Raw genomic sequence first — 110091 nt, 5'->3', positions numbered from 1 at the left:
ACGATCATGATGTACTCGCCGGCGAATTCCTTGAACGAGTGGGATTTGGGTACTTCGACGTGCATGGCGGTTCCGATGGATGAGCTGAACAGCCAAACATAGCACGGCTTTCCACCGCCGTATCCACCCGGGCCTGCTTTGATGCGCGGCGCATAAGGCCGGGTTTTCAGACGCCGGCAACGCCTTCCCCCTGCCTTGGCTAGAATGGTTGCTTTCATCCGGCATGTACAAGGAGATCCGATGACCGAACCCTACGTCCCACCGACAGTCTGGACCCCGCCCGCGTCGAACGGCGGCACCTTCGCCAACATCAACCGTCCCGTCGCCGGCCCGACGCATGAAGCCGAGCTCCCGGTCGGCAAGCACCCATTGCAGCTGTACTCGCTGGCGACGCCGAACGGCGTCAAGGTGACGATCATGCTGGAAGAGCTGCTGGCCCTCGGCCACAGCGGCGCCGAGTACGACGCCTGGCTCATCAAGATCAATGAGGGCGCGCAGTTCTCGAGCGGCTTTGTCGCCGCCAACCCGAACTCGAAGATCCCGGCCATGGTCGACCGCAGTGGCCCCGAGCCGGTGCGTGTGTTCGAATCCGGCTCGATCCTGGTCTACCTGGCCGAGAAGTTCGGCGCCTTCCTGCCGCCAACGGGCCCGGCGCGCGTCGAGACCATGAACTGGCTGTTCTGGCAGATGGGCTCCGCGCCATTCGTGGGCGGCGGCTTCGGCCACTTCTACGCCTACGCGCCGGAAAAGCTGCAGTACCCGATCGACCGCTATGCGATGGAAACCAAGCGCCAGCTCGACGTGCTGGAGCGCCAGCTGGCCGACCACCGCTACGTGGCGGGCGACGAATACACCATCGCCGACATGGCGATCTGGCCCTGGTACGGCGGCATGGTGCGCGGCGAACTGTACGAGGCCGGCGAATTCCTGTCGGTCCACGAATATAAAAACGTGCGCCGCTGGGCGGACGAGATCGCGGCGCGTCCCGCCGTGGTCCGCGGCCGCAAGGTCAACCGCGTGCGCGGCAATCCGGAAGAGCAGGTGCCGGAGCGCCACGACGCATCCGACCTCGATTGAGGCATCGACTGGCGGCAGGCTGCGTCAAGCGGGCGCGTCCTTCGCTGCCAGGGACAGGGCCCGCTCGACCGCCGCCACCAGATCGGCCGGCGGCACCGGCTTGTTCAGCACCGGCACGTTCCGCAGGTCCGGGCTGCATTCGGCGGCGTAGGCGGTCACGATGACGGCCGGCAGGCCCGGCCGGACGCTGCGCAGGCGCTGGACCAGCATGTCGCCCGTCATGCCGGGCATGCGCTGGTCGGTGACGAGCGCATCGACGTGGCCGGAGCCGAAGAGCGCGATCGCGTCATGCGCGTTGGCCGCCGTCGACACGGCAAAACCCGCGCGCTCGAGGTATTTCCGGAAGACGTAGAGGATCGCTTCTTCGTCGTCCACCAGGAGGACATGCCGCATGCTCATCCTTCGTGCTGGAAGCCGGCGGCCGGGTGCTGGCGCCGGTCGACCTTGAGCGCCTGGCGCACCCGCTCGGCCAGTTCATTCAGCCGGTAGGGCTTGACCAGCAGCGGCAGCGTGGTCGCTGCGCCGATCTGCGACGGCAGCTCGTCGATATAGCCGGTCGCCAGCAGGACCGGCAGCTCCGGCTGGCGCTCGCGCACCAGCTCGGCCAGGCGCAGACCGTTCATCCCGCCCGGCATGATGATGTCGGTGAACAGCAGGTCGACGCTGCCGTAGCGGTCCATCAGCTCGAGCGCCGCTTCGCCGCTGGACGCGCCCAGCACCCGGTAGCCCATTCCACGCAGCGAGTGCTCGGCCAGCTCGCGCACCTCGTCGCTGTCGTCGACCACCAGGATGGTGCGCCGGCCGAGGATCGCTTCCGGCGTCCACTTCGGGCTTTCCTCGTTGCTGCGCTCCGCCATCATCTCCATGCCCGTCTTCGCGGCCTGCGGGAAGATCATGCGGATGGTCGTGCCCTGCAGCAGGCTGCTTTCGATCTCGAGCCGGCCATGCGACTGCTGCACGAAGCCGTGCACCATCGCCAGGCCCAGGCCCGTGCCCGGCCCCTTGGTCGTGAAGAAGGGTTCGGTGGCGCGCGCCACCACTTCCGGCGACATGCCCTCGCCTTCGTCGATCACGCAGATCACCACATAGCGTCCCGGCGCCAGGCGGTGGCGCTCGAGCTTCTCGGCGTCGTCCATGATCGAGGTCGCGACCGTCACCTTGCCGCCGTCCGGCATGGCGTCGCGCGCGTTGATCAGGACGTTCAGCAGCGCCATTTCCATATGGGTCGGATCGAGCGTGCAGGAAGGCAGGCCGGGTTTCAGGTCCAGGTGCAGGTCGACCTTGTCGCCCAGGGTCCGCACCAGCATCTCGCTGAACTCGACCACCAGGGAATTCAGGTTGATGCGCTTCGGCTCCAGGCGCTGCTTGCGCGCGAAGGTCAGGAGCTGCTGGGTGAGCTTGCCGGCCTTTTCGCTGGCCAGGCGGGCGCGCTCGATGGCCTGTTCGAGCAGCAGCCGGTCGTCCATGTTCGCGCCGGCGATTTCCAGGTTGCCCGCCACCACCTGCAGCAGGTTGTTGAAGTCGTGCGCCAGCCCGGCGGTGAGCTGGCCGATCGCTTCCATCTTCTGGGCCTGCAGATAGGACTGCTCCGAGACACGCCGCCGCGTGATGTCCATCTGCGAGGCGAACCAGTAGAGCAGCTTGCCCTCCTTGTCGAACACGGGGCCGACGAACAGGCCGTTCCAGAAGGCGCTGCCATCGGCCTTGTAGTTCAGGATGTCGACCGCCACTGCCCGCTCCTCGCCCAGGGCGCGGCGGATCTCGTCGACCGTGTGCGGATCGGTCTGTTCGCCCTGCAGGAAGCGGCAGTTGCGGCCCAGGACTTCCTCTTCCTTGTACAGGGTGAGGTCGAGGAAGGCGCGGTTGACGAAAGCGATCGGGTTGTCCGGCTGGTTCGGATCGGTGACGACCATCGGCATGCGGGTCATCTCGATGGCGGCGAAGAAAATGTTGCCGCGCTCCTCGAAGCCGGGCCTGGAAATGTGCGATGCCTGCCAGTGACGAATGCCCGGGTCGCCGAGCGGACTGTAGGCGCTGCCTTCCAGGGTGCCGGCCGCCGGCGTGCCGGCGCTCTGGCCGTGGCCAACCCCGTCCTGGGGAAGCTGTTCGCGCTCTTCGGGGGTACTGCCTGTCGTCATCTGGTCTCGTCCTGTTGAGCGAAGGCGAACCGCGGCGCGCCAGAAGGTAGGAATGGGATTATTTGATTATAACAATTCAAATCTTGCAATCCAGATGCGATATGCTGGCGTGCGCGAGCCGGTTTGCATCCGAATATCCCCTTACCCAATGGAGATTGACATGGTCAGCAAAAACACGATTTGCCTCTGGTTCAATGGCACCGCCCAGGAAGCGGCCGAGTTCTATGCCGCCACGATCCCCGACAGCAGGGTCGGCGCCGTCCGGCGCGCACCTGGTGACTACCCGGCCGGCAAGGAAGGCGACGTCCTGACGGTGGAATTCACGGTGGCCGGCATCCCTTGCATCGGCCTGAACGGCGGTCCGGTTTTCCCGCACAGCGAAGCCTTCTCCTTCCAGATCGCTACAAGCGACCAGGAAGAGACCGACCGCCTCTGGAATGCGATCATCGGCAACGGCGGCCAGGCGAGCGCCTGCGGCTGGTGCAAGGACAAGTGGGGGCTGTCGTGGCAGATCACGCCGCGCGCGCTGACCGATGGGATGGCCGATCCGGACCAGGCCGTGGCCAAGCGCGTGTTCGAGGCGATGATGACCATGACGAAGATCGATATCGCGGCGATCGAGGCGGCGCGGCGGGGATAAGGCCAGGAAACAAGGCGGCAGATGTGCGAAGGGGCTACGGAGTGAGAGGCGTAGCTCCAACCTCTGCGACAGGCCGGAAGCGGCGTCGTGAAGTCGGGTACAGTGGAGGTTGTCGCTCCGCCTGGAGCACCTGACACGACAAGGGAACCGCCATGCAGCAATCCATCGTTCACATTGCACTCGTCGTCCGCGACTACGACGAGGCCATCGATTTCTATGTCGGCAAGCTCGGCTTCGATCTTCTCGACGACAGCTATCAGGCAGAACAGAATAAACGCTGGGTCGTCGTGGCCCCACCCGGCGGGCTCGGCACCACTTTGCTGCTGGCGAAGGCATCGAAACCCGAACAGGAGCCCTTCGTCGGCAACCAGGCCGGCGGCCGCGTCTTCCTTTTCCTGAATACGGACGACTTCCGGCGCGATTACGCGCGACTGCGTGCCAACGGCGTCGTCTTCGTCCGGGAACCGAAAGAAGAGGAATACGGTACGGTCGCCGTGTTCGAAGACCTGTACGGTAATCGCTGGGACTTGCTGCAGTTGCGTGCAAGCCACCCGATTGCGAAACGCATGGCGGCGCGCTGAGCCTGGCGCCGCCACAGGATCATGGCCGCGGCGCGCCTTGCGCATCGGCCGGCGGCGAGAACCGCACGCCATGGCGCGCCCCGATCTCGAGCATCTTGCCGAGATCGTCCGGCATGGCCTTCACGTGCTGGTCGACTTCACGGAAGAACCCGCCAGCATGCGCCGGCGCATCGAAGATGATGACGCGCGCCGGCTCCTCCGACAGGCCCTCGAAGGCGTGCTCGGTATTCGCCGGCGCGAACAGGAAGTCGCCGGCCGCCAGGCGCTGCGGCTTGCCGTCTACCAGGAAGCCGACTTCGCCGGCCACCACGTAATACGCCTCGCCCCAGGGATGGGCGTGGGGCGGCGCGCCGCTGTGCTTCGGCAGCGTGACTTCCATCAGCGACCAGGCATTGTCCGTCTGCTCGGCGGAGCAGAGGAAGCGGGTGCGCGTTCCAAGGATATCGAGAAGGGCGCCCTCGCCGCTTCTCGTGATGACCGGGGTGTGGGACATGGCTTGCTCTCTGTATTGATCATGTGATGTCACACACTATGACATACAGTCACATTATGCGTCACTCTTACCAAAGCAAGAGCTCCCTACCCCGCGTCCGCTTACTGTCCCTGCAGCGCAGCGATGCGCGACTCGATCGGCGGGTGGCTCGAGAACAGCGCCAGCGCGCCCTTGCCCGAGATGCCGAATGCGGCCATGTTCTTCGGCAGCTCGCCCTCGGCCAGGCCGCCCAGGCGGCGCAGCGCGGCGATCATCGGCTGCGGACGGCCGATGATCCGGGCCGCGCCGCGGTCGGCGCGGTATTCGCGCTGGCGCGAGAACCAGGCCACGATGATCGAGGCCAGGATGCCGAACAGGATCTCGCAGACGATCACCGTCACCATATAGCCGATGCCGGGGCCGGACGATTCTTCGTCGTTCTTGCGCAGCATGCTGTCGACAAAGTAGCCGACGATGCGCGCCAGGAAGATGACGAAGGTGTTGACCACGCCCTGGATCAGGGTCAGCGTCACCATGTCGCCGTTGGCGATGTGGGCCACTTCGTGCGCCAGCACGGCCTCGACTTCTTCCTGGGTCATCGATTGCAGCAGGCCGGTGGACACCGCCACCAGCGAGCTGTTCCTGGTGGCGCCGGTGGCGAAGGCGTTCGGCTCGCCTTCATACACGGCCACCTCCGGCATCCCGATGCCGGCCCGCTGGGCTTGCGCCGCGACGGTATCGACCAGCCAGCGCTCGGTGGCGTTGGCCGGCTGGGTGATCACGCGTGCGCCTGTCGACCACTTGGCGATGGTCTTCGACATCAGGAGCGAGATGAAGGCGCCGCCGAAGCCCATCAGGGCCGCGAACACCAGCAGCATGCCCAGGTTCAGGCCGTTCGAGGTGAGGAAGCGGTTCACGCCGAGCAGGCTGGCGGTGAGGCTCAGCACCAGCATCACGGCGACGTTGGTGACAAGGAAAAGGACAATGCGTTTCATGATGGTTCCTTCAGTAGCGATATAAATGGTTTATTCGGTTTGGGCGTCAAGCTGCGTCTCCACGCGGCGGATCGCCACGCGCGCGATGCGGCGGTCCTCGACAGCCAGCACCTCGAAGCGCAGGCCATCGGCCTCGATGGCGTCGCCCGCTGCCGGCAGGGTCTCGAAGCGCTGCAGCAGGAAGCCGGCGAGCGAGCTGTAGTCGGCGTCTTCCTCCACCAGGGCGTCGGTTTCCAGCAGCTGCTCGAGCAGGTGCAGGTCGGCGCTGCCGTCGGCTTCCCAGTGTCCCGGGGCCTGCTGGCGGATCGCCGGCTGCTCGTCCTCGTCCGGGAACTCCCCGGCGATCGCTTCCAGCAGGTCGATCGGCGTGAGCAGGCCCTGCACCACGCCATACTCGTCGGCCACCAGCACCAGCTGGCCGTGGGCGCGTTTGAGAAGGTCCATGGCCTTCAGCACGCCCGCCGTGTCGGGCAGGACGATGGGTTGGCGCAGCAGGTTCGCGTCGTTCTCGTCGATCTGGCGGTGCATGAGCAGCGCGCCGATCAGGTCCTTGGTGCGCGCCACGCCGACCACATGGTCGACGTCGCCGCGGCATACCGGCAGCTGGTTGTGCGGCGTCTCCTGCAGCTGCTGCAGGATGATGCCGGGCGCCGAGTCGAGGTTCACCCAGGACATCTCGGCGCGCGGCGTCATGATCGAGCGGATCGAGCGGTCGGCCAGCCGCAGCACGCCGCTGACCATATTGCGCTCTTCCACCCCGAAGGCTTCATCTTGCGCTGCCGGCATGGCCTGGTTTTCTTCCTGCGCGGCCTGACGGCGATTACCGAGCAGGCGCAGCACCGTGTCGGCGGTGCGCTCGCGGAAGGGAACGCGCGCCTCGTTCTTGAGGAAGTTACGGCGCGCGAACTGGTTCAGGGTCTCGATCAGCACCGAGAAGCCGATCGCCGCGTACAGGTAGCCCTTCGGGATGTGGAAGCCCAAGCCCTCGGCCACCAGGCTCAGGCCGATCATCAAGAGGAAGGACAGGCACAGCACGACCACGGTCGGGTGGGCGTTGACGAAACGCGTGAGCGGTTTCGAGGCGAGGATCATGACGCCGATCGAGATCACGACGGCCGCCATCATGACGCCCAGTTCCTCGACCATGCCCACCGCCGTGATCACGGCGTCGAGAGAAAACACGGCGTCCAGCACCACGATCTGCGCCACCACGGCGGCGAAGCTGGCGTACACCTTGTTGCCGCTGTGCGTGTGCACCACGCCTTCCAGGCGCTCGTGCAGTTCGACGGTCGCCTTGAAGAGCAGGAAGAAGCCGCCCAGCAGCAAAATCAGGTCGCGTCCCGAGAACGAGAAGGCGCCGAGCGAAAACAGCGGCGTGGTCAGGGTGACCAGCCAGGAGACGATCGTCAACAGGCCGAGGCGCATGCCCATGGCCAGCGACAGGCCGATGAGGCGCGCCTTGTCGCGCTGGTGCGGCGGCAGCTTGTCCGCCAGGATCGCGATGAAGATCAGGTTGTCGATGCCGAGGACGATTTCCAGGAACACCAGGGTGAACAGACCCACCCATATGCCGGGGTCAAATAGCCATTCCATTGTGCTTGCCTTATCAAATGAAGAGAACATCGGGGCCGCCGGCACGCGCGCGGCGCGTACCAGGTCGGCTCAGGACGAAAGCAGGCAGGCGTGTCCGCCCGCCTCAGGCGGCGCAGGGCGGCTTGAGGGGCGGAGGCAGTGAATGGGAGTGCGGCGCAGCGTCGTGCGGCGGCAGCGCGCCGGCGGGCCAGGTGGCCAGGCGCAATGAGGGTTCGTGGTTGACGATGTCGTGCAGGTCGGCCACCGAAGGCGGTTCGTCGGGGTCGAGGTCGCCATGGCTCTCGCCCGTCAAGGTGCCGGCCTCCAGGGCCAGCACCACGGCGTCACCCTGCTGCGCGCCGGACACGGACATCGACAGCGCAAAGACGTTCAGGGGGAAGAGCAGGATCAGGAAGATGACGAAAAGTCGTCTCATACAATGCAGGGGGACATGACGGCGCCAGTATAACATGGCGCCGCCCCGGTGCCGGCTAGGCCAGCGCGGCGCGCGCCCCCGCTTCCACGGCCGCCATCGCCGCCAGGTAGGGCGCAGGCCCATGGCTGATGCGCGCCACCCCGGCCGCCGCCACGCGCTCGACCGACGGCGCTCCCGGCATCATCATCACGTTCAGTGGCAAGGCGGTGGCGGCCGCCAGTTCGCCGATGACCTCGATGTCGAGCAGGCCGGGGACGAACAGGCCGCTCGCGCCCGCCCGCGCGTAGGCCTCGGCGCGCGCCATGGCCTCGCCCAGCACGGCCCGCGGCGCCGCGCTTGGCGTGAAGAACACGTCCGTGCGGGCATTGATGAACAGCGGCACCCCGCGCGACTCGGCCATGGCCCGGATCGCGGCGATCCGGGCGCACTGGCTGTCGATGTCGTGGAGGCCCGCGCCGGCAACGACTCGGTCTTCGACATTGATGCCCGCCACGCCCTGCGCGAGCAGGAGAGCGACGTTCGCCGCCGCGGTGTCCGGATCGCTGCTGTAGGCGCCCTCGATGTCCACGGTGACCGGCAGGGCAACCGATCGCACGATGCGCCCGGCGATCTGCGCCACCAGCGCCAGCGGGATTTCTTCGCCGTCGTCAAAGCCGTGGGCGGCCGCGAGCGCCCAGCTGCTGGTGCCGACCGCCCGCGCGCCGGCGGCCGCGACCGCCTTCGCGCTGCCGGCATCCCAGGCGTTGTACAGCGCCAGCGGGCGTCCCTTCACGTGCAGCGCCGCCAGTTGCAGCGCCGCTTGCCTTTGTTCCTGCATGATGTCTCCTTCGCCTTGGTGGATGGTGGACGGATCATCGCGCTCTTCCAGGTCCGCCGCAATGACCGGCCCTTGCGCGGGAATATGACCTCCGAGGTTATGGAGGCCGCGCAGTGGAGCCGATAGAATGGCGTGATGAAGAACGACGATCCCGCCAAAGGAGAGCAGGCCACGGTCGGCGCCATGCTGCGCGAATGGCGCGTGGCCAGGCGACTGAGCCAGCTCGATCTCGCGCTGCATGCCGACGTCTCGGCGCGCCACCTCAGCTATGTGGAAAATGGCCGGGCCAGGCCGAGCCGCGAGATGATCGCGCGCCTGGCGGACGCTTTGGCGGTGCCGCTACGCGAACGCAATGCCCTGCTGACAGCCGGAGGTTTCGCGCCGGAATATGCGCGGACCAGCCTGGATGCGCCCAGGCTGGCGCAGATGCGCTATGCGGTCGATGCGATCCTCGCGCAGCAGGAGCCCTACCCCGCCTTCCTGCTCGACCGCCACTGGAACATCCTGATGGAGAACGAAGCGGCCACGCGGGTGAACCGCTTCATGCTGGGCGGCCGCGACAGCCGGCACGGCAATATGCTGCGCCAGTTCTTCGACCCCGACGACCTGCGCGGCGCCGTGGAAAACTGGGAGGAGATCGCCAGTTCCATGCTGCGCCATCTCCACAACGAGGTGGCGGCGGCGCGCCCCGACCCGCAGGCGGCGGCCCTGCTGCAGGAAATGCTGGCCTACCCCGGCGTGCCGACCCACTGGCGCCAGCGCGACATCGGCACGGCGCCGGCGCCGGTGCTCACCGCCTGCTTCCGGCGTGGAGAGGTCCGGATCAGCTTCTTTTCCACCATCACCACCTTCGGCACGCCGCGCGACCTCACGCTGGAGGAGCTGCACATCGAATCATGCTTCCCCATGGATGCCCGGACCGAGGCCTTCTGCCGGTCCCTGCGTACGAGCTGACATACAGACATCGGTGAAGAAACCGCACAGACGGTGACATTTCCCGCATCTTTGCGGACAAACTTGCGACAGATTGCAGCCGGCGCCTGCATACGATGGAGGGCCTTCCATCGTCAATACGATTCCCATGCGCCCGATTTCTTCTTCAGCGCGCCTGGCTGCTGCCGGGCTCCTTCCCTTCCTGACCTTACTGTCCGCCTGCGGCGGTGGCGGCGGCGACGGCGGCGATCCCCTGCCGCCGCCCGTCCAGGCCCCGGTCGAACAGCGCGTCGCCGGCGAAGCCGTGTTCAAGGTACGCGGCGCCGGCAGCGGCTGGGTGGCCATGGTCGAGAAGCTGCAGCCTTCCTTTACCTCCCAGCGGCGCCCGATGCGGCGCCTGCTGGTGGCCGAGGGCGCCACGGCCGGAAACAGCTATGCGCCGCCGGAAGGCTGGTCGCTGCTCGACTTCGCCGTCCACCCCAGCCGCGAGATCAGCGCCGTCATCGCGACCGACAGCCAGGTGCGCCTGCTGCGCCTGGACCGGCGCGGCGCGGTGATCGCCCAGTTCGATTTCCAGGATGCGGCGATTCCCGACGATCCCTATATCGGCGACCCGAACTTCATTCCCGACCACAAGGCCCTGCTGCCGCGCGCCACCCGCGATGCCGTGCGCCTCGCGCCGCTGGGCGAGCACCTGGCGCTGGCCCTGCACACCGGGCGCAACTCGATCCTGGCCTACCGCTACAGCTATGGCGCCGGTGCATTCAGGCGCGACTGGCGCACCCTGGTCGAACCGGGCGTCGCCGTGGGCGGCAGGTCGACCACCAGCGGCACCTTCGATCCCTTCGGCGGCCTGCACGACCAGTGGCAGGTGCTGCTGGACACCGATGCGAAGGGACGCCTGGCGGTGGCCGTGAACCTCAACCCGACCGACTACGCCGAAGGCCACGCAACGCATTTCAGGGAGACGCTGCCGGCCGACTTCTTCACCGGCGCGCTGCTTACCGAGCTGGCCTCGGACGGGCGCCGGATCGGCACCAGCTACCTGGAGACGCGGGTGCAGACCGAAGTGAAGGCCATCAAATGGCATGGAGATGCGATCGTGGCGGTCGGCCGCTTCCTGCCGAATCGCCTCCCTGACGGCAGCGGCTGGGATGGCCTGGTGAGCGTGATTCCGGCGGGCCGGCATGGCAAGGCAAGCTACCGCGCGCTCGACATCGACCGCGGCGACGCCCTGCTCGACGTGACCCCGCTGCCGAACGGCCGCCTGCTGGCGGCGGGCAGCAGCGGCTACATCCAGAACCCGGCCGGCGCCAGCATCTCGGAAGAAGCCAAGCCGCTGCTGCTGGTGCTGGAAGGCGACGGCGCCCTGCGCGAGAAGTTGACGGTCAGCGGCGGCCCGCGCCATAACCAGGTGCGCTCGGTGGCACCGCACGACGGCGCTTACTTAAGCGGGAGCATGGAGAACGGGCCGGGCACGCATTCGGCCGACGCCGACCCGGCCTTGCTGCGCGCCGACGGCGTCGTGCGCGGCCTGCGCCTGCCCTGAGCCGGGGGATCAAGCGGACAGGTGCTCGATCAGGATCGTGGTCCCGACCAGCACCAGCACCACGCCGCCGATGCGCTCGGCATTGCGGCCCACCACGGCGCCCAGGCGCCGGCCAAGCAGCACGCCGATGGTCACCATGGTGGTGGTGGCCACGCCGATCGCCAGCGCCGCGTGCACGATCGACACGTCGACAAACGCCAGGCCCACGCCCACCGCCGCCGCATCGATGCTGGTCGCCACGGCCGTGAGCACCAGCACCAGCAGGTTCTGCTTGCCGCCCTCCTCTTCCTCCTCCTCGTCGCTGCCGAAGGACAGCCAGATCATGCGGCCGCCCAGGCCGAGCAGCAGCACGAAGGCGATCCAGTGATCCCACTGGCGGATGGCGTCGGCGGCCAGCGAGCCCAGGGCCCAGCCGAGTACGGGGGTGATGGTTTCGATGCAGCCGAACAGCAGGCCGATGCGCAAGGCCTGCGGGAAGGTCGGGCTGCGCAGGGCCGCGCCCTTGGCGATCGCCGCGGCAAAGGCGTCGGTAGACATCGCGAGGGCGAGAAATACGAGGGCGGTGAAAGTCATGCTGGGGTCTCTTGGTGCGGGCGCGGACGACGGCGCAGCCGCGCGCCCGACAATGCGCGGATGGGCCGTTGGTCTCGCCAACCCAGCGCAAGCTGAGGGCGCCCGCGCCACGGTCCGTACCGGTACCGAGTATGTTGACGCGGGCACTCGCGCATCGCGCGCGAGCAGGCTACTCCCCAAAGGGTGACCGCATTCTAGAAGGAAACACCTTCAGCCGCAAGCGGTCCCTGCGCCAGCAGGTAGCGGCGCTGCATCATCTCCAGCATCTCGCCGGCCGGCACCGGACGCGCGATGTAATAGCCCTGCACCTCGTTGCAATCGAGCTTGCGCAGGATGGCCAGCTGCTCCTCGGTCTCGACGCCCTCGGCCACCACCGACATGCCCAGCGCATGCGCCATCGACACGATGGCCTGGAAGAAGACCTTGCCCTCCTTCGAGTTGCCGAGCTCCATGGTGAAGGCGCGGTCCACCTTCAGCACGTCCATCTTGAGGCGCTGCAGCTGCGACAGCGAGGAGTAGCCGGTGCCGAAATCGTCCACGTGCAGCTTCACGCCCAGGGCGCGCAGGGCCGCCAGTTCGGCCAGGATGTCGTCGTGGTCGCCCATCATGGCCGATTCGGTGATCTCGACCTCGATCAGGTTGGCCGGCACGCGCCAGCGGCTCAGGGCGCGGCTCAGCTGGCGCTGCACCCCGCCGCGCTGGAACTGCTTGGGCGACACGTTGATCGACACCGGCACCAGCGCCACCCCCGCTTCGCGCCAGGCGGCCAGCTGGGCGCAGGCCTTGTCGATCACGACCTCGCCGATGCGCACGATCAGGCCGGTGGTTTCGGCCAGCGGGATGAAGTCGCCCGGCGAGACGATGCCCAGCTCCGGATGGCGCCAGCGGATCAGGGCTTCCATGGAGAGCAGCTCGCCGCTGCGCGCGTCCACGCGCGGCTGGTAATACAGGGTGAACTGGTCGCGCTCGATCGCTTCCAGCATGTGCTGCTTCAGGCGGGCGCGCGTGTTCAGGGTGTTGGACAGGGCCGGGTCGAAGAAGCGGTACTGGCCCTTGCCCTCGTTCTTCCCGGCGTACATGGCGATGTCGCTGTGGCGCACCAGGGTCTCGGCGTCCTGGCCGTCGCGCGGGAACATGCTGATGCCGATCGAGGAGCCCACCGCATGCAGGTCGTCGCCGATCAGGAAGGGCACGCCGAAGGCTTCGACGATGCGCGCCGCCACCGAGGCGGCCTGGCGCTCGCCTTCGACCGGCTGCAGCAGCACCAGGAATTCGTCGCCGCCGAAACGCGCCACGCTGTCCTGGGGACGCAGCAGCGACAGCAGGCGCTGCGCGGCGCTTTTCAGCAGCTGGTCGCCGACCGCGTGGCCGTGGGTGTCGTTGACCACCTTGAATTCGTCCAGGTCGATGAACAGCAGGGCCAGGCCCTCCTCGTTCGCGCGCGCCTGGGCCAGCCGCTCCGGCATGGCATTGAGAAAAGCGTGGCGGGTCGCCAGGCCCGTGAGCAGGTCTTCGTTGGCCATGCGCTCGAGCTGGTCCTCGTGCGCTTTTCTTTCACTGATATCCTGCAGGGTCACGGCCAGGCCGTTGCCGACCCGGACCAGGCGCCGGTGGCCCCAGCTGATGTTCAGGCGGTTATCCAGGGGCATGCGGCGGTCGTCCTCGTAGAAGCCGGCCTCCATCGCCTTGCGGTAGGTCGGCATCAGCTCCTCGCCGAACAGGCCCGCGTCGATCGTCGCAAGGCTGGAACCCACCAGCTGCTCGCGCGCCATCCCGTAGAAGAAGGCGCCGCGCTCGTTGCAGTCGACGATCCTGAAGTCAGTGATGCTGCCATCCCGCGCGCGCACGGCGGCCGCCATGTAGAAGCCGTCGTTGCCGCTTTCGGTGGCGGTGCGGTAGGCGCGCTGCACTTCCTGCTTTTCGCGTTCGCGTTGCAAGGAACGGCGCGCCAGCACCGCGCCCGCGGCGCCCAGCAGCAGCAGGCCGATGGTGGCGACGATGGCCCGGTCGCGGCTCTCCCGCCAGTAGATCTCCGCAGTCGCCAGCGCGGTGGCCTGCGACAGGCCGACCAGGGCCACCAGCGGATAGACGCTCGAATGGCGCCAGCCCAGCACGCGCGCCTGGCCGTCGGCGAAGCCGTATTCGCCCTCGACCTTGCGCACTCCCCGCTCGCTGGCCCACAGGCCGCCGCGCAGCGGCAGCACTGCGGCGCCGCTTTCCAGGTAGGCGCTGCCGTCGCTGCGCTGCTCGACGCGCAGGCGTCCCTCGAGGCCGGCAAGCGCCACCACGCCGCCCGCGCCCAGGGTGGCGGGGCTGATGAAGGAGGTGAAGTAGCGCGCATCGACGGCCATCAGCACGATGCCGTCGAATTCGTCGTCGCTTGTATCGAGCCGGCGCGTGAACAGCACCAGCTCGCCGCCCTCGCCGAAGCGCGGCGGCGCGGCGCCGACCCGCAGCGCGGTCGAGATGTGGTTGCGGTGCTGGATGAAATACGGCGCGGAAGCCAGGTCCTCGCCGATGAGGAGCGGACGGGTCGAGGCGCGCACGATGCCGCTTTTGTCGACCACGGCCACCATGCGGAAGGCGCTGTCGGTGAACATGCCGTCGCGGCGCAGTTCGTCGATCAGGCCGGCGTCGCGCCCGTGCTCCCAGCTGAATTTCAGCTGCATGGTGATCTGGTCCATCTGGCCCACCGAGCGCGTGATGTACTGCTCGTAGGCTTCGGCGTAGGCGCTGGCGTCCTTGCGCGCCTGCCCTTGCGCGCGTTCATGCTCGGCGTCCGCGCGCACCACCGTGGCGATCCACAGCGCGGCCGACAGAAGCAGCGCCAGTGCCGGCCACACGACGACGAGGTAGCGGTTGGTGCGGGAAAAAGCGAGGCCGGGATACTTGTTCATGCGGCGTATTTCAATTTGGCAAGATGCCGGGCAGTCTACGCAGCAAAGATGTCAACCATGTGACATTGCATGAGCCCGAAGCGATAGCACGCTAAGTGAGAAAGCACGCATATTTCCGAAACGGGAGATGGCATCATGCTCCCGTCTGACCGAGACTACCTATTCGAAAGGAATGTATGAAGATCGTCATCCAGGCCGTGCTGGGTTTGTCGCTGGCCGCGACTAACCCCGCGTTCGCCGCTCCCGCAACTGCCCCGGCGCAGGCCGCGGCGCACAACCCCGCCCACGTGAAAGCCGTGCAGGACCTGCTCGGCGCCATGCAGGCCGAGAAAATCCTGCGCGGCGTGGCGGGCCGCAGCCGTTATCCGAGCGAAGCCCAGCGCAAGGCCGTCTTCGCGCGGCTCGACAGGATGCCGCCGGCGGAGGTCTACCAGCGCCTGGCGGCGCCGCTCGCCGGCGTGATTTCCCTCGACACCGCCACCGAGATGACCCGCTTCTACAGCACGCCCTACGGCAAGCAGGTCATCCACCGGAAGTACAATAGCGGCCCGCAGATCATGATGCCGGGGATGAAGGAAGCCGTTGCGCCGGAAGAAAAGAAGGAGCGCAAGCGCGCGGCCTATGTCCAGGCCAGCAAGGAACTGGCGGATGCGCAGCCTGCGATCGAGCGCGAGGCGTTCAAGCTGCTGCAGCTGATTAATACGCAAAAGATCTGACGACGTCCCTCGCATGGAAAAAGTCGCTTTTGCCCTCGATATGGATGATGACTGGCCACCTGTCGCAACTGAGCACGTGTGGTGCGACAGGGCGGGCACGCTCTACGAACTGGGGAATGTGCCTTTCTTCATCAAGGGGCTCGCGCTCGGAGACAGATTCTCCGCCATGCCGGATCCGGCCAACGGCTGTATCTTCGAATTTTCGCTGGTCGAAGCATCGGGGCATTCGCTGGCCTGGATCATCGAGCCGGATGGACTCGCGCTGGAACCTTACAAGGAAGAGATGTTCAGCCTGGGCCTGCGCATCGAAGGCTTCTCCCGCTTCCAGCTCCATGCGGTCGACGTCCCCGCGACGGCCGATGCCGGGGCCGTCAACGCGCTGATGGACAGGCTCGAAGACGCGGGGTTTGCGATGGCGTTTCCCGTCTGGCGGCATTGATCGCGTTCGACAATCAAGCTGATAACAGAAAATATTCAGGATTCTATTCGTGCCGATTTCGCTTCCCGAACGTTTACAGACACGCAGGTTGATCTTGCGTGAGCCCCGCGAAGCGGACGCTTCGTCACTTTTCGAGGCTTATACCCAGGATCATGAGGTAGCACGTTACCTGGTCTGGCGACCCCACCAGACCGTGCATGAAACGGAGAAGTTCGTCTCGTATTGCATGGAAGCCTGGCGCAGCGGCCGCACGCGGCCCTTTGTGATAACGCCTCGCGACGATGAACACGTCCCGATCGGGATGCTGGAGGCGCGAATTGCTTCACACACCGTCGACATCGGGTATGTCTTGCAGCGTGCCTATTGGGGGGCAGCCTACATGCCCGAGGCGCTCATCGCGGTCAGCGATGCGGCCTTGGCGCATCCGGACTGCTTCCGGGTGCAGGCAACCTGCGACACCGAAAACAAGGCGTCGGCAAGTGTCCTGAAAAAATCCGGATTCGTCATGGAAGGCCGTCTCGAGCGGCACACTGTCCTGCCCAACCTGGCGCCTGAACCAAGACCATCCCTGATGTTTGCGCGTTGCCGATAGCGAATGCCGGGCCCAATCAATAAAGGCTGAGCTCGTGTCCGAATGTCAGACCTGACACCGGCGTGTGACACCGGCGTGAGGTGGTGGTTCAGGCCGGCGACAGCATGTAACCCGCCCCACGCACCGTCTTGATCAGCGACTTGGCCCGCCCCAGCGCCTTGCGCAGCCGGAGCACGTGCACGTCCACCGTGCGCTGGTCGAGCGATTCGTGCGCTTGCCACAGGTGTTCCAGCAGCTGCGCGCGCGAGAAGACCTGGCCCGGGTGGCACAGCAGGAAGCGCAGCAGCCGGTATTCGGCGTGGCGCACCTCGACCTTGTGATTGCCGACCCGAACGCTGCAGCTGAGCGGGTCCAGCACCAGACGGCCCGAACGCAGCAGGCGCTCGTCGGGCGCTTCCTCGGGTGGGGGCTGCGGGATGAATTCGGGGGCCGGCGCCGGTGCCGGGGCGCCGCGCTCGGCTTCGAGGCAGTCGGCCGCCAGCAGGATCACCGGTTTTTCGCGCAGGCCGCCGGCGCCGCGCAGGCGCGCCAGCAGGCGCATGCCGCCTTCCTGGCGCAACATCGATTCCTGCAGCAGCAGTTCGGGGCGCTCGCGCCCGATGAAATCCCAGGCCTGCGCCAGGCTCGGGACGCTATGCCAGATCCACTCTTCCTCGTGCAGCGAGTACTTGAGCAGTTCGGCGATGGCCGGCTTGTCGTCGACCACGAGAACGATCGTGTTAGCCGTCGTCATGGGAGTCCAATGAAAATCCGGCGGCCCAGGCCGCCGGAGTCGTTACGAGATCGGAAGATCAGTAGATGGCCTTGCCCGAGCCGTCCTTCAGCTGCTGCTTCCAGTTGGCCTGCACCAGCTTGACGACCGATGCCGGCATCGGCACGTAGTCCAGCTCGGCGGCTGCCGGAGCGCCGTTCTTGAAGGCCCAGTCGAAGAACTTCAGGACTTCCGTTCCTTTCGATGCGTCGGCCTGGGTCTTGTGCATCAGGATGTACGAGACGCCGGTGATCGGCCAGCTCTGCTTGCCTGCCTGGTCGGTCAGCACCACGCCGAAGCCCGGGGCCTTGGTCCATTCCGCGCCGGCGGCGGCGGCCTTGAAGGCGTCGTCGTCAGGCTGCACGAAACTGCCGTCCTTGTTCTTCAGCTGGGTGTGCGACAGCTTGTTCTTCTTGGCGTAGGCCCACTCGACGTAGCCGATCGCGCCCTTGATGCGCTGCACGTTGGCGGCGACGCCTTCGTTGCCCTTGCCGCCCACGCCCACGGCCCACTTCACGGTGGTGCCGGCGCCGACGCTGCTCTTCCATGCCGGGCTGGTCTTCGACAGGTAGTCGGTCCACAGGAAGGAGGTGCCCGAGCTATCGGCGCGGTGCACGACGGTGATGTCGGCGTCCGGCAGTTTCACGCCCGGGTTCAGGGCGGCGATCGGCTGGGCGTTCCACTTGGTGATCTTGCCCAGGTAGATGTCGGCCAGGACCGGACCGGTCAGCTTCAGCTGGCCCGGCTGGACGCCGTCGACGTTGACCACGGCGACCACGCCGCCCATGATGGCCGGGAACTGCATCAGGCCTGCCTCTTCCAGTTCTTCGGCCTTCAGCGGCATGTCCGAGGCGCCGAAGTCGACGGTCTTGGCCTTGATCTGCTTGATGCCGGCGCCCGAGCCGACCGACTGGTAGTTCAGGCCGTTGCCGGTGGCTGCCTTGTACGACTCTGCCCACTTGGCGTAGATCGGGTAGGGGAAGGTCGCGCCGGCGCCGGTCATGTCTGCGGCGATGGAGGTCGACATCACGAGCGCGGCGGCTGCGCCGGCGAGGATCTTCTTGAACATTGGCTTGTTATTCCTATTCCTGGTTGAGGGGGGGCGGCCGTTATGAATTCGTGACCACGCGGCAAAGTCTAGTCCGCGAATATGACGGGTTTATGACCTCATCAACACAGAATTCATGACGTCCTTGATGACACGGTGCGCGCCTGCGTTGCCCGGCTTTGCTATGATGGGCATATCCAAAACACAAAGGATGACGTGATGCGCCCCCTGCTCCGTGTCTTCGCCCTTTCCTCCGCCTCCATGCTGCTGCTGGGCGGCTGCTCCAGCCTCCAGGAGCGCCTGCCCGAGGCGCGCTACACCCTCGCCGAGCGCCAGACCCTGCCGCTGGACGATCGCCTGACCATCACCTATGAAGGCGCGGAAGACAGCCGCTGCCCGGACGATGCGCGCTGCATCTGGCCGGGGCGCCTGGTCTACCGCTTCACCATGCGCGTGGGCAGCGTGGCCCAGGCCTTCCACCTGGTGCGGGGCCAGCCCGGCTACATGTCGCCGGCGCTGCGCGGCTCGCGCATCGAGCTCGATCACCTGACGCCGCCGCCACCGCGCGGCATGGCGGGCGCCGCGCCCGGCGCTTACCCGGTGACCTTCAACATGTACGCGCAGTAAGCACATCCTTTGCCGAGGCTGGAATCCATGAAAGCAAGCGCGCTCGCCTGCGGGCTGACCCTGTCCATCGTCCTGGCGGCTGTGCCCGCCACCGCGAAGACGCCGGTGGCCACCGGCACGGGCGGCGCCGTCGCCACCATCAGCGAGCAGGCCTCGCAGTCGGCCATGACGATCCTGAACCAGGGCGGCAACGCCATCGACGCGGCGGTCGCGGCGGCGGCCACGCTGGGCGTGACCGATCCCTTCAGCTGCGGCATCGGGGGCGGCGGCTTCATGGTCATCTATCTCGCCAAGGACAAGCGCGTCATCACCATCGACCACAGGGAAACGGCCCCTAGCAGCTTCACGCCCCACGCTTTTCTCGAGAATGGCAAGCCGGTCGATTTCGAGACGGCGGTCGCGAGCGGCGCCGCGGTCGGCGTGCCGGGCACGGTGCGCGGCTGGCATGAGGCCTTGACGCGCTACGGCAGCATGGATTTCAAGCGGGTGCTGGCCCCGGCCATCAGCGTGGCCGACAAGGGTTACAAGGTAACTGAAATTTTCTCTCATTTGACGGCCGAAAATGAAAGAAAATTTCAGCTCTACGCGCCGACCAGTGCGCTCTATCTCCGCAACGGCAAGGCCGTGCAGCCGGGCGCCCTGATCCGCAACCCTGACATGGCCAAGGCCTACCGCGAGATCGCGGCAGGCGGCGTAAAAGCCTTCTACGAAGGACCGATCGCGCGCGCCATCGTCGACGCCGTCAACAAGCCGCCGCTCGCGCCCGGCAAGACCGCGCGCCCGGGGCGCATGAGCATGGCCGACCTGGCCAACTACGAGGCGCGCATCCGCCAGCCCCTGCGCAGCACCTACCGCGGCTACGAGATCTATGGCATGCCCCTGCCGAGCAGCGGCGGGGCGACGGTGGCCGAGGCCCTCAACATCCTCGAAGGCTTCGACTTCAAAGGCATGCCACGCGCCCAGGCCGAACACACGTATCTCGAAGCGAGCCGCCTCGCTTTCGCCGACCGCAACGCCTACCTGGCCGACCCGGAATACGTCGACGCGCCGATCGCCGGCATCCTGTCGAAGGAGTACGCGGCCCAGCGCCGCACCCTCATCGGCAAGCAGGCTGCACATACCGTCAGCGCCGGCGACCCTTACGCCTACCAGAACGACCAGAGCGTGCCGCTGCGCCCCCGGCGCGCCACCCACGTCCCGGGCAGGCCGCAGCCGGAAAGCGCCCACACCACGCACCTGACGGTCTCGGACAAGGATGGCAACGTGGTGTCCTATACCTTCACCATCGAATCCTGGGGCGGCAGCGGCATCGTGGTGCCCGGCTATGGCTTCCTCCTGAATAACGAGATGACCGACTTCGACTTCAGCGGCCCCCACCCCAACGTGCCGGAAGCCGGCAAGCGCCCGCGCTCGAGCATGGCGCCGACCATCGCGCTCAAGGACGGCAAGCCGGCCTTCACCATCGGCAGCCCGGGCGGCTCGACCATCATCACGACGGTGCTGCAGACCATCTTCAACCACCTCGACCTCGGCATGCCCATGGACCAGGCCTTGAACGCACCGCGCCTGTCCGAGCGCAATGGCGAGGCGACCTCGATCGAGCCGGGCTTCCCCGGCAGTAAGCAGGCGCGCGCCCTTGAAGCCTACGGCCACCGCTGGGAAGCCGCACCGGAGGAAATCGGCGCGGCCAACGCCCTGGTGTTCAATCCGGACGGCACCGTCACGGCCGTCAGCGAAGCGAAGCGCCATGGGATCGGCGCGGCGCTGGTGCAGCGCAAGGGACACTGATGCGGCGCCCGGCATCCACCGCATCGAATCCCGCGCGCCTGAAACTGATCGGCTTTCGCATTCTCCTGCTGGGCCTGGTCGTGCTGGTGTTCGCCTTCTCGCGCGCCTGGGGCAAGCTGGAGACACGCCGCTGGCCCACGGCCGACGCCACCGTGGTGTTCAGCGAGGTGGTCGAGCGCAGCGGCAAGACCCGCGAGTGGTGCGTGCAGGTCGGCTACCGCTATTCAGTCGCCGGCGGCCGCCAGGGCGGCGCGAAACGCTGGGAATGCTCGGCCAGCAGGGCGGGCGCCGAAGCGAAGCTGGCGCAGATGCAGCCCGGCCAGCACCTGGAAGTGCACTACGATCCCGCGCGCCCGGAACGTTCAGTGCTGCAGGCCGCTTCGCTGGATGCGATCGACGCCTTCATCGGGGCGCTGGCGCTGGTCCTGGCCGCAGTCGGCTTCGACCGCATCCGCCAGGCCCGCAAGCTGGCCGCCACGGCCTGATGCACGCTGCGTGTTGGGCAATGTGTACACCTCTCGAACTTCCCTTGTTTAAACATTAAGTTCTTGCAGGAATGTACTGACGTTCGGATAACATAAGGTCATCAGCTCCTTATACCAACCTTATGTCCCCGTCCTACGCCGTCACTGCCCTGCCCCTCCGTCGGAGCGGCGCGACATTGGCCCTGGCGCTCGCGATGATCGTGGCGATGAGCGTGTTCTTCGTGCGCGAAGTCGTCGACCTGCGCCATGCGATGGGCGAGCTGCGCCGCAACGACACGGCACGCATCCAGGTCCGCAATGTGCTGCTGAACCTGCTGAACGCGGAAACCGGACAGCGCGGCTACCTGCTCACGGGGGATACGACCTACCTCCGGCCCTATGTGACGGGCAGCAGCGCGGTGCGCGAGAGCCTGCGCCTGGCCGAGCAGTCGGGCTACGGTAATCCAGGCTTCCTCGCCAACCTGAAGGTCCTGCGCCAGGTGGTCGAGAGCAAGTTGGCCGAACTCGATCACACGGTGCAGCTCAAGCAGGCCGGCAAGGACGCCCCGGCGCTGGCTGTCGTGCGCACCGGCTACGGGCTGGTACAGATGCGCGAGGCGAGGAACATCATCCAGGCCGAGGTCGAGCGCCTGCGCCTCGCCCGCGACGAGACCATGGACGCCTTCAATGACCGCCTGCTGCGCGCCGCCGTGATCCTGATCCTGATCCTGACGACGGTGGTCTGCATGGCGGTGCACGCCTGGCGCTCGCTGTCGGCGGCCGCGCGCCGCAACAGCGAGCTGGCCAAGCGCCTGGCGATGGAAGCCTCCCACGACGTGTTGACCGGCCTGCCGAACCGGCGCTTCTTCGACAAGTGGGCGCGCCGCCTGGTCGCGAAAGCCCAGCGCAGCGGCAAGCCTTTCACCCTGCTCGCGGTGGACCTGGACCGCTTCAAGGAAGTCAACGACAGCCACGGCCACGGCGTCGGCGACGAGGTGCTGAAGGCGGTCGCGGTGCGCTTCCAGGAACTGCTGCGCGGCGGCGAATTCCTGGCGCGCATGGGCGGCGACGAATTCGTGATCCTGATGGAGGGCGAGTTCTCGCGCCAGGAGCTGGCCCGCATCGGCCAGCGCCTGATCGAATCGGTGGCGCCCTCCCTGCATCCGCAGCTCGCCGACGGCGCGGTCGGCGCCAGCATCGGCGCCGCTTCCTTTCCCCTGAACGGGATCGACCTCGAGGGCCTGATGCAAGCCGCCGACGATGCGCTCTACGCCTCCAAGCACGGCGGTCGCGGCATCCTGTCCTTCGCGCGTCCCGGCGTGGGCGCGGCCCATCACGGTCATGCTGCCCCCACCGCGGGGGCTGTCGGCGAGGACGAGGCGGCGCTACAGTAGCTCCTTGACGCGCTACGCGCATTGCGCCTCTTCCCAAAGAGAGAGGGCGCCGCCGCGCCGGCGCGCCTATCATCCGCATTTTCCGCCGGCCGCTTCGGCGCGGCCCTGTCGTTCCCTCGCGGAACCCACCCCTACGAGAAAGGAGGAAATCATGACCCATCTGTGGTGCGTCCTGCCGGGCGCACGCCTTTTCGGCACACGTTCCCTCTCCTGCCCCTTCATCGCGCCGCGATAACAGGCCAGGAGCACATTTACCCCATCATTGAGCCGGCTTCTGGCTCGCCGTTGTCGTTGGCGCTTTCGCTGACGGGACCTGTTACGTCCCAACACATGAAAGCCGACCATGACTACCCTGATTTCCGCACAATCCCTTCGTCTCGATACCAACCACGGCCTGCTGTTCCAGGACCTGTCCCTCACCCTGCGCGCGGGCGAGCGCATCGGCCTGCTCGGCCATAACGGCTGCGGCAAGAGCACCCTGCTGTCCCTGCTGGCGGGCAGCCTGGAACCCGGCGGCGGCGCCCTGCACCGCGCCCACGCCTGCCGCCTGCAGCACGTCGAACAGCACCTCCCTGCCGGCCTGGCATCGCTCGCCGTGCGCGAGGTGCTCGCCGAGGCGGCACCAAGCAGCCCCTGGCGCGTCGACAGCCTGCTGGAGCGTCTTGGCCTGTCCGCGCAGGCGAGCCAGCCCGTGTCCACGCTGTCCGGCGGCCAGCACACCCGCCTGCTGCTGGGCCGCGCCCTGCTGCAGGAACCGAACGTGCTGCTGCTGGACGAACCGAGCAACCACCTGGATCTCCCTGCCCTCTTGTGGCTGGAAGACTTCCTGCGCGGCTGGCAGGGCGCCTTCGTGCTGGTCTCGCACGACCGTCGCCTGCTCGACAATGCCACCAGCAAAAGCTGGATCCTGCGCGACCAGCGCCTCTACGACTTCGACCTGCCCTGCAGCGCCGCGCGCGCCGCCCTGTTCGAGCAGGACCGTGCGGCCAGCGCCCGCCACGCCGCCGAGCAGAAGGAGATCGATCGCCTGGCCGCCAGCAGCCACCGCCTCGCCGTCTGGGGCAAGACCTATGACAACGAGGACCTCGCGCGCAAGGCCAAGACCATGCAGAAGCGCGTCGAGCGCCTGAAGGAAGAACAGTCCTTCGTGACCCAGGGCCCGCCCTGGCGCCTCGCCCTGCGCGGCCGGACCATGGCCGCCGACGCTCTGCTGGCGCTCGAGGACGTGACGGTGCGCGCCGCTCCCGGCCTGCCGCCCCTGTTCGACGCTCCGCATGCGGTGCTGCGGGCCGGCGAACGCGTCGCCCTGCTGGGCGCGAACGGCGCGGGCAAGTCCTCCCTGCTGCGCCAGTGCTGGGCCGTCCACCGCGAGGAGACTGAAGTGCCGGGCCTGAAGCTGCACGGCGCGGCCGGCATCGGCTACTACGACCAGGGCCTGCGCCAGCTGGACGGCCAGGCGACACTGGCCGATGCCCTGGCGCCCTTCGCCCGCAGTGAAGCGAGAAGCGATGCGGCGCTGCGCCAGGCCCTGATCTCGGCCGGCTTCCCGTATGCCCGCCACGGCCAGCGGGTCGACACCCTGAGCGGCGGCGAACGCGCGCGCCTGCTGTTCCTCGCGCTGTCCCTGGCCAGCCACCACCTGCTGCTGCTCGATGAACCGACCAACCACCTCGACCTCGACGGCAAGGAGGAACTGGCCGAGGCCCTGCTGGGGTTCGAGGGCGGCTGTCTGCTGGTCTCGCACGACCGCGAGCTGGTGGAACGGGCCTGCAACCGTTTCTGGGTGGTGCATGAGGGACGGCTGGAGCAGTGGCAGGATGCGGCGGACGCTTTTGCGCGCCTGGGCGTACGGGAGGCGGCGGGCCGGCCGCAGGCACGTCCGCCCGTCGCGCCCGCGGCGGCGGCCAGCGACCAGGAAGCGCTGCTCGCCACGCTGTGCGAACTGGAGCAGCGTCTCGAGGAAGACCTGGCGCGCAAGCCCCGCCACCAGAAGCCGGCCATGCAGCAGCAATGGCGCGCGCAGATCGCCGCGCTGTCGCAGGAGCTTGGCCTGGCGTGATGCGCTGGCCCCCTCGCGGGGGCTGTTTCGCGGCGGCCGGCGGCGCTACAGTGGCCGCCGGACTGCCACCACCGGGGACAGGTATGAAACGCTCGTTGACTTTTATCGCCACGTTCTGCACCGCCCTGCTCGCGGCGCAGCCGGCATCGGCCCAGGATTTCTTCAAGGACCTCGCCAGGGACGCCGTCGGCAGTGCCGTGCAGGCGGTGACCAGGCAGGCTGCGGCGACGAAGCCAGCGCCGTCCGCGCCCTACGTGCGCGCCGGCGCCCAGCCGCCGCGCATGCGCCTGGAAGACGGCACCATCCTGTACGCGGACTATATCGTCGACTACTGGAGCCGGCCGGACGTCGTCACCCGCGGCAGCACGCCGGATCTGGACGCGCCCGGGTACATCCGTGCCCGGCCTCCCCAGTTCGGTCGCAGCAAAAAGCATGCGGACTACGTCGTCCTGCAACGCAAGCTCGAAACGGTCATGGCGCGCGTGCTGCAGCATCCGGCGCTGGCGAACATCCGCGGTTCCAGCCTGGTCTGGACTGCCGATTTCGGGCACGACGCCGGCGGGCGCAGCGCCCTGCCGGCCAGCGTGTCGCTGATCGCCTACCCGATCAGCCTCGACGACCCGCAGACGAAACGCCATCCCGACGGCAGCTTCCATACGCCGGGCGAAGGCCCGGTCCTGAGAATCACCGTCAACAACCCGGAGGAGATCGGCACGCGCCAGCCATCCGGGCTTTGGCAGGGTATGACGGTCCTGCGCCATGGCTATATGTTCGTGGTCCCGAATACCGACAGGCCGCTGCTCATCGAGGCCGACGGCATGAAGGCCGTGAATCCCGGCCTGCTCGACGACACGCGGCCGCGCTCGGATATCCAGTTCATGACGGTTTACGTCGGCGCCTCCGGGCCCACCATGAGCAACTTGACGCACAAGCGGGTCGATCCGGTCGGCCCGGCCGGGCGTCTGATCGGCGTGCTGTGGAATCTCGACTGGCGCGTCATTCTGCAGGAAGCCGAAGCGGCGAGCTGAGCAGTTTCACCGCGGTGCGCGCGATGCGTTTTGCGTCACGTTTTCGCTCCCCTTGCGGCGCCCTCCCTGCGGCGCCGCTTTTTTTTGTCCATACAGCTCATCCTGGCACTACACTGTCGTGACCAAATACCTATAACGACGGAGACATACGCATGAGCAATTTCATCACCTTGTTGCCCACCCTCCTGATCGGCGCGCTGGCGCTGATCATGTTCGGCCTGGGCCTGTCCCTCACGGTCGGCGACTTCCGGCGCCTGCTCGGCCACCCGAAGGCCGTCGTCCTCGCCCTCGTGCTGCAGGCCATGGTGCTGCCGGCGATCTGCTACGGCCTGATTGTCATGCTGGGGGTGGCGCCGGTCTATGCGGTCGGCCTGATGCTGCTGGCGGCTTCGCCGGGCGGCGTCTCGGCCAACCTCTTCAGTCACCTGTTCGGCGGCAACGTGGCGATGAACATCTCGCTCACCGCGATCAACACGGTGCTGTCCATCATCAGCCTGCCCCTGATCGCCAACTTCGCCATCGACACCTTCGCGAAAAGCGGCCAGGTGGTGCCGATGCAGACCGCCAAGGTGGTCGAGGTGATCCTCATCGTGCTCATCCCCGTCGCGATCGGCATGTTCGTCAAGAACCGCGCGCCCGGCTTTGCCGCGCGCATGGACAAGCCGATGAAGCGCTTCTCGATGGCGGTGCTGGCGGCGCTGGCCATCGTCGCCATCGCCAAGGAGTGGACCGCGATCACGACCTCCTTCGCCTCGATCGGCCTGGCCGTCATCCTGTTCAACGTCGCCAGCCTGGGCCTCGGCTACTACGTGCCGCGCATGCTGGGCCTGGACCGCTCGAACGCCATCGCCATCGGCTACGAGATCGGCATCCACAATTCCACGCTGGCGATCTTTGTCGCGGTGTCGGTGCTGGGCGACTTCCAGCTGATGCTGCCGGCGGCGATCTACTCGGTCAGCATGTACGTGTTCGCGACCGCCTTCGGATTCCTGGTGCTGGGGCGGAATAAGGCGGCGGCGGGTACACCGGCGCCGGCCGCCTGAGCTGGTTCAATCCATCCGGCCTGCCGGGAAGGCGACAGGTGCGCGTTCCATCACGCGTAGGCCGTGGCGGATGGCGATGCTTGCGAAGACGAGGCTTACCAGCGCGGCGACCGGTAGCACCGGCGAGCCGAACACCGGACTGGCGGAGAAGCCCAGGATCACGCTCACGCCCATCGATGCGAGCAGCAGGACGATCGGCAGCATTGCCGAGGCCGAGCCGCGCTTCGCGTAGTCGCGCAGCGGCGCCGCCACCATCGGCAGCATCAGACAGCAGACGCAGGCAAGGCTCACCAGACTGTCGCGCGTTGTGCCGGCAAGTACGCCGACGAGCAAGGCGGCGGCTGTGGCAAGTGCCCAGCCCGTGAATCCATGGCGTAGCAGAGCCAGCGCGAAATGCCGGTTGAAGTCGGGCGCCGTGGACGGCATGGCCGGCGCCAGCCGCACCAGAGCCTGCTCGCCGGCGCGTAGCGCTACCAGTTGGGACATGCGCAGGCTGATGGCAAAGGGCACCGCCAGCAGGCTGCACGCGAACAGCCAGCCGATCCCGAGGACGACCTCGGCGCCGACGCGCCAGCCGATGAAGGTCCCGAGCGCGAACACCACTGCGGACAGCACCCCTAGGCCCATCGCCAGATCGTCCACGTGATGGGTGTTGCCCAGGGCGTGCAGCAGCAGGCTGCGCGAATCGCGGCGGGCATTGTCCCGGCGCAGCATGGCCGCATACCAGCGCCGGCTTCTCGGGCCAAGGGCTTTGTCGACCCGCATGCCCGGGTTGACGGCCAGGTCCGCCATCCTTGCGCGCCGGGCGACCATGCGCCAGTGGCGCTCGCCCGCCTCCGGGAACACCAGTCGGGCGACGAGCACGGCCAGGCCGAGGGACAGCAGCAGGACCAGGGCCTGGACACCAGGCTCGGACAGCGCGGCGCTCACGTCGGGCGGCAGCGAATCGCCATAGATCGCTATACCGAACGCGGCCAGCAGGACCGGCGTGCCGGCCTGGTGTCCCGCTGCGGACAACGCGCTTCCCAAGGTCAGGCCGACGCACCAGAACAGCATCAGCTCGTATCCGCCGTCGGCATACGACGGCAGGACGACGCCCACGACTCCGGCGAACCAGATAAGGCAGAACATCTCGACCAGGCGCCCGCGCGCACGCGGCACCAGCTTCGCATGATCCGGCGCGGCGAGTTGCACCGCTCCCGGCACGAAGCGGTAGGCCCACGTCGCCAGCAGGGCGAGCCACACCACGATCCATGCCCAGATCAGGGCCTTTGCCGCGCCGTGGGTCGCCCACTGCGCCACCAGGGCAACCAGCACCAGGACGGGGAGGCCGAAGCGGACGATCACCGAGCCGAAGGGATTGCCATGGGATATGGCGGCGCGCCACAACAGGCGGTAGTCCCGCAGGCGGCTGTTCATTGCGTCACCTCGATGAACAGGTCTTCCAGGCTGACCGGCTCCGCGCGGCGGCCGTTCACGGTGTTGCGCGCCCCTTCCAGCAGCTCGTCCAATGGTCCCTGCAGGGCAAGCCGCCCCTCCTTCAGGAAGGCCACGTCGAGCGCCACCCGTTCGAGGTCGGTCAGGATGTGGGTCGAGAACACCACCGTGGTGCCGCGCTCGATCACGCCGTCCACCAGCTCGGCGAGAAAAGCGCGGCGGCCGGCCGGATCCAGGGCGGACACAGGCTCGTCCAGCACCAGCAGTTCCGGATTGTGGGCCAGCGCGCGGATGATCGACAGGCGCTGCTGCTCGCCGCCGGACAGGCGCCCGATTGGCTTGTTCAGCAGCAGCGCATCGAAGCCCCAGCGCTCGAGCAGCGCGTCGACCTTGACCTGGTTCCAGCGCGGGTACATGGCCTTGAAGTAGTCGAGCAGCTGCAGCGGCGTCATCCATTCGAACAGGTTCGACTTCTGCGGCACGTAGCCGATGCGGGCGCGGGTGGTGTCCGACAGCGCGGCCACGTCCTCGCCGAACAGGCGCACGCTGCCGGCGTCCACTTCGCGCAGGCCGAGCAGGCATTCCATGAGCGTCGACTTGCCGGCGCCATTGCGGCCCAGCAGGCCGATGACCTGGCCCTGGCGGACCTCCCAGTCGAGGCTGGACAGGACGATGGCGCTGCCAAAGTATTTGGCGACGTCGCGCATCTGGATGATGGGTGCAGTCACGGTGCTTCCTTCAGGATGTGAGTGAAAAGTGCGAGGACGGTTGCATGGTCCAGTTCGAGCTCGCGCGCCTCGCGGGCCGCGCGCGCCAATGTGGGGCGCAGCAGTTCGGCGCGCTCGGCGAGGCTTTGCGTGGTGCGCGGCCGCTCGGCCACCACCATGCCCAGGCCGCGGCGGCGGGCGAGCACGCCTTCCGTCTCCAGCAGGCTGTAGGCCTTGGAGACAGTCATCGGATTGACGGCAAGCATCGAAGCGACCTCGCGTACCGAGGGCAGCTCGTCGCCGGCCGCGAGCTGGCCGCCGGCGACGAAGCGCTTCACCTGGTCGACCAGCTGGCGATAGATCGGGTCGGGTGAGCCGGTCACGATGGAAAACAGCTGGGCGGTGTGGGTTGGCATTGCCTGGTCTGGTGTATATGCGTGTATTAATTGAGTAATACAGTATACGGAGCGGACGCTGTCGTCAATGCTTTCGCGCAATTCCATGCGACATGCTTGAGCAGCACTTATGGCAGAGCAGCAAGTTTAGTTTTGTGACATCATGCGGCTGCACGCAGGCTCCGCCTGCGCCCTCCCCCACATCCATGACACAGCAACACAGTCCGCCCAGCCCCGACGCCCCGCCCATCGATATCGCGACTGCACCGCATGCAAGCTCCGAGCTGCGCTTCCGCGAACTGTTCGAACAGGCGCCGGTCAGCATCCAGATCCTGAGCCCGGACGGCTACACGCTGCGTGTCAACCGGGCCTGGCAGGCGCTGTGGCACATCCACGAGGGCGGCGAGCTGTACCGGCTGGTATTGAGCCGCGACTACAACGTGCTGAACGACCCCCAACTGGTCGAGCATGGCATCAATGACTACCTGCGGCGCGCCATGGCCGGCGAGTCGGTGCAGATCCCCGCCATCCGCTACGATGTGGCCGCCCTCGGCGTTTCCCAACGGGCGCGCTGGGTCACCGCGCGGGCCCATCCGATCAAGGATGCCGGGGGCCGCATCGTCGAAGTCATGCTGATGCACGAGGACATCAGCGAGCGGGTCGAGGCGGAAGCCGCCCTGCGCGCGCGCGAAGAACGCTTCCGCTCCCTCGTGATGGCGACGACGCAGGTGATCTGGACCAGCGCGCCCGACGGCCGCGTGTGCGAGCCCTCGCCCTCCTGGCAGGCCTTCACCGGCCAGGATGCCGGCGCCTTCTGCGATTACGGCTGGCTCGACGCCGTGCATCCGGAGGATCGCGAACGCACCCGCGCCATCTACCTGCAGGCCGTTGCCGACCGCAGGGTGTACGAAACCGAGTACCGCCTGCGCCGTGCCGACGGCGAGTACCGCTGGACGGCGGTCAAGGGGATTCCCATCCTCGACGCCGCAGGCGAAGTGCGCGAGTGGATCGGCGCCAACCGCGACATCCACGACATCGTCATGGCCCAGGCCGAACTGGCGGAACGCCTCGATCGCGAACAGCGCCAGGCGGCCCTGCTGACCAAGGTGGCGAGCGCCGCGCGCACGCTGCATACCCTGCTCTCGGCCGCCGAGATCCGGGATGCGCTCGAGCGCGAGGTGCGCGCGATCATCGGCGTGGAGCACGTCCGGGTATCGCTCGGCGCGGAAGCGCCGCCGCCCGCGGGCGTTTCTCCGGATGCGGAATGGCTGTCGGTCCCCCTGGTCAGCCGCAAGGGGCGCCAGATCGGCGTGCTGGAAGCCTGGGACAAGCCGGGCGGCTTCCTCGAGGAGGACGAAGCCATCCTGGTGCAGTTGGGAGCGATCGCCACCAACGGTTTCGAAAACGCCCGGCTCTACGACTCGCTGCGCGAGCAGGACCGGCGCAAGGACGAGTTCCTCGCCATGCTGGCGCATGAGCTGCGCAATCCGCTGGCGCCGATTTCCGCCGCCGCCGACGTGCTCAGGATCTCGACGAACACCGAGCATGTCCGCCGGTCGAGCGAGGTGATCGGCCGCCAGGTGAAGCACATGACCTCCCTCGTCAACGACCTGCTGGACGTCTCGCGGGTGACGCGCGGCCTGATCAAGCTCGAGCGCGGCATCGTCGCGGTGCAGGCGCTGGTGGACAGCGCCGTCGAACAGGCGCGGCCCCTGCTCGCGGAGCGCGAGCACCTGTTCTCGGTCGAGATGTTCATCCAGGACGCCAGGGTGGACGGCGATGCCACGCGCCTGGTCCAGGTCCTGACGAACCTGCTCAACAATGCCGCCAAGTACACGCCCCGTGGCGGCGTCATCATCCTGCGCGTCACGCGCGACGGCGGGCGGGTGCAGTTCTGCATCGTCGACAGCGGCATCGGCATCGACGCCGCCCTGCTGCCCCATGTGTTCGACCTGTTCACCCAGGCCGAGCGCACGCCCGACCGTTCCCAGGGCGGCCTGGGTATCGGGCTGGCGCTGGTGCGCACTCTGGTGGCGCTGCATGGGGGCGAGGTCAAGGCGCACAGCGAGGGGGCTGGCTCCGGCTGCACCTTCACCGTCTCGCTGCCCCTGATTTCGTAGGGTGGGCGGATTCCGCCCACGCGTTCAACTCCCGGATGCACTGTGGCGACACGTTCTTTCCTTGAACGCGTGGGCAAGGAACTTGCCCACCCTACAAAAGCAAAGAGCCGGGCAAGCCCGGCTCTTTCCATTCGACCGAAAGCCGAAATTACAGATGCGGCGTGATCAGCGGCATCAGGTCGTCGAAGGTACGGCCCGAGCCGTTCTCGCCGATCGCATGCATCTTCCACTCGCCGTTGTGGCGGTACAGCTTGGCCATGATCTGAGCCGTGTGCGAGCCCTGCACCGACAGGTTGAAGCGCGCCACTTCCTGGTTGTTGCCCGCATTGATCAGGCGGCAGTAGGCGTTTTCCACGGTCGAGAAGTTCTGGCCGGTGAAGCTGTTCACGGTGAACACCAGCGACTTCACGTTGGCGGGAACGCGCGACAGCTCGACCGAGATCTGCTCGTCGTCGCCGTCGCCCGCGCCGGTGCGGTTGTCGCCGGTGTGGGTGATGCTGCCGTCCTTGCTCTTGAGCTGGCGGAACCACACCACGTCGACCGGACGGTTCGATTCGTCGAACATCACGACCGAAGCGTCGAGGTCGACCGGCTGGCCGGCGCCGCCGCCGAAGCCGAAGAAGCCCTTCGACTTGGCCACGTCCCAGCCCAGGCCCATGGTCACTTTCGACAGGCCGCCGCCGGCTTCCTTGTCGAGCGAGATCTTCTGGCCCTTCTGCAGATTAACTGACATAAAATTTCTCCTTTTTAGCGCGCCGGGGCCTGCATCCAGGCCTTGAATGCCATCCGGTTGCGCGAACATACGTAGACTTTGCCTTTGCCCGAGAAGCGGAGCACCATGCCCTCGCCGCTGGTCTGGCTGTTGATCAGGTTGCCCAGGAAGCCGCTGTTCTGGCCGGTCGTGACCGAGATCTCGTAGCGCAGCTGGCTGTCCCAGCACACCACGTGCGAGTTGTCGATGATCGCGTCCTTGCCCGGCTCGACGTCCAGCATCGACATCGAACCGAAGCCCGACACCACCACCTGGCCGCTGCCCGTCGTCTCGGTGACGAAGAAGCCGCCGCTCTGGGCGAACAGCGCATTGCCCAGGCTCTGGGTGCGGACCTTCAGGTCCACGCCCGAGGTCGCGGCCACGAAAGCGCCGTCGCTGATGATGTACTGGTTCGGGCCGCAGTCGATGGTCTGCATCGCACCCGGCAGGGTCGGCGACAGCAGGCAGTCGCCGTCGCCGCGGGTCGCCTCGATGTGCTGCTGGAAGAACGACTCGCCGTTGGCGAAGGTGCGCATCAGCGCGCTGCCGAGGCCCCCCTTCATCTTGCCCTTCAGGTCGAGCGTCGATTCCATCATCACCATCGCATCCGATTCGCAATAGATGGTTTCGCCGCGCCGCATCGAGACATGCAGGAAGGGATCGACGTCCCCGGTCACGGTAAATACTGGCATTGGGCTTCCTTTCTGGTGCGGCCCGCACCCTGTGTGCGGGACCGCGGGCTATTGTTTAAACGTTGACGCCGTAGTTGCGGGCCAGGGGGCCGAGGCCGCCGTTGAAGCCCTGGCCGATGGCGCGGAATTTCCAGTCGGCGCCGTTACGATACACCTCGCCGAAGATCATTGCCGCTTCGGTGGAGCTGTCTTCCGACAGGTCGTAGCGCGCGATCTCGCTGCTGTTGGCGGCGTTGACGCAGCGGATGAAGGCCTTGCCCACCATGCCGAAGTTCTGGCGGCGCGCTTCCGCGTCGTGGATGGTCACGGCCAGCACGACCTTGTCGACGTCCGCCGGGACCTTCGACAGGTCGATCGAGACGGTTTCGTCGTCGCCTTCGCCGGCGCCGGTGGTGTTGTCGCCCGAGTGGACCACCGAGCCGTCGCTGGACTTCAGGTTGTTATAGAAGATGAAGTCGCTATCCGAACGCACCTTGCCCGACGAATTCAGCAGGAACACCGCGCCGTCGAGGTCGAACGCCGCGCCGTCGGTGGCGCGGGTATCCCAACCCAGGCCGACCTTCAGGTTGACGAGGCCCGGAGCTTCCTTCGACAGATTGACGTTGCCGCCTTTTTGCAGACTGATTGCCATGATTGTGACTCTCCTAAAGTAGGTACTGCTTGAACACCGGGGTAATACGCATGCGGAGCTGGTGTTCTGCCGCTCCACGTGCGGTTCTTGCAGGCGGGTTGCCACCCGCCATCAACCGATTACGCTTCGACTGCCGCGTGCTTCTTCTTGTGCTGGATCGAGCTCCACAGCGAGGCCAGGATGAAGGCCACGCCGACGCCGCCGGTGATCAGCTCGGGCACGTGCATGTGCATACTCAGCAGCATGATCACGGCCAGGATGCCGATCGCATAGTGCGCGCCGTGCTCCAGGTAGACGAACTCGTCGAGCGTGCCCTGGCGCACCAGGTAGACCGTCATCGAACGCACGAACATCGCGCCGATCGCCAGGCCCAGCATGATGATCACGACGTCGGTGGTGATCGCAAAGGCGCCGATCACGCCGTCGAAGCTGAACGACGCATCCAGCACTTCCAGGTACAGGAAGCCGCCGATACCGCCCTTCTTGACCATGTCGCCGACGCCGCTGTTCTCGTCCGACTCGCTCTTTTCGAGCAGGCTGGAGATCATGTCGACGCCGATGTAGACCAGGATGCCCCACAGGCCGGCGACCAGCACGATCATCCGCTGCGCGTCCGGCACATAGCTGGTCGCGAACATCAGCGCGCCCAGCGACACCAGCACCGAGATCGAGGACACCTTGCCCAGCGAGCCGAGCTTCTTCTCGACGTTGCCCAGCCAGTGCACTTCCTTCTCGTCATCCAGCAGGAAGTTCAGGAAGACCAGCAGCAGGAACATGCCGCCGAAGGCCGCCACTTCCGCGTGGTGGTTGGTCAGGTGCGAAGAGAATTCCTTCGGATTGGAGAGCGCCAGGTTCCACACCTCCATCATGCCGAGGTCGGCCGCGACGGCGACGATCACCAGCGGAAATACCAGGCGCATGCCGAACACGGCGATGATCATGCCCAGGCCCAGGAACAACTTGAGCCAGAACTCGTTCCAGCCTTTCAATACCGAGGCGTTGACCACCGCGTTGTCGAAAGACAGTGAAACTTCCATCACCGACAGGATGGCCGTGACGCCAAGCGCCGTCACCATGCCGGCGACGCCGCCATGGTCGTATCCCCACCAGCCTGCAAGTGCCATGCAGACGGCGGTCACGATGAATGACCACGTAAAGTGCTTCATGTTTCGTTTTCCCCTTGTTGAGTTTCTTTGACGTTAAGCGATTCGAATCGTTGTTGTTGAAACGACAGACGCAGTGTAGAGTCTCGGCTAATATTGAAAAAGCGAAGATATTCGAAGAGTTACTTCATAAAAACAGAAGAAATGAACCACAGCCCTCCAAATTTCCGCCACCTTTACTATTTCTGGGTCGTCGCCAAGGAAGGCAGCATCACCCGCGCCGCCGAACGCCTGCACCTGGCGATCCAGACCGTCAGCACCCAGCTTGCCCAGCTCGAGCAGGCCATGGGCAAGGTCCTGTTCACGCAGCAGGGCCGGCGCCTGACTTTAACCGAGGCCGGGCGCCTTGCCTTGTCCTATGCCGACCAGATCTTCCTTTTGGGAGAGCAGATGCAGGAAGCGCTGGCGGAAGCCGACAGCGCCCGCACCCGCCTGACGGTCGGGATTTCCGATTCCCTGCCCAAGCTTACCGCTTATCGCCTGCTGGAGATCGCCACGCAGCTGCCGCGCCCGGTGCGCCTGGTCTGCTATGAGGGCGAGTTCGACGAGCTGCTGGCCGACCTGGCCCTGCACAAACTGGACGTGGTGCTGACCGACCGTGCGGTGCGCTCAGGCACCACCCTGCGCGTGTTCAGCCACCTGCTCGCCGACAGCGAGACCATCGTGGTCGGCGCGCCTCCGCTGGTGAAGGACTGGGGCGCGGACTTCCCGCGCTCGCTGAATGGCGCGCCCTTCCTGCTGCCGACGCGCAATAATGCCTTGCGCGGCAAGATCGACGAATGGTTCGAGCTGCAGGGCGTGCGTCCCGACGTGGTCGGCGAGTTCGAGGACAACGCCCTGCTCAACACCTTCGGCCGGCGCGGACTGGGCCTGTTCTTCGCGCCGTCCGCCCTGGTCCACGACCTCGAGGAGCAGTTCGGCGCCCTGCTGGTAGGGCGCGTGCCGCAGGTGCGCGAGCATTTCTACGCGGTGTCGAACGAACGCAAGATCAAGCATCCGGCCGTCGAGGCCATCCTCTCGGCCGTCCACCAGGGTGTCCTCGGAACCTAGGTGGCGGCCGGGCTGTACAATGGATGCCGGCTTTGCCTCTTGTTAACTCAACCCTTTATATGGAAAACTTTTTATTTGTCGTTCTCGCCCTCTTCCTGGTGGCGCTGAACGGCTTCTACGTTGCCGCTGAATTCAGTATCGTCACCCTCCGCAAGACCCGCGTGCGCGCCATCGCCAAGACGGCCGGGGTGCGCGGCCGCATCCTGGGCAAGGTCCACGACCAGCTCGACGCCTACCTCTCCGCCTGCCAGCTCGGCATCACCCTCGCCTCCCTCGGCCTGGGCTGGGTCGGCGAACCGGCTTTCGCCAGCCTGCTCGAACCTGTGTTCGCCCTGCTCGGCGTGACCTCGCCCGAGCTGATCCACGGCGTCTCCTTCGTGGTCGCCTTCTCGGTCATCTCCTTCCTGCACATCGTGGTCGGCGAGCTGGCGCCGAAGTCGCTGGCGATCCGCATCCCCGAGGTGGTGGCGCTGTGGACCGCGATCCCGCTCTACGCCTTCTACTGGGCGATGTACCCCGCGATCTGGTTGCTCAACGCCAGCGCCAACATGGTGCTGCGCATCGCCGGCCTGGCCGGCAGCGGCAGCCATGAAACCCATTACTCGACCGAAGAGCTGAAGCTGATCCTGCGCACCAGCACGCCGGGCGACAAGTTTTCGAACGCCGAGCGCAACATCCTCGCCCAGTCGCTCGACTTCAGCCAGCTGGCCGTGTCCGACCTGATGCGCCCGATCAACGAGGTGAGCGCCCTCTACGCCAGCCGCACGCTGGAAGAGAATATGGAAACCGTGCGCCGCAACCGCTTCTCGCGCTACCCCTACTTCGACGAGGAAGGCGAAGAGGTGCTGGGCGTGATCCACCTGAAGGACCTGTTCTTCGCCCAGCAGGCCGGCCGCACCATCACCGATCTCACCCAGCACCTGCGCCCGGTGGAAACGATCTCGGCGCGCACCCCGGCCCAGGACATCTTCCGGCGCTTCCGCAGCGGCGCCCCGCACTTCGCCCTCATCGGCGAAAAGGGCAAGCGCCCGGTCGGCTTCATCACGCTCGACAACCTGCTGGGCGCGATGGTCGGCGAGATCCGCGACGAGTTCCGCTTGAACGAGAACGACTGGCTGGCCCAGGCCGACGGCACGTATATCGGCAAGGCCAGCCTGCCGATCTTCTCGCTCGAACGCCTGCTCGGCATCGACATCGACAACGAAGAGATGGGCCTGGACGACGTCGAATCGGTCGGCGGCCTCCTGATGGCGAAGCTGGGCGACATCCCCAAGCAGGGCCAGCGCATCGGCTTCCCGCAGTTCGACATCGTGGTCAAGAAGATGAACGGGCCGCGCATCCTGCTGGTGAAGGTCTATCCGCGCGGCGAGCGCGAGGAAACGGACGAGGACCACGACTAAAAAGTTATTGCGCTTGCAATATTTGTAGCGCATACTCGCCGCAGGCGGGATGGCCCGTGCTTGCACTTTCGACCACCTACCAGGGAGCAGATGAACGTGCAAGTCCGGAACAGCGTACACGTCAGCGGCACGGGCGGCGCCACCATGGTGTTCTCCCACGGCTTCGGCTGCGACCAGACCATGTGGCGCTTCATGGCGCCCGCCTACCAGGACCGCTTTCGCGTCATCACCTACGACCTGACCGGCAGCGGCCGCTCCGACCTCTCCGCCTACGACCGCACGCGCTACGCCACCCTGCACGGCTACGCCGACGACCTGCTGGAAATCGTCGACGCCTTTGCCACCGGCCCCGTGATCCTGGTCGGCCACTCGGTGAGCAGCATGATCGGCATGCTGGCCACCATCAAGGACCCGCGCCGCTTCGTGGCCCAGGTCATGGTGGCGCCTTCGGCCTGCTACATCAATGACAGGACCGACCCCGTCCACCCCTACACCGGCGGCTTCGAGCGCGAGGACATCGACGAGCTGCTCGAGACCATGGACGCCAACTACCTCGGCTGGTCGAGCAGCCTGGCGCCGGCCATCATGGGCGCCCCCGAGCGCCCCAGCCTGCGCGAAGAGCTGACCGAAAGCTTCTGCCGCAACGACCCCGACATCGCCAAGCATTTCGCGCGCGTGACCTTCCTGTCCGACCACCGCCCCGACGTGCCGCGGTCCGTCACGCCGGCCCTGATCCTGCAATGCAGCGACGACCTGATCGCCCCCATGAGCGCCGGCGACTACCTGCACCGGCACCTGCCGGACAGCAGGCTGCACGTGATCGACAACATCGGCCACTGCCCGCACATGAGCGCCCCCACCGCCAGCTCGCGCGCCATCGACGCCTTCCTGGCCTCGACCCTGGACTGAACCATGGACGGCGCGTTCCCACCCGCCGATACCTTCTACGACGAGGCGCCGTGCGGCCTGCTGCTCAGCGACACCGACGGCCTGCTGCTGCGCGCCAACGCCACCGCCTGCCGCTGGCTCGGTTTCACGGGGCGCGAGCTGGCCGGCATCGTGCGCATCCAGGACCTCATGACGGTCGGCGCCCGCCTGTTCCACCACACCCACTGCCAGCCGCTGCTGCAGGTGCGCGGCTCGGTGGGCGAGCTGCAGATCGACCTGCGCCACCGCGACGGCAGCCGGCTGCCGATGCTGGTCAACATCGTGCGCCGCGAGCTTGCCGGCCAGGTGCGCGACGAATGGGCGCTGTTCATGGCTTCCGAACGCCAGTCCTACGAACGCGAGCTGCGCAATGCGCGCAAGGCGGCCGAGGAAGCGCTGGAAGCGAAACTCTGCGCCGAGCGCCGGCTGCAGGCCCTGAACGCCGAGCTGTTTGCGGCCGACCGGCGCAAGGACGAATTCCTCGCCACGCTCTCGCACGAGCTGCGCAATCCGCTGGCGCCGATGCGCAGCGCGCTCGAAGTGCTCAAGCTCAAGCGCGACGGCGCCGCGCCCGACGCACGCCTGCTGTCCGTATTCGACCGCCAGCTGCACCACCTGACCCACCTGGTCGACGACCTGATGGAAGTCTCGCGCATCACCCAGGACAAGATGGAGCTGCGGCGCGAACCGGTCGACCTGACGGCCCTGGTGCGCGCCGCCGTGTGCGATACGGCCGGCCTGATGGAGCATGCGCGCCACCGGCTGGACGTCGACCTGCCCGCGCACCCGGTGACGGTCGACGCCGACCCGACCCGGATCAACCAGGTGGTGGTCAACCTGCTCACGAATGCGGCCAAGTACACGCCGGACGGCGGGCGCATCGCGCTGGTCCTGGGCGTGGAAGACGGCGCGGCGGTGCTGGCCGTGCGCGACAACGGCATCGGCCTGCCCGCGCATGCGCTGGGGACGGTGTTCGACATGTTCTCGCAGCTGGAGCCCGCGCTGGAACGTTCGCGCGGCGGGCTTGGGATCGGGCTGTCGCTGGTGAAGGGCATCGTCGAACTGCATGGCGGGACCATCGGGGCCGCCAGCGAGGGAGAAAACAAGGGGAGCTGCTTCACGGTGCGCCTGCCGCTGGCGCACGCAGTGCAGCTTGCTGCGAAGGCTGAGAGTACGGCACCGGCGCCGGCCCGCATCCTGGTAGTCGACGACAATGCCGACGCGGCAGAGATGCTCCTGATGGCCCTCGAGCTGTTCGGCTGCGAAGTGCGCGCCGCCCACAGCGCCCATGCGGCCCTTGCCGTCGCCCGGGAATTCGCGCCGGAAGTCGCCCTGCTCGACATCGGCCTGCCGGACCTGAACGGCTACGAACTGGCGCGGCGCCTGCGGGCCACGGAACATGGCCGCAGCATGCGCCTGATCGCGGCCACCGGCTGGGGGCAGGAGAAGGACCGGCAGCTGGCCTTCGATGCCGGCTTCGACCATCATCTCACCAAACCGATCGACTTCGAGCGGCTGCGCAGCGCGCTCGGACCACCAGGACAGTAAAGCGAACAGCCATGGACTACGATTCCCGGAACCCCTTCGCCCGCATCCTGCGCGGCGAACTGCCCAGCGTGAAGGTCTACGAGGACGAACACACGCTCGCGATCATGGACATCATGCCGCAGGCCGAAGGCCATGTGCTGGTGCTGCCGAAAGAGCCGGCCGTGGAGCTGTTCACGCTGTCGGACGACGGCGCCGCCGCCTGCATCCGCACCACGAAGAAGGTGGCGGCGGCGGTCAAGACGGCGATGGCCGCGCCCGGCGTCATGGTCGCGCAGTTCAATGGCGCCGCGGCGGGCCAGACCGTGCCGCACGTGCACTTCCATATCGTTCCCCGGCACCAGGCGGCGGCGCTCAGGCCGCATGCGGCGGAGCCGGCCGACAGCGCGAAGCTGCGCGAGTACGCCGACCGCATCATCGCGGCGCTGGCCGATCCCCAGAGCTCTCAATGAGCGCCTGATACGGCAACGCCGCGGCTTACCGGGCGCTCTGGTCCTGCCGGATCACCCGGTCCGGCGTCCCGGTCCACTCCGTCATCAGCGAATACCCCACCGCCAGCAGGGTCGGCCCGATGAACATGCCGACGAAGCCGAAGGCGATCACCCCGCCCAGCACGCCAAGCAAAGTGAGCAGGAAAGGCAGGCTGCTGCCGCGGCTGATCAGCATCGGGCGCACGATGTTGTCGACGCCGCTGATCAATACCGTGCCCCAGATCACCATGAAGATCGCCCAGCCGGTCTCGTGCTGCAGGAAGAGCCAGAAGGCCGCGCCGCCCCAGATGATGGGCGGGCCGACCGGGATCAGGGACGAGATGAAGATCATCACCGACAACAGCGGTACCGCCGGCACGCCCGCGATGGTGAAGCCGATCGCCGCCACCAGGGCCTGCGCCAGCGCGGTGCCGAGCAGGCCGTACATCACGCCGCGCACGGTCTGGCTGACGGTGGTCGACACGGACTCGGCGCCCTCGCCCATCACGCGGCGCATGGTCACCGTGACGACATCCAGCAGGGTCTTGCCGTCGCGGTAGAAGAAGAAACTGACGAAGGCGGCCAGGCTGAGCTGGACCACGCCGGTGCCGAGCATCAGGCCACCGGCGACCAGGTAGCGGCGCGCCGGCTCGAGCATGCGCTGGGCGAGGGCCAGCATCTGCTCGCGGCTCGCGACCAGTTCGCGCAGGTAGGTATCGATCGATTCGCCGATCAGCGGGATCTCGCGCACCCAGGCTGGGGGCATCAGCTCGCGGTGCTCGATGGCCTGGCGCAGCTCGCTGAAGCCGCGGGCGACGTCGTCGACCAGGTTGTAGGCGACCATCGACAGCGGAATGATGATGAGCAGGGTGAGCGACAGCGTCATGGTCAGCGCCGCCAGGGTGCGGTGGCCGCGCATGGCGTCCTGCAAGCGCAGGTAGAGCGGCCAGGAAGAGATCACGACGCAGGCCGCGAACAGGATCGCGGCCAGGAAAGGCTTGAGGACGTAGAGGCAACCCAGTGTCAGCAGGACGACAATGGCGATGCGGGTGTAGTTCCTGCCTTGGCGTTGTTCCATGCCTTCCCTGTCGAGTGGTGTTTACACCATCATAACAGGAGCGATATTAACGCTAGCTTATGAAGGCAGGCTCAGGACGAGCTCGCCTTCTGGTGGCTTACAGCAGCTGGCGCAGGTCGGCCGCGAGCGGCCCCGGGCCATTGCCGTGGCGGACGAACAGGCGCAGCTTGCCCTCGCGGTCGAAGACGTAGCTGCCGGCGGTGTGGTCCACCGTGTAGTTCTTCGGGTCGTCGCCGGACGGTACCTTGGCGTAGAACACCTTGAATTCCTTGGCGGTGCGCGCGGTGGCTTCCTTGTCGCCGTACAGGCCGATGAAGGATGGGTGGAAGGCCGGCACGTAGGCGGCGAGCAGTTCCTGGGTATCGCGTTCCGGGTCGAGCGTGACGAACAGCACCTGCACGTCCTTGCTGGCCGGGCCGAGGTCCTTCATCACGGCGGCCATTTCGGCCATCGTGGTCGGGCACACGTCCGGGCATTGGGTATAGCCGAAGAACAGCACCACCAGCTTGCCCTTGAAGTCCTGCAGGGTGCGCGGCTTTCCCGTGTGGTCCGTCAGCGAGAAGCCCTTGGCGTAGTCCAGGCCGGTCACGTCGGTGTTATTGAAGGCCAGCGGCTTGTTCGCCAGCTTGTCGCAGCCGGCGGCCAGCACCGCCAGCGACATCACCAGCACGGTGAGAAGTTTTTTCATGGCTCAGAACTTGAAGTAGTGGTCCACCAACAAAGCGGCGAACAGCAGCGACAGATAGACGATCGAGTAGGTAAAGGCATTGCGCGCCGCCATGTCGCTGTAGTGGCGGTGCACGCGCCATGAGTGGCGCAGGTAGGGAATGATCAGCGCCACGGCGGCAGCCAGGTAGATCAGGCCGCTCATCCCGGTGGCGAAAGGCAGCAGGGTCGTCGCAGCCAGCGCGATGGTGTAGAGCCAGACCTGCAGGCCGGTGTATTCCATGCCGTGCGTGATCGGCAGCATCGGCAGGCCGGAACGGGCGTAGTCCTCGCGGCGGTACATGGCCAGCACCCAGAAGTGCGGCGGGGTCCACACGAAGATGATGAGCACCAGCAGCCAGGCTTCCATCGGCACCTCGTTGGCCACGGCGGCCCAGCCCAGGGCCGGCGGCATGGCGCCCGAGAGGCCGCCGATGACGATGTTCTGCGGCGTGGCCGGCTTGAGCAGCATGGTGTAGATGAAGGCGTATCCGACGAAGGTGACGAAGGTCAGCCACATGGTGAGCGGATTGACGAAGGCGTACAGGATGTACATGCCCAGGCCGCCGATGATCGCCGAAAAGGTGATCGTCTGGGCCGGGGTGAGCTCGCCCATCGCGGTGGCGCGGCGGGCGGTGCGCGCCATGCGCGCGTCGATCTCCGCTTCCACCAGGCAGTTCACCGCAAAGGCGGCCGCCGCCAGCAGCCAGATGCCGGCCGTGCCGGCCACCAGTACCTGCCAACCCGGGAACCCGTCGGTAGCGAGGAACATCCCGATGACCGCGCAGAACACGGCCAGCTGCGTGACCCGCGGTTTGGTCAGGGCCCAGTACTGGGCAACGCGGCTCGGAGGTTTGTGGAGGGCAGTCTGGGTCGTCATCGATGGGGTGCTGGCTGGCTCGAAGCGCGGCGACGCCGCGCTCTGTGTTGCCCAACTCGTCGCGCGCCTCATAGTACAGCGGACGCTGCGGGCGCCGCGGCCGACTTCGCGCGGTTCACCTCGAGTTGGTATTTCACCCGGTAGTTTAACATGGTCGCCAGCAGGACCAGCAGGGCCGCCCCTGCGTTATGCATTACGGCAATGGCTAACGGGAAGTCGAGATAGACCGTGGCAATGCCCGTCAGCAATTGCACGAACAGGACCAGCGCCAGCAATCTTGCATGCCTGGCCAGATAGGGCTGGCGCCAGGCGCGCCATACCAGCAGGCCAAGCACGGCGACGACGACGATGGCGAAGTTGCGGTGCACCCAGTGGATGGCCACCAGGGCCGAGAACGGCAGGTAGTGGCCCGCCGCGGTCTTGCCCAGCTCGCGCCACAGATGGAAGCCGTGCTCGAAGTCCATCGGCGGCACCACCTGGCCGTCGCACAGGGGGAACTCGTCGCAGGCCAGGGTGGCGTAGTTGGTGCTCACCCATCCGCCCAGCGCGATCTGGGCCGTGATGACCACGGCGGCCAGGATGGCGAGCACTCGGATGCGGCGCAGCGCTGCGTTGTCGCCCGCGGGCGCCGGCGGCTGCATCAGGTAGTCCTCGCGCCCGCCGAGCCAGGTCAGCAGGGCCAGCAGGCCCATGCCCAGCAGCAGGTGGATGGTGACGATCACCGGCTGCAGCTTGAGGGTCACGGTCCAGGCGCCGAAAGCGCCCTGGATGCACACGAAGACGAAGAGCGCGAGCGGGATGCCCGGCTTGAAGGCCTGCACCCTGGTCTTGCGCCACTGGACGATGGAGGTGAACAGCAGCGCCATGATGATGACGCCGATGCCCATGGCCAGGTAGCGGTGGATCATTTCGATCCAGGCCTTGACCACGGTGACCGGGCCGGTCGGCATCGCCGCTTCGGCCGCCGCGATCTGCTCGTGCGCCAGGAAGGGGTTGGCCATGCCGTAGCAGCCCGGCCAGTCGGGGCAACCCAGGCCGGAATCGGTCAGGCGGGTGAAGCCGCCGAAGACGATCAGGTCGAAGGTCAGGAAGACCGCGACCCAGACCAGCTTGCGGAATTTGTTGACATCCGCGGACATCCAGACCATGGACAGCGGCAGGATGGCCACAAGGATGCCCATCAGGGCCAGTTGCAACAGGGAGGAAGCTTGCATGGTTTATCCGGGGTGAAGCGATGAGGCAGTGTGCCGCGACCTGTGGTCAGCCGACCGCCGAGGCCTTGAGCAGCTTGGCGATGTCCTTGTAGACCTTGCGCGGATCGGGGTCGGCCGGGAAACGCATCATCAGGTTGCCCAGCGGGTCGATCAGGTAGATGTGGTCGGACGGCTGGCTGCCCTGCTCCGCGGGCAGCCACTTCGTCACGGTGTCCTGCGGGGCGCGCAGCATGTGCATGCCGTCGTACTGGCGGATCGTCATGGTATCGAGCGGCTTGTCGTCCGTGACGAGCCAGACCCGCTCCACCCGGTCCATGTTCTTGCCCTGCATCAGGCGCCACTGGCGCATGGCGAAAAGCTGCTTCTGGCAGGCTTCCAGGCACTCGCCGCCGCCGACCTTCAGCATGACCCACTTGCCGGCATACTGCTCCAGCTTTTCCGGACGGCCGTCGAGCGTCGTGCTGGCCATGGCCGGGATCGGGCGCTCGCGCGGGTCGATCAGGGTGCCGTAGTTGGTGCGGCCGGTAGGCTTGATGACGTAGTACGTCAGGTAGGAAAGGATCATCGGCGCCGCACATACCAGCAGCACCGCGAACAGCTTCCAGCGGCCGCGCTTGCGGGCCTGGTTGGCGTCAGCGGCTGCCGGCTTCGCTGCGTCCTGCATCGTGTTTTCTCGCATCACCTTGTTTTGCTCCACTACGGAATCCGGTTACCACAAAAAAGAGGACAGCCATCGCCGCCAGCGCATACCACTGGAAAGCGTAGCCGCGGTGCTTGTCGATGCCGCTCGACGGCGCCGGCCAGGCGCGCAACAGGGTGTCGCCCGCCTGCGCCAAGCCGGTCTGCTGCACGAAAAAGGGCTGCAGCTTCAGGCCGGTGGCTCTGGCCGCCGCCTGTGGATCGATGTTCTGGACGATGGCGCGCGGCGCCAGCGCCGCCGCTTTGCCCATTTCCATCACGTGACCTGCCGTGCCGGACACGATGCCCTCGATCCTGACCGTGCCCGATGGGGTCGTGAACGCCGGCAGTTTCCCGTATTCCGCCTCGCGCGGCAGCCAGCCGCGCATCACCAGCACATGTGTGTCCGAGCCCGCTATTTTAAACGGCATCACGAGGTAGTAGCCGGAGCGGCCCGCCATCGGCCGGTTGGCGAGGAAAAGCGGCCAGCCTTCGATGAACTCGCCGGTCACGGTGACGCGGCGGTACTCGAGCTTGGCTGAGGGGGTGATGGTGGGACCGAGCGCGACGGGCGGCGCGAGAGCGAAGGCGGTGAGCTTGTCCTGCACCGCCAGTTTCTGGGCTGCCCTGCCCTGTTGCCAGTTACCTAGCGCAATACCCAGCAGGGCAAGGAGCAGTGCGGCAATGAAGGGAATAAGACGAAATTGGAAACGGAAGCGCATTACAATGAAGCCTCAACCTTTCCCGGGCCAACCATGAAACTGCTTGTTGCCATTGCCTTCATCCTGATTCTCGCCAGCCTCGGCTCGGCCCTGTTCTTCCTGATGCGCGACAAGGGGCAGAGCAACCGCACCGTGCATGCGCTGGCGATGCGGGTGGGGCTGTCGATCACCCTCTTCCTTTGCCTGCTGGGCGCCTACAAGATGGGGTGGATTGCGCCGACCGGGATTCGCTGACATTGCAGCACCTGTTAACGTAGTAGGGTGGGCGGTCCCCCGCCCACGCGTTCAACGTACGTCCGAGCGCCACTTCACATCAGCATACCCGCCGGTTGAACGCGCGGACGGCGAAGCCGCCTTTCGTGGCCCGGTCCACCCTACGAGCTACCTCAATATTACTTACAGCCAGTACACGACAACGTACAGGCCCAGCCACACCACGTCGACGAAGTGCCAGTACCAGGCGGCGCCTTCGAAGCCGAAATGGTTCTCCGCCGTGAAATGGCCCTTCATCACACGGTACAGGATCACCGCCAGCATGATCGCGCCCATGGTCACATGGAAGCCGTGGAAGCCGGTCAGCATGAAGAAGGTTGAGCCGTAGATGCCCGAGGTCAGCTTCAGGTTCAGGTCCTGGTAAGCGTGCATGTATTCATAGACCTGGAAGCCCATGAAGATCGCGCCCAGCAGGATGGTGGCGAACAGCCAGAAAGCGGTCTTCGAGCGGTGGCCGGCGCGCAGCGCGTGGTGCGAGATGGTCAGGGTCACGCCCGACAGCAGCAGCAGCGCGGTGTTGATGGTCGGGATCGGGAAGGGCCCCATGGTCTGGAACTGGTCGACCACGCCGGCCGGGCCGGTATTGCCCCAGGTCGGCGCGAAGTCCGGCCACAGGATCTTGTGGTCGAGGTCCGACAGCCAGGGCATGGTCACGGCGCGGGCGTAGAACAGGGCGCCAAAGAAGGCGCCGAAGAACATCACCTCCGAGAAAATGAACCAGCTCATGGACCAGCGGTAGGACAGGTCGATGTTGCGGCCGTACATGCCCGATTCCGATTCGCCGATGGCGTCGCCGAACCAGAAATAGAGCACGACCAGCATCGCGACGATGCCGACCAGGCACACGGCAGGGCCCCAGGACACGCTGTTGACCCATGCGGACGCGCCGATCATGGTGACCAGCATCGAAATGCCGGCGGACATCGGCCAGCGCGAGGGGCCTGGCACGAAATAATGGGGCACGGTGTGTGGCGAACTCATCTTCATCTCCTCAACTCTTCTGAATTGTCTAGCACTCTGAATCGCGAAACCTGCTTCCCCGGCCTTGCCGGGGATGTCGTTTTTATTCTGCGGTCACGTCCTGTGACGTTCCCTGAAACTGTTTTACTGCGACACCGCGAACCTGACCGCCAGCATGATCAGGCCGATGAAGATCGCCACTCCGATCAGGCCGGCGATGATCACATGCACCGGATTCAAGTTGGCGGCGTCCTTCTCGTAGTCGCTGCGCTTGCGCACACCGAAGAAGGACCAGAACACCGCCTTCATCGATGCCAGGAAGCTGCCCTTGCGGTGGTGTGGCTTGTCCTCCAATTACTTCACCTTGCCTGAACCGCTCGAGGCGGTCTGCACCGCGCCGCCGATCTCGAAGAAGGTGTACGACAGCGTGATGTTCTTCACTTCGCGCGGCAGCTTGGGGTCGATGAAGAAGACCACCGGCATCTGGCGCGCTTCGTTGGCCTGCAGGGTCTGCTCGCGGAAGCAGAAGCATTCGACCTTCTTGAAGTGCGGCGTGACGACCTGCGGCGCGTAGCTCGGAATCGCCTGCGCCTTGACCGCCCTCCCTTGCGTGTTGACCACCTCGTAGGTGACGGTGGCCAGCTCGCCCGGATGCACCTCGATGCTGCGCTGGACCGGGCGGAAACGCCACGGCCCCTGCGAATTGCCATCGAGCTCGACGACGATCTTGCGGCTCTTGTCGACCTGGGTGTTCACCGGCGCTTCGACGAACTCGTCCTGCTGGGTCAGCACGTTGATGCCGAGCACCTCGCAGATCTGGCGGTACATCGGCACCAGTGCGTAGCCGAAGCCGAACATCATCACCGCCACCACCACCAGCTTGCCAAGGGTGGAGCGGTTCAGACGCCGAATTCGGCTGTTAACCCGGCTGCTGACCGGGCTGTTCGGCGTCGTCATGTCAGCTCAGCAGGGTGAACTTGACGAACACGCTGGCGAAGAAGAACAGCGCGATCCCGCCCAGCACCAGGGCGGTCTTCAGGTTGCTCTTTTTACGCAGGTCCTGGCTCATGATCATTTCACCAGCGGCGGGGTTTCGAAGGTGTGGAAGGGCGCCGGGCTCGGCACGGTCCACTCGAGGCCTTCCGCGCCTTCCCATGGCTTGGCTTCCGCTTTCTTGCCGCCGCGGATATTAGGCAGCACCACCGCGAACAGGAAGTAGGCCTGCGACAGGCCGAAGCCGAAGGCGCCGACCGAGACGATCATATTGAAGTCGGTGAACTGGGTCGCGTAGTCCGCGTAGCGGCGCGGCATGCCGGCCAGGCCCAGGAAGTGCATCGGGAAGAAGGTGATGTTGAACGTGATCAGCGAGAGCCAGAAGTGGATCTTGCCGCGGGTCTCGTTGTACATGTAGCCGGTCCATTTCGGCGCCCAGTAGTAGTAGCCCGCGAACAGCGCGAACAGCGAGCCCGCCACCAGCACGTAGTGGAAGTGCGCCACCACGTAATAGGTGTCGTGCACCTGGATGTCGATCGGGGTCACGGCCAGGATCAGGCCGGTGAAGCCGCCCATCGTGAACACGAAGATGAAGCCGACCGCGAACAGCATCGGGGTCTCGAACGTCATCGAGCCCTTCCACATGGTGGCGACCCAGTTGAACACCTTCACGCCGGTCGGCACGGAGATGAGCATGGTGGCGTACATGAAGAAGAGCTGCGAGGTCACCGGCATGCCGGTCGTGAACATGTGGTGGGCCCAGACGATGAAGGACAGGATCGCGATCGAGGCGGTCGCGTAGACCATCGAGGCGTAGCCGAACAAGGGTTTACGTGCGAAGGCCGGGATGATCTGCGAGACGATGCCGAAGGCCGGCAGGATCATGATGTAGACCTCGGGGTGGCCGAAGAACCAGAAGATGTGCTGGTACATCACCGGGTCGCCGCCGCCTGCCGCGTTGAAGAAGGAGGTGCCGAAGTGGCGGTCGGTCAGGGTCATGGTGATCGCGCCCGCCAGCACCGGCATCACGGCGATCAGCAGGAAGGCGGTGATCAGCCAGGTCCAGCAGAACATCGGCATCTTCATCAGGGTCATGCCCGGCGCGCGCATGTTCAGGATGGTGACGATGATGTTAATGGAACCCATGATCGACGAGGCGCCCATGATGTGCATGGCGAAGATCGCCATGTCCATGCCCGGGCCCATCTGGGTCGACAGCGGCGCATACAGCGTCCAGCCGGCGGCGGTGGCGCCGCCCGGCGAGAAGAAGGAAGCGGCCAGCAGGATCGCCGCCGGCGGCAGCAGCCAGAACGAGAAGTTGTTCATGCGGGCGAAGGCCATGTCCGAGGCGCCCACCTGCAGCGGCAGCATCCAGTTGGCGAAGCCCACGAAGGCCGGCATGATCGCGCCGAACACCATCACCAGGCCGTGCATGGTGGTCAGCTGGTTGAAGAATTCGGGGCGGAAGAACTGCAGGCCCGGCTCGAACAGCTCGGTGCGGATCATCAGCGCCAGCACGCCGCCCGAGAGCAGCATGATGAAGGAGAACCACAGGTACAGGGTGCCGATGTCCTTGTGGTTGGTGGCGAACAGCCAGCGGCGGTAGCCGTGCGGATGGTCGTGCGCGTGGTCATGGTCGTGGCCGTGCGCGTGATCGTGATCGATGGTGCTGGTAGTCATGTCGATTTCCCTGAAGCTAAATAGCTAATCACTTGCTGCGTGCGGCCAGCACTTCGGCCGGTTGCACGATGTTTTCCGCGGCCTTGTTCGACCAGGAGTTGCGGGTATAGGTGATCACCGCGGCGATCTCGGTGTCCGAGAGCTGCTTCCAGGCCGGCATCGCCGACGGGTAGGCCGGAGTGTCCTGGCCGTTGAGCAGGATGTCGACCTGGTGCGCCTTGGCGCCCAGCACGTTCGGCGAGCCGTCCAGCGGCGCGAAGGCGTTCGGCACGCCCTTGCCGTTGGCCTGGTGGCAGGCCACGCAGTTGGCGTTGTAGACCTGCTCGCCGCGGGTCTTCAGTTCATCGATGGTCCAGACCTTGTTCGGATCGTCGGCCAGGGCCGCCATTTTCTTCTTCTCGCCGGCCACCCAGGCAGTGTAGTCCTCGGCCGAGACGACGCGCACGACGATCGGCATGAAGGCGTGGTCCTTGCCGCACAGTTCGACGCAGTTGCCGCGATAGACGCCGATCTTGTCGGCCTTGAACCAGCCGTCGCGTACGAAGCCCGGGATGGCGTCCTGCTTGATGGCGAAGGCCGGGATCGTCCAGGCGTGGATCACGTCGTTGGCGGTGAAGACCATGCGGATCTTCTTGCCGACCGGGACGACCATCTCGTTGTCCACTTCCAGCAGGTAGTTTTCACCCTTCTTCTCGGTGGCGGCTTCGCCCGGCAGGCCGATCTGGCTGCGCGGGGTCGACAGGTTCGACAGGAAGGAAATGCCCTCGCCTTCGCCGTTCAGGTAGTCATAGCCCCATTTCCACTGCATGCCGGTGGCCTTGATGGTGATGTCGGCGTTCGAGGTGTCCTTCAGCGCGACGACGGTCTTGGTGGCAGGCAGGGCCATGCCGATGACGATCAGGAAGGGAACGATGGTCCAGGCGATTTCGACGGCGGTCGATTCGTGGAAGGTGGCGGGCTTGTGGCCGAGCGACTTGCGGTGCTTGAACACCGAGTAGAACATGACACCGAACACGCCGACGAAGATGACCAGGCAGACGATCATCATCCAGTTGTGCAGGTCGTAGATATCGTGGCCGACGGCGCTCACGGGGGTCTGCATGTTCAGCTGGTGTTCCTGCGGCCGGCCCGTGATTTGCGGATCGGCAGCCCATGCTGGGATGCCGGCCGTTGCTGCGAGGCCAAACAACCAGGCCCCAAGTCGCGATGCGTATGTCATGTTGTCCCCAACCACCCAAAATAAAAATATTTTTAACGGTCGGCAGCTCCATGAACGAACTGCCGCCGCTCCGAAACGTATTTCGCAGAAAGGCACGTACCAATACCGCGAAATTGCGCTGCGGAACGGTGGGTCTACCTCCACGCCGGTGGCTGCTAACGTCTGCTACCCGTCACCGGCGGCTCTGCTAATGCTGCAATTCAATTCTATTTTTTGCCAGGAAGTGCTCGCTTTTTCAGCGATTTTTCTTACTTGGCGACAAAAATAGCGATTGATTATATCCAAATCAGTAATTTTTATTCAAGGAAAATCCGTCCACCGAGGGGCAACAGGACGCTTGACCTACAGCGGTGCCGTGGGTGCAGCGCAATATAAATAGTTCAGCCAGGCTTGCGCGGCTGGAAACGCACGATGGCCTCGCCGGCCGCCGTGACGCGCGGCGCCGGGCGGAAGGCGTGTCCGTAGATGACCTCGAAGCTCAAGCCGAGCTTGCCGTCCGGACGGCGCCCCCCTTCCAGCGCATCGAGCATGCGCTGCCAAGCCGCACGCCCGATCAGGCCGCGGCGGCGCGTGGCCAGGGGATTGCCGCCGATCGCGCGCACGTCCGCCAGCAGGCTTTCCGCCGTATCGTAGGTGACCGTGATGCGCTCCATGTCCATCACCGGCGTGGAGAAGCCCGCTTCCACCAGCTGGTCGCCGAAGTCGTGCATGTCGACGAAAGGCAGTGTATGCGGGGTCTCGTCCATGGCGGCAAAGGCGGTGCGCAGCTCGATGAAGGTGTCCGGGCCGAAGTTCGAGAACATCAGGAGGCCATCCACGCGCAGCACGCGGCGCCACTCGGCGAACACGCGGTCGGGCTGGGGATGCCAGTGCAGCGCGAGGTTCGACCACAGCAGGTCGAGCGAGTTCGCCCCGAAGGGCAGCTGGCCGAAGTCTCCGCACAGGATGTCGACCCCGGCCTTGGCCGGCAGCAAACGGCTGAGCATCTGGTTCAGCGAACGGGTGCTCGGGGCCGGCGCCTTCGCCGCGGCCGCCATCGCGGGCGCCGCGTCGATGCCCAGGATCTGGGCGGCCGGATAGGTCTTCTGCAGCAGGGCCAGGTCGGCGCCCGTGCCGCAGCCGGCGTCGAGCACCTGCTTCGGTGCGATTTTCACCAGCTGCAGGCGCTCGTGCATGCGGCCCGCGATCTCGCGGCGCAGGAAGTCGGACGGCGCGATGCGGCCGGGCTGGGCGAACAGGGTGCGCACGCGATCGAGGTCGATCGGCGCGCTCATCTTGGATGGGGGTTGCGGTGAAGCCATGGTGGTGAAGCGGACAAATGAGATAATGCCGGGAGTGTACATGGTTGCGCTGGATTGAGCCGATGCCCGTGGTTTCCCCTTCGTCCCGCCTGGCCGCCCTGCCCCGGATGCTGTTGCAGGCACTGCTGCCGTCCAGCTGCGCGCTGTGCGGCGCCGTGCAGGACGGGGCGGTGTGCGGCGCCTGCTCGCTGGCCTATGCCGCGAACCACCGCCCGCGCTGTCCCTGCTGCGCCAATCCCGTCGGCGCCATCGACACCAAGCGCCGCTGCGGCGCCTGCCTGGCCGATCCGCCGGCTTTCGACGCCACGGTGGCGGCCTGCGACTATGCGGCGCCGCTGGACGGCCTGGTGCTGGGGCTGAAATTCGGCGCCCGGCTGGCGCTGGCGCCCTGGATGGCGGCGCGGCTGAACGAGGCGGCCTTGCACACCGGCGCTGCCCTGCCCGACCTGCTGTGCCCGGTGCCGCTGGGGCCACGCCGGCTGGTCGAGCGCGGCTACAACCAGGCGCTCGAGGTCGCCCGGCCCCTGGCGAAGGCGCTCGGCATCCCGCTGGCGCCGCGCCTGCTCGAGCGCGTGCTCGAGACGGCGGCCCAGTCCGGCGTGGCGCCGGGCGAACGGCGCCGCAACGTGCGCGGCGCCTTTGCCCTCGCGGACGGGCAGGCCCAGCTGGCGGGACGGCACGTCGGCGTGGTCGACGACGTCATGACCAGCGGCCACACCCTCGATGAACTGGCCGGCGTGCTCAAACGCGCCGGCGCGGCGCGTGTGACGAACTTCGTGTTTGCCCGCACCCCGCCCCACTGATAGCTGATAGGAGAAAGCTTTGTTTCACGTCGTCCTGGTCGAACCGGAAATCCCGCCGAATACCGGCAACGTCATCCGCCTGTGCGCCAACACCGGAGTGCAACTGCACCTGATCGAGCCGCTCGGCTTTCCGCTCGACGACGCCAAGATGCGCCGCGCCGGCCTGGATTACCACGACTATGCGACCATGAAGGTGCACAAGAACTGGGAAGCATTTTTGCAGGATGCAAAACCGGATCCGGCGCGCATGTTCGCCCTGACCACGCACGGCTCCGCGCCGTTTGCGAACGCGGCATTCCAGCCGGGCGACGTGTTCGTGTTCGGCGCCGAATCGCGCGGCCTCGACCCGGCCCTGCGCGAAACCTTCCCGCCGAGCCAGCGCATCCGCCTGCCGATGCGGCCGGACAACCGCAGCCTCAATCTCTCCAACACCGTCGCCGTGGTCGTCTACGAAGCCTGGCGCCAGAACGGCTACGCCGGCGGGCTCTAATCCGCCGCCTTGAACACGCCGGCGGCGAAGACCTTGTCGTAAAAGCGTTCGCCGATCAGGCGGTGCGCCTGCGCGTCCGGATGCAATTCGTCGGGCAAGGGCAGGCGCGCGTTATCCTCGGGACCATACAGTTCCCTGCCGTCCAAATAATGAATGGCGGCGTCAAGCTGCGCCCGTTCCCCCACGATCTCCTTCAATTGCTCGCGAATGACGGCCAAGGTCAGCTTGCCCTGCCGGACTTCGGCATCGCTGGCCGTCGTGCGGAAGCGCAGCTGCCCGCGGCTCAATGCCTTGCCATCGACCATCGTCGGCCCCGGCGTGGTTTCATGGATGGGACAGAAGATCGGCGACATCACGAGCAGGGGCGTGTCCGGATGGCCTTCCCGGATCGTATCGAGGAAGCCGTGCATGGCCGGCCCGAAGGCGCGCAGGCGCATCAGGTCCAGGTTGACCAGGTTGATGCCGATCTTGACGCTGATCAGGTCGGCCTCCAGGTCGCGGATCGTGCGCGCCGTGAACGGATCCAACAGGGCGCTGCCACCGAAACCGAGGTTGAGCAGGTCGACCCCGGCCTGGCCGGCCGCCACCGCCGGCCAGATCCCGGTGGGGTGGATGGCGTTCGAGCCCTGGCTGATCGAACTGCCGTGGTGCAGCCAGCGGCGCCTGCCCGCCCGCGCCAGGGGCAGGAGGGGCGCATCCGCATGCAGCGCCACCAATTCGGTGGTCTCGTCGTGCGGCAGCCAGATCTCGACTGTCTTTTCTCCCGGAGGCAGGTCGGCGAAACGGAGGGTGTGCGGCGCGCCGGCCGCCAGGGTGCTGGCGCCGCTCACCATGTCGATGTTCAGCACCTTGCCGCCCGGCGCGCTGGCCTGCTGCACCAGGCGGCCGTCGACCAGCAGGTCATACACCCCGTCCGGACGCGGCGGCATGTCGCGGTAGTTGCGCTTGGTCGGCAAGGTCACCAGCTCGACGCTACGCGCCGTGGTCTGGAAGGCCAGGCGTACGCCGGAAGGCTGCGATTGCACCATCGCCAGCTGCGCGTCCCGGCACTGCGCGCGCGCCCAGGCAGGCAGGCGGTGCGGCAGGATGCCTTCCTCGCGCTGCTCGATCTCGACGGCGCCGTGGATCAGGTCCGGCGGGATGGGTGAAACAGAGAACATGGGCATGAACATCGTCCTTGGGTTGCAAGCGCAGGCGGGGCCAGGACGCTTTCGGGTCGGGCGATTCTTCCCAAGACCATGTGCTTTGTCAATCGCCCTGCCTTTCCAAACGGCAATGTGACATTGTGTTGCGCGCCGAAGACACAATGAAGAAATGTGCGCTGGGGCACACGCAAGTCTGCAGGCACAGGAGTACGCTGCTCATGTAACACATTGATCGGCGCCCTGTCTTTGCTCGAGGTAAGCACATGAAAAAGTTTCTTTCCACCGGCGCCCTGCTGCTCTGCTGCACCGCTGCCCATGCAGACCCCATCTCCTGGGGATTTTCCTTCAACGGCTTCTACGACAGCGTATCGAACAGCTTCCTGCCCGATGAGGTCATCGCGGGCTCCTTCAAGGGAAATGATCTGGACGGCGACGGCCTGCTGGAAAAGGATGAACTGCTGTCCCTCGTTGTCGGCGAGCTCGACTACATTGCCTGCGCGCCGACCAGCAACGCCTATTATTTCTGCGGCGCGACCGGCTTTTCCTTTTCGCCCGACAGCGGCCTGCACTTCAGCGTCGGGAGCTATGGCAGCGACCCGGAAGGCTGGGTCGGTGGCGGCCGCCTGATCACGACCGGCGACCAGCATTACGCCTATGAGTTCAATCCGTCCATGACGACCGAGCGGCACCTGTACTGGACCAGCGACACGACCCTGACCATGATGTCGCAGGCGCCGGAGCCGCACACCTGGCTGATGCTGGCGGCGGGGCTGCTCGGCCTCGGTTGGCGCGCCCGCCGCTCGTAGGGTTACGTAGGGTGGTCGGCTCCGCCGACCGCGCGTTCAGCTTCCTGACGAACAGATGCGGCGCATGCTGCTCACGCACGGTTTGAACGCGCGCACGGCAGAGCCGTGCACCGGTCCACTGGACCGGTGCACCCCTACTTGTCGCGGCTGCTCTTACTTACTGACGACTTTCAGCTGCTTGACCTCGAAGGTCGACTCGCCAAAGGTCTCCTTGTCGAATTCACCGGTCAGCTCGACCACGGTATTCTGGTCGACGGTGACACCCGCCGGGAAGTGTTCGACGTCGATTTCGACAGTGATCTTGCCGCTCGCGTCGGCAAATTCGTAGTCCTCGCCGCCCTTGTGGCTGACGATCTTGCCCTGCAGGCGGGCAAACTGGTCGTCCTTGCCCTTGTCCAGCAGATCCTTCGCCTTCATCAGCGGCACGCTCGACGGGCCGGTATAACCCGCAGGAGCAGCTTTGGCCGAAGGGCCCGTGTAGCCGGTGGTCTGGCCGACGGCGAAGGCCGAAGCTGCCAGCAGGGTGGTGATGCAGGAAATCTGGAGAATGCGTTTCATGGTTTCGCTCCTGGGTGTGATGAGGTAACAGGAGCATTACACCGGGCCGACATTAATCCGATCTTAAGAGCAGCTGACAAAACCGTTCGACATACCGCCAACAAGTGAGGGAGCAGGCAAGCGAAAGGTAAGCTGATGTATGTCTGCCCGTCGTTCGTATCGGGTGCCCGGTTCACAATTGCTGAAAATTGTAGGCTGTCATAAATGCTAGATCCCCGCTCGACGCTTGATCCTTATTTGCTTAAGGCCAACGAACTATTGGCGGGAACTCATGGATGAACGATGCCTCGAATTCCCAGATTCCAGTCGAAGCGCCTCTATACCAATATGGGTCGATAGTTGACCGGGCAAGATCTGCGCTGCCCGCGATTTCCAGTAGCACCGTTAGGGGAGAGAGATATTGAAGATGGATTTCTAGACGGTTTATGAAGTGATTGACGTAAGGTCCTTCGCGCGGGTCTGCCGTATCGCAATAAATGCCTAGATTTGGTCCCTCGAAAACGTATCTCTCTGGATTCAGGCGTTGCGACGCTTTAGCGAACATGCGTGCGTTGAAGGGGTATAAATCAATGTATGCGGTCTCGCTCAACTGGATGTTGGTCGTGCCGGCATCAATTTGCACTCCAAGTACATCGCTGAACGTTTCGCCATTGATCGACAGCTTGGGCGACTTCGTGTTTTCCATATCGTAAGTTTCGGTTCTCTATTGATTCGCCTCTGGCCGACGGCGAGCTGTTAGTACGGTTCCGTGCGAAGGCGGCCAGTCGAGCGTCACGCCCAGCCCACGTCCATCCAGGCCCGGGCCGAAGGCGAGTTTCGCGCCATGCAGCTCGGCGATGCGCTTCACGATCGACAGGCCGAGCCCGCTGCCTCCCTCCTCCGTCCCTAGCACCCGGAAAAATCGTTCCGTCAGGCGCCGGCGGCTGGCCTCGTCGACGCCCGGACCATCGTCCCTCACGGCGATCCGGTCGCGCCCACCGTGGTGGACGGCCTCGACCTCCACCCGGCTGCCCGCAGGACAGTAGCGCAAGGCATTACCGACCAGGTTGCGCAACACGATGCCCAGCATCTGCGGATCGGCCTGCAGCGTCCCGATCTCGCAGCGCAGGGCCAGCGTGATGCCGCGCCGCGCCGCTTCGTCTGCGTATTCCGCCTGCAGGGTCTCGAACAGCGGCCGCAGCGCCACCTCCTGCCCGGCCAGCTGCGCACGCGCCAGCGGATCGAGGCGTGCCAGGGTGAGCAGGCTGTCGACCAGCGCCGTCAGGCGCCCGATATCGGTGCGGAGCTTCCGGAAGGGCGCGCTCAGGTCCGGATGCTGGCGCTGCAGCAGCTGCACGTGCATGTGCAGGCCCGCCAGCGGCGTGCGTAATTCGTGCGCGGCGTCGGCCGTGAAGCGGCGCTCGGCCTGCAGCGCGGCATCCAGGCGCCCCAGCACCCCGTTCAGCGCCGTGATGATCGGCAGCAGCTCGCGCGGCTGCCCCTGCGCGTCGACCCGGGCCAGGTCCTCGGGGGTCTTGGCGGCGATGGCTTGGGCGGTGCGGTGCAGTGGCGCCAGCACCCTGCCCGTCAGCCACCAGACGACGAAAGCCAGCAGCAGGAAAAAGCCCAGCACCGGCAGCCACAATGCGTCCGCCAGTTCTTCCAGGATGTCGAAGCGTTTTTCCGCGCGCTGGCCGACCTGCACCTCGAAGCGGCGCGCCTCGTCGCGCACGACGAAGACGCGCCAGCGATCGTCATCGACGAGCAGGTCGACGAAACCGTGGTCGTCGTCGAAGGCGCCGACGAAAGGACGGCCGGGCGCACCCGCCGTGCGCTGGACCACCTGGTTGCCGACCACGATCTGGTACTGCATGTCGACCCGGCGCACCTCGTCACCCTCGAGCGGGTTCTGGCGCGCCAGCAGGCCGCGCGCCTCCAAATCGGTAGTTGCCGCCATCAACATATAAGCCGACTCTTCGAGCGCATCGTCGAAGACTTCGCCCGTTTCCTGCCAGGCGATGGCCGTCAGCGTGCCGAGGCTGGCCAGCCACAGCACGGCGCTGGCGGCCAGGATGGCCCCCAGCAGGCGCCGCCGCAGCGACCAGGGCGTGCGCGCGTCAATGCTCATCGTCTTTCAGCCGGTAGCCGAGTCCGCGCACCGTCACGATGCTGTCGCTGCCGAACTTCTTGCGCAGGTTGTGGATGTAGACCTCGATGGCATTGCTCTCGACCTCCTCGCCCCAGCCGTACAGGCTTTCCTCGATCTGGGCGCGGGTGACGATGGCATTCTTGCGCTGCAGGAGGGCGAGCAGCACGTGGTACTCGCGCGCCGTCAGCGCGACAGGCTGGCCGTGCAGGCTGGCCTGGCGGGTCTCGAGGTCGAGCGCGATGCCGGCGTGGCCCAGCACATTGCTCGCCTGGCTGGCGCCGCGCCGCACGGCGGCCCGGATGCGGGCCGACATCTCCTCCAGCTCGAAGGGCTTGACCAAGTAGTCGTCGGCTCCCAGGTCCAGGCCTTCGACCCGGTCGGCCAGCGCATTGAAGGCGGTGATCAGGATGACTGGGACCATGTCGCCCCTGGCGCGCAGGTTTGACAGCAGCGCGTCGCCCGACATGCCCGGCAGGCCCCGGTCGAGCAGCACGCAGTCGTAGTGGTGGGTAGCGAGCGCCGTCTGGGCGGAGTCGCCGCGGCGCACCCAGTCCACCGCATGCTGGTCCAGGCGCAGCCAGGCCTGGATGGTTTCACCCAGGGAGGTATCGTCTTCGGCCAGCAGGATGCGCATCGGGCTTTCGTCTTGGAGTCGGCAGGCCCCAAGTGTGCCACGGATGCGGCAAAGCCGCCCTCCTCGCTCAGTTGGCCTGGAACTTCTGCTCGTACAGCAATCGCCAGCTGCGGTAGCCGGGGCTGCGGTCACTGCTTTCGCGCAGGCCGCGCGCATCCGCATACACGGAGGTCCCCGAGCGAACAGGCGCCAGCAGGTTGCTGGCCGTGAAACGCAGCATGCGCAGCGGGCTGAATTTGTAGAGGGCGTACAGCTCCAGGTCGCGCGTCGCCGTGCCGTACATGGATTGGGCGTCCGAGGTCCGCGTCCAGCCGCCCGACACGAAACCGAAGCTGGCGCCGGTCGAGAACTGGCGTCCGCTGTAGTCGGCCCCGAGGTTGGCCGACCAGCGCGGCTGGCGGTCGAGCCGGTTGCCAGGGCCGGGCACGGCGTCCACGCTGGACCAGTTGCGGCTCACGTTGGCGCGCAAGTCGAGCGGCCAGTCGCGCCCCAGTGTCTTCATGGGCAGCTTGGCTTCCAGCGCCAGGCTGCGCACCTGCGCGTCGCCCTGGTTGACCGGCGCCGAGATCCAGCGGGTGCCGTCGAAGCGCACGGTGCTGCGGATGAAGTCGCGGATCGCGCGGCTGCTGGCGCTGACCGAGACCAGGCCGCCGGTCGCGAAGTAGTGCTCCCATGCCGCATCGAGCCCGGTGGCCAGTTCCGGCCGCAGCGCCGGGTTGCCGACGATGTCGGGCGAGACCTCGGTGTTGAAGGTCTGGTAGAACAGCGTCTGCACCAGGCGCGAGAGCGGCGGCGCGCGGTAGGTGCGCGTCAGGGCCAGGCGCAGCTGGTCTCCCTTGGTCCCCGGGATTTTCCAGACCGTCTGGGCCAGCGGGCTGAAGACGCTGTAGCGCGAGCGTGCCGGGGCGAACTCCTCGCCCGTGGTGTGCATGCGCACGCCTTCCCAGCGCGCTCCCAGGTAGACCGACCAGCCAGGGCGCACGTCCCACTCGTCCTGCGCATACACGGCCAGGCGCTCGAGCGTCGTGGCGAAACCGTTGTCGAATTCGAAGGGGATCGAACCGGCCAGCGCGGCGTCGGTGCGCACATTGCGCTGGCGGTAGCGGCTGCGGCCCGCATCCCAGCCAAAGGCGAAGGCGTGATCCGTGATCAGCGGCACGGTGTATTTGCCGGTACTGGTAAAACCCTTCTCGCGGATGTGGCTGTCGTCGCGGTTGTCCAGCACCATGGACCCGCCCTGGAAACCCTGGCGCGCGAGGCTGCGTTCGCTGCGCGACGCGTGCCATCCGAGCCTGGCGTCCAGCTTCGCGCCGCCTTCGCGCTTCCTGGCCAGCGCCAGCTCGCTGCGCAAGCTGCTGCTGTCGATGAGGAACCAGGCCGGCATCAGGGGATAGGGATAGCTGGGGCCGGCCAGGGTCTCGCTGCGATTGTCCTCGGTACCCCGCGAGCGGCCGTCGTTGAAGAAGGTCTGCCAGCTGAGGCTGTCGGCGCCGCCGAGCGCCCAGGACAGGCGCGCGTTCGCGTTCACGGCGGTGAATGTCCGGTCGTAGACCGAGGTGGTCTCGCGCAGCTCGCGCAGTGCGCCGCCTGGCGCGAGCGCGGTTTCCCGTTCCATCGATGTGGAAGGAAAGGCGCCGCGCGCCAGGTTGGCGCCCACGGTATGGCTCATGCCGCCACGCTTGCCCGAATGGCCCAGGATAATGCCTCGCGAACGGTTGCCTCCTTCTCCACCACCGGCGCCGAGCTTGAGCTCCCCGGCGCTCTTCCCGACCGCCTTGCGCAGCACGATATTGATGGTGCCGGCGATCGACTGCGTGCTGAATTCGGCCGTCGCGGCGCGGATCACTTCGATGCGCTCGATCGATTCCGGCGCCAGCGCCTCCAGCGAAAACCCCGCCGGGGCGCGCTCGCCGTCGACCAGCACCTGCGTATAGCCGCTGCCCAGGCCACGCATGCGCACGGTCCCATCGACCACGGTCACGCCGGGCAGCCGCTTCATCGCGTCCAGCGCCGAGCGGTCCCCGTACTTCACCAGCTCCTCGTGGGTGACGACGCTGCGGCTGGCGGTGTCGTTGCGGCGCAGGGTGTCGGCATTGGCCTTGACCTCGACGGTGGCGGGCTTCGGTGCGGCCGGCGCTGCCGGCGAAACGGCCTCCCATGCCTGTGCCCCGGAACAGGCTGCGCTGGCGGCGAAGGCAATGAAGATCGTGGATTTACCGGACATGCGTTCCTCTTATGCATGTAGACCATATTGTCTACCATATTGCCTAGCTTCGCATGCGTTATCTTTATCCGTCAATAGCAAACATGGATTTCATATAGACTTTGACGTCTATTATGCGATCGGGGTGAGCGTGCCTGTCCCGCATCCATTGTCAAGCGTATAATTCCGACCCCGACACCATGGACTTCGAACGGTGAAACCAGGCGCATGAAGACCGTCATCCATCCCGCCCGCGCGGTCGCTCTCGCCTTCCTGCTGGCGATCGTGGCCGGCATGCTGCTCCTGATGCTGCCGGCGGCCCGCAGCGAAGGCGTGGGCGCGCCGTGGAACGTCGCGCTGTTCACCGCGGTGTCGGCGGTGTGCGTGACGGGCATGGCGATCGTCGATACCGGCACCTACTGGTCACCTTTCGGCCAGGTGGCGCTGCTGCTCCTGTTCCAGCTGGGCGGCATCGGCCTGATGACGGCGGCCACCCTGCTCGGCCTGATGGTGAACCGCTCGCCGCGGCTGCGCAGCCGCATGTTTACCCACGCCGAGAGCCGCACGCTTGGCCTCGGCGACGTCGGCAAGGTGGCCCGGGTCGTGGTGGTCGTGACCGTCACCTGCCAGTCGGCGCTGGCCCTGGTCCTGACGCTCAGGCTGCGCTTCGGCTACGGGCTCGCCTGGCCGGACGCCGCCTGGAGCGGCCTGTTCCACGGCGTGTCGGCCTTCACCAACGCCGGCTTCTCGATCCACGCGGACGGGCTGGTGCGCTATGCCGGGGATGCGCTCTTCCTGCTGCCGGTGATGCTCGCCATCGTCATCGGTGGCATCGGCTTTCCCGTGCTGCACGACCTGCGCCACCGCTACCGCGATCCCCGGCACTGGTCGCTGCATACCAAGCTGACCCTGAGCGGCACCGCGATCCTGCTGGTGGGCGGCTTTCTCGCCGTGCTGCTGTTCGAGTGGGACAACGCCCGCACGATGGGGCCGTTCTCCGTGGCGGACAAGGTCTTGAACAGCATGTTCATGTCGGTGGCCGCGCGCACCGCCGGCTTCAATACCGTCGACATCGGGGCGCTGACGCACGAAACCTGGGCGGTGCACTACTTCCTGATGTTCGTCGGCGGCGGCAGCGCCGGCACCGCCGGCGGGGTCAAGGTCGGCACCATCGCGGTGCTGGCCTTGCTCGTCATTGCCGAAGCGAAAGGACATGCCGACACCGAAGCCTTCGGGCGCCGGGTCGGCGCGCCCGCCCAGCGCCAGGCCATCACGGTGCTGGTGCTGGGCAGCCTGGTGGTCGCGGTGGCCACGGTCATCCTGCTGCGCATGACCCACCTGCCGACCAACGAGATCATTTTCGAGGTCATCGCCGCCTTCGGCAGCGCCGGCCTGTCGACCGGCATCACGCCCGACCTGCCGATGGCCGGACAGCTGCTGCTGGCCCTCCTGATGTTCATGGGCCGGGTCGGCACCATCACGCTCGCCACGTCGCTCGTGCTGGGCGAACGGCGCATGCCTTATCGTTATCCGGAGGAGCATCCAATTGTTGGGTAGGATATTTACAGAGCAGTTCGCGTTTTCCGCGAGCGACAGCGTGGTCGTGATCGGCCTGGGACGCTTCGGCGGCTCGGTGGCCCAGTCCCTGATCCGCCTCGGCCACGACGTCATGGGCATCGACCAGCGCGAGGACCTGGTGCAGTTCTGGGGCGACCGCCTGACCCATGCGGTGCAGGCCGACTCCACCAACGAGAACGTCATGCTGCAGCTCGGCGTGGCCGATTTTTCCCACGCCATCGTGGCGATCGGCTCCGACCTGTCGGCCAGCCTGATGACCCTGATGGTGCTGACCGAACTCGGGATCAAGGACATCTGGGTCAAGGCCAAGACGCCCGAGCACGGCCAGATCGCCCAGCGCATCGGCGCCCATCACGTGGTGTACCCGGAAGCCGACATGGGCGCGCGCGTGGCCCACCTGATCACCGGGCGCATGATGGATTTCATCGAGTTCGAGGACGGCTTCGCGATCGCCAAGATCCACGCGCCGGCCGATACCCACCACCAGAGCCTGGCCGAGTCGCACGTGCGCTCGCGCCACGGCGTGACAGTGGTCGGGGTGAAGCGCGCCAACGAGGATTTCCAGCACGCCCTGCCTGAAACCCGCATCCTGCCGGCCGATCTCCTGATCGTGTCCGGTCCCACGAAAAAGATCGAGGCCTTCGCCGGCGGCGGGCGCAAGCGCAAATAAGCGCCGGCGTCAGCGCCGGCGCGGCGCCGGGATCAGCACCAGCCGGGCGCCATCGTTCTTGGTGCGGGTCGTGAGCCAGGCCCGGGCGCGCTGCGCGTCGGCCGGCACCAGGGCGCGCTTGCAGGTGGCGGTCAACATCGGCGCCTCGGCCGCCGGCTTGCCTTCTTCGGCCGCCACCAGGGCCACGCCCATCAGCACCTCGGCGCAGGCCGGATACTGGGCCACGAATTCGTTGCGGATGTCGAAGGCGGTCTCGCGCCAGGCGTCGCGGCGCGCGTCGCGCTTTGCCAGCTCCTGGCGCAGCTGGGCGATGGTGGCGTCACGCTCGCGCAGTCCCTGCTGGGTGTCGCGGTAGATCTCGGCCAGGATGTCGGCCTTGAGCACGCCGACGTCGACGCGGCTGTCCTCGGCCTGGTGGACCACCAGGGTCGCGCCGGCCAGGCCGGCCTGTGGCATGCGCTTCTCGATCGCCTGGATCGCGGCCCGGGGCATGCGCGGGCCGATCAGCGTGAGCTCGATCTGGCGCCGCAGCGGTTCGAGCTGGACGTCGACCACGTGGGTGCTGGCGTCTCCGAACTCGGCGCGCACGAACTGGCGCGCCCGGTGCCCGAACACCTCGTTGTCCACCAGCTGGATCGCCAGGTAGATGCTGGGCAGGGCGGTGAGGAGCACCACCGTCCACAGGGTGCGCTTGACGCGCCGCTCGACGCCGGCGTCGACGAACTTACGGTGCGGCAGGCGCAGGAATTCGATGACGATCACGGTCGACACCGCGATGAAGACGCAGTTGATCGAGAACAGGTAGAAGGCGCCGCCGAACACCGCCCACTGGCCGTTGGCGAGGCCGTAGCCGGCCGTGCACAGCGGCGGCATCAGCGCGGTGGCGATCGCCACGCCCGGGATGACGTTCGATTTTTCGCGCCGGGTCATGCCGATGATGCCGGCCAGGCCGCCGGTCAGGGCGATCAGCACGTCCCACAGCGTTGGCGTGGTGCGCGCCAGCAGTTCAGACTGGGCTTCGTCCAGCGGCGTGAGGAGGAAATACAGGGTCGAGGTCACCAGGCTGATCGCAGCCGCGATGCCGAGGTTCAGCAGCGAACGCCGGATCAGCGCAAAGTCGTAGATGCCGATGCCGTAGCCGATCCCCGTGATCGGTCCCATCAGCGGCGAAATCAGCATGGCCCCGATGATCACGGCCGGCGAATTGATGTTCAGGCCGATCGAGGCGACCAGGATGGCGAACATCAGGATCCAGGGCGTGGCCCCGCGCAGTTCGACACCGGAGCGCAGGCTGGCGTCGATGACGTCGTCGTCGGCCTTGTCGTGCAGCAGGCTGAAGCGCTGGGCAAGGGTCATGGGCGCCTCGGACTGGGGCGCGAAGGTCTTGTCGAATTCACTCATCTTGGTACTCGCGGGAAGCGAAGGGCGGGACGGCCGGGCCGTGGACAGCCGGCATCATAGCAGCCGCTCGCTACGCCATCGTCTGCTTTCTGAAGATATTCCCCAGAAGAATGTTAATTTGTTCAAATATATTATTCCCGTTACACTATTTCCTTCCCCCGACGTGGCGCTGCCGCGACATTGCTCCGGCGCGCTGCCCCTGCGCCGTCTGTGGCAGCCTGTGCCGAACGCTCCGACAGAAAGGAACACATGCAATACACACTCTGGAATAACGATCTGTTGGCCTGGTCGATCGCGGCCGGCATCGCCATCGCCACCTGCATCCTGCTATACGCCGTCAGGAAGGTGCTGGTGCGGCGCATCAGCGCCTTCGCCGCGCATACCGCGACCTGGCTGGACGACCTGGCCGGCCGCGTGCTCGCGGCCACCCACCCGCTGTTCATGCTGGCAATCGGCATCTATGCCGGCTCGCACTGGCTGGCGCTGCCCGCCAAGACCGTCGCCCTGCTGCCGCACCTCGCCGTCACCGCGCTGCTGCTGCAGATGGCGCGCTGGGGCGACGTCGCGGTGCACGGTTGGCTGCACCATTACCGTATCCGGCGCGGCGAGCAGGACGCGGCCAGCACCACGTCCACCGCGGCGCTGGGCTTCGTGACGCGCGTGCTGTTGTGGACCGTGATTGCCCTGATGATCCTCGATAATTTCGGCGTCAACATCACGACCCTGGTGGCCAGCCTCGGGATCGGCGGCATCGCCGTTGCCCTGGCCATGCAAAACATCCTGGGCGACCTGTTCTCGTCGCTCTCGATCGTGCTCGACAAACCCTTCGTGGTAGGCGACTTCATCACCGTCGACGATTTCTCCGGCACGGTCGAATACGTGGGCCTGAAGACCACCCGCATCCGCGGCCTCGGCGGCGAGCAGATCGTGTTCTCCAACAGCGACCTGCTGCAAAGCCGTATCCGCAACTACAAGCGCATGCAGACCCGCCGCATCGTGTTCGGCATCGGCGTGGTCTACGAGATCAGCAAGCAGCAGCTGCTGGCGATTCCCGGCATCCTGCGCGAAGCGGTGGAAGCACAGCCCCAGGTGAAATTCGACCGCGCCCACTTCAAGTCCTACGGCGCCTCCTCGCTCGACTTCGAAGTCGTCTACATCGTGCAGACGCCAGACTTCGGCGTCTATATGGACGTGCAGCAGGCCATCAACGTGGCGCTGTTCGAACGCTTCGAGCAGGAAGGCATCGGTTTCGCCTATCCGACCCAGACCGTGCGCCTGGCCGACTCCGAGCTTCGGATCGCGCGCGCCGCGGCGCCGGAGAATGCGCCAGGCTGAGGACATCGCCTGGCGATGAATTGCTTGACAAGCCCGGGAGGACCGGATCATCCTCGCTCCCAATGCGAGAAAATGCTGGAACTTTCCGGCGCCCTCGAGGGAATACAAGCATGAGCAAGGAATCCATCGCCCTCAACCGCTTCGGCCTCGGCGCACGGCCGGACGAGGCGCTGCCGGACGATCCGCAACGCTGGCTCCTGTCCCAGCTCGATCGCTACGAGGCCTTGCCCGCTCCCTGGCAAACGCAACCCCGCACCGGGACCCTGGCGCGCGAATGGGCCATCCAGCAGCGCACCCTGCGCGCGGCGCCCGACGTCGAGCGCCAGGCCATGCGCGAAGCCTTCCAGCGCCAGGGCCGCGACACCTACCAGGCGGCAGTTGGCGCACGCGCGACCGGCGCCCTGCAAAGCGGCACGCCCTTCATGGAACGGCTGGTGCACTTCTGGGCGAATCACTTCGCGGTGTCGGCCGAGAAGCAGCAGGTGATCCTCATGGCCGGCGCGTACGAGCTTGAAGCCATCCGGCCCCATGTGACGGGCCGCTTCGAGGACATGCTCCTGGCCGCGGTGCGCCATCCGGCGATGCTCCATTACCTCGACCAGACCGGTTCCGTCGGCCCCGACAGCCAGCTCGGGCGCCGCTCCGCCAAGCGGCGCGGCAAGCAGCAAGGCCTCAACGAGAACCTGGCGCGCGAGATCCTCGAACTGCATACGCTGGGCGTACGCAGCGGATATACCCAGGCCGATGTGACCGAATTCGCGCGCGCCCTCACCGGCTGGACGGTGAGCGACGAAGGCGCCGCGGACGGCACGGCGCCGGGCAATCCTTTCCGGTTCCGTCCCGACGCCCACGAATCCGGCAAGCGCCTGGTATTAGGCCGCAGCTACCCGGAAGGCGGCGAGGAGCAGGCACGCGCCATCCTGCGCGACGTGGCCGCGGCGCCCGCCACCGCGCACCACATCGCCCTCAAGCTGGCGCGCCACTTCGTGGCGGACGATCCGCCGCCCTCCCTGGTCGCGCGCCTGGCCGACACCTTCCAGAAAAGCGGCGGCGAGCTGTCCGCCGTCTACCGCACCCTGGTGCTGTCGCCCGAAGCCTGGACGCAAGGGAGCGGCAAGTTCAAGTCGCCCTGGGACTGGTCGATCTCGAGCATGCGCGCCTTCGGGCGCCGCGAGATGCCGGGCAAGCAGGCGAACAATCTGATGAACGGGCTCGGCCAGCCGGTGTGGAAGCCGGGCTCCCCGGCCGGCTACGGCGATACGGCCGGGGCCTGGGCGGCGCCGGACGCGCTGGTGCGGCGGGTCGAAACGGCGCAGCGCCTGGCCGCGCAGGCGGGCGGCGCGCGCGATGCACGCCGGCTCGCGCCCCAGGTCCTGCCCGGCGCCCTTGGCGACATGACGAAGCGGGCCATCGCCAACGCCGAGAGCCCGGCCACCGCGCTGGCCCTGCTGCTGGCCTGCCCCGAATTCCTGAGGAGGTAGATCGATGACGAGCCGACGACACTTCCTGGCCGGCGCTTGCGCCCTGCTCGCCGCCCCGCGCATCACCTTCGCGCAGGCGCCGACCAGCCGCCGCTTCATCTTCATCCTCCAGCGCGGCGCGGCCGACGGCCTGAACACGGTGATTCCCTACGCCGATCCGGCCTACGCGGCCCTGCGCGGCGAGCTCGCCATCGGCCCCGACGCGACCAGCAAGCTCGATGGCACCTTCGCCCTCCACCCCTCGCTGGCCGAACTGAAAAGCCTCTACGACGCCGGCCAGGCCACCTTCTTCCACGCGGTGGCTTCGCCCTACCGCGAGCGCTCGCACTTCGACGGCCAGAACGTGCTGGAGACCGGCGGCAAGGCGCCATATGCGCTGAAGGACGGCTGGATGAACCGCCTGCTGGCATCCCTGTCGCGCCGCGGCCGCGAAGGCATCGCCTTCTCGCCCACGGTGCCGATGGCGATGCGCGGCGCGCTCGAAGTCAGCTCCTACGCGCCCTCCAGCCTGCCGCATGCCAACGAGGACCTGATGCTGCGCATCGAGCAGCTATACGGGCAGGACCCGCAGCTGCATGCGCTCTGGTCGGCAGCCCGGGAAGCGCGCGCCATGGCTGGCGGCCTCGATGCGCAGGCGCGCCAGAATCCTCAGGAGACCGGCCGCATGGCCGCCAGCTTCCTCGCGCGCGCCGACGGCCCGCGCATCGCGATGATCGAAACGAATGGCTGGGACACGCACAGCGGACAGAACGGACGCCTCGCCAACCAGCTGCGCAACCTGGACAGCATGGTCGCCGGCCTGCGCCAGGGAATGGGGCCGGCCTGGGACCAGACCGTGATCCTGGTCGCGACCGAATTCGGGCGTACCGCCGCGGCTAACGGCACCGGCGGGACCGATCACGGAACCGGGGCGGCGGCCATGCTGCTGGGCGGCGCCGTGAAAGGGGGACGGGTGGTAGCGGACTGGCCGGGGCTGGGACCATCCGACCTGCTGGAAGGGCGCGACCTGCGGCCGACGCTGGGGCTGGATTCGCTGATCGTGCAGGCTTGCGCGGAAGCGTTCAAGGCCGATCCGGGACGCATGGCAAAGGTACTGTTCCCGGATTCGAAGCCCGGCAAGCCGCTCGATCGACTGTTGCAGTCGTAGGGTGGGCAATCCTTTGCCCACGCGTTCAACAAGAGAACGCTTCCCCACAGTGCATCCGTGAGTTGAACGCGTGGGCGGAGGACCGCCCACCCTACGGGATCAGCCGCGGATCTTGGCGACGAGTTTCGTCGTGGAGCGATCGTGCTCGAAGTCGATCGCCACCGCACGTCCGCCGTAGGCCAGCACCGCCTGCCCTTCCGGGATCTGCGTCATGTCGTAATCGCCGCCCTTGGCGTAAATCTCCGGCTTCGCCTCTAACACCACTTCCAACGCGGTGTCCTCGTCGAAGTCCACCACCAGGCTCACTGACTCGAGCGCCGCCAGCACCGCCATGCGATCGGCCAGGGTGTTGTGCGGGCGGTCGTCGCCCTTGCCGAGGCGTTTGACCGAGGCGTCGGTGTTGGCGGCCACCACCAGCGAAGCACCCAGCTCGCGCGCCTGGGCGAGATAGGTGACGTGGCCGCGGTGCAGGATGTCGAACACGCCGTTGGTGAGCACCACCGGTTTCGGTAAGTGGGCGATACGCTGCGCCAGCTCGGCGCGCGTGCAGATCTTGGTTTCGAATGCTGGCATAAGTAGTCAGGTGTTGGGAGCGTCGTCTTTCGGTTCTTCCTCGATCGCCATGGACAGCGAAGGCGAGGCGCCTCCGCCCTCGCCCGGCCCCTTGCGCTCGCCGGACAGCTTGATCTGCAGGCGCAGGCCGTTGGCCGAGTCGGCATTGCGGATCGCTTCGTCGTAGCCGATATAGCCCTTGTTGTAGAGCTCGTACAGCGCCTGGTCGAAGGTGCACATGCCGAGCTCGCGCGACTTGTGCATGATCTCCTTGATGTTCTGGAAGTTCCCCTTCAGGATCATCTCGCTGATGGTCGGGGTGTTCAGGAGGATTTCGATGGCCGCCTTGCGGCCCTTGCCGTCCTCGGTGCGGATCAGGCGCTGCGAGACCACCGCGCGCAGGTTCGAGGACAGGTCCATCAGCAGCTGGTTGCGGCGCTCTTCCGGGAAGAAGTTGATGATGCGGTCGAGCGTCTGGTTCGCATTGTTCGCATGCAGCGTGCCCAGGCACAGGTGGCCGGTCTCGGCGAAGGCGATCGCGTGCTCCATGGTCTCGGTGTCGCGGATCTCGCCGATCAGGATCACGTCCGGCGCCTGGCGCAGCGTGTTCTTCAGGGCGTTGTGCCAGGAGTGGGTGTCCACGCCCACCTCGCGGTGCGTGACCAGGCAGTTCTTGTTCTTGTGGACGTACTCCACCGGGTCTTCGACCGTGATGATGTGGCCGGCCGAATTGCTGTTGCGGTAGTCGATCATCGCCGCCAGCGTGGTGGACTTGCCGGAGCCGGTGCCGCCGACCACCAGCACCAGGCCGCGCTTGGTCATCACGACTTCCTTGAGCACCTCGGGCAGGTCGAGCTTTTCGAAGTTCGGGATCTCGGAGGCGATGGTGCGCACCACCATGCCCACGCTCTGCTGCTGCACGAAAACGTTGACGCGGAAACGGCATACGCCCGGCAGCGAGATCGCGAAATTGCACTCCATCTCGGCTTCGAACTCGGCGCGCTGGCGCTCGTTCATCAGCGACAGCGCCAGGGCACGGGTGACCTCGCCGGACAGGCGCTGCTGGCTCAGGGGCTTCATCGCGCCCTGGTGCTTCATGCTGGGCGGGAAATCGCTGGAGATGAAGAGGTCGGAGCCGCCCTGGTGGTGCATCACCGTCAGCAGCTTGTGGATATAGGCCTGGGCTTCCGCCGGGCCGAAGGTCGACGACATGGGGTACCTCGCGAGAACACAGGCTAACTTCCTGCCCGGCAATTATATAGATGTCGGATGCGAGGCAGTCGATTTCGATAGAATATGAAATCGTGGCTGACTAATAGCCAACATTGTGTCAGGATGGCGTCAACACAGTGGCGCCAACCTGGGCAAAAGAACCTATGACACTGACCGAGCTGAAATACATCGTCGCCGTCGCGCGCGCCAAACACTTTGGCCATGCCGCCGAAGCCTGCTTCGTAGCCCAACCCACCCTGTCCGTCGCGATCAAGAAGCTCGAAGACGAGCTTGGGGTGACCCTGTTCGAACGCGGGGGTTCCGAAGTCTCGGTGACGCCGCTGGGCGCCCAGATCGTGGCCCAGGCCGAGCGCGTGCTGGAGCAGACCGCCGCCATCAAGGAACTGGCCAAGCAGAACAAGGATCCGCTGGCCGGGCCGCTGCGCCTGGGCGTGATCTACACCATCGGCCCCTACCTGCTGCCGCCACTGGTGAAACGCCTGATCGACACCGTGCCGCAGATGCCGCTGGTGCTGCAGGAGAACTACACGCACAAACTGCTCGAACTGCTGCGCCAGGGCGAGCTCGACGCCGCCATCGTGGCCCTGCCCCTCCCGGACCACGGGATGTCGATGCAGACCCTGTACGACGAGCCTTTCGTCGTCGCCATGCCGCGCTCCCACCCCTGGGCCAAGCGCAAGGAAATCCCGGCCGACGACCTGAAACTGGAAACCATGCTGCTGCTGGGCGCCGGCCACTGCTTCCGCGACCAGGTGCTGGAAGTGTGCCCGGAGATGGCGCGCTACTCCTCGCCCGGCAACGGCATGCAGCGCACCTTCGAGGGGTCTTCGCTCGAGACCATCCGCCACATGGTGGCCAGCGGCATCGGCCTGACCGTGCTGCCGCGCGCCTCGGTGGCCGACATGCACGACCCGAACGGCCTGCTGACCTACGTCCCATTCTCCGACCCGGCGCCTTCGCGCCGCGTGGTGATCGTATGGCGCAAGAGCTTCACCCGGCGCGCCGCGATCGATGCGGTGGCCATGGCGGTGGGCGATTGCAAGCTGCCGGGCATCGAGATGGTGGCGCTCGAAGCGGCGGCTTGAAGCGTGCGCTGAAAACGCTGGCGTGGACCCTGCCGGGGTGCCTGGCCGCCTTCTGGCTGCTCCTGCTGTTCCTGCCCAGCGACGTGGTAAAGAGCCGCTACGCCACGCTACAGGCTGCGCGCGACGACAGCCTGTTCGAAGGCGGCTGGCTGCCGGACATTCTGCCACCGTCATCGCAGGACATCGTGACCGTGCATAATCTCGACCTGAACGAGGCGTCCGGCGAGTTTCGCTTTGCTCCCGAGCATTACCCATGGCTGCTCGCCAGGACAAGGCCAGCTGTCCGCCAGGGTCGCGAGATGCGCATCGTTTCGCAGGATGACGATACCTGGGTGTTCGACTGCAATGGCGCCGAAGGACGATGCAGCTACCGGAACGAACGGCAGCATCCTTGAACGCGCGCGCGCGGGCCGGCGCACATCAGGCGTACGAGACGGCAGGCCTCGCCCGCCGTCGCGCGGCGCCCCACGCTCCCAGCACCAGCAGGCCACCCGCTGCCATCGTGGCCTGTCCCGGCTCGGGCACCGGGGGTGGGCTGATCGTGAAGCGGGTCTGGTCGGTCCAGCGCCAGACGGTCCAGTTCGATTCGCCATTGCCGACATAGCCGCCGCCTTCCATCTTGTCGCCAGCGGTGACGTAGAAGGTCGAGCGCGCAGCCTCGTCCGTGTAAAGCCATTCCGCCTTGAAGTAGAGTTCGCCGTCGAGGCTGTAGCGGAAATCGCTTACCTCGCAATAGAAGCCGCCGCCCCCGCAGTAGCTGAACTCGCGCACATCGAATTCGAGGGAGTCCAGGTAGAAACGCGACAACTCGCCCTGCACGACGACGCCGTCCCCATCCAGGTCTTCGCCGACGAAGAATCCGCCGAGTTCACGGCGCGGGTCGAACACGCCGCCGGTCTCGAAGCCGGTATAGCTGAACTCCCAGAAGGTCTCGGCCTGCGCCGCAGGCGCAAGCGTGATGAGGGACAGCCCAAGGCCGGCCAGGGTTTGCTTCCACATTGCAATCTCCTCGCGGGCTCCGGCCCGACGGCGATAGGGAAAGCCTAGCAGATGCGAGGATGGCACCCGCCGCGCACGCTTGCGTTCGGCACGAAACAGCAGGAAACGTTGTTCTGCCGCCTCAGCCTTATCGGGCCGGAGCGCGCACGCCCACGCGCGCCAGTTGCCGGTCGAGGGCATTCGCGAAGTTTCGACTGTCCGCCTGGCTGAAGGCGGCCGGCCCGCCGGTGTCGACGCCGCTGCCGCGCAGCTCTTCCATGAAGGCGCGCATGGAGAGCTGCTGGGCGATCGTGTCCCTGGTGTACCACTCTCCGCGCGGATTGAGCGGCAGGCCGCCCTTCTCCAGTACCTGGGCGGCGAACGGGATGTCGCCGGTCACCACGATGTCGCCCGCTTCCACGCGCGCGACGATCTCGGCATCGGCCACGTCCGGCCCGGCCGGCACCTGCAGGGCGCGGATGACGCGCGAGCCGGGTACCTTGATCAGCTGGTTGGCCACCAGCGTGACGTTCAGCTGCAGGCGCTCGGCCACGCGGAACAGGATGTCCTTGATGACGGCGGGACAGGCGTCGGCGTCCACCCAGATGTGCATGGTCTTGGTCTCGGAATCAGGAAAAAAGTGTGTTGCACGCCATTGTAGCCGCCGGCGGTCTCAGGCTGCGATCCGCCTGCTGCAGGCGTATGCGTAAGAAGATCCGTGCAAAGCGCCGCGTCTTGGCACGGCCGGCTCGCCGGAGCAATGCGTGGCGCATCGAATGCGCCAGGTCGAAAATGGTCCGGCCGAAAACCCGGCCGGACCATGCACATCAATCCTTCTTGCGGCGGCGCGCAGCGGCCATCAGGCCGGCCATGCACAGCATCGGCAGCACCAGGGCGGCCGATGAGGGTTCCGGCACGGTGGCGGTGATGGTGAAGGTGTCGCCCGCGCGCAGGCCGGCGGTGTCGAGCAGCCAGTCGGCCGCGCCGGCATCGCCGAATACGTCGCCGAACTGGAACTCGGCATACTCCGGCGCGGCGAAGCTGATGCCCGCGGCAAACTCTCCGCTGTCGACCCGCTCGATGCTGCCAAATGCCGGGGTCACGGTGCCGGGCGCCGCGAAGCGGATGCCCTGCAGGCTGAAAGTGAAGCGGTTCAGTGCGGCGCCGGCCAGGTTGCGCACCAGGGCGTCGAAGCTCAAGGGGCCCAGCAGGTCGTCTTCTTCCAGCGTGAAGGTCAGGCTCTTGCTGCTGAAATTCTGCAGGTCGAGGTCGAAGGAGACCGAACCGGCAGTGCTGTAATTGCTGACCGGGTTCGAGCCGGTGCTGGCGCTCAAGAGGGCGGCGTTGGCGGCGCAGGACAGGGTCAGGGCGCCGGCGAAGGCAAGCAGTTTGGCGAATTTCATGGGGTTCTCCAATGAGTGATTACAGCGGGCCCTTGGCCCAGGGACCGGTGATCGCGAAGGTGATGCCCGGGGTCTGGATGTTGACGAAGAGGTAGCGGCCGGTCGGGTCGAAGCAGGCGCCGGCGAACTCGTTGCCGCGCTGGTCGCCCGCGAGCGAGGTCAGCTTGCCGGCGGCGCTCAGTTGGGCGCTGCTGAGGTTGATGTTGTTCTTGGCAAAGATGTAGGCGTCGCCGAGGCTGGTGAGGCCCATCAGGCGCTGGCCGAAGCCGAAGGGGTCGGTGGCGGCGGTCGAGGCGTCTTCGCAGATCAGGATGGCGTTGCGCGGGCTGACGGTCAGGTTGTCGCCCATATTGCCGACCAGCTGGCTCGGGCTCGAGTAGATGCAGGTCAGGACCTGGCTCGCCAGGTCGAGCTCCCAGATGCTGCCGCGCTGCACCGCGCCGCCCGAGGTGTCCATCACGTACATCTTGCCCTGGGCGTACCAGATGCCTTCGCCGCGGTTCATGCGCGCCGCGCCCTGCTCCCAGCCCTGCACGAAGGGACCGGCCGCATTCGTGATGCGCACGCCGCTCGGGCCGGTCGCGTCGCCGCGGTTGGCGTCCGGCCGGGGGATGGTGACCCATTCCAGTTCGAACTTCATGTCCACCGGCACATTGGCCAGGTTGACGTTATGGACGCCCTTGACCTTGGCCATCTGCAGCACGCCACCCATGGCCAGGCTGCCCGGGGCGCCCGTGCGGATGTCCGGCACATAGCGGTAGAAACCCGACTTGCCCGAGGAATCCTCGGTCTGGTAGACGATGCCGGTGGCCGGGTCGACGGCGGCGGCTTCGTGGGCGAAGCGGCCCATGCCGACGATCGGCTGGCCGGTGGTCAGGCGCGGATCCGAATGCACTTCGAAGACGTAGCCGTGCTTCTTGCCCGAGGCGCTGACGCTGTCGGAGCCGACTTCCTCGCAGCTCAGCCAGGTGCCCCAGGGGGTGACGCCGCCGGCACAGTTGGTCTGGGTGCCGCCCAGGCTGGGGGTCATGCTGACCCAGTTACCGTCGCGGAACAGCAGGTTGGTGGTGCCGCCGCCGAACTTGTTGCTCGAACCGCCGCCGGTGCTGCCGCCGTCGTAGACGCCGCTCGCATTCAGGAAGTTGCTTGGCGAGGTGCCGCCGATCTCGTGGTTACGCACCAACACCAGCTCGGTGCTGCGGCCGACCTTGCGCGACAGCACCACGCCCATGCCGTCGTGGCCGCCCGGGCAGGCGCGACCGTCCGTCATCAGGTCGCCGCGCCAGCCGAAACTTTTATAGGTGAAGCCGACCGGCAGCTGCAGCAGCGGCAGGCCGGTCGTGATGTCGTTCACCGGGGCGATCGGGCCGTAGGGGCTGTCGACCAGGGTGGTGGCGCCGTTGGCGGCCATGGCCTGCTGCGACTGCAGCGCGGCGAAGGCGGATACGAAAGGCAGCGCGGTCGAGCCGGCCAGGCCCTTGAGCAGATTGCGCCGGCTTGGCGAAACGTCCTTGTCAGTCATTGTGCATCTCCAATGTGTGATGGAGCCGGTTCCCACCGGCGGTCTTGGTATGGCCGATGCATTAAAACAAACGAAGATGTCCGTTCAATGACAACAAAATGGCAACTTTTTAGCCCAACATGCAGAGCTCGCTGCAAGGACGTCATGCGCGGTCCGTCAAGACGGCGCACCGGCCGCAAAAGCCGTAGAATCGCTGTCTTCTGCTCAACAGTTCTTGCTGGACAAGACGCGACGATCCAATGAACAAGCTGGCGCTCTACTTCCGCCTGGTCCGTGCCGACAAGCCGATCGGCATCCTCCTGCTGCTCTGGCCCACCCTGTGGGCCTTGTGGATGGCATCCGGCGGCGTGCCGGAAATTAGGGTGCTGGCGATCTTCGTCATCGGCACCGCCCTGATGCGCTCCGCCGGCTGCGCCATCAACGACTACGCCGACCGCGACTTCGACAAGCACGTCAAGCGCACCGTCGACCGTCCCCTCACCAGCGGCAAGATCCGCGGCTGGGAAGCGGTGATGGTGGCGATGGTGCTATCGCTGGTCTCTTTTCTCCTGATCCTGCCGCTGAACGCGCTGACCAAGCAGCTCTCGGTGCTGGCCCTGATCGTGGCCGGCACCTACCCCTATTTCAAGCGCTTCTTCGCGATTCCCCAGGCGTATTTAGGGATCGCGTTCGGCTTCGGCATTCCGATGGCCTTCGCCGCCGTCCAGAACGAGGTGCCGGCGGTGGCCTGGTGGCTCTTGGCGGCGAACGTATTCTGGGCCGTGGCCTACGACACCGAGTATGCGATGGTGGACCGCGACGACGACCTCAAGATCGGCATCCGCACCTCGGCCATCACCTTCGGGCGCTTCGACGTGGCCGCCGTGATGCTGTGCTACGGCGCGGCGCTGGCCATCGACCTGGTGTGCGGCTGGTACCTCGGCCTGCGCTGGTGGTTCGTGGCCGGCGTCGTGGTCGCGGCGGGCCTGGCGCTCTACCACTACACCCTGATCCGGCACCGCGACCGCATGGACTGCTTCAAGGCCTTCCGCCACAACAACTGGCTAGGGGCCGCACTGTTCATCGGTGTCGCACTCGACTATGCAATCGGGTAATATTGCACAAAAAGCATTCCTTCAACCTAGAGAGGCCCCACCATGATGGAAAAGATCCCGACCCAAACCGGCACCCGCGAGCAACTGATGTCCGACCTGAAGACCGTGATCCAGGACGCGGAAGCCTGGCTGCGCAACGGCGGCCAGCTGACCGGCGACGAACTGAAGGCGGCCAAGGCGAAGTTCGAACAGACCCTGTCGGCGGCCAAGGAAGGCCTGGCCGAATACCAGCAGACCGTGGTCGAGAAGACCAAGGAAGCGGCGCGCGCGACCGACGAATACGTCCACGAGAACCCATGGAAGTCGGTGGGCCTGGGCGCCGCCGTCGGCGTCGTGATCGGCATGCTGATCGCGCGTCGCTGAGATGATCACCGCGGCGCTCCGGCAGTTCGGGGCCAATCTGGTCGACTTGCTGCGCACGCGCATCGAGCTGGCCACGATCGAGCTCCAGGAAGGCACGCACCGCCTGTTCGGCTACCTGGCCTGGGCGGCCGCCGCCGCGGTGCTGGGGCTGTTCGCCCTGGCCCTGGCGGTGCTGTTCGTGCTGGTGCTGTTCTGGGATACCCATCGCCTGGAGGCGGTGGGCGGCATGACGCTGCTGTTCGCGCTGGGCGGCCTGTTCGCAGTGATGAAGCTGCGCGCCGGCCTGGCCGCGCGTGAGCCCTTCCTGCCCGCCACGCTGGGCGAGCTGCGCAAGGATGCCGCCGCGCTCAAGGGAGAGCAAAGCGATGGCTTCTAGACCGCAGGAGCTGGCCGCGCGCCGCGAGGCCCTGGTCGCCCGCTGCGCCGACCAGCGCGCCCTGCTCGCGCAGGACTACTCGCAGCTCGCCTCGCCCGCGACGCTTGGGGCCATTCCCGCCTATGCGATCCGCCACAAGAAGGCGGCGCTGATCGTCGGCGGCGTGGCGGCGGGTCTCTTCATCACGCGCCCCAAGTGGGCGGTGGGCACCGTGACGGCCGCCGTCTCGGCCTACAAGTTCGCCCAGAAGCTCCTTCCGGTGCTGCGCTGGAAGGGCTTCGAGATCCATTAGCGTGTAGCCGTGGTCCGGTCCCTTGACCGGACCATGCTATGCCTTCCCCAGTTCCTCGCCCAGCTCGCGGCCGCGCGCGGCCGCCGCCTTCATGGCGGCGACGATGGCTTCCTTCACGCCCGCCGCTTCCATGCTGGTGATGGCCGCGTGCGTCGTGCCGCCCTTCGAGGTCACGCGCTGGCGCAGGACGTCGACCGGGTCGCCGGTCTGCGCCGCCAACTGGGCGGCGCCGGTGAAGGTGGCGAGCGCGAGTCTCCTCCCCTGCTCCGCGTCCAGCCCCATCTCGCGCGCCGCCTGCTGCATCGCCTCCAGGAAGTAGAAGACATAGGCCGGGCCACTGCCCGACACCGCCGTCACCGGATCGATCAGTTCCTCACGGTCCAGCCACACGGTCTGGCCAACGGCGGCCATGACCTTGTCGGCCGCCTCGCGCTGCGCCGCATCCACGCCGCTTTCCGCCACCATGCCGGTGATGCCCATGGCGATCAGGGCCGGCGTGTTCGGCATGGCGCGCACGATGCGGGTGTAGCCGCCCAGCCAGCGCGAGAGGTCCTTGATGCGGATGCCGGCCGCGATCGAGAGCACCAGCGGCTGATTGCCCAGTCGGGCTTTCAGCTGATCCGCCACCTCGCGCATCTGCTGCGGCTTCACCGCCAGCACGATCACGTCGGCGCCAGATACCTGCACGTCGATGCCGTTCGCGGTGCTCACGCCGTACTGGGCCGCCAGGCGCTCCAGCGCCTCGGCGTTCGGGTCCACCACGTGCAGGCTGCCGGCGCCCGTCAGTTGGCCGGCAAGGCCCGCGATCAGGGCCGTGGCCATATTGCCGCCGCCGATGAATGCAATCTTCATGCTCTTCCTTTGTTATTCGTAATGGCGGACGCCGAAGATGGCGCTGCCGATGCGGACGATGGTCGCCCCTTCCGCCACCGCCGCCTTCAGGTCGCCCGACATGCCCATCGACAGGGTGTCGAGCGCCAGGCCTTGCGCGCGCAGGGCCTCGAACAGCGCGCGCAGGCGCGCAAAAGCGGCGCGCTGCTGCGCTTCATCCTTCGTCGCCTCGGGAATCGCCATCAGGCCGCGCAGGCGCAAGTTCGGCAGCGCCGCGACCTGGCGCGCGAGTTCCGGCAGTTCGTCTTCGCTGGCGCCGCTCTTGCTGGCCTCTCCGCTGATGTTGACCTGGATGCAGATGTCGAGCGGACCGAGTTCCTCGGGGCGCTGCTCGGACAGGCGCTGGGCGATCTTCAGCCGCTCCACCGTGTGCACCCACTGGAAGTTCGACGCGATGGGGCGGGTCTTGTTGCTCTGGATCGGGCCGATGAAATGCCATTCGAGCACAGCATCTGGTTGCAGGCGCGCCACTTCCTGCATCTTGTCGAGGCCTTCCTGCAGATAGTTTTCGCCGAAGGCACGTTGTCCGGCTGCCATCGCTTCGAGCACCGCTTCCGCAGGGAAGGTCTTCGACACGGCCAGCAACCGGACCTCGTTTTTGCCTCTTCCGGCAGAGGCACAGGCGGCCCCGATTGTCGCTTCGACAGCTTGCAAGTTCGCAGCGATTATGGACATAATGATTTTCTATAGGAAATATTTTGAGTCGAGACGAGGACCTTCGCCTGGCTCCATTCACGCTCTGGATTATAACAATGGATATTTCGGAACTCCTCGCCTTCTCGGTCAAGAACAAGGCGTCTGACCTGCACCTTTCCGCCGGCCTGCCGCCGATGATCCGGGTGCACGGCGACGTGCGCCGCATCAACCTGCCGCCGCTCGAGCACAAGGACGTGCACGGCATGATCTATGACATCATGAACGACGGCCAGCGCAAGCAGTACGAAGAGGTGCTGGAGTGCGACTTTTCCTTCGCGATTCCCGGCCTGGCGCGCTTCCGCGTCAACGCCTTCAACCAGGAACGCGGCGCGGCCGCCGTGCTGCGTACCATTCCCTCGAAGATCCTGTCGCTGGAAGAACTGAACGCGCCGAAGATCTTCAGCGAGCTGGCCTTGAAACCGCGCGGCCTGGTGCTGGTGACCGGCCCCACCGGCTCGGGCAAATCGACCACGCTGGCGGCGATGATCAACCACCTGAACGAAAACGAGTACGGCCACATCCTCACCATCGAGGACCCGATCGAGTTCGTGCACGACTCCAAGAAGTGCCTGATCAACCAGCGCGAAGTCGGCCCGCACACCCTGTCCTTCAACAACGCGTTGCGCTCGGCGCTGCGCGAAGACCCGGACTGCATCCTGGTGGGCGAGCTGCGCGACCTGGAAACCATCCGCCTGGCCCTGTCGGCGGCGGAGACCGGCCACCTGGTGTTCGGCACCCTGCACACCTCCTCGGCCGCCAAGACCATCGACCGTATCGTCGACGTGTTCCCGGCCGAAGAAAAAGAGATGGTGCGCGCCATGCTGTCGGAGTCGCTCCAGGCCGTGATCTCGCAGACCCTGCTCAAGACCAAGGACGGCTCGGGCCGCGTGGCGGCGCACGAGATCATGATCGGCACCCCGGCGATCCGCAACCTGATCCGCGAAGCCAAGATCGCCCAGATGTACTCGGCCATCCAGACCGGCAGCAACGTCGGCATGCAGACGCTCGACCAGAACCTGACGGACCTGGTGCGCCGCAACGTGATCTCCAGCAGCGCGGCCCGTTCGGCAGCCAAGATCCCCGAGAACTTCCCGGGTTAAAGGAGAACAGGTATGGAACGCGACCAGGCATCCAAGTTCATGTTCGACCTGCTGCGCCTGATGACCAGCAAGGGCGGCTCGGACCTCTTCATCACCGCGGGCTTCCCGCCCGCGATCAAGATCGACGGCAAGATGACGCCGGTGTCGAGCCAGCCGCTGACCGGCTCGCACACGGCCGACCTGGCGCGCGCCATCATGAACGACAAGCAGGCCGCCGGCTTCGAACTCTCGAAGGAGGCGAACTTCGCGATCAGCCCCGGCGACCTGGGGCGCTTCCGCGTCTCGGCCTTCATGCAGATGGGCTGCGTGGGCATGGTGCTGCGCGTGATCACCACCACCATCCCGAAGTTCGAGGACCTCGACCTGCCGGGAACCCTGAAGGACGTGATCATGACCAAGCGCGGCCTGGTCATCATGGTCGGCGCCACGGGTTCCGGTAAATCGACGACGCTCGCGGCGATGGTCGGCTACCGCAACGAGAACAGCTACGGCCACATCATCACCATCGAAGACCCGGTCGAATTCGTCCACCCGCACCGCAACTGCGTGATTACGCAGCGCGAAGTGGGCGTGGACACCGACAGCTTCGAGGCGGCGCTGAAGAACTCCCTGCGCCAGGCCCCGGACGTGATCCAGATCGGCGAGATCCGCGACCGCGAGACCATGGAGCATGCGATCGCGTTTGCGGAAACCGGCCACCTGTGCCTGGCGACCCTGCACGCCAACAGCGCCAACCAGGCCCTGGACCGCATCATCAACTTCTTCCCCGAAGAGCGCCGCCAGCAGCTCCTGATGGACCTGTCGCTCAACCTCAAGGGCCTGATCTCGCAGCGCCTGATTCCGAAGAAGGAAGCCAAGGGCCGCGTGGTGGCGATGGAGATCCTGCTGAACTCCCCGCTCATCTCGGACCTGATCTTCAAGGGCGACGTCCACGAGATCAAGGAGATCATGAAGAAGTCGCGCGAGCTGGGCATGCAGACCTTCGACCAGGCCCTGTTCGACCTCTACGAGGCGGACAAGATCACGTACGAAGACGCGCTGCGCAATGCGGACTCGGTGAACGACCTGCGCCTGAACATCAAGCTCAATTCCAAGCACGCGAAGAACCGCGATTTCTCGGCAGGTATGGAGCACCTCGGCATCGTCTGAGCCGGTGCCTTGCCACGGAAACCCATGGGGCGCCTCGGCGCCCCATTTTCTTTGCGCCTGCCGGCTAGGCCCCCATGCCGGCCCGGTTCGAGGTGGGCAGGTGCTGCCGGATCCATTGCGTGGTTTCCAGCAGCACCTCCTCCTTGCCATAGTCATTGAACAGGTCGTGGTAATGGCCCTCGTAGAGCCTGAGGGTCTTGTCCGGCGAGCCGGCGTGCTGGTAGAAAAACTCGCTGCCGGCCGGCACGGTGGCCTTGTCGACGGTGCCATGCATGATCAAGACCGGCAGGGTGATCCGGCCGAATTCCTTCTCCAGCCTTTCATCGGCGCGCACCAGCGCCGCCACGGTGCTGGCCGGTTGCACCTCGTCCGCGATCAGCGGGTCCGCATTCAGCGCGCGCACCGCCTCCGGATCGCGTGAAAAATCCTCGTTGTGCAGCTTCAGGACGCGCAGGTGCGGCGCCACGTGGCTCAGGCCCTTGATGACCGAGAGGACGACGCCGGGGGCCGGCACGCGGAAGGCGAAGCTCTCGCAGATCAGGCCATCGATCTCGGCCTGGTGCTCGAGCGTGTACACGCAGGACACCACCCCGCCCGCGCTGTGCCCCAGCAGGAACACCGGCAGGCCGGGCTCGCGTGTCTTGGCCAGCTCGATCATGGTGGCGAGGTCGCCCACGTAGTCCTCGACATCGCCGACGAAGAAGCGTTCCCCGCTCGACTTGCCGCGCCCGCGCAGGTCGAGTGCATACACGACGAAGCCGTTTTCCACCAACTGGCGCGCGGTCCAATCGTATTGCCCGCTGTGCGAGTTGACGCCGTGGCAGATCACGACCAGGGCGCTGGGCGGCCCCTCGGGACGCCAGCAGCGGAAGAAGATCTGGTTGCCGTCCTTGCCGTCGACGGTCTCTTCGCTGGGAGCCTTCGCCATGACATCCTCCGTTTGCTGGCTGCGGCGCGCAGGCCGCGACCTGGCCAGATTACGGAGTTCTTGCGCGATTCCGACGGCGTTTCACGCATTTTTTGACACAGCGCAAAAGCTTGTCAATTCATTGTGGCTTATGCATAAGCATAGGACAAATCGGTATTTCTGCTGCACTGCAGCGACTGTTAAGCTTGCTTCCCTCCGGCGGCCGCAGTGCCGCCGCAACCCATGCAAGAACAAAGAAGGAAGCCATGAGCTGCAAGCATTCCCACGCCAATCCCGCCCGCGCCGTCCTCGTGCTCGGCCTGATCGCATCGATCGCCCCGCCAGTCGCTGTTGCCCAGGACGCGCCGCAAGCGCCAGCCGCCGAACTGCAATCCGTGGTGGTCACCGGCACCCGCTCGCTGAACCGCCGCACCCTCGATTCGGAGTCGCCGGTCGACGTCATCGGCAGCAAGGAGCTGCTGAGCACCGGTTCCGGCGAGCTCGCCACCGTGCTGTCGCGCCTCCTGCCCTCGATGAACTTCCCGCGCCCGAGCGGGGCCGATGCCAGCGACGCGGTGCGTCCGGCGCAGCTGCGCGGCCTGTCGCCCGACCAGACCCTGGTGCTGGTGAACGGCAAGCGCCGCCACGCCTCGAGCGTCGTCAACGTCAACGGCACCCTGGGGCGCGGCTCGGCGCCGGTCGACCTGAACGCGATCCCGCTGGCGGCGATCGAGCGCATCGAAGTGCTGCGCGACGGCGCCGCGGCCCAATACGGCTCGGACGCGATCGCCGGCGTGGTTAACATCATCCTGAAAAAAGGCGCCGAGGGCGGTGAAGCCGAAGTCGTCTACGGCCAGTTCGACAAGGGCGACGGCGAGCAGGCCACCGTGCGCGCCTCGACCGGCTTCAAGCTGGGCGAGGACGGCTGGCTGCGCGTGGCCGTCGAAGCGGCCGACCGCAATGCCACCAACCGCTCCTTCGCCGACCCGCGCCCATCGGCCGGCCCGCGCCAGGGCAGCATCACCCAGCGCTACGGCGATCCGGACAGCCGTCCGCGCACGCTGTTCCTCAACAGCCAGGTGCGGATCAACGACGACATCGACTGGTACGCCTTCGCCAACTACGGCAAGCGCGAGACCTCCTCGGCCGCGACCTTCCGCACCGCCTATACCAACGACAGCCGCACCACGCTGCGCTCACCCCTGTATCCGGAAGGCTTCCAGCCGCTGCTCGACAGCACCTCGACCGACTCGTCGATCGTGACCGGCCTGCGCGGTGAGCTGGCCGGCTGGCGCTGGGATGCGAGCCTGAACCACGGCCGCAACCGCTTCGAGCTGGACGTCGCCAATACCGTCAACTACAGCCTGGGCGCCACCAGCCCGACCCGCTTCTACGCGGGCGAGCTGACCTCGACGCAGAACCTGGCCAACCTGGACGTGGCGCGCGAGTTTCCGGTGTCCTTCATGAGCGGCCCGCTGACGGTGGCGCTGGGCCTGGAGGCGCGCCACGAGTCCTACGAGATCGGCGCCGGCGAAGCGAATTCCTGGTTCGGCACGGGTGCCCAGGGCTATTCGGGCTTCCGTCCCGAGAACGCCGGCAAGAACAGCCGCAACAACAAATCGGTCTACCTGAACCTGGAAGGCGACATCACGAAGGCGCTGTCCGGCGCCTTCGCGCTGCGCCATGAGCGCTACAGCGATTTCGGCAACACCACCTCGGCCAAGGCCTCGGCCCGCTACGCCTTCACGCCAGGCTTCGCGCTGCGCGGCACCGTGTCGAACGGCTTCCGTGCGCCCTCGCTGGCCCAGTCCTTCTACACGATCACGACGACCAATACCCTGCTGGTGAACGGCAGCAGCGCCCTGGTCGAAACGGGCACTTTCCCAGTCGGCAGCGCCGCAGCCGCGGCCCTGGGCGCCCAGCCACTGAAGGCGGAGAAGGCGCGCAACCTGAGCATCGGCGCGCAATGGCAGCCGACCCGCAACTGGACCACGACCGTCGACCTGTACCGCATCGACATCGACGACCGCATCGTGTTCTCGTCGAACCTGCAGCTGGCGAATGCGCCGCGACTGGCCAGCGCACTGGCCGCCCAGAATATCTACGTTGGCGCAGCACGCTACTTCACCAATGCCGTCGACACCCGCACCAAGGGCGTGGACATCGTCAGCACCTATCGCCTGAACCTGGCGGGAGGCGCCCGCACCGACCTGACGCTGGCCTACAACCACAACGACAACGAAGTGCAGCGCGTGGCGGCCTCGCCCGCCGTGCTGTCGGAACAGAATCTCGTGCTGGTGGACCGCCAGACCGTCAACCGCCTGACCGTCGGCTCCCCCAAGGACAAGCTGAGCCTCTCGGGCGACTACACCCGGGGCATTTGGAACGGCCGCGCCGTCGTCACCCGCTACGGCAAGTTCACGGTGCCGCAGAACGACCCGGCGCTGGACCAGACCTATGATCCGCAATGGGTGCTCGACCTGTCCGCCAGCGTGCGCATCGCCAGCCAGTGGCGCCTGACGGCCGGCATCGACAACGTCACCAACCGCTACCCGGCCCAGGTGACCTCGCGTTCCAACCTGAACGTGAACGGCACCCAGCCCTACAGCGTGTGGGCGCCGAACGGCTTCAATGGCCGCTACTTCTACCTGAAGGCCGGCTATACCTGGTAAGCACTCAGGCGACGTTCAGTCCCATCGAGCGCACCATCTCGGCCGCCTGGCGCGCCGAGATGGTCGCCCCCAGGAACTGCCTGGCATTCGCCAGTTTCAATCCGCCCAGGTCGGCCTCGCGCAGGTCGGCCTCCTCGAAGCGCGTGTCCTTGATGTGGGCGTCGCGCAAGCTCCCCCCTTCGAATACCGCTTCGCGGAAGTCGCAGCCCGACAGGTCCGCATCCGAAAAATCCAGCCCCTTGAGAAGCGCCTTGCGGAATGACATGCGGCGCAGGTCGGCGCCGACCAGCAGCGTGTCTTCAAAAGTGAGCGCCAGGTGGCTGGTTTCCTCGAAGCGGGCGCCGGTCAGCTTGCAGCTGCGGAAGGTAGAGGAGGCCAGCCGCGCGCGGCGCCAGCCGCTGTTATTGAGGTCGCAGGATTCGAAGAGCGCGTCGACCAGGTCGGCGGACTCGAAATCGGCGTGGCCCGCACGGCAGCGCGTCCAGCGCGTGCGGCCCAGCTTTGCCGCGTAAAGGGAGGAATCGGGCAGCTGGCAGTTGCGGAAGACCGCGTCCTGCAGGTCGAGCCGCGACAGGTCGGCGTTCGACAGGTCGCAGTCTTCGAAGACCAGCAGGCGGTTTGCAGCGAGAGAGGATTCGATGGCGGCGCGCGTGGGCGCGTCGCCGTTGAAGATAATGGTCTGGCGGGGCATGGATCAGCGGCCCGGACCGCCGCCGCCCATGAAGCGGCCAGGACCAGGACCGCCCGGCCCCATGAACATCGGACGGCGATTGCCCGCATTGCCAAAGCTGCCGAAGCGGTAGGACAGGCCGATATAGGCCATGCGGCCGCCGAAGCGGCGCAGGCTGTATTCGCGCAGCACGTCGGTCTCGGTGATCGATTCCGACTTCTGCGAATCGAACAGGTCGTTGACGTTGACGACCAGGCTCAGTGCCGGCGACAGGTTGTGGCGGTAGCTGAAGTCGGCCGTGCGCACCGGCTGGCGGTAGCCCTCGCCGAACAGGGTCTTGCCCTGGGCGTTGAGCATCAGCTGGAAGAAGTTCGCCTGGTTCAGCTGGTAGGCGATGCGCGCGCGGCCGCTGATCGAGGTCGCCGAACGCTTGTCGTCGAGCGTGCTGCCCAGCACCGTCTGTTCCGAATAGCCGACGTTGCCGTTCACGTTGATCATCAGCTTGTCCGTGGCGCGGCCGCTGAAGTTGAACTCGATGCCGCCCGAGCGGCTGCTGCCCGAATTCTCGCGCGTGGTGAGCAAGACGTCATTGGCCAGCAGGTAGCGGCGCTCGGAAATCAGGTCGCTTTCGCGGCGCGCGTAGGCGCGCACGGTGGTGTCGACCTTGCCGATCTTGGTTTCCACGCCCAGCTCCAGCGAATCCGTGTTGGTCGGCTGCAGCTCCGGGTTGCCCGAGGAGAGGTTCAGTTCGTCGCGGTAGACGACGAAGGGGTTCAGCTCGCCCGCGTTCGGACGGCGGATACGGTGCGCGTAACTCAGGCGGATCGTGGTGTCGTCGGACAGGCCGTAGGTGACGAAGGCGCTCGGGATCGCGTCGAAATAATGGTTGCTGGCGCGGATGCTGGTCGTGACCTGGTTCATGTCGAGGTCCGCGTATTCCGCGCGCAGGCCGCCCTGCACGCCCCACTTCTCGTTCACGCGCCACTGGTAGCTGCCGTACAGCGCGTAGGTCATGTCGGTCAGCTCGAAGCGGTTGGTGCGCTGGGTGTTCACGCTCTCGCTGCCGCCCGCGCCGATGTCGAAGAAGGCGTTGTCGAAGGTGCTCTCGTTGCGCGCCACCTTGTAGCCCAGCCTCATCACGCCGTGCGCGCCCGGCAGCTCGTAGTCGCCGGTGAAGTCCGCGATGCGGGTCTCGTTCAGGCCGTCCTGGCGGCTGTTGGGCGCGCTGGCATTGCGTGGGCGCACCGTGTAGTCGGTGTTGTAGCGCGCGTCGCTGTCGCCGTCGTTGCCCGACAGGCGCAGGTCCATCTTGAAGGTTTCGCCGGGCTTCTCGCCCTTGTGGTCCAGGCGCGCGCCCAGGCTGTAGTTGCGGTTCTTGTTGTCGCGCCGGGTGATGCGCTCGTACTCGCTGTCGACCACGCCGGCCGCGCTCACGCTGCGATAGCGCTCGCTCGAGCCGCCATCGTTGTTGTTCTCGGCGAAGCTGGCGGTCGCGCCCAGCACGTCCTTGTCGCCCCAGTTATAGGTCAGGCCCGCGTTGAAGCCGGCCGAGTCGGTGTTGTTCACGCCGCTGCTGAACTGGGTGCTGCTGGTGACGGCCCCCGTCACCGGGTCGATGCGCTCGCGGCGGGTTTCGCCGGTGTTGTCGCGGTGATCGTGGCGGCGATAGGCCGCGCCCTGCACGCTGAAGCGTCCCGAGGTGTAGCTGCCGAAGCCCGAAGTGTTGTAGCGGCCGGCGCTGCCGACGTTGGCGTTGAGCGCCGCGAAGCCGCCCGGGCTGCGCTCGCGCCGCATCACCAGGTTGAGGATCGGGCCGCCGCCGCCTTCGTTGCCGAACTGCGCGCCGGGATTGTTGATGACCTCGACCGATTCGAGGTCGGCTGCGGGAATCGCATTGATCGCCGCGGCGCGGTTATCGCCCTGGAACATGGCCGACGGCTTGCCGTCCACCAGGATCTGCACATTGCTGCGGCCGCGCAGCGTGACGTTGCCGTCCGGGTCGACGCCGACCGAGGGCACCTTGTTCAGGGTGTCGGCCACGGTGTCGTTCGAGCTGGCCGGGTCGGACTTGACGTCGTAGACCTGGCGGTCGATGCGGTTGGTGGTCTTGTTCGCGGTGACGTTCACGGTCGATACCGCGGTGCCGCCGGCAGGCGGCGCTTCAGGGGCCTGGCTCACGACCTGCGGCGCCGGCTGCGCCGGTTTCGCCTGCGCTTGCGCTGCCTGCGTGGCCTGCTGCGGGGCTTCCTGCGCATTGGCTGCGAACGGGACGAGGAAGGTGCCGGCAACGAGACGGGCGATCAGGGACAGGCGGGGCAAGTGTGCGGTGTGGCGTGGGGTAGGCATGAAAAGCGAGCTCGACAGTTAAGGCGAGCGATTGTCGCATGTCGGCTTCTTAATGTTTGTAACAAAAGATAACAAGGCTGGATGACGTGCATATGACTCGATCAAGCGCCATAGTGCGGTTTGACCTACACTGCGGTTTTATTAACCAAACTTTACACAGAGCCTGACATGAACGTATTCGACTTCAGCGCCAATGCCCTCGACGGCCAGCCGGTTTCCCTGGACCGCTTCCGCGGCCAGGTGCTCCTGGTGGTCAACACCGCCAGCGAATGTGGCTTCACGCCGCAGTACAAGGGCCTGGAAGAGCTGCACCGCCAGTACGGCGCGCGCGGCCTGGCCGTGCTGGGTTTCCCCTGCAACCAGTTCGGCAAGCAGGAACCAGGAACGGAAAGCGAGATCGGCGCCTTCTGCGAGAAGAACTATGGGGTGAGCTTCCCGATGTTCGCCAAGGTCGACGTCAACGGCGACGCGGCGCATCCGCTGTTCAAGTACCTGAAGCAGGAAAAGCCGGGGGTGCTGGGGACGGAGGGGATCAAGTGGAACTTCACCAAGTTCCTGGTCGGGCGTGATGGGGAGGTCGTCAAGCGCTACGCGCCGCAGACGGCCCCGGCGGATATCGCCGAAGATATCGAGAAACTTTTGTAGGGGTGTTCCAGTCCAGTGGACTGGAGCACGCTTCGCCGAACGCGCGTTCAACTCCCGGTTGAGACGTGGCGGCGCATCGTTTGGTTGAACGCGCGGACGGCGGAGCCGTCCACCCTACGGATTACTTCTGCGGGGTCAGGCGAATCGCCTGGCCACCACCAGGCGCGAGGCGCAGCTGCAGCGTATCGCCCGCAGTGACGGTCTTCGTTTCCGTCACCAGGTCGAAGCGGCGCGCGCTGCGGTAGTCGGCGCTGTCGCCATCGCGGTAGATTTCGGCGGTATAGCGCTTGCCCTTGTCGAGGAAGTCCAGCGCCAGCGGCAGCGTGCGGGCTTCGCCGTCGGTCACCGCGCCGACGTACCAGTCGTCGCTGGCGCGGTCCTTGCGCGCGATGGTCGCGAACCTGCCTACCTCACCGTTGACCACGCGGGTGTCGGCCCAGTCGGTCGGCACGTCCTTGATGAACTTGAAGGCCGCCGGGTACTTCTCGTAGTTCTCCGGCAGGTCGGCCGCCATCTGGATCGGCGAATAGATCACGACGAAGTTGGCGAGCTGCTTGGCCTGGGTCGAGTTGAAGGTCTTGCCGTCCGCGCCCACCAGGCTCAGGACGCCCGGCGTATAGTCCATCGGGCCGCTCAGCATGCGGGTAAACACCAGCTTGGCTTCGTGGTCGACGCTGTTGGGCGGATTGCCCCAGGCGTTGTACTCGACGCCGCGCGCGCCTTCGCGCGTCAGCCAGTTCGGGTAGGTGCGGCGCAGGCCGGTGTCCTTGACCGGCTCGTGGGTGTCGATCGACAGCTTGTACTTGGCCGCTTCCGTCACGGCCTTCAGGAAGTGGCGCACGCCCTCCTGCGAATCGTAGTGACCGTAGCGCGGCTTGCCGTCGCGGCCCGGGAACAGCGCGCTGCCCGCCTCGTGCACATAGCCCGACTTGATGCTGTCCACGCCCAGCTTCGCATACAGCCTGTAGGCCGCATCCATCTGCTTCTCGTAGGCGACGATGTTGGCGCCGGTCTCGTGGTGGCCGATCAGGCGCACGCCCTTCGACTTCGCGTAGGCCGCCAGGCCGGTCAGGTCGAAGTCGGGATAGGGCTCGGTGAAGCTGAAGTCGGCGCCGCCGTGGCCCCAGTCGCTCTCCCATCCCTTGTTCCAGCCTTCGACCAGCACGCCGCGCATGCCGTGCTTCGCGGCGAAGTCGATGTATTTCTTCGTGTTGGCGGTGGTGGCCGCGTGGTTCGGCCCGGCGTTCCAGGTGCCGCTCTGCAGGTGCATCTGCCACCAGACGCCGACGAATTTCGAGGGCTTCACCCAGGACACGTCGCCCAGCCTGTTCGGTTCGTTCAGATTGAGCACCAGGTCCGACATGTACAGGCCGGCCGCGTTGCTGGCGATCTGCAGCGTGCGCCACGGCGTGACAAAGGCGCCTTCGCGCACGACGGCCGGGCCGCTCGGCGACGGCGCCAGCATGGCGCGCAGCTTCTGGCCGTCGACCTTGCGCAGCCACATGCTGGCGTAATCCACCAGCGCCGCCTCGTGGAAGGCGATGTGGGTCCCGTCGTCCAGGCGCACGGTCAGCGGGGTGTTGGCGATGCCGATCTCCTTGAGCGGCGCTTCGCGGATCTCTTCCTCCAGGCCCGGCAGCTCTGCGGCCGGGATCCACCAGGCGGTGGCCGGACGGGCCACCGTGAACTCGGTCAGCTCGTCGATGATCTCGGCGACCGGCAGCTGCTTCTGCGCCGGGAATTCGTAGCGGAAGCCGACGCCGTCGTCATAGATGCGGAACACCACGGCGAGCTGGCGGCCGGCCTGGCTCTTCTGCTCGAGGTCGACGCGCAGCTCGCGGTAGCGGTTGCGCACGAATTGGCGCTCGCCCCAAGGCTGTTCCCAGGTGCTGTCGTGGTCACTGACCGCCTGCTTGCGCAGGCTGAAGCCGCCATCGAGCTTGCGCGCATTGGCGAGGTTGAAGCCCAGGCGCGAGGGAGCGATGATTTCCTTGCCGTTGCGCGAGATGGTGTAGGCGAGCTTGCCCATGCCATCCTTCTGGACTTCCACCTTGATGACGTCACCGGGCGAGGCGGCGCGCGCGATGACTTCTTGCGCCCATGCGGGCAGGGCGAACAGGCAGGATGCAGCCAGGGCAGCGAAGGTGGCGGCGGGACGGCGGACGAACATCGGGTCTCCTTGTCTTTATCGGCGAGCGGTAGCAAAACTACCTCTTATACGGACGAGCACCGACATCTTATGACAAAAAGATGTAATTCGACTACCAGAACGGGTTCAACGGGTCTGGATCCAGGCCGCCCCATGGGTGGTGCAGGCACGGTTGACGTTCTCGAGGAAGCGGATCGCCTCACCCTGAGACAGGCCGGGCGGCATGAGCTGGGCCAGGGACGGGTCTTCGCTGACCCGGTCCAGTCCATGGGCGATGGCGCGCGAGACGTCGCGCGCCAGCTTGCCATCGCTGTTGTAGAGCGCGTCGTAGACGCCGACCGCTTCCCACACGGGCACCAGGCCCGGGCTGGTCGTATCCTCGAACACGACGGCGGGCGGCATGCCTTCGTCTTCGCGCACGAGCTGGAATGCGAAACTCACGGTAAAACCTTCGGTAATGGGACAGTCCGACAGTATAGGCCAGCTGTCCTCAGGCGAGCGCCCGGTCGATCAATTCGATCCAGTGCCTCACAGGCGTCGCGGTCCCCGATTGCAGGTGGGTGATGCAGCCGATATTGGCCGAGACAATTTCGGTGGCGCCCGTCGCCTCCAGGTTGGCCAGCTTGCGGTCGCGCAGTTCGTGCGCGATCTCGGGATGCAGCACCGAATAGGTCCCGGCCGAGCCGCAGCACAAGTGGCTGTCGGCGCACAGCTGCACTTCCACGCCGGCGGCGCGCAGCAGGCTTTCCACCTTGCCGCGGATCTGCTGGCCGTGCTGCAAGGTGCAGGGCGGATGCCAGGCGACGCGCTTGTCCACCTTCCCTGCCAGCCTGCTCGCCAGCACCTCCTCGAACTCGACCAGGATCTCGGACAGGTCGCGCGTCAGCATGGCAATGCGTCCGGCCTTCGCGGCGTAATGCTCGTCGTGCGCGAGCAGGTGGCCGTATTCCTTCACGGTGACGCCGCAGCCGGAGGCGGTCATCACGATCGCTTCCACTTCGCCCGATTCCACATAGGGCCACCAGGCGTCGATGTTGCGGCGCATGTCGTCCAGGCCCGCTTCCTGGTCGTTCAGGTGGTAGCGCACGGCGCCGCAGCAGCCGGCCTTCGGCGCGGTGATCAGCTGCACGCCAAAGGCGTCCAGCACGCGCGCGGTGGCGGCGTTGATGTTGGGGGCCATCGCAGGCTGCACGCAGCCCTCCAGCACCAGCATCTTGCGGGCGTGCGTCCGCGTGGGCATGCTGCCTGGATTGCGCGCCGGCTGCAGCTTGTCCTGCAGGGCTTTCGGCAGCAGCGCACGCACCGACAGCCCGGTGCGGTAGGCGGGCTTGTACCAGCTTGTGCGCGGCAGAAATTCCTTGAGGGTGGTGCGCTTCACGCGGTCCTTGAAGGGACGCGGCACGCGCTCTTCCACGACGCGGCGGCCGATGTCGACCAGGCGGCCGTACTTCACGCCCGAGGGACAGGTGCTCTCGCAGTTGCGGCAGGTGAGGCAGCGGTCCAGGTGCAGCTGGGTCTTGCGGGTGGGCTCGGCCCCCTCGAGCACCTGCTTGATCAGGTAGATGCGTCCGCGCGGGCCATCGAGCTCGTCGCCCAGCAGCTGGTAAGTGGGACAGGTGGCGGTGCAGAAGCCGCAGTGCACGCAGGCCTGCAGGATGGCTTGCGCTTCCTTGCCCTCGGGCGTGTCCCGGATGAAGTCGGCCAGATTGGTTTGCATATCAGACCATTCGTCCCGGATTGAAAATGTGGGCCGGATCGAAGGAAGCCTTCAGGCGTTCGTGGATACGGGCGACGGCGGGCGCCAGCGGCTGGAACACGCCGCAGGATTTGTCGCCGCCGCGGAACAGGGTCGCGTGGCCTCCCACTGCCGCGCTGCTCCGGCGGATGCTGTCGGCATCGAGTTCGGTACGCAGCCAGCGCTGGGCGCCGCCCCACTCGACCAGCTGGGTGCCGCCAAGGGCCAGTACCGGGCTGGTCGACGGCAGGGACAGGCGCCACAGCGCGCCATCGCCCCCGAAGAAGGGATGCTGCTGTTCACGGATGCCGGCCCAGAAGCTGGCGCAATTGGGCACGGTCTCGCCGCCGATCAGGCGCACCGCCGCGTCGACCGCCGCCTGGGCGCCGGACAGGCGCAGGCACAGCAGGCCGTTGTGCCAGCAGCTGGCGGAGATCGGCAAGGGCTGGCCGCCCCACTCGTTGAGGGTGCGGATGGCGTCGATCTCGCCCATCTCGAGGCGCAGCGTCTTTTCGGCGATGGGCCGTGGCAGGACCTTGACCGACACCTCGAGCAGCAGGCCGAGGGTGCCGAGCGAGCCGGCCAGCAGGCGCGAGACGTCGTAGCCGGCCACGTTCTTCATGACCTGGCCGCCGAAGCGCAGGACATCGCCCTTCCCGTCCAGCAGCTTCGCGCCGAGCACGAAATCGCGCACTCCGCCGCTATTGGCGCGGCGCGGGCCGGCCAGGCCGGCGGCGATCGTCCCGCCGAGCGTGGCGTCAGGACCGAAATGCGGCGGCTCGAAGGCCAGCATCTGGTTCCGCTCGCCCAGTAGAGCCTCGATCTCGGCGAGGGGCGTGCCGCAGCGCGCGGTGATCACCAGCTCGGTCGGCTCATAGTCGACAACGCCGGCATAGCCGCGCGTGTCGAAGATCTCACCCTCGAGGCGCTGGCCATACCAGTCCTTGCTGCCGCCGCCACGGATACGGAGCGGCCTCTTGTCGGCGCTTGCCGCGCGCACGCGTTCCTGGAATTGTTCGATCGATCGCATGGTTCAGAAACGCGGTAAGTCGGGGAAAGGCAGCCCGCCGCCATGCACGTGCATCTTGCCGAACTCGGCGCAGCGGTGCGGCGTCGGGATCGCCTTGTCCGGATTGAGCAGCATGGGCGCATCGAAAGCCCGCTTGACCTCGAAGAAAGCGTCGAGCTCCTTGCGGCCGAACTGCACGCACATCGAGTTGATCTTCTCCATGCCCACGCCGTGCTCGCCGGTGATGGTGCCGCCGACCTCGACGCACAGGGCCAGGATGGCGGCGCCGAAGGCTTCGGCGCGTTCGAATTCGCCGGGCTGGTTCATGTCGAACAGGATCAGGGGGTGCATATTGCCGTCGCCGGCGTGGAAGACGTTGGAACAGCGCAGGCCGAAGGTGCTCTCCATCTGCTCGATGCCCTGCAGGACCCGGGCCAGCTGCTTGCGCGGGATGGTGCCGTCCATGCAGTAGTAATCCGGCGAGATGCGGCCCGCCGCCGGAAAAGCGTTCTTGCGGCCGGACCAGAAGCGCATGCGCTCCGCCTCGCTCTGCGACACCGCGATCGCCGTCGCGCCGGCGCCTTCGAACACGGCCTTCATGCGTTCGATCTCTTCCGCCACCTCGAGCAGCGTGCCGTCGGCCTCGCACAGCAGGATGGCGGCGGCGTCCACGTCGTAGCCGGCGTGGACGAAAGGCTCGACCATGCGCACCGAGGTGCGGTCCATCATCTCGAGGCCGGCCGGGATGATGCCGGCCGCGATGATGCTGGCCACCGCATTGCCGGCGGTGACGACGTCGCCGAAGGACGCCATGATGACCTGGGCCACGGCCGGCTTCGGCACCAGCTTGACCGTCACTTCCGTCACGATGCCGAGCATGCCCTCCGAGCCGATGAAGACGGCCAGCAGGTCCAGGCCGGGCGCATCCAATGCTTCGCTGCCCAGTTCGATGATCTCGCCCTCGATGGTGGCGACCCGCACGCGCAGCACGTTGTGGACCGTCAGGCCATATTTGAGGCAGTGCACGCCGCCCGAGTTCTCGGCCACGTTGCCGCCGATGGTGCAGGCGATCTGCGAGGACGGGTCCGGAGCGTAGTAGAGGCCGTACTGGGCGGCCGCTTCGGAGATGGCGAGATTCCGCACGCCGGGCTGGACCACGGCGGTGCGCGCATGGGCGTCAAGCCTGACGATGCGGTTCAGGCGCGCGGTCGAGAGCACGACGCCGTCCGCGATCGGCAGCGCGCCGCCCGACAGGCCGGTGCCGGCGCCGCGCGGCACGATCGGCACCTTCAGTTCGCGGCAGATGTCCAGGATCTCCAGCACCTGCTCTTCGCTGGTGGGGAGGGTCACGATCATGGGCAGCTGGCGGTAGGCGGCCAGGCCGTCGCACTCATAGGGACGGGTGTCTTCGGGGTCGGAGAGGACGACCGAATTTGCCAAATGCGCCGGTAGGCGCGCGCGCAGCGCGTCAGCAACCTGGCGGCGCCGTTCGGCCGGAACGGAAATGGGAGCGGTCATTCCGCCAATTGTAGGCACAATTGTCGCGTTTTGTCGTATGCTCGCCCTATCGTTTTTTTAACATATTGCATAAGGCAGCATCATGGGCAACCGACTTTCCAAAATCGCCACCCGCACCGGTGACGACGGCACCACCGGCCTGGGCGACGGCAGCCGCACCGGCAAGGACAGCGCACGCATCCATTCGCTCGGCGAAGTCGACGAGCTGAACTCCTTCGTGGGCCTGCTGCTGTGCGAAGAGATGCCGCCTGAGCTGCGCGAAGAGCTGATCTCGATCCAGCACGACCTGTTCGACCTGGGCGGCGAGCTGTGCATCCCTGGCTACGAGATGATCAAGGACGAGCATGTGGCGCGCCTGGACGGCCTGCTCGAGAAGTACAACGCCGACCTGCCGATCCTGAAGGAATTCATCCTGCCGGCCGGCTCGCGCGCGGCCTCCCTGGCCCACGTCTGCCGCACCGTCTGCCGCCGCGCCGAGCGCAGTATCGTGGCGCTGTCGCATGCCGAGCAGATCCGCCCTCACCCGCGCCAATACGTGAACCGCCTGTCGGACCTGATGTTCGTCCTGGCCCGCGTGCTGAACCGTTTCGCCGGCGGCAGCGACGTGCTCTGGCAGCACGAGCGCAAGCGCGGTTGAGCCCATGGACGACTTCATCGGGGTCTACGACGGGGCGCTCAGCGCCGAGCAGTGCGACGCCATCCGCGCGCGCTTCGATGCGAGCGGCAAGGTGGCGCGCGGCCGCACCGGCAACGGGGTAGATGTCAGCAAGAAGGACAGCTACGACCTGACCATCAATGGCCTGGCCGAATGGGACGACGTCGGCGCCCTGCTGACCCAGACCATGGCGCGCCACCTGGCGCAGTATATGGACAAGTACCGGATGCTCCTGATCGGCGCGCTGTCGCCGCAGGTCGCGCATCCGCAAACGGGCGAGCCGGTGACGCTGTCGCCCGATAACTTCAGCGAGTTCGGCACGCCGAACATCGTGGAGCTGATGCAGTCGATCTATCGCGTGGGGCACGTCAACCTGCAGAAGTACCTGCAGGGCACGGGCGGCTACCACCACTGGCATTCCGAGATCTACCCGCAGAACACGAGCTGCGAGACCCTGCACCGGGTGCTGCTGTGGCAGTTCTACCTGAACGATGTGGAAGATGGCGGAGAGACCGAGTTCCTGTACCAGGACCGGAAGGTGGAAGCGCGCCAGGGGCGCTTGGTGATTGCGCCGGCGGGGTTCACGCATACCCACAAGGGGCATGTGTCACGTAGTGGCGACAAGTACATCGCGACGTCGTGGATTTTGTTCCAGCGCGCGGAAACGCTGTTCGGATCGTAGGGTGGTCGGCTCTGCCGACCGCGCGTTCAGCCAGTGCAAGCGTGGCCACAAGGCCACCGGGAGTTGAACGCGCGGACGGCGAAGCCGTCCACCCTACGAGTTAATGACGACCAGGCGGGGCTCGCCCGCCGCGAAACGCGCACGAATCGAGGCAGCGATGCCCTTGGCATCCAGGCCAACCGAAGCCAGCAAGGCCGCCGGGTCACCCTGGTCGATGAACTTGTCCGGCAGGCCCAGGTTCAGCACCGGCTTGGCGATGCCTTCAGCCGCCAGCGCTTCCATCACGGCGGCGCCCGCGCCGCCCATGACGCAACCCTCTTCCACCGTCACCAGGTAGTCGTGCTCCTTCGCCAGGCGCTTGACCAGTTCCACGTCGAGCGGCTTCACGAAGCGCATGTTGGCGACCGTCGCGTTCAGCTCGTCGCCGGCGGCGATGCTCGGGGCAACCATCGAGCCGAAGGCCAGGATGGCGATGCCCTTGCCTTCGCGGCGCACCACGCCCTTGCCGATCTCGATCGAGCTGAGCTCCGGCTGGATCGCTGCGCCGATGCCGGCGCCGCGCGGGTAGCGGATCGCGGCCGGGCCAGGATAGTGGTAGCCGGTGGTCAGCATCTGGCGGCATTCGTTTTCGTCGGACGCGGCCATGACGACCATGTTCGGGATGCAGCGCAGGTAGGCCAGGTCGTAGTTGCCGGCGTGGGTGGCGCCGTCGGCGCCCACCAGGCCCGCGCGGTCCAGCGCGAAGGTCACGTCGAGGTTCTGGAGGGCCACGTCGTGGATCAGCTGGTCGTAGGCGCGCTGCAGGAAGGTCGAGTAGATCGCGACGACCGGTTTCAGGCCTTCGGTGGCGATGCCGGCGCCGAAGGTGACCGAGTGCTGTTCGGCGATGCCGACGTCGAAGTAGCGCTCCGGGTACTGCTGGTGGAAGCGCACCATGCCCGAGCCTTCGCGCATCGCCGGCGTGATGCCGACCAGGCGCTTGTCGACGGCCGCCATATCGCACAGCCAGTTGCCGAACACCTCGGTGTAGGTGATCTTGCTCGGCGCGCTGGCCGGCTTGATGCCCTCGGTCGGGTTGAACTTGCCGGTGCCGTGGTAGAGGATGGGCTCGGCTTCGGCCAGCTTGTAGCCCTGGCCCTTCTTGGTCACCACGTGCAGGAACTGCGGGCCCTTGAGCTTCTTGATGTTCTCCAGGGTCGGGATCAGGGAATCCAGGTCGTGGCCGTCGATCGGACCGATGTAGTTGAAGCCGAACTCCTCGAACATGGTGGCCGGGACCACCATGCCCTTGGCGTGCTCCTCGAGCTTGCGCGCCAGGTCCAGCACGGGGCCCGGCAGCACGCTCTTGCCCACGGTCTTGGCGGCCGCGTAGAACTGGCCGCTCATCAGGCGCGCGAGGTAGCGATTGAGCGCGCCGACCGGCGGCGAGATCGACATGTCGTTGTCATTCAGGACCACCAGCAGGTTGCAGTCCTCCTCGACGCCCGCATTGTTCAGGGCCTCGAAGGCCATGCCCGCGGTCATGGAGCCGTCGCCGATCACGGCGATCGCGTGGCGGTCCTCGCCTTTCAGCTTGGCGGCTTTCGCCATGCCGAGGGCCGCCGAGATCGAGGTCGACGAGTGGGCGGTGCCGAAGGTGTCGTAGATGCTCTCGTCGCGCTTGGGGAAGCCCGACAGGCCGTTCAGCTGGCGCAGGGTCGGCATGCGCTCGCGGCGGCCGGTGAGGATCTTGTGCGAGTAGGTCTGGTGGCCCACGTCCCACACGATGCGGTCGTGCGGGGTGTTGAAGACATAGTGCAGCGCGATGGTCAGTTCGACCGTCCCCAGGTTCGAGGACAGGTGGCCGCCGGTCTTGGAGACGGAATCGAGCAGGAACTGGCGCAGCTCGGTGGCGAGCGGGGTCAGTTGCGTGCGCGGGAGCTGGCGCAGGTCCGCGGGGTCGTTGATGGTCTCTAGCAGTTTCATTTATGCCTTCCGCTGCACGATCAGGTCCGCGAGTTCGCGCAGCCGCTGTGCTTGTTCTCCGAATGGCGCCAGCGCTTCGTGCGCTTCACGCCGCAGTTGCTCGGCCAGCTCCTTCGATTGGTCCAGCCCAAGGATCGACACATAGGTCGGTTTGTTGTCGGCCGCGTCCTTGCCCGCGGTCTTGCCCAGCGTGGCCGAATCGGCCGTCGCATCGAGCACGTCGTCGACCACCTGGAAGGCCAGGCCGATCGCCTTCGAATAGGCTTTCAATGCTTCCAGTTCGGTCGACGTCAGGTCTTTCCCGCACAGGGCGCCCAGGATCACCGAGACGCGCAGCATGGCGCCGGTTTTCAGCTGGTGCATGCGCTCGAGTTCATCGCGCGTCAGCGACAGGCCGACGCTATCGAGGTCGATCGCCTGGCCGCCGCACATGCCAGCGGAACCCGCGGCTTCGGCCAGCAGTCGCAGCATCTGTACCAGCCGCGCCGGGGGCACCGTGTCGATGTCGGCCAGGGTCTGGAAGGCCTGGGCCTGCAGCGCGTCGCCGACCAGCAGCGCGGTGGCTTCGTCGTAGGCGACGTGCACGGTCGGTTTGCCGCGGCGCAGGTCGTCGTCGTCCATGCAGGGCATGTCGTCGTGGACCAGCGAATACACGTGGATCATCTCGACCGCGCTGGCGACACGCGCCAGGGCCTGCGCGTCGCCGCCGAACAGGGCGCCGCTGGCATAGGCCAGCAGAGGGCGCACGCGCTTGCCGCCGCCGAGGGCCGTGTAGCGCATAGCCTCATGCAGCTTGGCCGGGACGGCGCTGGCCGCCGGCAGATAGTTCTCCAGCGCGCGCTCGACGTCCGCCTGCACGCCCTGCATCCAGGTGCCGAAATCCTGGCCCATCATTGATCGCCCTCGTCGGCTTCCGAGAAGGGCTTGAGCATGTCGCCTTCAAGGACCTTGACCTGGGACTCGACCTTTTCCAGCTGGGCCGCGCAGTATTTCACCAGTTCGGAACCGCGCGCATAGGCGGCCACCGAGGCTTCCAGCGGCAGCTGGCCGGACTCCATCTGCGAGACGAGCTGGGCCAGCTCCGCCATCGCGCCTTCGAAGGATTCGGGCGTTGCGCTGTTCGTATTGTTTGACATAGCTATTGAGTAAGGGCGCAAGGGTGCGCCATGGGTCGGTCCAATCGCGTATTTTAGATCAATCCAACCTCACGAGGGGCGCACATTGCATCGAACGCAACTTGCCCGCTTGACCACATTTTACAGTAGCGCCTCCCTCCCCTCATGAAATCCGTGATTTTTCAACAACTTATTTCTACGGTCTCGTCCCTTGCGCGCGACGGACCGCACCCCCTCTACCGTGTTTCCACGGTATAATCTCCGGTTCTGTCCGAAACACCGTATTCCTCTTCTCTACGATTACTGGTCTTTGGATTCTTTCTCTTCTTTGGTGGTACTTGATTAAAGGGGGGTTGGGATGTCCGATCTGGCTACCCACGCCAAGCTGGCGCGCTCGTGCGCACAGCTTCCGGTAGATGTCTACTTTGATAATGCGCTGATGCAGCGCGAGCTGCAGCAACTGTTTCACAAGGGCCCACGCTACGTCGGCCACGAATTGATGGTGCCGGAGCTCGGCGATTTCGCGACACTTGCATCCGAAAACGAAGGCCGTATGCTGGTCCGCAACGCGGGCGGCATCGAAGTGCTGTCCAACGTCTGCCGCCATCGCCAGGCGCTGATGTTCAATGGCCGCGGCAATGCGAACACCATCGTGTGCCCGCTGCATCGCTGGACCTACGACCTGAAGGGTCAGCTGATCGGCGCGCCGCATTTCCCGGAGACGCCCTGCCTGAACCTGTCGAAGACGCCGCTGCAGAACTGGAACGGCCTGCTGTTCGAACAGAACGGCTACGACGTGATGGACAAGCTGAAGAACATGGAGGTGACCAAGGACCTCGACTTCAGCGGCTATATGTTCGACCACGTCGAGATCCACGAGTGCGACTACAACTGGAAGACCTTCATCGAGGTCTACCTGGAGGATTACCACGTCGAGCCCTTCCACCCGGGCCTGGGCAACTTCGTCTCGTGCGACGACCTGAAGTGGGAATTCGGCCGCGACTACAGCGTCCAGACCGTGGGCGTGAACCGCGCGCTGCAGAAGGCGGGTTCGCCGGCCTACAAGAAGTGGCAGGAACAGGTCCTGAAGTTCAACAACGGCCAGCCGCCGAAGTACGGCGCCATCTGGCTGACCCTGTACCCGAACATCATGGTCGAGTGGTATCCGAACGTGCTGGTGGTGTCGACCCTGTGGCCGATCGGCCCGCAGAAGACCCGCAACGTGGTCGAGTTCTACTACCCCGAGGAGTTCGTGCTGTTCGAGCGCGAATTCGTGGAAGCCGAGCGCGCCGCCTACATGGAAACCGCGGTCGAGGACGACGAGATCGCCCTGCGCATGGACGCCGGCCGCAAGATCCTGCTCGAGCGCGGCGTCAGCGAAGTCGGCCCCTACCAGTCGCCGATGGAAGACGGCATGCAGCACTTCCACGAGTGGTACCGCAGCAGGCTGGAACTGTAAGGGATGGCGTCACTCTGGATGCTGTTCGCCAGCTTCGCGTTCGCCGCCATGGGCGCGGGCGTGAAGCTGGCGTCCGAGTTCTACTCCACCTCCGAACTCGTGATGTACCGCGGCCTGATCGGCACGCTGGTGCTCTTCATGATCGTCCGCCACCGCGGCGGCACCTTCCGGACCGTCTTCCCCAAAGCCCACCTCTGGCGCAGCGCGGTCGGCGTGATCTCGCTGTGGCTGTGGTTCTTCGCGATCACCCGCCTGCCCCTGGCGACCGCCGTCACCCTCAACTACATGGCGCCGATCTGGATCGCGGCCTTCATGTTCGGCGTCGGCTGGTGGCGCGGGACCAAGATGCCGGAATGGCCGCTGGTGCTGGCCATCGCCATGAGCTTCTTCGGCGTGACCCTGGTGCTGCAGCCGGCGTTCGAGTCCAATCAGTGGCTGGGCGGCCTGGCCGGCGTGTGCTCGTCCGTGATTTCGGCCATGGCGTATATGCAGGTGCGTAAGCTCGGCCAGATGGGCGAGCCGGAATACCGCGTGGTGTTCTACTTCTCGCTCACCACGGCGCTGGCGGGCCTGGCCGGCACGCTGCTGGGCGACGGCCCGAAGGACGCCGTGTTCCAGAGCCATACGCCGGGCAGTGGCCTGCTGCTGCTCGGTATCGGCATCACGGCCCTGATGGCGCAAATGGCGATGACGCGCGCCTACCGCGTCGGCAAGGTGCTGGTGGTCGCCAACCTGCAGTACACCGGCATCGTATTCTCCAGCCTGTGGGGCCTGGCGCTGTGGGGCGACACCTTCGACTGGCATGTGTGGCTGGGCATCGGCGTCATCCTCGCGTCCGGCATCGCCGCGACGTTCTACAATACACGCAGCACGTCCAAGGGCGCCGTGGTCAAGGATACCGACCCGATCGCCAGCGAAACCTGAGGAGACTTCATGTACACAACCCTGATCAGCGCCGCCGACCTTGCCGAACGCATTGGTGACCCGAACATCGTGGTGGTCGACTGCCGCCACGACCTGACGAACCTGGCGGCCGGCCGCGAAGGCTATGCCATCGGCCATCTGCCCGGCGCCGTGTTCGGCGACATCGAGACCCAGCTGTCGGGCGCCAAGCGCGGCGCCGACGGCGTCTTCCGCGGCCGCCATCCGCTGCCCGAGAAAGAGGCCCTGATCGAGACCCTGCGCGGCTGGGGCGTCAACGACGACTCCCAGGTGGTGGCCTACGACGCCCACGGCGGCATGTTCGCCGCGCGCCTGTGGTGGCTGCTGCGCTGGCTCGGCCACGAAGCGGTCGCGGTGCTCGACGGCGGCATGGCGGCCTGGCAGTCGCTCGGCCAGCCCCTGTCCACCGAGGCGCCAGCCAAGCCGCGCGGGAACATCACCGTGCGCGCGCCCTTCGTGCCGACCGTGACCGTGGTCGACGTCATGCTGAACCTCCAGAACGGCGAGCGCACCGTGATCGATGCGCGCGCGGCCGACCGCTTCCGCGGCGAGAACGAAACCATCGATCCGGTCGGCGGTCATATCCCCGGCGCGAAGAACCGTTTTTTCAAGGACAACCTGCAGGCGGACGGCCGCTTCAAGGACGCCGACGCCCTGCGCGCCGATTTCACCAGGCTGGTGGAACGCCCGGAACAAGCCATCATGCAGTGCGGCTCCGGCGTGACCGCCTGCCACAACCTGCTGGCGATGGAAATCGCCGGCCTGCCCGGCGCCGCCCTGTACCCGGGATCGTGGAGCGAATGGGTCAGCAATCCCACCCGCCCGATCGCCACCGGCCCGGCCTGAGAGGCGGCACATGAAGAAGAACGCAATGAACGATAACGCAGAAACAAAAGACAATGCCGTGGCGCTGCCGGAGATTCCGGAAGCGGTGGCCACTGCGCTCTCCAGCTGGGTCCAGCAGGTGGCCGAGCAGACCGCCGCGCCGGCGCGCGAAGCGCTGGCCCAGCTGGAATCCGAGGCGGAAGAGCTGCGCGAGACCAGCGCCGAGCTGGAGGCCGCGCGCGACCAGGCCCTGGCCGCCTCGAGCGAGCTGGAAGCCGAGATCGAGCGCCTGAACACCGAGCTGCGCGACGCGCGCAAGGTGGCGGCCGACGCCCTGGTCAGCAAGGCGAAGGACCAGCTGGCCATCGACGGCAAGGACCGCCAGCTGACCGAGCTGCGCGCCCAGCTCGAGCGCAACGTCGCGGCCCAGGCGGCCGAATCCGATGCGCGCCTGGCCGCCGAAATGGAACTGGTCGGCGCCGCCACGGCACGCGACAACTTCGAGTCCGAACTCAAGACCCTGCGCGGCCAGCTCGACAAGTCCTATGCCGAGCGCAGCGCCCTGCGCGCCGAGCTCGAATCCCTGCGCGCGAAGAAATAGGGTAAGCCATGGAACGCAACACACGGCAGCGCAAGGCGATCCACCAGTCGATGGCCGACGCCGGCCGCCCGCTCGCCCCGCAGGAAATCCTCGAACACGCGCAAGGAGCGGTGCCGGGCATGGGCCTGGCCACGGTCTACCGCAACATCAAGTCGATGCTGGAGGCGGGCGAGATCACCACGGTGTCGCTGCCGGGTGGGGGCGACCGTTATGAAATCGCCGGGCACGGGCACCACCATCACTTCCATTGCCGCGCCTGCGACAAGGTGTACGAGGTGCATGCCTGCCCGGGGGATATGCAGAAGCTGACGCCGGATGGCTTCGTGCTGGAATCGCACGAGTTGACCTTGTACGGCTTGTGCAGCAACTGCCGTTCGTAGGGTGGTCGGCTCTGCCGACCGCGCGTTCAGCTAAAGAATGAGTCGCTACCACGCATCCGCGTGTTGAACGCGCGGTCGGGGAACCCGACCACCCTACGAACGGCAATCCTTGCAATAGCGGTGGTTGCGCAGATGCGCGCCCAGCAGCAGCACGCTGCTGACCACCGCGCCCACCGTCTCCGCCATCTCGCCGATCCGCGGCCCCAGCACGAACACGGCCACCAGGAAGCACACCAGCCCCGCCACGCCGAGCATTAGTGCCACCGGGTCGCGGTGCTTCAGGTAGCCCGGCACCAGCGCCAGCAAGACCGGCGCCGTCACGCCCAGCAGCAGCGCATCGTGCAGGGCGTGATGCTCCCCACCCAGTCCCAGCAGCGGAAAGGCCGCCAGCAGCAGCGGCATCGCGAGGCAGTGCACGAGGCACAGCGCGGATGCCGCCATGCCGGCGTAGTCGGCGAAGCGGATCAGGTTCTTCATCACCATCAGAAGACGAAGCGCAACCCTGCCGTGATGTTACGGCCCGGGAGCGGCGCCGCTTCCTTGATGAAGGACGTGTGGCTGAAGGCCAGCTGGTCCGTCAGGTTGTTGATGCGGGCGTAGATCTGCGCCGGCACGCCGCCGATGCGGGTCGTGTAGTGGCCGCCCAGGTTGACCATGTTGTAGCCGCCCGTGCGCTCTTCGAAATCGCCGACCCGGTCCTGCTTGCCGACGCGGACCACTTCCACCATGCCGTGCCAGGACTGCCAGTCCGCATTCACACGCGCGCCGATGCGGTGGGCGGGGATGCGCGGGATGTTGCGGCTTCCCTCGCCCGCATTGTCGAAACGGGCGCGCACCATGTCGCCGAACAGCGTGCCCTCGACGATGTTCGAGAACTTGTGGCGCACTTCGCCTTCGAGACCCGTGAAGGTGGCGTCGCGCTGGGCGTATTCCACCAGCTGGAAGCCTTCGTGGTCGTCCAGCGTGTGCGCATAGATGTAGTTGTCGACGCGGTTGTGGAAGGCGCTCAGCGAGAAGGTGGTGTCGCCCTCGAACTTGCGCAGGGTGACGTCGATATTGTTCGAGGTTTCCTTGCCCAGGTCCTGGTTGCCGATCTCGTAGGTCGCGGTGGCCAGGTGCACGCCGTCCGCGTACAGTTCCTCGGCGGTCGGCAGGCGGTGGCTGCGCGAGATGCCGGCGCGCAGGGAATACTGGGGCTGGAATTTCCAGACCGCGCCCAAAGCCACCGAGGTGCCGCGCGCGTCGGTGTCCTTCACGGTGGCGCTATCGACCTTGATGTCCTGCCATTCGTGGCGCAGGCCCGCTTCGAAGCGCCAGTTGTCCAGCTTGTATTCCTCGGTCAGGAAGGCCGCGTGCTTCTTCGTGACGGTCGGCGGCACATAGGCTTCCTCGCCGATGGTGTTGAAGTCGCGGCGGGTGGTCTGCAGGCCGAAGACGCCGCGCACGCCGCCGACCGGCGCGTGCTCCATCTCGACGCGCACGTCATGGCCCTTGTTCAGGAAGCTGGTGGAGACCACGCCCTCTTCGAGTTCGTCATGGCGGTAGTCGGTGAAGGAAGCGCGCAGGCGGGCCTTGGTGATGCCGGCCATCGGGTTACGGTATTCGCCACGCACGTCCCAGCGGTCGCTGTCGAGCTTCACGACCGGCACCTCCTCGCCATGCTCGTGTTCGTGATCGTGGTCGTGGCCTTCCTCTTCCTCCTCCTCGTGGCCATGGCCGCCGCAGTGCAGGTGGTCGCCATGCGGGTGGCAGCTTGCGAACTCGTGGTTGTGGCCGGGGATGCCGTATTCGGTGCGTTCCTTGGTGTAGGCCGCGCCGATGTAGCCGCGCTCGCCCACCCACGAGAGGCCCACGGTGCCGCTCTCGGTTTCCTTGTAGCTGCCGTTGACGCGGCGGCCTTCATTCCAGTCCTTGCCGACGCGGTAGTCGCCGGCATCGCGCTTGACGCCTTCGGCATGCACGGCGATGTTGCCGGCGCCGCCGGTCACCTCGAAAGCGCCGGTCTTCTCGCGCGCCACCGAGTTCGCGCGCACTTCCATGCTGCCCTCGATCGGCTTCTCGGGCATCCTGGTCGGGATCTTGCGGTCCAGGATATTGACGACGCCGCCCACGGCGCCGCCGCCATAAGCCAGCGCCGAGGGGCCGCGCAGCACTTCGATGCGCTCGGCCAGGACGGGCTCGAAGCCGACGGCGTGGTCCGGACTGATGGTCGAGGCGTCCTGCACTTCGGCGCCGTCGGACAGGATCTTCACGCGCGGGCCGTCCATGCCGCGGATCACCGGACGGCTGGCGCCGGCGCCGAAGTGGCTCGAGGTGATGCCCGGCTGGTTGGCCAGGGTTTCGCCGATGGTCGATTCGCGTGCCCGCACCAGGGCGCCGCCGGAGAGCGAGGTCACGGGGGTGATCATGTCGTCTTCCAGCACGCCCAGGGTGCTGGCCGAGACCACGACGGTCGGCACGCTGTCCGGGTCGGTCTTCAGGCGGGTGGAATCGGTCTGTGCGTGGACGACAGGAGCAAAAGCGAACAGGATCGCCAGCGCGAGCGGCGTGCGTTGAAGGGTGCGAACGGACATGGAACGGCTTCCTATGACGATGAGCTGCGGTAATGATAAGTCATTATCATTAAACACGCAAACTGAGATCGAGGAAAATACATCGAAATCAGCAAGCGTGCTTGGTTGGCGTGCTTAGTTGGCGTGATTGAGGGCGACGACGATCGCCACGCCCAGCGCGATCAGCAGTACCTGCGGCACCGATTCGCGCACGGTGGCGCGGCGTTGCATCTGCGGCATCAGGTCGCTGACCGCGATGTAGATGAAACCCGAGGACGCGAACACCAGCACATAGGGAATCAGGCCGCTGGCGCTGTCGAGGGTGAAGTAGCCGAGCAGGCCGCCCAGCACCGACATCAGGCTGCACAGGAGGTTGAAGACGTAGGCGCGCAGGCGCGAGAAGCCGGCATTGAGCAGCACGATGAAGTCGCCGATCTCCTGCGGGATCTCGTGGGCGACGATGGCCAGGGCCGTCACGATGCCCAGTTCCGGGTTGGCCAGGAAGGCGGCGGCGATCAGGATGCCGTCGGTGAAGTTGTGCATCGCGTCGCCGAGCAGGATCATCCAGCCCGACTTGCCGGCCTGGTGGGCGTCGTGGCCGTGGGCATGGTGGTGGCCGTCACCCTCGTGGTGGTGGGAGTGGCGCAGGATCGCCAGCTTTTCCAGCACGAAGAAGGCCAGCAGGCCGCCCAGCAGGGTCGCGAACAGGCTGCGCACGTCGGCGCCGGAGTCGAAGGCTTCCGGCAGCGCGTGCAGCAGCGAGGTGGCCAGCATGATGCCGACCGAGAGGCTGACCATCCGTTCCACCACCTTCGACAGCAGCGCGAACGAAAACACGGCAGCGCCGGTAATGCTGACGACGCCGGCGACGAGGGTCGCCAGCAGGATGGAACTCAGGATGGGGTCGATTTGGAAGCCTCTTGTTCTGGACTTGCTTCACAACTGCGAATGACAAATCATTCGCGCCGCAAACCGGACATTGTAACCTGTCCGGCCCCGCCGCTGTGCAAGTCCAGTTGGCCCGGGAATCAGGCGACGCCGTTCCTGGCGAACCAGTTCAGCGTCTTGCTCCAGCCGTCCTTGGCGTCGTCGGCATTGAAGCTCGGACGGTAGTCGGCATGGAAGGCGTGGCCGGAGTTCGGGTACACGTGGATCTGCGAGCGGCTGTTGCCCGAATCGAGGGCCTTGCGCATGCGCTCCACCGAATCCAGCGGGATGCCGGTGTCCTTGGCGCCGTAGAGGCCCAGCACCGGCACCTTCAGGCCCTGGGCCACATCGATCGGCTGCTTCGGCTGCAGCGGATTGGTCTCGCCGACCAGGCGGCCATACCAGGCCACGCCGGCCTTCACGTCCGGATTGTGGGCCGCGTACAGCCAGGTGATGCGCCCGCCCCAGCAGAAGCCGGTGATGCCCAGCTTGTCGGTGTTGCCGCCGCGCTGTTTGATCCACTTCACGATAGTGTCCAGGTCGTTCATGACCTGGGCGTCCGGCACCTTGGCGACGATGTTCTTCATCAGCTCCGGCATCGGGGTCTTGGTGGCATCGCCCTGGCGCACGAACAGGTCGGGCGCCAGGGCCAGGTAGCCGGCCTTGGCGAAACGGCGCACCACGTCCTTGATGTGCTCGTGCACGCCGAAGATCTCGGAGATCACCAGCACCACCGGCAGGTTGGTGCGGTCCTTGGGCTGGGCGCGGTAGACCGGCACGTCCTGGCCACCCACGACGACGATGTGGTCGGCCGCGTCCAGGCCGTCGGTACTGGTCTGGATCTGCGTCTGGGCCACCACCGGCAGCGCCGCCACGGCGAAGCCGCTGCCGACGGCCGCTTTCAGGAAGACGCGGCGGTCGACGCCGTTATCGAATGCGCTGGTGGCGAGCAGGCTTTCGCCGTCCGAGATCAGGTCTTTCATGAACGTCCCTCCGGATAAGTATGAAGAAGAAGATGAAATGGCAACGTTATCTTATCAGTATCGGTTTTGGACGGCGCGGACACAAATTTCAATTGTGCAACCTACGAAAACTGTCGAGAAACTTGACAGTCCGCTCGCGTCGTCAATACATGCCCTTGATTTGGCTGGGATTTTTTCCATGGCACAAGTATTGCTCTCTATAGACAACAATCAAATTTGTCAATTTCTTACTGCTACTGTTGTGACCACAAAGGAAAAACCATGAAGCTCCGAAACCGCCTCAACACCGTGATGGCCCTCCTCGCCCTCGGCGCCACCCCTGCCATGGCCGTGCCGCTCACGCTGCAGGCCACCGGCCTTCCCTCCTATATGAGCCAAGGCGGCTACCAGGGCAGCTTCGACGCGTCCTTCCTGCCAAAGAACTTCGCCGTCAGCAGCCTGAAATTCTCCTTCCTCTTCATCGACGACGGCGACGTGATTCCCTACACCACCGGCGAAAGCGTCAATTCGGCGCCCGTGACCGTACGCCAGGCGAGCGGCAGCCCAGGCTCCAGACAGGCCGGCCGCACCTTTACGGACACCGTCACCACCACGGTCACCATGCCGCGCACCGGCATGGGCGAAAAGGAGTCGGTCAAGCTTTCCTTTGGCGGTGCGGACTATTCCGGCGCGACCACGGAAATAAAGAGCGATGACATCGTCCCGAGCCGGACTTATATCGAGTCGACGAGCGTCAAGTATGTGAAGAACAACACGAACGTGAGTTGCCTGAAAACGCAGTGGGAGCAAGGCACCGCGAACTGCCAGCAGGTCACGACCATCGTCCAGAAGCAGTACCAGAACCGCATCGTCACCACCGACTACACCGGCGAGATCGTTCTCGGCGGCTCGCTGGCCGACGACCGGGACCTGCTGGCCTCCCTGCTGCGCGACCGCAAGCTGGACTTCAGCCTGGAGGTGCTTGGCGACCTGAACTTCTTCGGCGCCACGCTCGACATCGACTTCATGCCGATCGAGGACATCGTCATGGTGCCGGAACCGGCATCGCTGTCCCTGTTCGGCATTGCGATGCTGGGCCTGGGCGGCGTGCGCCGCAAGCGCCGCGCCTGAAAAACGCGGGTGAACGAAAAAGGGGCGGCCCCACGGGTCCGCCCCTTTTTCGTTCTGCCTGCGGTGATCAGCGGCTCAGTGCGAAATTCACGTTCGACTGGTTGCTGCTGCCGATATCCACGCCGTCGACGGCCTTGGCGGCGTAGCCTGTGGCCGAAGCCTCGACACGGTACTTGCCGGCGGGGGCCGTGCTGCTGGCGCTGAAGCTCAGCGGCAGGGTCGCGCTGTAGCTCGCGAACTGCGGCGCGCTCACCGGCAGGTTGGCGATGGTATAGGCGCCGCTCGCCAGGTCCGCACCGGCATACTTGATGGTCACGGTCGGGCCGGCGGCGAAGCTTTGCTTGGCCGCGACGAAGGCCGGCTCGGCCCCCGCCGGCGTCATGGTCACGGTGCCGCCGATCGCGCCGGTATTGCCCGGCGCGAGCAGGATCGGCGACATCAATGTGCTGAGCACGGTGGTGCTGGTGGTCGAAGCGACCGGGACCGCGGCAACCACGCTGGCCGCGCTATTGTCGGCGGTGATCACGACGTCGTAGTTGCCTGGCGCGAGGCGCGAGAGGAAGAATTCGCCGGTGGACGGGTTCGGGGTGGTCGCGCTGACGATGCTGCCGTTCTGCTGCGCCGAGACCTGCACGCCGCTGCCGAGCACCGCGGTGCTGACGAAGCCCGAGATGCCGTTGGCGGCGACCGGCACCACTTTCACGACCGGCTTGAGCGCATAGCTGCCCTTGCCGCGGGTGACGACCGACTTGCAGGCGTCGAAGTCGAGCACGACCTCGGTCTTCTGTCCGGCATTCACCTCGAACGCGCCGACCAGCTTGATGCCGCTCTGGACCGCGCTCGGGGTCTCCAGCGGCAACTCGGCCCTGCCGTCGAGCGGGACCACGGTATTGGCGGTGCCGCCCGCATTCGCATCGAGCACCAGGCGCATCTGGGTATAGCGTCCGGCTTCGAGCGAGGTCTGGCCGAGCGCCTCGAGCACGCCGTTGGTCAGGTTCAGCAGGTTGATCTTGCGGGCCGGGTTCAAGGTGATGTCGGTCCAGCCCGGCTCGGTGTCGAGTGCGCTGTCACTGCGGTGCACGCGCACCTTGGAGACGGTGACATTGACGGCATCGAAGCCGCAGGCCGGGGCATCGGTCAGCGACACGGCGAGCGTGCCGGCGGTGCTGACAGGCGTGGCGGGCGCGGTGTCGCCGCCTCCGCCGCCGCAGGCGACAAGGACTGCGGCGCCAAGGACAGTGGCGCCCAGCAGGGCGAAGTGGGATTTTTTCTTGAACACGTTACGGATACCTTTCTTGCTTCGCCAATGACAGCGCTTGAAAGGATCTTAACATTCCCCACGGCAATTGTTACGTGCTATGGCTCACCTTGAAACAAATACTTACAGTCTTTACAGATGAGCCGAGTATTCAGTATCTACAACGCAACAATGCTCCCAATTTAATGCGCGGAAGCGCATACTCAATGCGCGGAAGCCCATACTCAATGGGCGGAAGCGCATACTCAATGCG

112 protein-coding genes (1 of these 112 cut by a window edge) are annotated in these 110091 nt (G+C 66.2%); 49 read left to right on the top strand and 63 right to left on the bottom strand.

The features are described 5' to 3' along the window. Positions 1-65: the beginning of a hypothetical protein gene (locus NX780_RS09980; RefSeq protein WP_258827714.1), read on the bottom strand. 610 nt of this gene lie to the left of the window's left edge; only the first 65 of its 675 coding nucleotides appear in the window; its start codon is at positions 63-65; its stop codon lies beyond the left edge, outside the window. A 175-nt stretch (positions 66-240) separates the two neighbouring features. Between NX780_RS09980 and yghU the strand changes: the two genes are divergently transcribed. Continuing rightward, positions 241-1077: a glutathione-dependent disulfide-bond oxidoreductase gene (yghU, locus tag NX780_RS09975; protein WP_258827713.1), complete on the top strand. Its 837-nt coding sequence runs from the start codon at positions 241-243 to the stop codon at positions 1075-1077. 24 nt (positions 1078-1101) lie between these two features. Here yghU and NX780_RS09970 read toward each other — a convergent pair whose 3' ends face one another. After that, positions 1102-1470, bottom strand: a complete 369-nt coding sequence (locus tag NX780_RS09970; protein ID WP_258827712.1) for a response regulator — start codon at positions 1468-1470, stop codon at positions 1102-1104. 2 nt (positions 1471-1472) lie between these two features. Further along, positions 1473-3215 (bottom strand): histidine kinase famiy protein, encoded by a 1743-nt coding sequence (locus NX780_RS09965; protein WP_258827711.1) that lies wholly within the window; start codon positions 3213-3215, stop codon positions 1473-1475. A gap of 160 nt (positions 3216-3375) precedes the next feature. Here NX780_RS09965 and NX780_RS09960 point away from each other — a divergent pair, with 160 nt between their 5' ends. Both NX780_RS09960 and NX780_RS09955 read left to right on the top strand, forming a co-directional pair. Then, positions 3376-3855 carry a VOC family protein gene (locus NX780_RS09960; RefSeq protein ID WP_258827710.1) on the top strand — a complete coding sequence of 160 codons (480 nt, stop codon included), beginning with the start codon at positions 3376-3378 and terminating at the stop codon, positions 3853-3855. 152 nt (positions 3856-4007) lie between these two features. Further along, the gene (locus NX780_RS09955) at positions 4008-4436 is read left to right on the top strand and encodes a VOC family protein (protein WP_258827709.1); all 429 of its coding nucleotides are present in this window, start codon (positions 4008-4010) and stop codon (positions 4434-4436) included. 19 nt (positions 4437-4455) lie between these two features. Here NX780_RS09955 and NX780_RS09950 read toward each other — a convergent pair whose 3' ends face one another. From NX780_RS09950 to NX780_RS09930, 5 genes are all read right to left on the bottom strand, one after another. Next, entirely contained in the window at positions 4456-4929 is a 474-nt protein-coding gene (locus NX780_RS09950; RefSeq protein ID WP_258827708.1) for a cupin domain-containing protein, read from the bottom strand. Between the two features lie 101 nt (positions 4930-5030). Next, complete coding sequence (htpX, locus tag NX780_RS09945) at positions 5031-5903, bottom strand: protease HtpX (protein WP_258827707.1); 873 nt, start codon at positions 5901-5903, stop codon at positions 5031-5033. Between the two features lie 30 nt (positions 5904-5933). Then, a complete protein-coding gene (locus NX780_RS09940; protein ID WP_258827706.1) occupies positions 5934-7496 on the bottom strand; it encodes a TerC family protein in 1563 nt (520 codons plus the stop codon). 103 nt (positions 7497-7599) lie between these two features. After that, positions 7600-7911 carry a hypothetical protein gene (locus tag NX780_RS09935; protein ID WP_258827705.1) on the bottom strand — a complete coding sequence of 104 codons (312 nt, stop codon included), beginning with the start codon at positions 7909-7911 and terminating at the stop codon, positions 7600-7602. Positions 7912-7966: 55 nt separating this feature from the next. Next, positions 7967-8728: an isocitrate lyase/PEP mutase family protein gene (locus NX780_RS09930; RefSeq protein ID WP_258827704.1), complete on the bottom strand. Its 762-nt coding sequence runs from the start codon at positions 8726-8728 to the stop codon at positions 7967-7969. A gap of 135 nt (positions 8729-8863) precedes the next feature. Here NX780_RS09930 and NX780_RS09925 point away from each other — a divergent pair, with 135 nt between their 5' ends. Then, a complete protein-coding gene (locus tag NX780_RS09925; protein WP_258827703.1) occupies positions 8864-9682 on the top strand; it encodes a helix-turn-helix domain-containing protein in 819 nt (272 codons plus the stop codon). 127 nt (positions 9683-9809) lie between these two features. Beyond that, on the top strand, positions 9810-11210 hold the full coding sequence (locus tag NX780_RS09920) for a hypothetical protein (RefSeq protein ID WP_258827702.1): 1401 nt from the start codon (positions 9810-9812) through the stop codon (positions 11208-11210). Between the two features lie 9 nt (positions 11211-11219). Here NX780_RS09920 and NX780_RS09915 read toward each other — a convergent pair whose 3' ends face one another. Beyond that, entirely contained in the window at positions 11220-11783 is a 564-nt protein-coding gene (locus NX780_RS09915) for a manganese efflux pump MntP (RefSeq protein ID WP_258827701.1), read from the bottom strand. Between the two features lie 194 nt (positions 11784-11977). Then, on the bottom strand, positions 11978-14680 hold the full coding sequence (locus NX780_RS09910) for a bifunctional diguanylate cyclase/phosphodiesterase (RefSeq protein WP_258827700.1): 2703 nt from the start codon (positions 14678-14680) through the stop codon (positions 11978-11980). A 176-nt stretch (positions 14681-14856) separates the two neighbouring features. On the opposite strand from NX780_RS09910, the gene NX780_RS09905 reads away from it, so the two are divergent. The 3 genes from NX780_RS09905 to NX780_RS09895 are packed head-to-tail and all read left to right on the top strand — an operon-like array spanning position 14857 to position 16427. After that, positions 14857-15396: a hypothetical protein gene (locus NX780_RS09905; RefSeq protein ID WP_258827699.1), complete on the top strand. Its 540-nt coding sequence runs from the start codon at positions 14857-14859 to the stop codon at positions 15394-15396. A 13-nt stretch (positions 15397-15409) separates the two neighbouring features. Next, positions 15410-15835, top strand: coding sequence for a DUF4265 domain-containing protein (locus NX780_RS09900; RefSeq protein ID WP_258827698.1), 426 nt, complete (start codon positions 15410-15412; stop codon positions 15833-15835). A gap of 49 nt (positions 15836-15884) precedes the next feature. Next, positions 15885-16427: a GNAT family N-acetyltransferase gene (locus tag NX780_RS09895; protein ID WP_258827697.1), complete on the top strand. Its 543-nt coding sequence runs from the start codon at positions 15885-15887 to the stop codon at positions 16425-16427. Between the two features lie 88 nt (positions 16428-16515). On the opposite strand, the gene NX780_RS09890 is transcribed toward NX780_RS09895, so the two are convergent. Next, on the bottom strand, positions 16516-17160 hold the full coding sequence (locus NX780_RS09890) for a winged helix-turn-helix transcriptional regulator (RefSeq protein WP_258827696.1): 645 nt from the start codon (positions 17158-17160) through the stop codon (positions 16516-16518). A gap of 58 nt (positions 17161-17218) precedes the next feature. After that, positions 17219-18247, bottom strand: a complete 1029-nt coding sequence (gene pstS, locus NX780_RS09885) for a phosphate ABC transporter substrate-binding protein PstS (RefSeq protein WP_258827695.1) — start codon at positions 18245-18247, stop codon at positions 17219-17221. A gap of 198 nt (positions 18248-18445) precedes the next feature. Here pstS and NX780_RS09880 point away from each other — a divergent pair, with 198 nt between their 5' ends. The 7 genes from NX780_RS09880 to NX780_RS09850 all read left to right on the top strand — a co-directional run bounded on the left by NX780_RS09880 (position 18446) and on the right by NX780_RS09850 (position 26629). Further along, positions 18446-18853 (top strand): hypothetical protein, encoded by a 408-nt coding sequence (locus NX780_RS09880; protein ID WP_258827694.1) that lies wholly within the window; start codon positions 18446-18448, stop codon positions 18851-18853. A gap of 27 nt (positions 18854-18880) precedes the next feature. Continuing rightward, positions 18881-20641, top strand: coding sequence for a gamma-glutamyltransferase (ggt, locus tag NX780_RS09875; RefSeq protein ID WP_258827693.1), 1761 nt, complete (start codon positions 18881-18883; stop codon positions 20639-20641). Beyond that, complete coding sequence (locus NX780_RS09870) at positions 20641-21126, top strand: DUF3592 domain-containing protein (RefSeq protein WP_258827692.1); 486 nt, start codon at positions 20641-20643, stop codon at positions 21124-21126. The genes ggt and NX780_RS09870 overlap by 1 nt, the downstream gene beginning before the upstream one ends. Before the next feature lie 122 nt (positions 21127-21248). Further along, complete coding sequence (locus NX780_RS09865) at positions 21249-22499, top strand: GGDEF domain-containing protein (RefSeq protein ID WP_258827691.1); 1251 nt, start codon at positions 21249-21251, stop codon at positions 22497-22499. 343 nt (positions 22500-22842) lie between these two features. Then, complete coding sequence (locus NX780_RS09860) at positions 22843-24558, top strand: ABC-F family ATP-binding cassette domain-containing protein (RefSeq protein WP_258827690.1); 1716 nt, start codon at positions 22843-22845, stop codon at positions 24556-24558. 83 nt (positions 24559-24641) lie between these two features. After that, positions 24642-25586, top strand: a complete 945-nt coding sequence (locus NX780_RS09855) for a hypothetical protein (RefSeq protein WP_258827689.1) — start codon at positions 24642-24644, stop codon at positions 25584-25586. 152 nt (positions 25587-25738) lie between these two features. Next, the gene (locus tag NX780_RS09850; protein ID WP_258827688.1) at positions 25739-26629 is read left to right on the top strand and encodes a bile acid:sodium symporter family protein; all 891 of its coding nucleotides are present in this window, start codon (positions 25739-25741) and stop codon (positions 26627-26629) included. A 6-nt stretch (positions 26630-26635) separates the two neighbouring features. On the opposite strand, the gene NX780_RS09845 is transcribed toward NX780_RS09850, so the two are convergent. Genes NX780_RS09845 through NX780_RS09835 form a run of 3 tightly spaced genes read right to left on the bottom strand, consistent with a single transcriptional unit; the run spans position 26636 to position 29189 of the window. Further along, on the bottom strand, positions 26636-28048 hold the full coding sequence (locus NX780_RS09845) for a hypothetical protein (RefSeq protein ID WP_258827687.1): 1413 nt from the start codon (positions 28046-28048) through the stop codon (positions 26636-26638). Beyond that, positions 28045-28794 (bottom strand): ABC transporter ATP-binding protein, encoded by a 750-nt coding sequence (locus NX780_RS09840; protein WP_258827686.1) that lies wholly within the window; start codon positions 28792-28794, stop codon positions 28045-28047. The genes NX780_RS09845 and NX780_RS09840 overlap by 4 nt, the downstream gene beginning before the upstream one ends. Then, positions 28791-29189, bottom strand: a complete 399-nt coding sequence (locus NX780_RS09835) for a GntR family transcriptional regulator (RefSeq protein ID WP_258827685.1) — start codon at positions 29187-29189, stop codon at positions 28791-28793. The genes NX780_RS09840 and NX780_RS09835 overlap by 4 nt, the downstream gene beginning before the upstream one ends. A gap of 185 nt (positions 29190-29374) precedes the next feature. Here NX780_RS09835 and NX780_RS09830 point away from each other — a divergent pair, with 185 nt between their 5' ends. Continuing rightward, a complete protein-coding gene (locus NX780_RS09830) occupies positions 29375-31288 on the top strand; it encodes a sensor histidine kinase (protein ID WP_258827684.1) in 1914 nt (637 codons plus the stop codon). A 148-nt stretch (positions 31289-31436) separates the two neighbouring features. Here NX780_RS09830 and NX780_RS09825 read toward each other — a convergent pair whose 3' ends face one another. The 4 genes from NX780_RS09825 to NX780_RS09810 all read right to left on the bottom strand — a co-directional run bounded on the left by NX780_RS09825 (position 31437) and on the right by NX780_RS09810 (position 34528). Further along, complete coding sequence (locus NX780_RS09825) at positions 31437-32021, bottom strand: TerD family protein (protein WP_258827683.1); 585 nt, start codon at positions 32019-32021, stop codon at positions 31437-31439. Between the two features lie 14 nt (positions 32022-32035). Further along, positions 32036-32731 carry a TIGR00266 family protein gene (locus NX780_RS09820; protein WP_258827682.1) on the bottom strand — a complete coding sequence of 232 codons (696 nt, stop codon included), beginning with the start codon at positions 32729-32731 and terminating at the stop codon, positions 32036-32038. A 55-nt stretch (positions 32732-32786) separates the two neighbouring features. Continuing rightward, complete coding sequence (locus NX780_RS09815) at positions 32787-33362, bottom strand: TerD family protein (protein ID WP_258827681.1); 576 nt, start codon at positions 33360-33362, stop codon at positions 32787-32789. A gap of 119 nt (positions 33363-33481) precedes the next feature. Then, the gene (locus tag NX780_RS09810) at positions 33482-34528 is read right to left on the bottom strand and encodes a DUF475 domain-containing protein (RefSeq protein ID WP_258827680.1); all 1047 of its coding nucleotides are present in this window, start codon (positions 34526-34528) and stop codon (positions 33482-33484) included. A gap of 141 nt (positions 34529-34669) precedes the next feature. On the opposite strand from NX780_RS09810, the gene nhaR reads away from it, so the two are divergent. The 5 genes from nhaR to NX780_RS09785 all read left to right on the top strand — a co-directional run bounded on the left by nhaR (position 34670) and on the right by NX780_RS09785 (position 39899). Then, a complete protein-coding gene (gene nhaR, locus NX780_RS09805) occupies positions 34670-35575 on the top strand; it encodes a transcriptional activator NhaR (protein ID WP_258827679.1) in 906 nt (301 codons plus the stop codon). Between the two features lie 59 nt (positions 35576-35634). Continuing rightward, on the top strand, positions 35635-36975 hold the full coding sequence (locus tag NX780_RS09800; protein WP_258827678.1) for a hemolysin family protein: 1341 nt from the start codon (positions 35635-35637) through the stop codon (positions 36973-36975). Positions 36976-37065: 90 nt separating this feature from the next. After that, complete coding sequence (locus NX780_RS09795) at positions 37066-37884, top strand: alpha/beta fold hydrolase (protein ID WP_258827677.1); 819 nt, start codon at positions 37066-37068, stop codon at positions 37882-37884. Positions 37885-37887: 3 nt separating this feature from the next. Beyond that, positions 37888-39450 (top strand): hybrid sensor histidine kinase/response regulator, encoded by a 1563-nt coding sequence (locus NX780_RS09790; RefSeq protein ID WP_258827676.1) that lies wholly within the window; start codon positions 37888-37890, stop codon positions 39448-39450. Positions 39451-39461: 11 nt separating this feature from the next. Next, positions 39462-39899: an HIT family protein gene (locus tag NX780_RS09785; RefSeq protein WP_258827675.1), complete on the top strand. Its 438-nt coding sequence runs from the start codon at positions 39462-39464 to the stop codon at positions 39897-39899. A 25-nt stretch (positions 39900-39924) separates the two neighbouring features. On the opposite strand, the gene NX780_RS09780 is transcribed toward NX780_RS09785, so the two are convergent. The 6 genes from NX780_RS09780 to NX780_RS09755 all read right to left on the bottom strand — a co-directional run bounded on the left by NX780_RS09780 (position 39925) and on the right by NX780_RS09755 (position 45194). Continuing rightward, entirely contained in the window at positions 39925-40995 is a 1071-nt protein-coding gene (locus tag NX780_RS09780) for an AI-2E family transporter (RefSeq protein WP_258827674.1), read from the bottom strand. Positions 40996-41092: 97 nt separating this feature from the next. After that, complete coding sequence (locus tag NX780_RS09775; protein WP_258827673.1) at positions 41093-41683, bottom strand: SCO family protein; 591 nt, start codon at positions 41681-41683, stop codon at positions 41093-41095. A 3-nt stretch (positions 41684-41686) separates the two neighbouring features. Continuing rightward, on the bottom strand, positions 41687-42580 hold the full coding sequence (cyoE, locus tag NX780_RS09770) for a heme o synthase (RefSeq protein ID WP_258827672.1): 894 nt from the start codon (positions 42578-42580) through the stop codon (positions 41687-41689). A 68-nt stretch (positions 42581-42648) separates the two neighbouring features. Beyond that, complete coding sequence (locus NX780_RS09765; protein ID WP_258827671.1) at positions 42649-43794, bottom strand: COX15/CtaA family protein; 1146 nt, start codon at positions 43792-43794, stop codon at positions 42649-42651. A 46-nt stretch (positions 43795-43840) separates the two neighbouring features. Then, on the bottom strand, positions 43841-44458 hold the full coding sequence (locus NX780_RS09760) for an SCO family protein (RefSeq protein WP_258827670.1): 618 nt from the start codon (positions 44456-44458) through the stop codon (positions 43841-43843). Beyond that, positions 44427-45194, bottom strand: coding sequence for an SURF1 family protein (locus NX780_RS09755; protein WP_258827669.1), 768 nt, complete (start codon positions 45192-45194; stop codon positions 44427-44429). Before NX780_RS09755 ends, NX780_RS09760 begins: the two co-directional genes overlap by 32 nt. Before the next feature lie 33 nt (positions 45195-45227). Here NX780_RS09755 and NX780_RS09750 point away from each other — a divergent pair, with 33 nt between their 5' ends. After that, positions 45228-45428 carry a twin transmembrane helix small protein gene (locus tag NX780_RS09750; protein WP_231059415.1) on the top strand — a complete coding sequence of 67 codons (201 nt, stop codon included), beginning with the start codon at positions 45228-45230 and terminating at the stop codon, positions 45426-45428. Between the two features lie 162 nt (positions 45429-45590). Here NX780_RS09750 and NX780_RS09745 read toward each other — a convergent pair whose 3' ends face one another. The 7 genes from NX780_RS09745 to NX780_RS09715 form a co-directional block, all read right to left on the bottom strand. Then, positions 45591-46448: a cytochrome c oxidase subunit 3 gene (locus tag NX780_RS09745; RefSeq protein ID WP_258827668.1), complete on the bottom strand. Its 858-nt coding sequence runs from the start codon at positions 46446-46448 to the stop codon at positions 45591-45593. 123 nt (positions 46449-46571) lie between these two features. Further along, positions 46572-46736: a DUF2970 domain-containing protein gene (locus NX780_RS09740; protein ID WP_258827775.1), complete on the bottom strand. Its 165-nt coding sequence runs from the start codon at positions 46734-46736 to the stop codon at positions 46572-46574. Positions 46737-46781: 45 nt separating this feature from the next. Then, on the bottom strand, positions 46782-47384 hold the full coding sequence (locus tag NX780_RS09735) for a cytochrome c oxidase assembly protein (RefSeq protein WP_258827667.1): 603 nt from the start codon (positions 47382-47384) through the stop codon (positions 46782-46784). A gap of 1 nt (position 47385) precedes the next feature. Beyond that, complete coding sequence (locus tag NX780_RS09730) at positions 47386-47496, bottom strand: cytochrome oxidase small assembly protein (protein WP_258827666.1); 111 nt, start codon at positions 47494-47496, stop codon at positions 47386-47388. A gap of 2 nt (positions 47497-47498) precedes the next feature. Further along, positions 47499-49100 carry a cytochrome c oxidase subunit I gene (gene ctaD, locus NX780_RS09725; RefSeq protein ID WP_258827665.1) on the bottom strand — a complete coding sequence of 534 codons (1602 nt, stop codon included), beginning with the start codon at positions 49098-49100 and terminating at the stop codon, positions 47499-47501. Between the two features lie 28 nt (positions 49101-49128). Next, the gene (gene coxB / locus NX780_RS09720; protein ID WP_258827664.1) at positions 49129-50319 is read right to left on the bottom strand and encodes a cytochrome c oxidase subunit II; all 1191 of its coding nucleotides are present in this window, start codon (positions 50317-50319) and stop codon (positions 49129-49131) included. Positions 50320-50699: 380 nt separating this feature from the next. Next, positions 50700-51593, bottom strand: coding sequence for a methyltransferase domain-containing protein (locus tag NX780_RS09715; protein WP_258827663.1), 894 nt, complete (start codon positions 51591-51593; stop codon positions 50700-50702). Positions 51594-51682: 89 nt separating this feature from the next. Here NX780_RS09715 and NX780_RS09710 point away from each other — a divergent pair, with 89 nt between their 5' ends. Then, a complete protein-coding gene (locus tag NX780_RS09710; RefSeq protein WP_258827662.1) occupies positions 51683-52423 on the top strand; it encodes a ComF family protein in 741 nt (246 codons plus the stop codon). 19 nt (positions 52424-52442) lie between these two features. Beyond that, positions 52443-52913 carry a tRNA (uridine(34)/cytosine(34)/5-carboxymethylaminomethyluridine(34)-2'-O)-methyltransferase TrmL gene (trmL, locus tag NX780_RS09705; RefSeq protein WP_258827661.1) on the top strand — a complete coding sequence of 157 codons (471 nt, stop codon included), beginning with the start codon at positions 52443-52445 and terminating at the stop codon, positions 52911-52913. Here the strand turns inward: trmL and NX780_RS09700 are convergent. Then, positions 52910-54079, bottom strand: a complete 1170-nt coding sequence (locus tag NX780_RS09700; RefSeq protein ID WP_258827660.1) for an SGNH/GDSL hydrolase family protein — start codon at positions 54077-54079, stop codon at positions 52910-52912. The genes trmL and NX780_RS09700 overlap by 4 nt on opposite strands. Before the next feature lie 242 nt (positions 54080-54321). On the opposite strand from NX780_RS09700, the gene NX780_RS09695 reads away from it, so the two are divergent. Further along, the gene (locus tag NX780_RS09695; RefSeq protein WP_258827659.1) at positions 54322-54864 is read left to right on the top strand and encodes a PEP-CTERM sorting domain-containing protein; all 543 of its coding nucleotides are present in this window, start codon (positions 54322-54324) and stop codon (positions 54862-54864) included. Between the two features lie 153 nt (positions 54865-55017). Here NX780_RS09695 and NX780_RS09690 read toward each other — a convergent pair whose 3' ends face one another. From NX780_RS09690 to NX780_RS09670, 5 genes are all read right to left on the bottom strand, one after another. After that, complete coding sequence (locus NX780_RS09690; protein ID WP_258827658.1) at positions 55018-55422, bottom strand: YgiW/YdeI family stress tolerance OB fold protein; 405 nt, start codon at positions 55420-55422, stop codon at positions 55018-55020. A gap of 241 nt (positions 55423-55663) precedes the next feature. Continuing rightward, a complete protein-coding gene (locus NX780_RS09685; protein WP_258827657.1) occupies positions 55664-56107 on the bottom strand; it encodes a hypothetical protein in 444 nt (147 codons plus the stop codon). Between the two features lie 18 nt (positions 56108-56125). Further along, entirely contained in the window at positions 56126-57529 is a 1404-nt protein-coding gene (locus tag NX780_RS09680) for an ATP-binding protein (RefSeq protein WP_258827656.1), read from the bottom strand. Beyond that, positions 57519-58184 (bottom strand): response regulator, encoded by a 666-nt coding sequence (locus tag NX780_RS09675; RefSeq protein ID WP_258827655.1) that lies wholly within the window; start codon positions 58182-58184, stop codon positions 57519-57521. The genes NX780_RS09680 and NX780_RS09675 overlap by 11 nt, the downstream gene beginning before the upstream one ends. 67 nt (positions 58185-58251) lie before the next feature. After that, the gene (locus NX780_RS09670) at positions 58252-60408 is read right to left on the bottom strand and encodes a TonB-dependent receptor plug domain-containing protein (RefSeq protein WP_258827654.1); all 2157 of its coding nucleotides are present in this window, start codon (positions 60406-60408) and stop codon (positions 58252-58254) included. A 147-nt stretch (positions 60409-60555) separates the two neighbouring features. Here NX780_RS09670 and NX780_RS09665 point away from each other — a divergent pair, with 147 nt between their 5' ends. Together NX780_RS09665 and NX780_RS09660 are read left to right on the top strand one after the other, a co-directional pair. After that, positions 60556-61944 (top strand): TrkH family potassium uptake protein, encoded by a 1389-nt coding sequence (locus NX780_RS09665; RefSeq protein WP_370663594.1) that lies wholly within the window; start codon positions 60556-60558, stop codon positions 61942-61944. Beyond that, positions 61934-62635: a potassium channel family protein gene (locus NX780_RS09660; protein ID WP_258827653.1), complete on the top strand. Its 702-nt coding sequence runs from the start codon at positions 61934-61936 to the stop codon at positions 62633-62635. Before NX780_RS09665 ends, NX780_RS09660 begins: the two co-directional genes overlap by 11 nt. Positions 62636-62644: 9 nt before the next feature. On the opposite strand, the gene NX780_RS09655 is transcribed toward NX780_RS09660, so the two are convergent. Then, positions 62645-64036: a DUF389 domain-containing protein gene (locus tag NX780_RS09655; protein WP_258827652.1), complete on the bottom strand. Its 1392-nt coding sequence runs from the start codon at positions 64034-64036 to the stop codon at positions 62645-62647. 249 nt (positions 64037-64285) lie between these two features. Between NX780_RS09655 and NX780_RS09650 the strand changes: the two genes are divergently transcribed. From NX780_RS09650 to NX780_RS09640, 3 genes are all read left to right on the top strand, one after another. Beyond that, positions 64286-65371, top strand: coding sequence for a mechanosensitive ion channel family protein (locus NX780_RS09650; RefSeq protein ID WP_258827651.1), 1086 nt, complete (start codon positions 64286-64288; stop codon positions 65369-65371). A 110-nt stretch (positions 65372-65481) separates the two neighbouring features. Then, positions 65482-66852 carry a DUF1800 domain-containing protein gene (locus NX780_RS09645; RefSeq protein ID WP_258827650.1) on the top strand — a complete coding sequence of 457 codons (1371 nt, stop codon included), beginning with the start codon at positions 65482-65484 and terminating at the stop codon, positions 66850-66852. 4 nt (positions 66853-66856) lie between these two features. Further along, entirely contained in the window at positions 66857-67999 is a 1143-nt protein-coding gene (locus tag NX780_RS09640; protein ID WP_258827649.1) for a DUF1501 domain-containing protein, read from the top strand. 99 nt (positions 68000-68098) lie between these two features. Here NX780_RS09640 and NX780_RS09635 read toward each other — a convergent pair whose 3' ends face one another. Beyond that, entirely contained in the window at positions 68099-68572 is a 474-nt protein-coding gene (locus NX780_RS09635) for an adenylyltransferase/cytidyltransferase family protein (RefSeq protein WP_258827648.1), read from the bottom strand. Positions 68573-68578: 6 nt separating this feature from the next. After that, complete coding sequence (locus NX780_RS09630; RefSeq protein WP_258827647.1) at positions 68579-69763, bottom strand: PilT/PilU family type 4a pilus ATPase; 1185 nt, start codon at positions 69761-69763, stop codon at positions 68579-68581. 164 nt (positions 69764-69927) lie between these two features. Here NX780_RS09630 and NX780_RS09625 point away from each other — a divergent pair, with 164 nt between their 5' ends. Both NX780_RS09625 and NX780_RS09620 read left to right on the top strand, forming a co-directional pair. Continuing rightward, entirely contained in the window at positions 69928-70869 is a 942-nt protein-coding gene (locus NX780_RS09625) for a hydrogen peroxide-inducible genes activator (RefSeq protein ID WP_258827646.1), read from the top strand. Next, a complete protein-coding gene (locus tag NX780_RS09620; protein WP_258827645.1) occupies positions 70866-71264 on the top strand; it encodes a YbbD-related protein in 399 nt (132 codons plus the stop codon). The genes NX780_RS09625 and NX780_RS09620 overlap by 4 nt, the downstream gene beginning before the upstream one ends. Positions 71265-71289: 25 nt before the next feature. On the opposite strand, the gene NX780_RS09615 is transcribed toward NX780_RS09620, so the two are convergent. The 4 genes from NX780_RS09615 to NX780_RS09600 form a co-directional block, all read right to left on the bottom strand. Then, positions 71290-71868, bottom strand: a complete 579-nt coding sequence (locus tag NX780_RS09615; RefSeq protein WP_258827644.1) for a hypothetical protein — start codon at positions 71866-71868, stop codon at positions 71290-71292. 127 nt (positions 71869-71995) lie between these two features. Further along, positions 71996-72460: a YaiI/YqxD family protein gene (locus NX780_RS09610; RefSeq protein ID WP_258827643.1), complete on the bottom strand. Its 465-nt coding sequence runs from the start codon at positions 72458-72460 to the stop codon at positions 71996-71998. A 214-nt stretch (positions 72461-72674) separates the two neighbouring features. After that, on the bottom strand, positions 72675-73250 hold the full coding sequence (locus NX780_RS09605; RefSeq protein ID WP_258827642.1) for a PEP-CTERM sorting domain-containing protein: 576 nt from the start codon (positions 73248-73250) through the stop codon (positions 72675-72677). A 19-nt stretch (positions 73251-73269) separates the two neighbouring features. After that, on the bottom strand, positions 73270-74772 hold the full coding sequence (locus NX780_RS09600) for a PhoX family protein (protein WP_258827641.1): 1503 nt from the start codon (positions 74770-74772) through the stop codon (positions 73270-73272). Between the two features lie 239 nt (positions 74773-75011). On the opposite strand from NX780_RS09600, the gene ubiA reads away from it, so the two are divergent. Genes ubiA through NX780_RS09580 form a run of 4 tightly spaced genes read left to right on the top strand, consistent with a single transcriptional unit; the run spans position 75012 to position 76897 of the window. Next, entirely contained in the window at positions 75012-75866 is an 855-nt protein-coding gene (ubiA, locus tag NX780_RS09595) for a 4-hydroxybenzoate octaprenyltransferase (protein WP_258827640.1), read from the top strand. 42 nt (positions 75867-75908) lie between these two features. After that, positions 75909-76229 carry an ElaB/YgaM/YqjD family protein gene (locus NX780_RS09590; protein ID WP_258827639.1) on the top strand — a complete coding sequence of 107 codons (321 nt, stop codon included), beginning with the start codon at positions 75909-75911 and terminating at the stop codon, positions 76227-76229. Between the two features lies 1 nt (position 76230). Next, positions 76231-76605, top strand: coding sequence for a phage holin family protein (locus NX780_RS09585; protein WP_258827638.1), 375 nt, complete (start codon positions 76231-76233; stop codon positions 76603-76605). Next, a complete protein-coding gene (locus NX780_RS09580) occupies positions 76595-76897 on the top strand; it encodes a hypothetical protein (protein WP_258827637.1) in 303 nt (100 codons plus the stop codon). Before NX780_RS09585 ends, NX780_RS09580 begins: the two co-directional genes overlap by 11 nt. A 36-nt stretch (positions 76898-76933) precedes the next feature. On the opposite strand, the gene proC is transcribed toward NX780_RS09580, so the two are convergent. Together proC and NX780_RS09570 are read right to left on the bottom strand one after the other, a co-directional pair. Next, entirely contained in the window at positions 76934-77749 is an 816-nt protein-coding gene (proC, locus tag NX780_RS09575; RefSeq protein ID WP_258827636.1) for a pyrroline-5-carboxylate reductase, read from the bottom strand. A gap of 12 nt (positions 77750-77761) precedes the next feature. Next, positions 77762-78463, bottom strand: coding sequence for a YggS family pyridoxal phosphate-dependent enzyme (locus NX780_RS09570; RefSeq protein ID WP_258827635.1), 702 nt, complete (start codon positions 78461-78463; stop codon positions 77762-77764). A 77-nt stretch (positions 78464-78540) separates the two neighbouring features. Here NX780_RS09570 and NX780_RS09565 point away from each other — a divergent pair, with 77 nt between their 5' ends. Together NX780_RS09565 and NX780_RS09560 are read left to right on the top strand one after the other, a co-directional pair. Beyond that, entirely contained in the window at positions 78541-79584 is a 1044-nt protein-coding gene (locus NX780_RS09565; RefSeq protein ID WP_258827634.1) for a type IV pilus twitching motility protein PilT, read from the top strand. A 12-nt stretch (positions 79585-79596) separates the two neighbouring features. Then, positions 79597-80733, top strand: coding sequence for a PilT/PilU family type 4a pilus ATPase (locus tag NX780_RS09560; protein WP_258827633.1), 1137 nt, complete (start codon positions 79597-79599; stop codon positions 80731-80733). A gap of 64 nt (positions 80734-80797) precedes the next feature. Here NX780_RS09560 and NX780_RS09555 read toward each other — a convergent pair whose 3' ends face one another. Continuing rightward, a complete protein-coding gene (locus NX780_RS09555) occupies positions 80798-81661 on the bottom strand; it encodes an alpha/beta hydrolase (RefSeq protein WP_258827632.1) in 864 nt (287 codons plus the stop codon). A gap of 245 nt (positions 81662-81906) precedes the next feature. On the opposite strand from NX780_RS09555, the gene NX780_RS09550 reads away from it, so the two are divergent. Next, positions 81907-84312 (top strand): TonB-dependent receptor plug domain-containing protein, encoded by a 2406-nt coding sequence (locus tag NX780_RS09550; protein WP_258827631.1) that lies wholly within the window; start codon positions 81907-81909, stop codon positions 84310-84312. Positions 84313-84316: 4 nt separating this feature from the next. Here NX780_RS09550 and NX780_RS09545 read toward each other — a convergent pair whose 3' ends face one another. Continuing rightward, complete coding sequence (locus NX780_RS09545) at positions 84317-85003, bottom strand: pentapeptide repeat-containing protein (protein WP_258827630.1); 687 nt, start codon at positions 85001-85003, stop codon at positions 84317-84319. A 3-nt stretch (positions 85004-85006) separates the two neighbouring features. Further along, a complete protein-coding gene (locus NX780_RS09540) occupies positions 85007-87328 on the bottom strand; it encodes a TonB-dependent receptor domain-containing protein (RefSeq protein ID WP_258827629.1) in 2322 nt (773 codons plus the stop codon). A 168-nt stretch (positions 87329-87496) separates the two neighbouring features. Here NX780_RS09540 and NX780_RS09535 point away from each other — a divergent pair, with 168 nt between their 5' ends. Continuing rightward, positions 87497-87973, top strand: coding sequence for a glutathione peroxidase (locus NX780_RS09535; protein ID WP_258827628.1), 477 nt, complete (start codon positions 87497-87499; stop codon positions 87971-87973). 121 nt (positions 87974-88094) lie between these two features. Here NX780_RS09535 and NX780_RS09530 read toward each other — a convergent pair whose 3' ends face one another. The 5 genes from NX780_RS09530 to NX780_RS09510 all read right to left on the bottom strand — a co-directional run bounded on the left by NX780_RS09530 (position 88095) and on the right by NX780_RS09510 (position 94384). Continuing rightward, positions 88095-90143 (bottom strand): glycoside hydrolase family 97 protein, encoded by a 2049-nt coding sequence (locus NX780_RS09530; protein WP_258827627.1) that lies wholly within the window; start codon positions 90141-90143, stop codon positions 88095-88097. Positions 90144-90248: 105 nt separating this feature from the next. Then, a complete protein-coding gene (locus NX780_RS09525) occupies positions 90249-90563 on the bottom strand; it encodes a hypothetical protein (RefSeq protein WP_258827626.1) in 315 nt (104 codons plus the stop codon). Between the two features lie 49 nt (positions 90564-90612). Beyond that, positions 90613-91839, bottom strand: a complete 1227-nt coding sequence (gene glcF / locus NX780_RS09520) for a glycolate oxidase subunit GlcF (RefSeq protein ID WP_258827625.1) — start codon at positions 91837-91839, stop codon at positions 90613-90615. Position 91840: 1 nt separating this feature from the next. Further along, on the bottom strand, positions 91841-92887 hold the full coding sequence (glcE, locus tag NX780_RS09515) for a glycolate oxidase subunit GlcE (protein WP_258827624.1): 1047 nt from the start codon (positions 92885-92887) through the stop codon (positions 91841-91843). Between the two features lie 3 nt (positions 92888-92890). Beyond that, positions 92891-94384: an FAD-linked oxidase C-terminal domain-containing protein gene (locus NX780_RS09510; protein WP_258827623.1), complete on the bottom strand. Its 1494-nt coding sequence runs from the start codon at positions 94382-94384 to the stop codon at positions 92891-92893. Positions 94385-94466: 82 nt separating this feature from the next. Here NX780_RS09510 and NX780_RS09505 point away from each other — a divergent pair, with 82 nt between their 5' ends. Both NX780_RS09505 and NX780_RS09500 read left to right on the top strand, forming a co-directional pair. Continuing rightward, positions 94467-95021 (top strand): cob(I)yrinic acid a,c-diamide adenosyltransferase, encoded by a 555-nt coding sequence (locus tag NX780_RS09505; protein WP_258827622.1) that lies wholly within the window; start codon positions 94467-94469, stop codon positions 95019-95021. A 4-nt stretch (positions 95022-95025) separates the two neighbouring features. After that, a complete protein-coding gene (locus NX780_RS09500) occupies positions 95026-95721 on the top strand; it encodes a 2OG-Fe(II) oxygenase (RefSeq protein WP_258827621.1) in 696 nt (231 codons plus the stop codon). A gap of 93 nt (positions 95722-95814) precedes the next feature. Here the strand turns inward: NX780_RS09500 and dxs are convergent, their stop codons facing one another. Genes dxs through NX780_RS09485 form a run of 3 tightly spaced genes read right to left on the bottom strand, consistent with a single transcriptional unit; the run spans position 95815 to position 98822 of the window. Beyond that, the gene (gene dxs / locus NX780_RS09495) at positions 95815-97686 is read right to left on the bottom strand and encodes a 1-deoxy-D-xylulose-5-phosphate synthase (RefSeq protein ID WP_258827620.1); all 1872 of its coding nucleotides are present in this window, start codon (positions 97684-97686) and stop codon (positions 95815-95817) included. Next, entirely contained in the window at positions 97687-98580 is an 894-nt protein-coding gene (locus NX780_RS09490) for a polyprenyl synthetase family protein (RefSeq protein ID WP_258827619.1), read from the bottom strand. It lies immediately after the preceding gene. Next, positions 98577-98822 (bottom strand): exodeoxyribonuclease VII small subunit, encoded by a 246-nt coding sequence (locus NX780_RS09485; RefSeq protein WP_258827618.1) that lies wholly within the window; start codon positions 98820-98822, stop codon positions 98577-98579. Before NX780_RS09485 ends, NX780_RS09490 begins: the two co-directional genes overlap by 4 nt. 337 nt (positions 98823-99159) lie before the next feature. On the opposite strand from NX780_RS09485, the gene NX780_RS09480 reads away from it, so the two are divergent. The 5 genes from NX780_RS09480 to NX780_RS09460 are packed head-to-tail and all read left to right on the top strand — an operon-like array spanning position 99160 to position 103008. Continuing rightward, positions 99160-100260, top strand: coding sequence for an aromatic ring-hydroxylating oxygenase subunit alpha (locus NX780_RS09480; protein WP_258827617.1), 1101 nt, complete (start codon positions 99160-99162; stop codon positions 100258-100260). Positions 100261-100263: 3 nt separating this feature from the next. Continuing rightward, on the top strand, positions 100264-101184 hold the full coding sequence (locus tag NX780_RS09475) for a DMT family transporter (protein ID WP_258827616.1): 921 nt from the start codon (positions 100264-100266) through the stop codon (positions 101182-101184). Positions 101185-101193: 9 nt separating this feature from the next. Then, complete coding sequence (locus tag NX780_RS09470) at positions 101194-102048, top strand: sulfurtransferase (RefSeq protein ID WP_258827615.1); 855 nt, start codon at positions 101194-101196, stop codon at positions 102046-102048. A gap of 25 nt (positions 102049-102073) precedes the next feature. Next, positions 102074-102628 (top strand): hypothetical protein, encoded by a 555-nt coding sequence (locus NX780_RS09465; RefSeq protein ID WP_258827614.1) that lies wholly within the window; start codon positions 102074-102076, stop codon positions 102626-102628. Positions 102629-102636: 8 nt separating this feature from the next. Further along, a complete protein-coding gene (locus NX780_RS09460; RefSeq protein WP_258827613.1) occupies positions 102637-103008 on the top strand; it encodes a Fur family transcriptional regulator in 372 nt (123 codons plus the stop codon). A gap of 93 nt (positions 103009-103101) precedes the next feature. Here NX780_RS09460 and NX780_RS09455 read toward each other — a convergent pair whose 3' ends face one another. From NX780_RS09455 to NX780_RS09440, 4 genes are all read right to left on the bottom strand, one after another. Beyond that, positions 103102-103485: a MerC domain-containing protein gene (locus tag NX780_RS09455; RefSeq protein ID WP_258827612.1), complete on the bottom strand. Its 384-nt coding sequence runs from the start codon at positions 103483-103485 to the stop codon at positions 103102-103104. Positions 103486-103490: 5 nt separating this feature from the next. Continuing rightward, a complete protein-coding gene (locus NX780_RS09450; RefSeq protein ID WP_258827611.1) occupies positions 103491-105581 on the bottom strand; it encodes a TonB-dependent receptor domain-containing protein in 2091 nt (696 codons plus the stop codon). A 114-nt stretch (positions 105582-105695) separates the two neighbouring features. Further along, on the bottom strand, positions 105696-106397 hold the full coding sequence (locus NX780_RS09445; RefSeq protein WP_258827610.1) for a ZIP family metal transporter: 702 nt from the start codon (positions 106395-106397) through the stop codon (positions 105696-105698). Between the two features lie 191 nt (positions 106398-106588). Further along, a complete protein-coding gene (locus NX780_RS09440) occupies positions 106589-107470 on the bottom strand; it encodes a dienelactone hydrolase family protein (protein ID WP_258827609.1) in 882 nt (293 codons plus the stop codon). Between NX780_RS09440 and NX780_RS09435 the strand changes: the two genes are divergently transcribed. Together NX780_RS09435 and NX780_RS09430 are read left to right on the top strand one after the other, a co-directional pair. Next, positions 107469-107735 (top strand): hypothetical protein, encoded by a 267-nt coding sequence (locus NX780_RS09435; protein ID WP_258827608.1) that lies wholly within the window; start codon positions 107469-107471, stop codon positions 107733-107735. The two genes, NX780_RS09440 and NX780_RS09435, sit on opposite strands and share 2 nt — an antisense overlap. Further along, positions 107732-108580: a PEP-CTERM sorting domain-containing protein gene (locus NX780_RS09430; RefSeq protein WP_258827607.1), complete on the top strand. Its 849-nt coding sequence runs from the start codon at positions 107732-107734 to the stop codon at positions 108578-108580. The genes NX780_RS09435 and NX780_RS09430 overlap by 4 nt, the downstream gene beginning before the upstream one ends. A 67-nt stretch (positions 108581-108647) precedes the next feature. Here the strand turns inward: NX780_RS09430 and NX780_RS09425 are convergent, their stop codons facing one another. Continuing rightward, positions 108648-109859, bottom strand: coding sequence for a DUF4382 domain-containing protein (locus NX780_RS09425; protein ID WP_258827606.1), 1212 nt, complete (start codon positions 109857-109859; stop codon positions 108648-108650). Positions 109860-110091 lie beyond the last annotated feature (232 nt).

Origin of the sequence: Massilia agri (genome assembly GCF_024753255.1) — a bacterium.
In the GTDB taxonomy this organism is placed as follows: Bacteria; Pseudomonadota; Gammaproteobacteria; order Burkholderiales; family Burkholderiaceae_D; genus Telluria; species Telluria agri.
The sequence above is the reverse complement of the archived record's forward strand: the minus strand, read 5'-3'. Positions and strand labels throughout refer to the sequence as shown.

What these genes read in the sequence shown, in the direction of transcription:
- yghU (WP_258827713.1), top strand. Translation starts at nt 241, where the DNA reads ATGACCGAACCCTACGTCCCACCGACAGTCTGGACCCCGCCCGCGTCG.
- NX780_RS09970 (WP_258827712.1), bottom strand. Translation starts at nt 1,470, where the DNA reads ATGCGGCATGTCCTCCTGGTGGACGACGAAGAAGCGATCCTCTACGTC.
- NX780_RS09965 (WP_258827711.1), bottom strand. Translation starts at nt 3,215, where the DNA reads ATGACGACAGGCAGTACCCCCGAAGAGCGCGAACAGCTTCCCCAGGAC.
- NX780_RS09960 (WP_258827710.1), top strand. Translation starts at nt 3,376, where the DNA reads ATGGTCAGCAAAAACACGATTTGCCTCTGGTTCAATGGCACCGCCCAG.
- NX780_RS09955 (WP_258827709.1), top strand. Translation starts at nt 4,008, where the DNA reads ATGCAGCAATCCATCGTTCACATTGCACTCGTCGTCCGCGACTACGAC.
- NX780_RS09950 (WP_258827708.1), bottom strand. Translation starts at nt 4,929, where the DNA reads ATGTCCCACACCCCGGTCATCACGAGAAGCGGCGAGGGCGCCCTTCTC.
- htpX (WP_258827707.1), bottom strand. Translation starts at nt 5,903, where the DNA reads ATGAAACGCATTGTCCTTTTCCTTGTCACCAACGTCGCCGTGATGCTG.
- NX780_RS09940 (WP_258827706.1), bottom strand. Translation starts at nt 7,496, where the DNA reads ATGGAATGGCTATTTGACCCCGGCATATGGGTGGGTCTGTTCACCCTG.
- NX780_RS09935 (WP_258827705.1), bottom strand. Translation starts at nt 7,911, where the DNA reads ATGAGACGACTTTTCGTCATCTTCCTGATCCTGCTCTTCCCCCTGAAC.
- NX780_RS09930 (WP_258827704.1), bottom strand. Translation starts at nt 8,728, where the DNA reads ATGCAGGAACAAAGGCAAGCGGCGCTGCAACTGGCGGCGCTGCACGTG.
- NX780_RS09925 (WP_258827703.1), top strand. Translation starts at nt 8,864, where the DNA reads ATGAAGAACGACGATCCCGCCAAAGGAGAGCAGGCCACGGTCGGCGCC.
- NX780_RS09920 (WP_258827702.1), top strand. Translation starts at nt 9,810, where the DNA reads ATGCGCCCGATTTCTTCTTCAGCGCGCCTGGCTGCTGCCGGGCTCCTT.
- NX780_RS09915 (WP_258827701.1), bottom strand. Translation starts at nt 11,783, where the DNA reads ATGACTTTCACCGCCCTCGTATTTCTCGCCCTCGCGATGTCTACCGAC.
- NX780_RS09910 (WP_258827700.1), bottom strand. Translation starts at nt 14,680, where the DNA reads ATGAACAAGTATCCCGGCCTCGCTTTTTCCCGCACCAACCGCTACCTC.
- NX780_RS09905 (WP_258827699.1), top strand. Translation starts at nt 14,857, where the DNA reads ATGAAGATCGTCATCCAGGCCGTGCTGGGTTTGTCGCTGGCCGCGACT.
- NX780_RS09900 (WP_258827698.1), top strand. Translation starts at nt 15,410, where the DNA reads ATGGAAAAAGTCGCTTTTGCCCTCGATATGGATGATGACTGGCCACCT.
- NX780_RS09890 (WP_258827696.1), bottom strand. Translation starts at nt 17,160, where the DNA reads ATGACGACGGCTAACACGATCGTTCTCGTGGTCGACGACAAGCCGGCC.
- pstS (WP_258827695.1), bottom strand. Translation starts at nt 18,247, where the DNA reads ATGTTCAAGAAGATCCTCGCCGGCGCAGCCGCCGCGCTCGTGATGTCG.
- NX780_RS09880 (WP_258827694.1), top strand. Translation starts at nt 18,446, where the DNA reads ATGCGCCCCCTGCTCCGTGTCTTCGCCCTTTCCTCCGCCTCCATGCTG.
- ggt (WP_258827693.1), top strand. Translation starts at nt 18,881, where the DNA reads ATGAAAGCAAGCGCGCTCGCCTGCGGGCTGACCCTGTCCATCGTCCTG.
- NX780_RS09870 (WP_258827692.1), top strand. Translation starts at nt 20,641, where the DNA reads ATGCGGCGCCCGGCATCCACCGCATCGAATCCCGCGCGCCTGAAACTG.
- NX780_RS09865 (WP_258827691.1), top strand. Translation starts at nt 21,249, where the DNA reads ATGTCCCCGTCCTACGCCGTCACTGCCCTGCCCCTCCGTCGGAGCGGC.
- NX780_RS09860 (WP_258827690.1), top strand. Translation starts at nt 22,843, where the DNA reads ATGACTACCCTGATTTCCGCACAATCCCTTCGTCTCGATACCAACCAC.
- NX780_RS09855 (WP_258827689.1), top strand. Translation starts at nt 24,642, where the DNA reads ATGAAACGCTCGTTGACTTTTATCGCCACGTTCTGCACCGCCCTGCTC.
- NX780_RS09850 (WP_258827688.1), top strand. Translation starts at nt 25,739, where the DNA reads ATGAGCAATTTCATCACCTTGTTGCCCACCCTCCTGATCGGCGCGCTG.
- NX780_RS09845 (WP_258827687.1), bottom strand. Translation starts at nt 28,048, where the DNA reads ATGAACAGCCGCCTGCGGGACTACCGCCTGTTGTGGCGCGCCGCCATA.
- NX780_RS09835 (WP_258827685.1), bottom strand. Translation starts at nt 29,189, where the DNA reads ATGCCAACCCACACCGCCCAGCTGTTTTCCATCGTGACCGGCTCACCC.
- NX780_RS09830 (WP_258827684.1), top strand. Translation starts at nt 29,375, where the DNA reads ATGACACAGCAACACAGTCCGCCCAGCCCCGACGCCCCGCCCATCGAT.
- NX780_RS09825 (WP_258827683.1), bottom strand. Translation starts at nt 32,021, where the DNA reads ATGTCAGTTAATCTGCAGAAGGGCCAGAAGATCTCGCTCGACAAGGAA.
- NX780_RS09820 (WP_258827682.1), bottom strand. Translation starts at nt 32,731, where the DNA reads ATGCCAGTATTTACCGTGACCGGGGACGTCGATCCCTTCCTGCATGTC.
- NX780_RS09815 (WP_258827681.1), bottom strand. Translation starts at nt 33,362, where the DNA reads ATGGCAATCAGTCTGCAAAAAGGCGGCAACGTCAATCTGTCGAAGGAA.
- NX780_RS09810 (WP_258827680.1), bottom strand. Translation starts at nt 34,528, where the DNA reads ATGAAGCACTTTACGTGGTCATTCATCGTGACCGCCGTCTGCATGGCA.
- nhaR (WP_258827679.1), top strand. Translation starts at nt 34,670, where the DNA reads ATGAACCACAGCCCTCCAAATTTCCGCCACCTTTACTATTTCTGGGTC.
- NX780_RS09800 (WP_258827678.1), top strand. Translation starts at nt 35,635, where the DNA reads ATGGAAAACTTTTTATTTGTCGTTCTCGCCCTCTTCCTGGTGGCGCTG.
- NX780_RS09795 (WP_258827677.1), top strand. Translation starts at nt 37,066, where the DNA reads ATGAACGTGCAAGTCCGGAACAGCGTACACGTCAGCGGCACGGGCGGC.
- NX780_RS09790 (WP_258827676.1), top strand. Translation starts at nt 37,888, where the DNA reads ATGGACGGCGCGTTCCCACCCGCCGATACCTTCTACGACGAGGCGCCG.
- NX780_RS09785 (WP_258827675.1), top strand. Translation starts at nt 39,462, where the DNA reads ATGGACTACGATTCCCGGAACCCCTTCGCCCGCATCCTGCGCGGCGAA.
- NX780_RS09780 (WP_258827674.1), bottom strand. Translation starts at nt 40,995, where the DNA reads ATGGAACAACGCCAAGGCAGGAACTACACCCGCATCGCCATTGTCGTC.
- NX780_RS09775 (WP_258827673.1), bottom strand. Translation starts at nt 41,683, where the DNA reads ATGAAAAAACTTCTCACCGTGCTGGTGATGTCGCTGGCGGTGCTGGCC.
- cyoE (WP_258827672.1), bottom strand. Translation starts at nt 42,580, where the DNA reads ATGACGACCCAGACTGCCCTCCACAAACCTCCGAGCCGCGTTGCCCAG.
- NX780_RS09765 (WP_258827671.1), bottom strand. Translation starts at nt 43,794, where the DNA reads ATGCAAGCTTCCTCCCTGTTGCAACTGGCCCTGATGGGCATCCTTGTG.
- NX780_RS09760 (WP_258827670.1), bottom strand. Translation starts at nt 44,458, where the DNA reads ATGCAGGACGCAGCGAAGCCGGCAGCCGCTGACGCCAACCAGGCCCGC.
- NX780_RS09755 (WP_258827669.1), bottom strand. Translation starts at nt 45,194, where the DNA reads ATGCGCTTCCGTTTCCAATTTCGTCTTATTCCCTTCATTGCCGCACTG.
- NX780_RS09750 (WP_231059415.1), top strand. Translation starts at nt 45,228, where the DNA reads ATGAAACTGCTTGTTGCCATTGCCTTCATCCTGATTCTCGCCAGCCTC.
- NX780_RS09745 (WP_258827668.1), bottom strand. Translation starts at nt 46,448, where the DNA reads ATGAGTTCGCCACACACCGTGCCCCATTATTTCGTGCCAGGCCCCTCG.
- NX780_RS09740 (WP_258827775.1), bottom strand. Translation starts at nt 46,736, where the DNA reads ATGAAGGCGGTGTTCTGGTCCTTCTTCGGTGTGCGCAAGCGCAGCGAC.
- NX780_RS09735 (WP_258827667.1), bottom strand. Translation starts at nt 47,384, where the DNA reads ATGACGACGCCGAACAGCCCGGTCAGCAGCCGGGTTAACAGCCGAATT.
- NX780_RS09730 (WP_258827666.1), bottom strand. Translation starts at nt 47,496, where the DNA reads ATGAGCCAGGACCTGCGTAAAAAGAGCAACCTGAAGACCGCCCTGGTG.
- ctaD (WP_258827665.1), bottom strand. Translation starts at nt 49,100, where the DNA reads ATGACTACCAGCACCATCGATCACGATCACGCGCACGGCCACGACCAT.
- coxB (WP_258827664.1), bottom strand. Translation starts at nt 50,319, where the DNA reads ATGACATACGCATCGCGACTTGGGGCCTGGTTGTTTGGCCTCGCAGCA.
- NX780_RS09715 (WP_258827663.1), bottom strand. Translation starts at nt 51,593, where the DNA reads ATGAGCGCGCCGATCGACCTCGATCGCGTGCGCACCCTGTTCGCCCAG.
- NX780_RS09710 (WP_258827662.1), top strand. Translation starts at nt 51,683, where the DNA reads ATGCCCGTGGTTTCCCCTTCGTCCCGCCTGGCCGCCCTGCCCCGGATG.
- NX780_RS09700 (WP_258827660.1), bottom strand. Translation starts at nt 54,079, where the DNA reads ATGCCCATGTTCTCTGTTTCACCCATCCCGCCGGACCTGATCCACGGC.
- NX780_RS09695 (WP_258827659.1), top strand. Translation starts at nt 54,322, where the DNA reads ATGAAAAAGTTTCTTTCCACCGGCGCCCTGCTGCTCTGCTGCACCGCT.
- NX780_RS09690 (WP_258827658.1), bottom strand. Translation starts at nt 55,422, where the DNA reads ATGAAACGCATTCTCCAGATTTCCTGCATCACCACCCTGCTGGCAGCT.
- NX780_RS09685 (WP_258827657.1), bottom strand. Translation starts at nt 56,107, where the DNA reads ATGGAAAACACGAAGTCGCCCAAGCTGTCGATCAATGGCGAAACGTTC.
- NX780_RS09680 (WP_258827656.1), bottom strand. Translation starts at nt 57,529, where the DNA reads ATGAGCATTGACGCGCGCACGCCCTGGTCGCTGCGGCGGCGCCTGCTG.
- NX780_RS09675 (WP_258827655.1), bottom strand. Translation starts at nt 58,184, where the DNA reads ATGCGCATCCTGCTGGCCGAAGACGATACCTCCCTGGGTGAAACCATC.
- NX780_RS09670 (WP_258827654.1), bottom strand. Translation starts at nt 60,408, where the DNA reads ATGTCCGGTAAATCCACGATCTTCATTGCCTTCGCCGCCAGCGCAGCC.
- NX780_RS09655 (WP_258827652.1), bottom strand. Translation starts at nt 64,036, where the DNA reads ATGAGTGAATTCGACAAGACCTTCGCGCCCCAGTCCGAGGCGCCCATG.
- NX780_RS09650 (WP_258827651.1), top strand. Translation starts at nt 64,286, where the DNA reads ATGCAATACACACTCTGGAATAACGATCTGTTGGCCTGGTCGATCGCG.
- NX780_RS09645 (WP_258827650.1), top strand. Translation starts at nt 65,482, where the DNA reads ATGAGCAAGGAATCCATCGCCCTCAACCGCTTCGGCCTCGGCGCACGG.
- NX780_RS09640 (WP_258827649.1), top strand. Translation starts at nt 66,857, where the DNA reads ATGACGAGCCGACGACACTTCCTGGCCGGCGCTTGCGCCCTGCTCGCC.
- NX780_RS09635 (WP_258827648.1), bottom strand. Translation starts at nt 68,572, where the DNA reads ATGCCAGCATTCGAAACCAAGATCTGCACGCGCGCCGAGCTGGCGCAG.
- NX780_RS09630 (WP_258827647.1), bottom strand. Translation starts at nt 69,763, where the DNA reads ATGTCGTCGACCTTCGGCCCGGCGGAAGCCCAGGCCTATATCCACAAG.
- NX780_RS09625 (WP_258827646.1), top strand. Translation starts at nt 69,928, where the DNA reads ATGACACTGACCGAGCTGAAATACATCGTCGCCGTCGCGCGCGCCAAA.
- NX780_RS09615 (WP_258827644.1), bottom strand. Translation starts at nt 71,868, where the DNA reads ATGTGGAAGCAAACCCTGGCCGGCCTTGGGCTGTCCCTCATCACGCTT.
- NX780_RS09610 (WP_258827643.1), bottom strand. Translation starts at nt 72,460, where the DNA reads ATGCACATCTGGGTGGACGCCGACGCCTGTCCCGCCGTCATCAAGGAC.
- NX780_RS09605 (WP_258827642.1), bottom strand. Translation starts at nt 73,250, where the DNA reads ATGAAATTCGCCAAACTGCTTGCCTTCGCCGGCGCCCTGACCCTGTCC.
- NX780_RS09600 (WP_258827641.1), bottom strand. Translation starts at nt 74,772, where the DNA reads ATGACTGACAAGGACGTTTCGCCAAGCCGGCGCAATCTGCTCAAGGGC.
- ubiA (WP_258827640.1), top strand. Translation starts at nt 75,012, where the DNA reads ATGAACAAGCTGGCGCTCTACTTCCGCCTGGTCCGTGCCGACAAGCCG.
- NX780_RS09590 (WP_258827639.1), top strand. Translation starts at nt 75,909, where the DNA reads ATGATGGAAAAGATCCCGACCCAAACCGGCACCCGCGAGCAACTGATG.
- NX780_RS09585 (WP_258827638.1), top strand. Translation starts at nt 76,231, where the DNA reads ATGATCACCGCGGCGCTCCGGCAGTTCGGGGCCAATCTGGTCGACTTG.
- NX780_RS09580 (WP_258827637.1), top strand. Translation starts at nt 76,595, where the DNA reads ATGGCTTCTAGACCGCAGGAGCTGGCCGCGCGCCGCGAGGCCCTGGTC.
- proC (WP_258827636.1), bottom strand. Translation starts at nt 77,749, where the DNA reads ATGAAGATTGCATTCATCGGCGGCGGCAATATGGCCACGGCCCTGATC.
- NX780_RS09570 (WP_258827635.1), bottom strand. Translation starts at nt 78,463, where the DNA reads ATGTCCATAATCGCTGCGAACTTGCAAGCTGTCGAAGCGACAATCGGG.
- NX780_RS09565 (WP_258827634.1), top strand. Translation starts at nt 78,541, where the DNA reads ATGGATATTTCGGAACTCCTCGCCTTCTCGGTCAAGAACAAGGCGTCT.
- NX780_RS09560 (WP_258827633.1), top strand. Translation starts at nt 79,597, where the DNA reads ATGGAACGCGACCAGGCATCCAAGTTCATGTTCGACCTGCTGCGCCTG.
- NX780_RS09555 (WP_258827632.1), bottom strand. Translation starts at nt 81,661, where the DNA reads ATGGCGAAGGCTCCCAGCGAAGAGACCGTCGACGGCAAGGACGGCAAC.
- NX780_RS09550 (WP_258827631.1), top strand. Translation starts at nt 81,907, where the DNA reads ATGAGCTGCAAGCATTCCCACGCCAATCCCGCCCGCGCCGTCCTCGTG.
- NX780_RS09545 (WP_258827630.1), bottom strand. Translation starts at nt 85,003, where the DNA reads ATGCCCCGCCAGACCATTATCTTCAACGGCGACGCGCCCACGCGCGCC.
- NX780_RS09540 (WP_258827629.1), bottom strand. Translation starts at nt 87,328, where the DNA reads ATGCCTACCCCACGCCACACCGCACACTTGCCCCGCCTGTCCCTGATC.
- NX780_RS09535 (WP_258827628.1), top strand. Translation starts at nt 87,497, where the DNA reads ATGAACGTATTCGACTTCAGCGCCAATGCCCTCGACGGCCAGCCGGTT.
- NX780_RS09530 (WP_258827627.1), bottom strand. Translation starts at nt 90,143, where the DNA reads ATGTTCGTCCGCCGTCCCGCCGCCACCTTCGCTGCCCTGGCTGCATCC.
- glcF (WP_258827625.1), bottom strand. Translation starts at nt 91,839, where the DNA reads ATGCAAACCAATCTGGCCGACTTCATCCGGGACACGCCCGAGGGCAAG.
- glcE (WP_258827624.1), bottom strand. Translation starts at nt 92,887, where the DNA reads ATGCGATCGATCGAACAATTCCAGGAACGCGTGCGCGCGGCAAGCGCC.
- NX780_RS09510 (WP_258827623.1), bottom strand. Translation starts at nt 94,384, where the DNA reads ATGACCGCTCCCATTTCCGTTCCGGCCGAACGGCGCCGCCAGGTTGCT.
- NX780_RS09505 (WP_258827622.1), top strand. Translation starts at nt 94,467, where the DNA reads ATGGGCAACCGACTTTCCAAAATCGCCACCCGCACCGGTGACGACGGC.
- NX780_RS09500 (WP_258827621.1), top strand. Translation starts at nt 95,026, where the DNA reads ATGGACGACTTCATCGGGGTCTACGACGGGGCGCTCAGCGCCGAGCAG.
- dxs (WP_258827620.1), bottom strand. Translation starts at nt 97,686, where the DNA reads ATGAAACTGCTAGAGACCATCAACGACCCCGCGGACCTGCGCCAGCTC.
- NX780_RS09490 (WP_258827619.1), bottom strand. Translation starts at nt 98,580, where the DNA reads ATGATGGGCCAGGATTTCGGCACCTGGATGCAGGGCGTGCAGGCGGAC.
- NX780_RS09485 (WP_258827618.1), bottom strand. Translation starts at nt 98,822, where the DNA reads ATGTCAAACAATACGAACAGCGCAACGCCCGAATCCTTCGAAGGCGCG.
- NX780_RS09480 (WP_258827617.1), top strand. Translation starts at nt 99,160, where the DNA reads ATGTCCGATCTGGCTACCCACGCCAAGCTGGCGCGCTCGTGCGCACAG.
- NX780_RS09475 (WP_258827616.1), top strand. Translation starts at nt 100,264, where the DNA reads ATGGCGTCACTCTGGATGCTGTTCGCCAGCTTCGCGTTCGCCGCCATG.
- NX780_RS09470 (WP_258827615.1), top strand. Translation starts at nt 101,194, where the DNA reads ATGTACACAACCCTGATCAGCGCCGCCGACCTTGCCGAACGCATTGGT.
- NX780_RS09465 (WP_258827614.1), top strand. Translation starts at nt 102,074, where the DNA reads ATGAACGATAACGCAGAAACAAAAGACAATGCCGTGGCGCTGCCGGAG.
- NX780_RS09460 (WP_258827613.1), top strand. Translation starts at nt 102,637, where the DNA reads ATGGAACGCAACACACGGCAGCGCAAGGCGATCCACCAGTCGATGGCC.
- NX780_RS09455 (WP_258827612.1), bottom strand. Translation starts at nt 103,485, where the DNA reads ATGAAGAACCTGATCCGCTTCGCCGACTACGCCGGCATGGCGGCATCC.
- NX780_RS09450 (WP_258827611.1), bottom strand. Translation starts at nt 105,581, where the DNA reads ATGTCCGTTCGCACCCTTCAACGCACGCCGCTCGCGCTGGCGATCCTG.
- NX780_RS09435 (WP_258827608.1), top strand. Translation starts at nt 107,469, where the DNA reads ATGAACGTCCCTCCGGATAAGTATGAAGAAGAAGATGAAATGGCAACG.
- NX780_RS09440 (WP_258827609.1), bottom strand. Translation starts at nt 107,470, where the DNA reads ATGAAAGACCTGATCTCGGACGGCGAAAGCCTGCTCGCCACCAGCGCA.
- NX780_RS09430 (WP_258827607.1), top strand. Translation starts at nt 107,732, where the DNA reads ATGAAGCTCCGAAACCGCCTCAACACCGTGATGGCCCTCCTCGCCCTC.